The organism is Mesorhizobium temperatum (genome assembly GCF_002284575.1).
Lineage (GTDB): Bacteria > Pseudomonadota > Alphaproteobacteria > Rhizobiales > Rhizobiaceae > Mesorhizobium > Mesorhizobium temperatum.
Genome location: NZ_NPKJ01000066.1, coordinates 227,896 through 319,586 on the forward strand (window position 1 = coordinate 227,896; position 91,691 = coordinate 319,586).

The following is a 91,691-nucleotide window of genomic DNA, read 5'->3' on the forward strand; positions in this document are numbered from 1 at the left end:
ACCGTCGATTCCTGGGCTCTGCGAGCACGTCGCAACCCATCAACGAAGTAAGGTCGGCAATGGGCCGTCGTGGCCCTGCTCATTGGGGTGCGCTCAGCCCAACAGTTCGCGGTGTGAACGGCCGCGATTTAACCTGGGAAGATGGTGAAACCGCCATCGACTCGGATGATCTGCCCGTTGATGAAACGCGCGCGCGGACCGGCGAGGAAGGCCACCGCTTCGGCGATCTCTTCAGGCTCGGCATACCGGTTCAGCGATTTCTTGCTCGAATCCATGCGCTCCGGATCGACCACGCGGCTCGCTTGGAACCGTGCCGTCTTGGTGGCGCCGGGGCTCACCGCATTGATGCGCACGCCGTCGTCGATCAATTCCTTGGCGAGGCAGCGCGTATAATGGACGACGGCCGCCTTAAGCGTGGAGTAGACTACCTCCGGCGAGCATCCGATATGCGCTGCCGCCGAGGCAATGTTGATCACCGAGCCTGAGCCGCGCTTGACCATAGGCGGAATGAACGCCTGGCAGACCAGCATCGTGCCGATGAGATTGTTCTCGGTCAGAACCTTGATGTCATCATAGTCGATGTCGAGCGCGTTGTTGGGGCTGGGCTTTACCCCCTTGGCGCCGATGTCACCGCCGGCGCAGTTGACCAGAACGTGCACATCGCCGAGGTCCGCCTCGATCTTCCTCTTCATTTCGGCGACGGCTTGCCTGTCGCCTATGTTGCCGGTGACCGCGGTCACCCGTGTCCCATGTTTTTCCAAACCCCTGGCGGATTCGCCGAGGTCTGCGAATTCGCCATATTGCGATGGCCGGGTCCAATCGAGATCATGGATCGCGACGTTTGCTCCAAGTTCGGCCATGCGGTCGGCCATGACGCGGCCGAGGCCGCGTCCCGAGCCAGTCACGAAGGCAGTCAGGCCGCTGAGTTCTCGGGCAGTCATGCTGATTTCTCCATTGCAATGAAATCGAACTTCTTCATGTTGGCAGCGCTGCGCCGGATCATGTCGAGCTCATACGAAACGAGCGCGCCGTCATCGTCGCGTTCCCATGGCGTCCGGTAGTCGGCGTCGTCCGCAAGGCGGTTTACGCGCGCAGCACTCAGGCAGGCCGCGAACTCGCGCGCGGTCTTAGGCGCATATCCGTTCCACCAGTCGTCGGTGAGACAGCGAACGTGGCGGGCCTCCAGCGCGCCCGGCTCGAGCACGGCCGTCAGCGTGTCGTGGTGCTCGCCAAGGATGGCTGCCAGTTCGGCGAAAGGCACGGCGCCGTCGCCGATCGCGCAGCGGACGAGACGATAGCCCTCATCCGTGAACTGCACGCGATAGTCCTTGAGGTGGACATGGCGGACATGCGGCGCGATCCGCCGCGTGAAGACAAGCGGTGCCTCGCCGACAGGGAACGTGTTGCCCGTATCGTAGGTGATGCCGACACCAGGCCCGCCGAGTTCGCAGAACGCGACCAGTTCGTCGCTGTCGAAGTCCTGATGGTTCTCGATGCCGAGCACCCGGCCCTCCGCCGCCGCACGCGGCCCCCATTCCGTCAGGGCAGCGCGGATCGTCGCGTTGAACTCGCTCCATTTCCCACCCCACACGTTGCGGTCGCCGCACAAGACGGGGGTCAGTGCGATACGGATTATTGTCGCCTCGAGCAGGCGCGCAGCCCGAAACGCGTTGTCCAACGGACCGGCCACGAGCAGTCCGCCACTGACCACCGGGACGATGTCGAGCGCGGCCAGACGCCTGCGCAGCTCGACGACCGCGGCGTCCGGCAATTCGGTCAGCCACGGTTCGTAGATCTCGAGCGTGCGTGCGCCCAGTTCCTGCGCGAGCGCTATGAAGCCTTCCAGCCCCGCGCCATCCGGATTGTGCCGCGGCGTACCGCGTCCCTGCAGGCCGAGAGTGTAGGTCAGTCCGTAAGGGTTGAGGCCGAGACGAAGCATCAGTTTGGCAGTTCCGTTGAAAGATATGGAAGCGATCGCATCAGCGCAGGCCGGCATCGACGGCGATGGACTGCTTCGTGATCATGCGGCTGTCATCGGCGGCAAGGAAGAGCACGGTCCGTGCAATCTCCTCGCCCAGGAGGACGCGGCGGATCAATTGCCGCTGCACCGTCTGGTCGATTGCGTCCTGCGTCTTGAACCACAGCTCGCGCTGCCGCTCGGTGATTACGGCGCCGGGTTCGACTGCATTGACGCGGATGTTGTCGGATCCAAACGACCGCGCCAGTGCGCGCGTCAGCGCCACCACAGCCCCCTTGGCGGTGGCATAGGCCACCATCTGGTCCGCGCCGAAACGCCAGGCGATGGAAGAGAAGTTTATGATCGAGCCGAAGCCGAGTTCCTTCATATGCGGATGCACCGCCTGCGCAGCGAAGAAGTGATGCCGGAGATTGACGTCGAAACTGCGGTCCCAATATTCGGCTGTCACCGCGTCAACAGGATGGCGCTGATCATCGGCAGCGTTGTTCACCAGGACGGCGACCGGACCAAGCTGCGCGCGCACGCCTTCTACCGACGCCTGCAGCGCAGCGATGTCGGTGACATCGCAGTGGAGGTACAGGGGAGCTCGCCCGCCGGCACCGCTGAGCTCACGCACCAGTGCCTCCGCGGGTCCATCCTGCACATCGAGAAAGCCCACATGGGCGCCATTCGCCACGAAAGCACGGACCATATCGGCCCCGATCCCGGAGGCGCCGCCGGAGATCAGCACGACGCGATCGGTCAAGCTCGGATAAGTCGCGAATTGTATGGACATCAGATCACAGAAGCGCCCTGGTTGTTGGATCGAACAGACAGGCGCGCGACATGTCGATGCCGAGCGTTATCGTCTCGCCCATGACGGGAGCGTCATCCGGCTCGAATCGGCCGGTGATCTCCAGGTCGCCTAGCCTGAGGACGGCAAGCGTCTCGGCCCCGGTCGGCTCGACCAGTTCGACCGGCGCCTGCATGGACTCGACAGCAGGTTTGCGCGACTTCAGGTCCGTCGTGAAACGGTAGATGTGTTCCGGCCGAACACCGAGCACCACGTCCTTTGGCGCACTGGCGGGCAAAGGCGCGGCAAGGGCAAGAGTAGCGTCGCTGCCGTCAGCGGCGCGCACCGCGATGCTGGTCGAACCGGTAAGCCGGGCGGGGATGAAATTCATCGCCGGCGACCCCATGAAACCGGCCACGAACATGTTGGTCGGCCGGTCATAGATCCGCTTCGGCGTGTCGAACTGCTGCACCGAGCCCTGGTTCATCACCGCAATGCGGGACGCTAGCGTCATCGCCTCGACCTGATCATGGGTGACGTACACCGTCGTCTTGCCGACGCGGTGGTGCAGCTTCTTGATTTCGGTGCGCATGTCGACGCGCAGCTTGGCGTCGAGATTGGACAGCGGCTCGTCGAACAGAAACAGCTTCGGGTCGCGTACCAGTGCGCGCCCCATCGCAACACGCTGCCGCTGGCCACCTGACAGCTGCCCCGGCTTGCGTTTGAGCAGCTGCTCGATCTGCAGGAGTGCGGCAACCCGCTTTACCGCTTCCGCTTGCTCCGCCTTGGGCACGCCCCGGCTTTCCATGCCGAAGGTGATGTTCTGGCGCACCGTCATCGTGGGGTAGAGGGCGTATGACTGGAACACCATCGCTATGTCGCGGTCCTTGGGCTGGACGGAATTCACCAGCCGGTCGCCGATCCAGATCTCGCCCGAGGTGACGGTTTCCAGGCCGGCGATCATGGCGAGCAAGGTTGATTTGCCGCAGCCGGAGGGACCGACGAGCGCGATGAATTCTCCGGTCCGAGCCTCGAGATTGATGCCGGCCAGGATCTCGAGCCCGCCATAGCTCTTGTGAAGGTCGCGGATCATCAGCGCGGACATGGGCGATGCCTCATTTGATGGCGCCCTGTGTCAGGCCGCGCACGAAGTACTTTCCACCGAACAGGTAGATCAGCAACGGCGGCAGCGCGCCGATCAGCACGGCTGCGCTCATCACATCGTAAGCGCGGGCGGTCGTGCCGCCGGCAGTGAGGGCGACCAATGCCGCCGTAATCGGCTGCTGCTGGCCCGAGGTGAAGACGACGCCGAACAGATACTCGTTCCAGATACCGGTGAATTGCCAGATGACGGTGACAATCAAAATCGGCGGCGACAGGGGCAGGATGATCTTGCGAAAAATCCGCCAGAAGCCAGCGCCGTCGATGCGTGCCGCCTTGATAAGATCGTCCGGTATGCTGACGTAGAAGTTGCGACAGAACAGGGTGGTGAACGAGATGCCCTGGACGACATGAATCAAGACCAGCCCATACGTCGAATTGGTCAACCCGAGTTTGCCGAGCAGGAACGCCCACGGCATCAGCGAGATCTGGCCGGGCATGAAGACGCCGAGCAGCATCAGATTGAATAGAGTTTCCGAGCCCTTGAAGCGCCATTTCGACAGCACGTAGCCGTTCATCGCCCCGAGTAGCGTGGAGATGACCGTCGCGGGGATCGTCATCCAGAGCGAGTTGAAGAAATTGCGCTTCATGCCTTCGCAGGTGCCGCTGACGCAATAAGTGCCCCAGGCCTGCGCCCACGCGTCGAGGCGGAAGCTGCGCGGCAGGGAGATGAGGCCGTTGCGGGCAATCTCCGACTGCTCCCGCAACGAATTGAAGACCACGACCAGCAGCGGTGCAAGGTAGATGACAGCAAAAAGCGTCAGCACCGCATAGACAAAGAAGCGGTTCCAGAAATATCGCCGGGTAGCCGCGGCCGCTTCGGGATCATGCCGGGCATTGAGGGCAATGTCAGCCATTGCGACCCTCCGCCCGCCTGCGCCAAACGATCCATAAGGAATAGGGCACCAGCACAACCGCAAGGGCGGCGAGCATCATCATCGCCGCAGCGGCACCCTCGCCGATTTGCCCGCGCTGGAACATCAGATCGTAGACGTAGATCGCCGGGAAGGTAGTGGAGACACCTGGTCCACCCCGCGTCAACGCCGCCACCAGGTCGAACGTCTTGATGGCGAACTGGATTTGAATGACCGCCACCGCCAGAAAAATCGGGGCGATCGTTGGCAGGATGACCTTCCGATAGGTTCGGGAAACCGACGCGCCGTCGATCTGCGCCGCTTTGATGAGATCCGGATCGACGGACCGCAGGCCAGCCAGGAAAAGCGCCATGGCGAAGCCGGACGACTGCCAGATACCGGTTATGATCACCGCATAGATCGCGGTGTTGCGGTTGGCCGTCAGGGCGAAGCTGAAGTCGGTCCAGCCGAGCCCCCGCACGAAGGCCTGAATGCCGTCGACGGGATTATAGAGCCAGCTCCACACCGTACCGGTGACGATGAAGGACACTGCCAGCGGATAGAGGAAGATCGTGCGCCAAACCGCCTCGCCGCGAACGCGCTGGTCGATCAGGATCGCGAGAAGCAGTCCGATGGCCATCGAGCCGACAATATAGAAGCCGCTGAACAGGAAGAGGTTGGTATAGGCGATGTTCCAGCGCCGGTTGGCCCAGAGCGAAGCATAATTGTCCAGACCGACGAACCCATAGGTCGGCATCAGCGACGAATTGGAGAGCGAGAGATACAGCGTCCAGAGCGTGAAGACGAAAACGTAGATGAAACTCACCGCAAGCGACGGCGCCAGCACCAGAATGGGCACCATCGTGCCCAGGCGCTGCCGCCACGGGGCTGCGGGAGGCGCAACCGGTACAGTCAGGTCATGCGTGGACATCGGCTGCTCCGGCGAAGTCAGGCCGGGCGCGCCACGCCGGGCCAATCATCGGCAGCTTCTTCACATCTGCGCTTCGGCCGCATCAGCCATCGCACTAGCTGCGTCCTGTGCGGTCATGTCCGGCGTCGCCACGAATTCGGTGACGGTATCCATGATCGCGCCGCGCACCTTCTGCGGGATCGTCATGTTATGCGCCATCGAACGGACAAGCGTGCCGCCATCGATCGACGCCTGCAGGTCCTTCTGGGAGAGCTGCTGGCAGCGATTGAAGCCGTTCGAAAGATCGACGTCGAGACGGGCCGGGATCGAGCCCTTGGTCTGATTGAAAATCGTCTGGAACTCGGGCGACAGGATGGTGCTGGCGAGCAGTTTCTGCCCCTCGACGTAGTCCGGATCCTTCTGCTGGAAGAACACGACCGAGTCGGAATTCAGGATGAAGCCCGGCTTGCCCCAGTCGGTCGGCGCCTGGGCGCAGACATAGTCGGTGCCCTCCTTGAAGCCGCCGGCCGTGAGCAGGCCGAGCGTCCAGTCGCCCATGATGTGGAAGGCGGCCTCGCCGCGGCCGACCAGATGCGACATGGTATCCCAGTCGCGCCCGTTCATGCCGGGGTCCATATATTTCGTCGTCATGGTGCGGAACTGTTCGAAGGCCTTGACCATGCCGTCGCTGCGCATCGCCTCGACGTCACCCTCGACGAAGGCCTTCTTGAAGAGATCGAGATCCATTCCGTAGACCACGACCTCGAAGACCGTCGAATCGGTCCAGTCGGCAGTCGAGTGCGAGATGCAGATCTTGCCTGACGCCACGATCTTGTCGCAGGCGGCGTTGAAGTCTGCCCACGTCTTCGGCACCTCGGCGACGCCTGCTTCCTGCATGACCTTCGGCGATGCCCACAGCCAGTTGATGCGATGGATGTTCATCGGTGCCGCCACCCAGCTGCCGGTCGGCTTCATCACCGGCAGCAATTCGGGAGCGACGACCTTCTCCCAATTTTCCGTTGTCGCCAGGTCGTCGAGATTGGCTGTCATGCCGGTCTCGTTCCATTCGGCGATCTCGGGCCCCTTGAGCTGCACCGCGGGGGGTGCGTTGCCGGCTATCACGTCGGCGCGCAGTTTCGCCAGCGTGTTGGCCGTGTGGCCTGCGATGGAGGTCTGCTGCCAGGTGCCACCCTTGGCGGTGAACATCTCGCCGAGCTTTGCAATAGCCTGAGCGTCCGATCCGGTCGCCCATTGATGCAACAGGTTGGTCTTGGGCTCTGCGAGCGCGGCTCCCGCAACAAAGGTGTACGCCGCAGCGGCCGCAACGGCCGTCCTCAGGTATTCCATCGCTTCACTCCCATATGTGATGTGCGGTTCGCATCGACCGCTTATGGACGCAATTTGAGCTCGTCGCAGACGGAGATGCAGTAATCCCCGTTCTTTCCAAGATGACATATTTGAGCTATCAGTCAACGTCCTTTGCGCTTATCATGAACAAACCTTCGCTTAGAAATTGGCTGATCGACAAGCCCTCCGCATCACCGGAGAGCCTGATCGTGCGATGCCTGCGTGAGCGCGGCGTGCTTTCTGCGTCGCAAATCACCCGAATCACCGGCTTGGCGAGATCGACGGTTTCAACCGCGCTCAATGGCTTGAGAAAGTCCGGAATGGTGATCGAATCCTCGGCCCACCATGACGGGGCCAGGGGCATTGGCAGGCCTGCCGCGACCTTGACGCTCAATCCCGCTGCGGGCACCTGCGTCGGGATCCATCTGGGCCTCGACGAGATGCGGTGCGTCGTCGCCGACGTCTCGCATTCGGTCATTACCGAACAAACTATCCCCATGGGTCTGGACTACCAGCCACAACAGGCGGCCCAGCTCGCCAGGTCAGCAATTGCCCAATGCTACGAAGAGAACGGTCTGCCGATGGCGGGACTCCTGGGGGTTGGGGTTTCCGTCTCGGGCCCTGTCAGCCGCGAAGGAGTGGTGCAGCGTGCGAGTATTGTTCCGACCTGGGCTGGGGTCAACATCCGCGACGTATTCGGGCCGGTTCTCGAACAGCCAATTTTCGCCGATAACGAGAGCAACTGCTCGGCCATTGCCGAGCTGATGTGGGGCGCGGCCGTCGGCCAAGACGATTTCGTGCTGTTCAAGATCGATCTGGGCGTCGGTGGGGCCATTGTCCAGCATGGCCGGCTGGTGACCGGCATCGCCGGCGGCGCCGGCGAATTCGGTCACATCAGCATCGATCCCGGCGGCGATCTTTGCCGGTGCGGCAATCGCGGATGTCTGGAGCTCTATGCGAGTTTTGCCCGGCCGCTCGAGCAGATTTCGCGCATCGTGCGGCGACCGGTCACGATGGACGAGGTGATCATGATGGCTGAACAGGGCGACGTCGGGGCACTGCGTATGATCGAGGACACCGCCGAGTTCGCCGGCCGTGGGCTTGGCTTGATCAGCTCGGTGATCAATCCGCCGCTCATCATCATCGGTGGCCGCATGGCGTTGGCAGGTGACATTCTCCTGGCACCGCTGATCGCGTCATATGAACGCCACACGCTCATCAAGTCCCGCGATATCGCGCCCGCCCTGCGCACGCGGATAATCGTTGGCAAGCACACAGAGAACGATGCATTGCTCGGCGCAGTCGGCCTCGTGCTGCGCCACAACAGCCGCCTGCAATGATCTGGCTTTGCGCCGGGTGGCTTTCAGATCGACCAAACGACTTCGAAAAGGTGGTTGAACCGGCGCGAACCGACCCCCATGCAGAGGGATACGGAGGCCTAAACCTCGCCAAGCGTCTTGACTAGGCGCGGGAACAAAGGGAAAACATTCAAAGTGAGTCCGGGAGGCGGCGATTGCCTATCCAAATTGCGAATGACCCGGCGGATCTATTTCGTCATGTGAGCGCCGAGAAGGCCGTATTCTATCGCTGCATCATGGACGTCTTCGCGGCGGCCAAGCGGCAATATCGATTGCAGTTGCGGCCAGACGAAGTGCTTGCCGAAGCCCGATGGCCGAACCGACCGCCGCGCATTGAGGACGTGAATACGGCGCTCACCCAGCTCACGGAATGGGGCAATCTCGAATCGCACCCCGACACCGCGCGGGTTTCCAGCCTTAGCGACTTCTACCGTGCGCGCTTTCTCTACCGGCTCTCGCAGGGCGGCGAGGCCGTGGAATCGGCCTTGGCGATGTTTGTACAGACCTTGCAGCGCCGCGCTGAACTGCAGACGGTGGCGCTCGAGGACATAGCGAGCCGACTGCAGGCACTGCAGGCGCTGGCCGAAGCAACTCAACCCGACGTCGCCAAGGTTCACGAAACACTGCGGGATCTTGTACGTGTCTTCGAAGGTTTAGCCGAGAACGCGCAGGCGTTCATGGCCGGTGTCGCCCGCAGCATCGAGCTGCAGCAAGCCGAGGCAGGGGCGGTCGCAAACTACAAGAAGCGGCTGATCGACTATCTCGAACGCTTCATGGGCGATCTGGTGCGCCGTTCCGACACGATCGCACGCCTCATCCTGGCTTTGGAGCCGGGCGTCGAGGCCCTGCTTGGGCAGGTGGCAGAGCGCGAATCGCGGGACGCGGCTCCCGACGGCGCACAGGATCAGGCCGAGGCGCGGAAAGGCTACCTGCAAGCATGGCGAGAACGCTGGAAGGGTCTGCGCGGCTGGTTCCTCAGCACCGGCCACGAGCCGCCGCAAGCCGAACTGTTGCGGGCGCGGGCACGGTCGGCCATCCCGCAGCTTCTGGCCGCTATCGCCGCGCTGAATGAGCGGCGCAGCGGCCGCAGTGATCGCTCTGCCGACTTCCGCCTGCTCGCCGGCTGGTTTGCCGCTTGCGCAGACAACGGCGAGGCGCACCGGCTTGCGCGGGCTGCGTTCGCTCTCAATCCAGCGCGGCATTTCTCGCTCAACGCCAGCGTGGACGCCGAGCTACCGGCCAGCACCTCCTGGGCCGATGCCCCGCCACTCAAGATTCACCCGCGTTTGCGCGAATATGGCGAAGCGGCCCCGCGCGGACCGCTGCCGCGCGTGCGAGACCGCGCCGAAGAGCGCGCGTTCCTGGCGCTTCAGCTCGCTGAGGAATCACAGCAGGTCGAAGCAGCGCGCAAGCGTCTCGCCACCAGCCGCCCGGCGCGGCTTTCGGATCTTGGGGAACTTGACCTGCATGCCTTCGGTCTGTTCCTGGGCCTGCTCGGGGAGACGCTGGCCGAACAAGCCGGGCCGGAGACGCCGGTGCAACGCCAGACGAGCGACGGCTTGCTGCACATCCACCTGAAGCCGCTTGCCCCCGACAGCCGCGCCACGATCGACACGCCGCATGGGGTCTTTGCCGGGCGCGACCATCTGATCACCATCACCCCCTTGCAGGACGGTCGATGAAGGCGGCGAGCGACTACAACGACAGTCGCGGCATCGGCTTGGTGCAGCAGCGTTTCCAGCGCGAGGAGTTTCGCGCCTGCGTGCGCGCCCTGCTGATGACGCCGATGATCGGCCCGACGCATGAGGATTTCGCCGCTATACGCCGCCAGGCCGAAGCATTGCGCGAATGGTTTTCTCGCGAGACGGGCTGGATACTGCAGGTTGAGCGCGAGGGCGCGCGCCTCTACAAGCGGCCCGGAAACCTGACCGACGCCATGCGCGGCATCCCCGGCTACGATCGCCGGCGCTACGTGCTGCTTTGCCTCGCCTGCGCGGTGCTCGAACGCGCCGACCCGCAGATCACTTTGCGCCTACTCGGGGAGAGGCTGCTGGAGCTCGCCGCCGAGCCGACGCTCGACTTCACCTTCGCCCTCGAGGCGCAACACGAGCGGCGCGAACTCGTCTCGGTGTGCCGCACATTGCTGAGCCTCGGGGTGTTGCATCGCGTGGCCGGCGACGAAGGAACGTTCGTGCAAGCCGGAGGCGATCAGGCGGATGCGCTCTACGACGTGCAGCGCCGCATGCTTTCCGGCATGCTCGCGGCCGTGCGTGGCCCCTCCACCTGGACTCCGGAAGAGGCGCCGGCAACGCTCGAAGAGCGGCTGTGCGCCCTGGTCGGCGAACATGTGGCGGACAGCGAGGAAGGTCGGCGCACGGCGCTGCGCCACCAGCTCGCACGCCGGCTTCTCGACGATCCGGTTGTCTATGTCGAAACGTTGGACCCGGAAGCCCGTGCATACTTCTTCAACCAGCGCGGAGCGATGGCGGCGCGCCTGTGCGATGCTGCCGGCCTGGTGGCGGAACAGCGCGCGGAAGGGCTGGCGCTGGTCGACGAAGCCGGTCTGCTGACCGACGTGGCAATGCCTGCCGAAGGCACCGACGCCCATGTAACACTGCTTGTCGCCGAATATCTGGCAGCGGGGCAAAGGAAGCGGCGAGCCGATGGCGGCGACACGACGCAGGCCTTTTCCCGCGGTATCCACGAGCATGACATTGCCGGCTTCCTGCACGAGGCCAAGGCGCAGTATGGTCGTTACTGGCGTAAATCGGCACGCGAACCAGGCGCCGAACGCGAACTCGCTGCCATCGCGATCGAACGATTGGAAAAACTGCAGCTCGCGGTGCGGGAAGCCGGTGCCGTACATCCACTGCCGGCGCTAGCGCGCTTCGCGTTGGGCGAAGCTGACATCCGCGAAACTCGCAATGCACCGACAGCGGACGTCGGCTTTCGGCTCGAACCGACATGAACGATAGCTTGAACCTGCTCGCCTTGACGCCGGAAAAGCCGCCTTTGCCGATGCCCACGCGGCAGCGCTGGCAGCCTCTGCGCCTGGGCTTGGTGGAGCTCTTTCACTACGACACCGAGGAATTCTGGTTCCGCGACGGTCATCTGTTGCTGCGCGGCAATAACGGCACGGGCAAGTCCAAGGTGTTGTCGCTCACGCTGCCGCTCCTGTTCGACGCGCAGCTCAAGTCTTCCCGCGTCGAACCCGACGGCGACGGCGGCAAGAAGATGGCCTGGAACCTGCTGATGAACAGCTACGACCGGCGCATCGGCTATGCGTGGATCGAGTTCGGTCGCGTTGCGGAAGACGGCACGCCACGTTTTCTTTCGCTCGGCGCCGGCCTTCTTGCGACAGCAGGTCGTCCGCAGGTCGACAGCTGGTTCTTCCTGCTGGAAGACACCGACGACGCGCCGCGTATCAACCAGGATCTGTGGTTGACGAGTCCGCAGCGGGTAGTGCTGACCAAGGAGCGCCTGCGCGACGCGCTCGATGGCCGTGGCCAGGTGTTCGACACTGCGAGCGGCTACCGTCGCGCCGTCGACGAGCGCCTGTTCCATCTGGGCACCAAGCGCTACGACGCGTTGATGGACACGCTGATCCAGCTTCGCCAGCCGCAGCTTTCCAGAAAGCCGGACGAAACCGCGCTTTCGAATGCGCTGACCGAGGCACTTCCGCCGCTGGCGCCCGAACTGCTCGGCGACGTTGCCGAAGCGCTCGGACAGCTGGAGGAAGACCGCCGTCAGCTCGATGAATATCAAAGCCTGGCCAAGGCCGTCGGCCGTTTCGAGGAGCGTTATCGCGTCTACGCTGGCACGCAGACCCGCCGGCAGGCACGCTTGTTGCGCCAGGCACAGACGGAGTTCGACAACGCCAGCCGAGCACGAGGTGAGGCCCAGGCTCGCTTCGACGAAGCGCAAAGGCAGGAAGCGCTGGAGCGGACCGCTCATGATAGCGCCGAGATCGCGCTGACGCGCGGGCGTGCACGGCTCGACACCTTGCGCTCCGACCCGACGATGCAGGACGCCAACCGCCTCGAAAATGCCGAAAAGGAGAAGGCGGCGCGACTGCAAGCGATGCAGAGGGCCACAGCAGCCGTCGAAGAAGCGGGCCGCCGACTGGGGCTCAGCACCGAAGAAGCCGGACGCGCAACCCGGCGCGTGGAGCAGGCGGAACGCGCATTGGCTGATCTGCGCCGGGAAAGCGCAGTTCAAGCCGATGCGGCGGGCATCGCCGGCCAGCACGCTGGAAATCCCCTCGCCAAATTGGAGGCTTCCGCGCTGGTCGAACTGACGCAGCATGCTTTCGACAGGGCCTGCGCCGAGCTTCGTAACCTCGTCGCCGGCCGGCGTGAACAGATCGCGTTGCTGCGTCGCCGCCACGGCGAAGTCGCTCAGGCCGAGGCCGCCCACATGCGGCGCCGCGAAATCCGGGATGAACGGCAGGTCGAAGCCGAAGAGGCTGCCGAGCGTCGGACCCGAGCTGACGCCGAGGTCGAACGGCAAGGCCGGGACCTGGCGGAAAGCTGGGACCGCCATTTCATCGGTCTGAAGCAATTGCAGATCGACCCCGACAGCAGGTCCGCGGCATTGACGGCCCTGGCGGAATGGACAGCGTCGCTGCAAGGCGACAACCCCGCTCGCCAGCTCCTGCAATCGGCATATCAAGGAGCCAGTCTCTCTCTGACACAGCGTGGCGTGGCGCTCGACGGCCAACGACAGGCGCTGGAGATGGAATACGGCATCCTCGAAGACGAACGCGGACGCCTGGAAGCCGGCGACGACATGGCGCCGTCCCTGCCCTACACGCGCGACGCCTCTGTCCGGGACGCGCGTCAGGGTGCGCCGCTCTGGCAGGTGATCGATTTTCGTGGCGCAGTGGCCGCCCCGCAACGTGCCGGCCTTGAAGCCGCACTCGAAGCCGCCGGGTTGCTCGACGCCTGGATATCGCCCGATGGACACGTCCAGGCAGGCGACGGCGGCACCCTGCCTTACGATACCCAGGTGCTGGAACGGCAAAAGCATTCTCCATCGCTCGTCGACTGGCTGGAAGCCACCGTGCCGGCCGGCTGCGCCGTGCCGGCCAATATCATCGAGCGGGTGCTGTCTGGCATCGCCTCGGCGGATGAGGAACCTATTGATAGCGAGGCCTGGATATCCGCCGACGGCCGCTTCCGCCTCGGCGCGCTGTCCGGTGCGTGGGGCAAGCCGGAGGCGGTCTACATTGGCCACGCGGCCCGCGCCGCAGCCCGCGAGCGGCGGTTGGCCGAGATTGCCGGCCGCCTTGCGCAACTCTCCGATGAGTTGGCGGCCGTGCGAGGCAAAGCGGAGCAGCTCGCGCTGGATCGCGAACAGGCCGACGAAGAATGGCGCCTTGCGCCTTCTGACGAGATATTGCGGCGCGCTCATATGGCCGCTACCGCCGCTGCCGACGCCGCGCGCCTGGCCAGCGAAAAACTGACCGAAGCGGATACGCGCTGCCGCGAGGCCGAACAGGCGCTCAAGGCCTTGCGCGAACAGCTCGCCGCGGATGCCATGGACCTGCGCCTGCCCGCAACGCCCGATGCGCTGCCCACCGTCGAAGCGGCGCTGGATCATTACCGCGATGCACAGGCCCGGCTCGAGCAAGCAGCTCACGAGGTTTGTCTGGCACTGCCCGAGTCGCAACGGCAGCATGCTCGCGAGCGTGAGGCGCGCAACGACGTGCAGCAGCGCGAAGAGGAACTCGTGGCGGCCCGCATTGAAACGGAAGACGCCACTGCCCGGCTCGAGCTGCTGCGGGAAACGGTCGGCGCCAAGGTCGAGGAACTGCAGCGAAGGCTGACCGATGCCCGCCGCGCCGTCGAAACCGGCGAAGCCGAGCTGAAGCTCGCCGGCGATACATTGCGCAAAGCGGGAGAGGCACGCGCGGTCACCGGGCAACGGGCAGAGACAGCGAACGCCGTCCTTCAGGAACGCGGCGAAGCACGCGCCCAGATGATCTCCAGATTTCAGCAGTTTGCAGGCACCGGCCTGCTATCTGCGGGGCTGCCGCATATCGAACTGCCTGACATCGGCAACCCGTGGACGATCGACCCGGCGCTGACGCTGGCCAGACGCGCGGAACAGGAACTGTCGAACCTCAAGGACGACGACGAGGCGTGGGCGCGCATCCAGCGGCAGATAGCCGAGGAACTGACCGAGCTGCAGCGCGCGCTCGGCGCGCTGGGCCACCAGGCCCAGGCTGATCCCAACGACTGGGGTTTCAGGGTGGATATCGTCTATCAGAACCGGCGCGAACGGCCGGACCGCCTCGCCATGCGGCTGGCCGAAGAGATCGCCCAGCGCGGCGAACTGCTCAGCGCGAACGAACGCGCCGTCCTAGAGAATCATCTGCAGGCCGAAATCGCCGCAGAGATCCAGCGCCTGTTGCAGGCCGCCGAACGCCAGGTCGATGCCATCAACGGCGAACTGCACAAGCGCCCGACCTCCACCGGCGTGCGCTATCGCCTGTTGTGGCAGCCGCTGTCCGAAGAGGAAGGCGCGCCGGTGGGTCTTGACATGGCGCGCAAGCGCCTGCTCAACACCAGCGCGGACCTTTGGTCGACAGACGATCGTCGCATCGTCGGCGCGATGCTGCAGCAGCGCATCTCCGCCGAGCGGGAGCGCGCTGATTCGATCGGTGGAAAGGACAGCGGCGGCACCTTGCTCGACCAGCTCGCCCGCGCCCTCGATTATCGCCATTGGCACCGCTTCCGCGTCGAACGCTGGCAGGAGGGCCATTGGCGCAAGCTTTCCGGACCCGCTTCAAGCGGCGAGCGGGCGCTCGGCCTCACGGTACCGCTCTTTGCCGCAGTCGCCAGCTTCTACAGCCAGAGCAGCTATGCCTTGGCCCCACGCCTGATGCTGCTCGACGAAGCCTTTGCCGGCATCGATGACACGGCGCGAGCGCATTGCATGGGGCTGATCCGCGAGTTCGATCTGGACTTCGTCATCACCAGCGAGCGCGAGTGGGCTTGTTATGCGGAGCTGCCGGGTGTCGCCATCTGCCAGTTGCAGCGGCGCGAAGGCATCGATGCCGTATTCGTCTCGCGATGGACCTGGGACGGACGAGAGAAAAAGCCCGAGGCCGATCCCGATCGCAGATTTGCGCCGGCATGAGCGATCAAGTCGACCCGCGTCTTCAACGCCTGCTCGGTGGTGACGATCTTGCCTCGCTGCGCAAGCGGCTGCGCCAACGTTTCGAGCGCGCGCCGCTCGAAGGCGCCGTCGATCATATTCGCGTCGTCGGACTCAGTGCAGAGGAACACGCTGCACTGGCGGCGCTGCTCGGTCGCGCGCAGCGCCGTTCCAAATCCCTGCAGATCGACGTCCGCCGCGTCGATGCCGACCTGCGGCGCGCCGGCATCGCCACATCGCTGCGCGATGCGTTGGAAAGGCTTGACGGCTCCATCCTTCATCTCGCCGGAGCACGCCTTCGACAGCAAACATTGTGGTCGAGCGTAATAGATGGTTGCAGCCATCCCGACTTGGCCAGACTGCTGCTGACGCCGGAAGGCATCGGCCTCGTCAAGCGGCTCGCTCGGCGGGATACGGTCGCGGCAGCGGAGCTTTGCCGGCGCGCCGAAGAGGTGCTGCAGCACCTGCCGGCTAAAGGCATAACACGTTCGCAACTGGCGGCGGGCGTGCTGGGCGATGCCCATGCGCTTGACAATGGTCGCGGGGCCGCGGCACTCGTGCTGGCGGTCTTGCGCCAGACCGCCATGCCCGCTCCTGACGCCGCAGCACCGATTGCCGACGAAGATGGCGAGACGGAACGGAAATCGAGAGAGGATGTCGTTCTGGAAGCGGCCGCCGGCGCGGAGCGGATACGCGAGACATGGGCCAGAGCAGGCGTTCTGGTCAACGAACTGGCACGCCCGGCCCTCTTCCTGAACCTGCCGACAAACGGGACCGAAAGCGACCGTTTGCCCCTGGGAGAACCGGCCTATGCATCGCTGCGATCGCTGCTGCGATCGCCGCCCCGATGGGATGTAGCGGGCCGCAACGTCTACGTCTGCGAAAATCCCAACCTGCTCGCCATCGCCGCGGACCGATGGGGGGCAGGCTGCGCCCCGCTGGTCTGTACCGAAGGGATGCCAGCCGCCGCGCAACGATGCCTTCTGGCTCAACTGGCACTGGCGGGCGCGCGGCTGCGCTATCACGGCGATTTCGACTGGCCCGGATTGCGTATCGGCAACCAGGTCATGCGAGAACATGGTGCGGAGCCATGGCGCTTTGGCGCCGCGGACTACATTGCCGCCGTGCGGACGGCGCCGGGCCTGGCGCACCCGCTTGGGGGAAAGGTGGCCGAAGCATCATGGGACGGAGCGCTGGCGCCCGCGATGCGTGAGCACTGCGTGGCCATCGCCGAAGAGGCCCTCGCCGCCTCGTTGTTGCCGGATCTCGACGATCGATAAAGCTGCATTCTTCAAAGAAGGCACGTTTTCAGAACGACAGCAGCACTTCGGACACGGCACGTTCCCAGACTCATGTCATAGAGTTGCTGCCGGGTCAGAACGTGATGCATGAAAACCTCTCGCTGAAAGTGTTAAGCGCAACACGCTGCATGACCATCTACATGGTCAGGAGCGTGACAAGGATGTGATCAATCTGGCACATGCCAAAGCCCATTTGAGCGACCTCGTGGATCGGGTCGAGGCGGGAGACTCGATCGACATCACCCGGCGGGGTAAACCGGTCGCACGGCTCACCGCCGTGGCGAAGCCGCGGCAGCGGATCGACGCGACCGTCCTGCAATCCTTGACCGCGACCATGCCGCCTCAGGCCGAGAGTTCTGCCGATCTGGTACGGTCGATGCGGGATGGCGACCGCTACTGATGCACTATCTCGACCGTCGCTGATCGTTGCCGCTCTTTCAAATGAAGCGATGACGCTGCGCGTTCAGAGCCGGCTGGCGGAGCAGGATCCGGCGCAGTTTCTGATCAGCGACTGGACCATCACCGAGATACCGTCTGCCATGGCGATCAAGCTGCGAACCGGGCAGATCAACCTGGAGCAGCGCTCGCGATGTTCCACAAGCTGGTCGCCGAGAGCTTCACCGTGCTGCCGGTCACGGGCGGGCATTTCCGCACGGCGGCAAAGTTCGCCGATCAGCATGGTCTCGGGCTTCGCGCTGGCGACGCGCTGCATCTCGCCACGGCATCGGAGCATGGCGCCACGGTGCATACGCTCGACCAAAAGCTCGCCGAGGCTGGACCGGTTCTCGGCGTGCCGACGCAATTTCTGGCATGATGCGAGCCGCGCCAGAGTCGCGCTCAGGTGACGTTGAGACATAGCCTCTCTGGGCGGAAGGTAATTTACTGTATTGGAGAATTCGAAGTCAGTCCTCGATGTGAACCTGCTTTTTCAGCAAGCCGAGCAAGAGCTCGACGTCCGTCGATGAAGCTACCCTCACCGAACCTGTTCTCGGCTGTTCTTCACCAGATCCAGCGCATTTTCGCGCGGCTGGGCAGGCTCGCGATCAGCCTTGATCTTGCTTCCTGCTTCGCCGGAAACGTCACCGGCAATCACGTGGTCGATCGGATCGCATCGAGCCGGCGATCTTTGATCCGCCTAGCTGCCTTACCCAGCCAACCACGTAACTTACATTCCCCCACTGTGCTCCACGCGATAACCTTACGCTAGCCGCCCGGTCGTCACCGAAAGCCGCAAGAAATGAGAATTGCTCAGGTCGCGCCCCTAGACGAATCGGTCCCGCCGCGCTTCTACGGGGGCACGGAACGGATCGTGTCGTTCCTCACCGAGGAGCTTGTCAGAAGAGGTCATGAGGTCTCGCTGTTCGCCAGCGGGAACTCCGTTACCACCGCCAATCTGGTGCCGCAGGGCAGCACGGCGTTGCGCCTTGACCCAAACGCGCGACGGTCTTCCATCGCCGCCCATCTCGCAATGCTGGACGAAGTGATCGTTCCGATGCGGCCGAGCTTGTCTGGGGTGATGAAATGACTCCGCGGCAAATCGCTAACGATGCCGCCCTGTAGGGCGGCGACGCGGATCTGGCTTGGACTGGAGCCGCGTTGTCGGGATCGGGAGCAGATGTGCGCACGCAAATGAACGAAGCCCTGCACGCAAACGAAGCACTGTTTGAGAATGGTCCGCCAGTCGGGCTCCAGCGGCGTCTCGGCTTCGTTAAGGGTGCTCAACTCAATGTTGGCCGCCGTGCGATGATCGTCGGTGCGGTAGGCTGGGTGCCCCTTCTCGTTTTAGCCGGCATTCAAAATGTGACTATGCACACCGACGGAATGACGCCGCTCCTTTGGGATGCGGGTATGCACGCGCGGTACCTGATCGCCGCACCACTACTCGTCTTGGGCGAAGCGCAGTGCGCATCAAGGCTCAATGCGATCGTACGGCATTTTGCCGATGCCGGGCTTATAACCGAGAAGGACCGTGGACCATATGACGCTGCCGTCGCATTGACCCGTTCGCTCCTCAATTCGAGCGCAGCGGAAATTGTCGTAATCGCTCTGGCCTATCTCCTCATGTGCGCGGTGGTGTTTTCGCTGCCGTTCGATCAGGTTCCAGTTTGGCACAAGACCGGTGGCCTTGCTCCTGCCTTCTCGCCAGCCGGCTGGTGGCACGTGCTGGTGAGCCTCCCTTTGCTCCTGACTTTGCTGCTTGGCTGGGGGTGGAGGTTTGCGCTGTGGGCGCACCTTCTGTGGCGGATCGCCCAGCTCGACCTCCGCCTCTTGGCATCCCATCCGGATGGCGCAGCGGGCCTTGCCGTGCTGGGATATTCGCTGCGGGCATTTTCCCTCATAGCGATGGCGCTTGCCACGATGGTTGCCGGACGTTCGGCGCATATTGTCTTGGTCGATGGAGCGCTGCCGAGAGAGCACACGATCTTCAGTGCCGGCCTCTTGGTGGCGGTCGGCGCCTTGTTTGCCGCGCCATTGTTCTTCTTTACGCCGATGCTGATGAGGGCGTTGCAGCGCGGCTCATTCGAATACGGCGCTCTTGCCACCCGGGTCGGGGCGGCGTTCGAAGAGAGATGGCTTGGACGAGATAGACCCGCCGACAAGTCCGCGCTCGAGAAGCCAGACTTCTCGGCGACTACCGATTTGTACGCGATCGTCGCAACTGTCTACGCACTTCGCTTAGTCCCGATCGACCTCAAAAGCATCGCCATACTCGGCGTCGCACTGCTGCTGCCTTTCGTTCCGATCGTGTTCCTGGCACTACCCATGGATGAAATCTTGGCAGGACTGAAGGGACTGCTTTTCTAGAGGTAGAATGACAATCCGACCAGGGTGGCGATACGGATTCCGCATCTCAGCATCCAAATTCTCCTTGCCTTGCAATAGCACCTGTCAGGTAGGCTGAGACTCCCGCACCTCGGCCAAATCCCGCTCGAGGAAGTAATTGAGGAACGTTCGGATCACCGCAATCGCCGCCAGTCGTCCAATGTCATCCCAGCCCGGTGCAATCGAGGTTTCTATGATGTCGGCCGCGAGCTGGAAGGTTAGGCCGGCGACCAGCCAGCGTGCATAGCGCAGCCAGACGACGCGTCCCTCCGTGCGCTTCGAAGGGACAAACATGGCGCGAATGGCGCCGACGAATGCCTCGATTGTTCCGTACACGATTGCAATGAGGGCGATTGCATCGATAAGCAGGACGGCATACCCGGTAACGACGGCAAATGCCTGTTCCATCACTCCCTCGAGCGTGAACGAACGATGCAGCGCAAGCCGAGATGGCAGGTCGAGGTATCAACTGGCTGCGACATGCGCGCTGCAGGCCGATATCGCCGACAGTAATTGGGCGCGCATAGATAAGAGCCGCCTTTGGTTACCTTGCGGGGGATCATGATCTCAGGGGTGTGGGGATCAAAGCTGGCTTCGCGCTGACCACCCCGCGGATTGTCGATCGTACAGCACGGGCTGTCGATCCGGGAGTGCTCCTGATACCAATCCGTAGTCCACTGCCAGACATTGCCCGCCATATCGTGGAGGCCGAAGCCGTTGGCCGGGAACGAACCGACCGGAGCCGTCCACTCGTAGCCATCCTCGTTGCGATTTTCATAGGGAAACTCGCCTTGCCAAGTATTGGCCAGATGCTTGCCGCCTGGCGTCAGTTCGTCCCCCCAGACAAATTCGGCGCCGTCGAGCCCACCGCGGGCTGCGAACTCCCACTCGGCTTCGGTCGGCAGTTCCTTGCCCGCCCATTTCGCATAGGCTTCGGCATCCTCGAACGCAACATGGACCACCGGGTGGTCGCCCAGTTTCTTGATGGAACTCGCCGGGCCGCGCGGATGGCGCCAATTGGCGCCGGCTACATACACCCACCAGTTGTAGGAGTTCCGGATGTCGACTTTCTGAGCCGGCTTCTTGAACATGGCGGACGACGGCACCAGGAGTTCTGGTATCGCTCCGGGGTAGTCTGCGGGATCTGCCGGACGCTCGGCGAGCGTGACATAGCCGGTCGCGGCTACGAAACGCTCGAACTCGCGGTTGGTGACGGTGTGGCGATCCATCCAGAAGCCACCCACCTTGACGCGGTGCGCCGGCGCCTCTTCCGGGTAATGCTCGTTCGAGCCCATCAAAAAAGTGCCGCCGGGAATCCACAGCATCCCTTCGAAAGGCGGCACGCCGTTATTTCGATCGCGCGTGGTCAGATCAACAGAGTCATTCACAACACGGCACCCTTTGTGTCGTCCCAGCCAGCGAAGGCGATCATCATCAACGCCATGGCGTTGATGATGATCACTGCGTGCTCTGTCATGGCGGTTAGCCACTCCTTCATCACGTTCTCCCAAGTATCTTTTTGTTAGGCCAAACGCGCCAATCGCCCGGCAGTCAATGCCGGGTGGCGCTGCCCGCCTCCCGGAACCTCATCGGTCGACCGCCGCGGTCCGTACCTTCGCCTCGTCCCCCTACCCTCCTTTCGAGGCTTCCGCCATCTTCGCGATCACCTCGTCGAGGCTGAAGCTCGCCGCCTTCTGCCGTGGCGGAAACTCCTTGAAGGTCGCCAGAAACTCTCCGACGAGGGCCTGTGCGGGCACGAGCAGGTAGATGTGTCGGAACATCCAATCGTAGTAGGTATTCGACGTGATCTGCGCATGCTCGTACGGATCCAACCGCAGATTGAAGATATATGGCGCCCGAAGCGTCACGAACGGATCTTGCCAGATCTTGAGTGTGCCCTGGACGCGCTGCTCCATGAACAGGATCTTCCAATTGTCGTAGCGGAGCGCTGCGACATCGCCATCGTCGGTGAAATAGATGAAAAGCTCGCGGGGGCTCTTCTTCTCCTTTCCTGTGAGGTAAGGCAGCAGGTTGTAGCCGTCGAGATGCACCTTGAAGGTCTTGTTGCCGATCGTGTGGCCGTTCTTCAGCTTCGCGGCAATGTCGGAGTCGCCGGCCACCGCCAGGATGGTCGGAAACCAGTCCAGGTGGCTGACGATTTCGTTTGATTCCGAGCCGGCTTTGATCATGCCGGGGAAGCGGACCATGCAGGGCACGCGATAGGCGCCCTCCCAGCTCGAGTTCTTCTCGTTCCGGAAGGGGGTATTGCCGGCATCCGGCCAGGTGTTCATGTGCGGCCCGTTGTCGGTGCTGTACTGCACGAACGTATTGTCAGCGATACCGAGCTCGTCGAGGAAGTCGAGCATCTCGCCGATGCACTTGTCGTGGTCGATCATGACGTCGTGGTACTCGGATTGCCAACGGCCGGATTGCCCGCGACTCTCTGGTTTCACATGCGTCCAAGCGTGCATGTGCGTCGTGTTGAACCAAACGAAAAACGGCTCGCCGGCGTCGTGGGCCGCCTGGATGAACTTCTTGGCCGCTGCGAGGAACTCGTCGTCGCAGGTTTCCATCCGCTTTTTGGTCAGGGCACCGGTGTTCTCGATCTTCTGGCCGCCCTTGCCATCCGCCCAGCAATGCAACACTCCGCGCGGTCCGAACTTCTTCTTGAAGTTGGGGAAGTCCTCCACATTCGGATAATCGACTTCCTCGGGTTCCTCTTCGGCGTTCAGGTGATACAGATTGCCGAAGAACTCGTCGAAGCCGTGCATCGTCGGCAGATGCTCGTCGCGGTCACCGAGGTGGTTCTTACCGAACTGGCCAGTGCGATAGCCCAGCGGCTTAAGCGCTTCGGCGATGGTGATGTCCTCGGCCTTGAGGCCAAGCTCGGCGCCGGGAAGGCCCACCTTGGTGCAGCCAGTGCGCAGGCCGCACTGGCCGGTGATGAACGACGCGCGGCCGGCGGTGCAGCTCTGCTCCGCATAGGAGTCGGTAAAGATCATGCCTTCGTTGGCGATGCGGTCAATGTTGGGCGTCCGGTAGCCCATCATGCCTTTGGTATAGCAGCTGAGATTCGACTGACCGATGTCGTCTCCCCACATGACCAGAATATTCGGTTTCTTGTCTGCCATTTTCGTCTTCTCCTATGTTTTCGTGTTGCCACTCGGATGCTGCGCCACCTTGCCTTCAGACCAACCGGAACAGCACGGCAATGAAAGTGAAAATGCCGATGAGCAACAGTACGATCGTGACGGCAAAGAGCGGCGTCTTGTGCGGGTCCTTGTCCACCCCGGCGAGCTGAGCGAACTGTTTGCTCCACAGATAACGAAGTAGCGATCGGTATTGCCACAGCGAGACAGCAAGCGCGCCCACGCCGGCGAGGATGAGCGCAAGGCCGAGAACGCGCGGCGCCTGCGGGCGAAGCGCCGGGGCGACGCCTTGCATGTCCTGAAAACGCTCGAAGAACTGGACGATCGTGAAGCCGAAGCCGATAAGCGAGACGGCCGTTCGCACCCACGACATCAGCGTGCGCTCGACGCTGAGACGCGTACGCAGCCAAGAGAAATGACTGTCCGATGTCACACGGACTTCAAATCTTGGCGGGTTCTCATCCACGGGCTGGCTCACCATTCTGATCCCCCTTGAATTCCCTATTCAACGACATTGTTTCAGCGTGCGAGATCGGCCCCAAGGCTTTTTGATCACTCATGATTTGGTCCGAGACGGCCGCTGCTCCACCAGCGCGCGATGCGCGCCGCCGGCCCCCGGATCAGGAGATAGGGAACGAAGGCGAGAACAATCGCGACGACCACAGCTTCAAACGGATAGAAGGTGCCGAGTTGCATGATTTGATAGACAGCATCCAGGATCACGGCGAGCACCATAACCTTGCCCGTCGATCTGACCCCTTCGACAAGGCGCGCGCGGCGCTCGTCAGGCTTTGACAGGACGGTCCAGAAATAAGGCGAGCGCCCGTCGCGCGCGTCCTTGATGCCGTCGCGTATCCCGAACAAAGTCGCCATCACCGGCTGAAGCAGGAACCGAAGCGCCAGTGGCCCACTCGGCCGTGCGACGAGGTCTTCCCAAAAACGTTGCAGAATGTCTTCGATTGCCATCCCTGTTCATTCCTCGTGCGAAGACGGTAGCCCACGTCCGGCTCTGCGCCTCTGGGATGCTTGATCAGATACTCTAACGTCGGTGATTCCGCTCATGGCTCGACCTTGGGCTCGACCTTGTGAAGGTTCGGGAAAATGGTGTTCCAGTCGTCCTTCATGTCCACGACGGTCCAGCCATTCGCCTCGGCTTCATCAAGCGCCTTGTCGAGAAGGCCGATGGACGATTGCCGGTCATAGGCCCATTCGCGTTCCGCATCGGTGTGATGAACGATCAGTCCGAAGCGCGCCCCAGACGCGGCCGTCGTCCATTGCAGCATCTGCAGATCGCCGTCGGAATTGCCGAATGCCGCGATGGGCCGGCGGCCGATATGCTTCTGGATGGCGACCGGCTTGTCGGCCTCGTTGTCGATGAAGTCGACCTCCGGCAGCTTGACGAGAACCGGCTTGCCATCACGGATCTCGAATTTCAGCCTGCCGCTGCTGCCGATCACCTGCTCCGGCGGAATGCCGTAGACTTCTTCAGCGAAGACCCGCATGAACTCGATGCCACCGCCGGAGACGATGAAGGTCTTGAAGCCATTGGCACGGAGATAGGCGAGCAGTTCGAGCATCGGCTGATAGGCCATTTCGCTGTACAAGCGGCCGGTCTTCGGATGCTTCGCGGTGGCGATCCAGGTGTGGACAACACCCGCAAATTCCTCGGATGTCATCCCCGCATGGGTCGCGACCATGATCTCAAAAACTGCCGGCTTGCCACCGGCGAGCGCAGCTTTGAGGTCGCCCCTGAGCAGAGAGGAAAAGGGTTCCTTGTCCTTCCACTCGGGATGCTGTGGAGCCAACGCCTTCACGCGATCGAGTGCGAAAGCAAGCTGGAAGTATATCGGCTCCTCGGACCAGAGCGTGCCGTCATTATCGAATGTCGCGATGCGTTCGGACTCGGGCACGAAATCGGGAGAGCCTTGCGATGTCACCCGCTCGACGAACGCGACGACGGACTGCTTGGCTTGACCTTCGTTCCAGGATGGAAGTGCATCGGCAGCGTGTGCATTGGTGGTCGCAGCCAGAGTGCCAGCGAACACAGCAGTCATAAGGCCGTCTTTGATTTTCATTGCACTTTCTTCGTTCGCTAGGGCCGCGCCCGCCATCGAGACGGGCGCATCCTTTGAATGGACTTGGCGTTTTCTTCAGCGCGGCATCACTGCCGCGCCATTGCGACGCGCAGGGCCTCTTCCGGCGAGACGTGGTGGTCGGCATGCTCGGCGTCTTCGCCAATGGCGAGTTGCACGCCCTTTATGACTCCATTGAACTGGTTTCCACGCGGGCCGTAGTCTGGCGAAACGGGCGCTCCGGTGTCGCAACCGATATCGCAGCCATCGTCCGCCGAGAAGACCGAGGGCGCGGTTGCGCCCACAGCGCCTTCTCCGACCTTCTTGCTGTCGATGAACAACGACACCGTGCCGCCCTTCGCAGGACCGCCGCCTGCATAGGCGAATTCCATGCGGACCTGATGCGATCCTGGCGGGATAGCGTCGGCGGATTCGGCGAAGAAATGCTGTACGCCGATCAGGTTGTAGCAGTATTTGAGCTTGCCGCCCTTGGCGTAGAGGCTCCAGCCGCCGATATTGGCGCCCTGCGAGATGATCACGCCTTCGGCGCCTCCGTCCGGCACCACGATCTCGGCGGTCACCGAATGCGACTTGTTCTTCATGTTGAGAACGGAGTTCTCCGAGAGCCGACCCATGCCTCCGAACAGGATCTGGGATTTCCCCTTGATCAGAACCGGCCGTCCCGCCAGATCAGAATCAAAGCGAGCGGCGACATTATCGTCCAGCGGCAGCACATTGTAGCGGGTGGCCTCGATCAGCCACAGGCGCTGAAGCTGATGCAGCTTCTCCGGCATCTGCTTTGCCAGATTGTTGGCCTGGCTCCAGTCCTTGCTGGTGTCGTAAAGTTCCCAGACGTCGTCGTCGAAGGGGGGAACCGTCTCCCCATGCAGCAGCCACGGCGTCTTGTGCCGCGTCACCGCGGTCCAACCCTTGTGATAGATGCCACGGTTGCCGAACATTTCGAAGTATTGGGTCTCGTGCCGCTCCGCTGCCTTCGCTTCGTTGAACGAATAGAGCATGCTGACGCCTTCGATCGGCATCTGGGCAACCCCGTCCACCGCCTGTGGTTGCGGAAGCCCGGCCGCCTCCAGTATGGTCGGTGCGACATCAATGACATGATGAAACTGCGAGCGAATCTCGCCCTTGCCTGCGATCCCGTTTGGCCAGTGCACGATCGTGCCATTTCGGGTCCCGCCCCAGTGCGAAGCGACCTGCTTTGTCCACTGGTAAGGCGTGTTCATGGCGTGCGCCCAGCCGACAGCATAGTGGTTGTAGGAGTCCGGTCCGCCGAGCTTGTCCAGCCGCTCCATGAGGAATTGTGGCGTCTCGAGAGCGGCCAGGCCATTGAAATTGGCCATTTCGTTGTAGCAGCCGATCAGGGTTCCCTCGGCCGAAGCGCCGTTGTCGCCAATGATATAGTAGATCAGCGTATCGTCCATCAGCTTCATCTGGTCGAGGCTGTCGAGGAGCCGCCCGACGTGGTGGTCGGCGTATTCCAGGAATCCGGCGTAGACCTCCATCTGACGCCTCAGAACAGGCTTCATCTCCTCGGGCATTTCATCCCAGGCAGGAATCTGCTCGTGGCGCGGCGTCAGCTGGCAGTTGGCAGGGATGACGCCGAGCTTCTTCTGGCGGGCGAAGGTCTCCTCGCGCAGTTTGTCCCAGCCCTGATCGAACTTGCCCTTATACTTGTCCGCCCACTCCTTCGGAACATGGTGGGGAGCGTGGGTTGCGCCGGGCGCGAAATACATGAAGAAGGGCTTGTCCGGTATCAGCGCCTTCTGCTGGCCGACCCAGGCAATCGCCTTGTCGGTCATGTCCGCCATGAAGTGGTAGCCTTCTTCCGGCGTTTTGTGCACCTCGATCGGCGTGGTGCCCTCATAGAGAGAGGGATACCACTGGTGTGCCTCGCCGCCGATGAAGCCATAGAAATATTCAAAGCCACCGCCACCGGTGGGCCACGCGTTAAACGGTCCTGCCGGGCTCGTTTCCCACACAGGGACCTCATGGCATTTGCCAAACTGTGCGGTCGCATAGCCGTTCAGCTTCAGCGTCTTTGCCAGTGGAGCAGCCGTGTTCGGCAGGACCGAGCAATAGCCGGGCGACCCGCTGGCGATCTCGGTAATGCCGCCCATGCCGACAGAGTGGTGGTTGCGACCCGTGAGCAGCGCCTGGCGCGTCGGCGAGCAAAGAGCTGTCGTATGGAAGCGATTGTACTTAAGACCGCCGGCAGCCAGGCGTTCGGCGTTGGGCGTCTGGCAAGGACCGCCGAAGGCGCTTGAGGAGCCGAAGCCCGCATCGTCGATCAGGATCACCAAGACGTTTGGGGCGCCCTTTGGCGGACGCAGTTGCTCGATAACCGGATACTTCGATTCCGGATCCTTGGCGTCGTAGGTGATGAGACCGGTTCGCGGACGTGTCGGTATTGGAAGGACGCTACGGTTGATCTTGTCTGTGCTATCGCTCATCGTGATCTCCCCTTTGGCGGCGCCTGCCACTTATCTTTGGAAGGCAGGTGGGTTGCCCTTCGTGAGGTTTGCCTATTGTCGCTTAAGGCGGAAGGTAATTAACGGTAACCTACGGGCAGAATCCGCTCGGCCGCGCAAAAGTCGGTCGTTGAGGTGAGTCCGGCTTTCCTCAATGAGCCAAGGAAGAACTCCACGTCCGGCGCCGCCGATGTCATATCTGCTACAGCGCCGGCCGTTGAGCCGACGGTAAAACGACGGCTGGACCTTTTCCGTCACACCCTATTTCTGGGCCGCGGGTCTATCGAGGAAGACGAACTCGCTTGGGCTTCCCGTTGTTGAGATCGACGCAGATTTAAGCGACATCCTCGACAATCTCGATTTCGCTGCCATCGCGATCGTCGACGCGCGCTACGGCCGCTACACTATCTCCTCTTGCTGCGTGTTCTTCATCAAATCCGGCATTTTTTTCGAGCCAGGCACGTTGACGCTCAGTCTCGTATCCGCCTTCGCTGAAAATCGCTGCCGCCATCGCAGCGAGCACTCCGCGTGGCGTGGCAGCGTCTGCCGACAGCTTGGTGTAAATTACATCCGCGGCGCAACGTGAGCATGGCGCTGCAAGCGACAAGGCGCTTCATGTCTGTCGCATGGTGACCCTCTTCTCCGCAGCGCAGGTGTTGCTGATCGATTCAAAGCCAACCCGATTTTCAATCCATCGATATTGTCCGCAGGCAACTTGAACGCTTTTCTCTCAGTCGGCCGCGACCTGCCAGGTATCGTCCGGGTTGAAGCGGTCGATGTATTTGACGATCTGCTCGGTGGTTGGGCCGAGGTCGGTCTCGTAGACGACGCCGTGCTGGTTGACGGCGAAGGTTTTCACGCCGGTTTCGCCGTATTTGGCAGGCCAGGCGATGAGGCCGAAGCCGGCGATCATGTTGCCGTTTATGACGTAGTCGTAGGCGCCGCCGGCGATATGGTCGCCCTGGCCGGTCAGAATCTTGTACTTGTAGCCGAAATAGCCTTCGCCCTTGGCCGCGTCCTCGAGCTCGGCCTGATCGATATTGCCACCGGCCGGACTCTCGCCGTTGATGTCGTCGCTCGGCCAGTAGAGCCCGTCGGTCGCGCCTTCCGAGCTTATCAGTTTCTGCGCGAACTCCTCCACCCCATCCTCGTCGCGGTCCTGCGATGAATAGTCCTCCTGCGCGTCGACAAAGGCGCGCATCGTCTCGATCGCGGTGAGCTCGTTCTCGCCGACATACCGGTTCACGATCTCTTCGAGCCCGGCATAGGTGTCGAAAGCCCACTTGCCGTCCTCGCCCTTGACGATCGGAAAAGGCAGCGGCCACAGCTTGTCGCCGATCTGCAACGTGCGGCGGTCGCCTTCGCCATCGAGGACAAGCTGCTTGGCCACACCCTCCTTGATCGCCGCCAGCGTCTCGTCCGCGTTCTCGTCGGCCTTCAGCTTTTCCGCATCGAGGCCGAGAAGGGCGGCAACCGCACCGTTGCCGGCGTCGTTCAGCGCCTTCTTGAACGACTCGACAGCCGCCTCCGGCGTGTCGAAGACGGGCGGCTCGGCGGCGGCCGCAAACGCAGTGATCTCCGGCGCTTGCGGCGCGTCCTGCGCGGATGCCGGCTGCGAGACAGCGATGCCGGCTGCAAGCACCACGGCACAGACAGAGCGGAGAACGATCGTATGCAAAAGTCCCGTGTGACGGGTGGTGCTGAACATCTGTATCATGATCCTGTCCTCCCGTTCCGTTAACGCCGGCGTCCGCCACTGGGGCGCCTGATCTGCTTGTGGCCGCCGCCACGGCTGCCGCCGCCCATCGACTTGTTGCCGCGGTTGGAACTCACCCTCGTCACCTTGCCGCGATCGACATTGCCGAGCCCCGACGGTTTCTTCGGCCGGTTGTCGACCCTGGCTGCGGGTTTCGGCTTGCCGGCCGGGCGGTTCACCTTGGCCGGCTTCGCCGCTGGGCGATTGGCGGTAGGCTTGGCCGCAGGTTTCTGGATGTTGGCGGGCTTGGCGGGGCGGGTCACGTTGGCGGGCTTCGCCTTCAGCCCGTCCAGCGTGCTCTTGCGGATGTCTCTCGTTCCGGCCGTCTTGCCCGGCACCCTGTTGGCGAGTTTGTCGTTCTTCTTGATGTCGCGCGCGCGGTCCCGGATGGCGTTGTCGCCATTCTTCTCGATCCGGCTCTTGATGTTGCTCTGGTCGAACTTATTGAACTGGTTGCGATCAATGTTGATCTTGTCGCGGTCGATGTTCTTCCAGTCGACGTCGTTGAAGTTGATCTTGCCGTTGAAGTCGCGATTGTTGAAGCAATTGTTGCAGTCGATGTTGATGTCGTTGCCGTCCCAGCGACCGCCCCAGACGCCCCAGTCGTTCCAGTCGACGGCGGCGCCCCAGACCGCGCCCGTCACCATGCCTGCGAAGAAGGTCGCTGTCGGATACCAGTAATAGGGGTACGGGTCGGGATAATAGCGGATCGGCTCCCACACGTAATTCGGCTCATAAAACATCTGCGGCGGATATTGCGGGACGTAGATCACTTCAGGGCTCGCCGACTTGATGACGAAATTGTCGTTCTCCTTGACCACCTGGATCTTGTCGTCGGTCTTGATGACGCCCTTAGCGACCGCCTCGTCGCGCAGCTGCTGGATGGCAACCAGCACGTCCTTCTGCTGGTAGGCAATGGCGTCGCCGAGCGCCTGCGTCCACTCGAGGTCGTCGCTCATCATCTTTACAATGTCCGGATAGTTGAGCAGCGACACAACCGAGCCGTCCCAGCTCTCCTTCGGCTTCAGGCCCTTGTCCTTCTCGTACCGCTCGAGGAAGCGCGCCGCCTCGACGATCTGCAGCGGATAAAGCGCAGCCGCGGTGATCACCGCGATCAGCTCGTCCGGGTAGAGTGCGATCCGCGCGACCAGCACCTCCATCTCGTCCGCGCTCAATGGCTCCGGCGCCGTCACGTCGGCGGACGCGCCAGCCGCCGCGACCTGTTCTTGTGCAAGGGCAGGATGCGCCGAACCAAACCCGGCAAGCAGCAGCGTCAGCGCCGCCGCGCCGACCTTCAACAAGTCATTGCCCGTCATGCTTCGATCCTCCCTGTCTGTCTCTGTCCGGGCAGGCTTTGCGCCGGGCCTTTTTAGTAGTGTTTGTCACGTTCTGCGTGCAATGCAGCGGAAACCTAAATGGCACGGGTAACGTCTCCGTCCTCGCAGAGGTTCCGCCACGGGAATTCGCCCTGCCACGTGTTGGCCATTCGGCTTCGCCACAGCGTGCCGTCATTGTCGAAGACGGCGACGCGCTCTGCTTCGGGCACGAAGTCTGCCGCGCCTTCCGCAGTCACGCGTTCGACGAAGGCGACGATGGACTGCTTGGCCTTTCCGTCATTCCAAGATGGAAGCTGATCGGCGTTCTGCGCGGTGGCAGAGGCAGCGACCCCCAGTAACAGGAGGATGGACAACAGGTAGCGCTTCGCGGCGTAGGCAAGATTGGTCATAGTTTGATGTCTCCTCCAGGTCAGCGCCCCTCGGGAGCGCCATCATCAAACATGCCTTCGACAAAATCGTCCTTCGTGAGGTTTGCCTATTGCCGCTCGGGGCGGAAGGTAATTAACGGTAACCTACGGGCAGAATCCGCTCGGTTGCATCGAAAGCCGGGGTGTCTAGGATACGGTCTAGCTCGACGGGACAAATGACCGGTAGGGAGATCCAATTCCCGGTGTCGATATCGCGCAATAGCCTTGGTTGGGTCGGTAAGACGTTGCGGGTTGTTGGGAACCGCCCGCTACAAGCATGTCAATCCTCGGTCATGGGCAGATACAGCTTCGCCAGCAACAGTCCGACTACGTAACTTACATAGTGATACTGGCACCATCAAAAAGACTATGCGCATTCTAGCGAAGGGATGGCGCTATGGCAGCAAACGGCAAACCTCCTGATAGGGAGCAGACATATTCGGCGACGCCTTTCGCATCCCGAATTTGCGATCCGCAAATTGATGAGCCGTAGTGAGGCATTCCGCGACAGCCTGTCGAATCCGATCGCCTCAAACTTTGCGGCTGTCGATGATGTAGCTGACCGATCAGTTTGACGGCGGGATAAGCTATTGGGCTGAAGTGAACGGATCGGATGGATTTTGCTTTCGCACCGGTCACGCTCCTGTTTTCCGAACTAAGAATCGCCGAGCACTGGATTGGAGATGAAACATGAACCAAGCAATCCTGAAGTTGCACTTTAGATCGCGGCCGCGATCTATCGGAATAGCGGCAATCTCAATCGGGCTGGCACTTTCCGTTTCGCCGTCGTGGGGCCAGAACGTCATCGACGCCGATGCTGACGGTATCCTTAAGGCGATGACGAACCATCTCAAAGGCTTGCAGGCGTTCACGGTCGACTATGACACCGATCATGAGATCGTCGATCTGGCCGGCCAGAAGCTGCAGTACAGCGCTTCCGGCTCCGTCCAGGCGTCCCGCGGCGACGGCTTCCACATGACCCGCAAAGGGCCTTTTGCCGATGTAGAACTCACCTTTGACGGCAAGATAATCTCGCTCTACGGCAAGGGCATGAACGTCTATGCGCAGTTGGACAGTCCTGGGGCGTCGATTGATGAGGCGGTCGAGGAATTCAGGGTGTCGACCGGGCTCGACGTTGCGGGCGCCGATTTTCTAGTCACCGACCCTTATACCGTTTTGACCGAAGGCGTTACGTCGGGGAGACTGGTCGGCGATGCCTTTGTCGGCGGCGTCGAATGCGATCACCTGGCTTTTCGCAATGACGACGTGGACTGGCAGATCTGGATCAGCAAAGGCGCCCAGAAACTGCCTGTCAAATATGTGATCACCACCAAATGGGTGACGGGCGCGCCGCAATATTCGTTGCGGTTCGGCAACTGGAAAGCCGGCGAGGTCGACACCAGGCTGTTTTCGTTCAAGCCTCCAGCCAACGCGAAAAAGCTGGAACGGATAGACTCCGACGAGGTCGGCGAACTTGTACTGGAGGGCAGCAAATGAACGCGCGGCGCATGTTTCGTAGTCATCTCTCGGTCGCCGCTGTTATGACGGCGTTTCTTGTAACCGATGGCCTGATGGACGGTTACTTCATTCCGGCAGGTTCGATCGTTCCCACCGCGGAAGCGCGCGTCGGCAGGCCGCTTACGCCCCGCAGCGTCGCCGGCGTCGCGCGGCGCACAACGCGCAGGGTCGTCCGCCGCTCGACGATATACGTGGCGACGCTGCCCCCCGCCTGCTTTCGGACTAGCATCAACGGCGCTACGGTTTGGCAGTGCGGCGGCACATACTACCAGCCCTATGGCGGCCGTTACGTCGTCATCTACGTGAACTGATCGTAGCCGCCCAAAGCGGGAGGGTCTCCAATGACAGTACAACGACTGGGGCTGAAACGACCGGTCGGCGGCGTTTGCAGGAATGTTGATGGCGGCCCGCTTTTCGCAAGGGCTGTGATGCCAACCGATAATCTCTGCTTGTGACCGTAAGCGGCGAACACCATAATTGACTGCGCCCTTAGCTTGCAGCCACTCTCCCCGGAGACGTAGCATGCAGCCACAACAGTTGCCCATAAAAGGGCGAGGAGCCAATATGTGCAGCTGCGGCATTCAAAACTCGAGGCGCTCATGAAGAACAAGCTACGGCTCGGGTTCTTGCCAGTTGTCGTCGTGCTCTTGCTAGCGCTCTTGCAGGGAACTTCGCTAGCTCAACAGCCTTCCCCCGACCTTCCGCCCGAAAAGGCAAAGCAGTTCCTCGAGCTTTTGTCCGATCCGGAACTAAAGGCATGGCTCGAGGGAAAGATTCCAGCGGCCACGGACGAGCCCGGCCTGTCCATTTCCGAGGACATCTTGAGCCTGGAGGCGGGTATTCGTGCCCGTATCGGTGCGCTCGGCGCCGCGATCCCGCGCCTGCCGGAAGAACTGTCACGCGCCGCCGACGTTGTCTCGCGTGACGTGAACTCCGGCAGGCCAGGGCTGGTTATGGGCATCCTGGCGGTCTTGATCGCGGTCGGATTCGGAGCCGAGTGGGCGGTCCGACGAGCGCTCGCCAGGACGAGGAGCGCGGTTGCTCAGGAAGACGCCGGACAAGCGATCCTCTTCGAGACTGTCGCCCTGCTGACTTTTGCGCTTGCCAGCGCCGGTTCGTTCTTGGCGTTCGGATGGCCACCCTTACTCCGCAGGATCATTCTGACCCTGCTTCTTGCGTTCATCGCGTTCCGTGTCGTTCGCGCGGCAGCCCGATTGCTGTTTGCGTTCGGCGGTGCGACGAGCGACCCCTCGGACAGGCCGACTCCGCTTTTCGAAAGCGAGGCTTCGACCCGTTTCTGGCGTTGGCGAGTCAGCCTTGTGGCCGGGTTCCTGTTGTTCGGCTGGGCGATCGCCAGCCTCATGCCTGGCCTGGGCTTCTCTCGAGAGGTTGCAGGGCTCGCCGCCTTCCTGTTCGGGCTTGGCATTCTGGCGACCGCAATCGACGTCGTCTGGCAACGGCCCGACGGGCGAGGCTCTCTGGTCAAGCAATCGTTTCTCACCTTGTTCCTGATCGTGCTCTGGGTGGCGTGGGTCGCCGGCCTGCTCGGCGTCCTGTGGCTTGGGATTTTCGCCCTGGTGCTGCCGACAGCCTTGCGCGGCGTCGGCGCCGCGGCACAGGCCTTCGCCGGCAGGTCGAAGCGCAGCGGCGCGATGGGCGTCGTACTCAACGTGCTCATTGTCAGGGGCGCCAGGGCGGCAGTCATTGCCGCGGCGGTGGCATGGCTCGCCTATATCTGGCGGATCAGGGCCACGAGCCTCGCCGGCAGCGAAACCGGCGGCTTCCTGATAACCGGGCTGCTCAACGGCATCATCATTTTGCTGATCGCCGACCTGCTCTGGCAACTGTCGAAGGCCTTGATCGAATATCACATGAACCTGGCGCCGGCGGATGGGAGCAGCGCCGACCAGCTGGCCCGCAGCGGCCGGCTGCGCACGCTGTTGCCGATATTCCGCAACGCCCTTGCCGTGTTCATAGCCGCGGTCACCGTGCTAACGATCCTCGCTGGGCTCGGCGTGCAGATACTCCCGCTGATTGCCGGCGCCGGCATCTTCGGCATCGCCATCGGCTTCGGCTCGCAGACCCTGGTCAAGGACGTGCTGAGCGGCGTGTTCTACATGATGGACGACGCCTTCCGGGTCGGTGAATACATCCAGAGCGGCAGCTACAAAGGCACGGTCGAATCCTTCAGCCTGCGTTCGGTGCGTCTGCGTCATCATCGCGGCCCCATCTATACCGTCCCGTTCGGTGAGCTCGGGGCAGTCCAGAACATGAGCAGGGATTGGGTGATCGACAAGATGATAATCAACGTTACCTACGATTCCGACGTGGATCTGGCGCGCAAGCTCATCAAGAAGATCGGCCAGGAGCTGGCGGCAGACCCGGAATTTGCGGCCGACACGATTGAGCCGCTCAAGATGCAGGGGATCGACAGTTTTGGGGAATACGCGATCGTTCTGAGGATAAAGTTGACGACGAAGCCCGGGACCCAATTCGGCATCAAGCGGCGCGCATACATGATGATCAAGGCGGCATTCGCGGAAAACGGTATCAAGATGGCGGTTCCCACCGTTCACGTCGAGAGTGGCGGGGAGACTGCGGCCGCTGCTCATCAGGCAAACCAAACCTTGAAAAAGAGCAAGGCCCCCTTGGAGGCGGTGAGGGACACGCCATAGAGCTGCGCGGTCGGAGGTCCAATTGCGGGCCAATCGATTAGGGCTGGTGATGGACAAGGGCAGGCATGTCTTCTGAAATTCGCCGAGTGGCTCGCTTCTGAATTTTCCTGGCGGTGCCGGCTTCATTTCTTTGGAAACAGAAGTGTAACGCCGGTGCGGAAACCGAATCCTTCAGGCCCGCCGTCCGGGCTCTCGGCCCAGTAGCGCACGCCCGCGCTCAGGCTGATTGGCTGCTTGTCGATCACAACCAGCTTCGAGACCTGGACGTTGATCGGGACCGACCATTGATGCGTTTCCCAATTGTAGGCACTCTCGGTATTGAGCGTGAAGGTCCAGGCATCCTTCGTCGTGTAAGAGACGAAAGGCTGCAGGAACGTGGAGTTTATATCACTGCGGTCGCTGTCGCCTGCAAATGACCAGATATGGTTGGCCAGCATACCGACCGTCCACCCATCGAATTGCTTCAAGACGACGGCGGTCGGTCCCGCCCCCCATTTTTTCCCGCCAAGCAACTCGTCAGTCGCAGTCGGCAACAGAAACACCGGGCCGACACCCCAGATGATCCCGCTCACCGTGGGTTGGGAAGGCGAGAAGAACAGGCTTTGGCTTATGTCGCCAAGCCCGGACTGGTCGCCGGATGGTCCTGCAATGTCGTGCTGCCAGGCAATCGGCAAGATGGTGCGCGATATCAGGTTCCAGTTGTCGTTGAGCGTGATCGGGATGACCGGCTGCACGTTGACATAGGCTTTGTCACCATCGTTCGGGCCATAGCCACTGTCGTAGTTGAACTGGAACGGCACGCTGATCAGCGAGGCGATCGGATTGGATAGCTTCTTGGCGAGGTCCTGGGTGTTATCCTGGGCCCACGCGGCCGTGACGACAAGCAGGGCCGGGAGCAAGGCTGCCATAGTTTGCAGAGGTCGATTGCCAGACAGAAATTCCAACCCAGCCTCCGCTTAGTTCTGGCCGCTCACCGTGGCGGCCAAGGAATGACACGCGATTTGCGGGCTGCGTCCGCGTGCAGCACGGCTCCGACTTCCCCAACCAGCCGATCCACCAGTTCCTGCCATTCGGCTCGTCTGGACTCGCGCAATGCCGGCGGGACCTCGTCGATCCTCGAGAGTGCGAGCTCCGCTTCAGCAAGTTCCTCGCACATATCCTGAAAGCCCTCACTTCGGTCCATCAGCCGATGGATCGGCAATTCAAATTGCGGGAACCGACGCACTGCCGCCGAGACCGCTCTTTGTCTATCAGCCGGTTCGTCGTCCATCCTCATGGCGCAAATTCGTGTTTTCCCGAAACAATCCTAGCCTATCGCATGGAGGCGGCTGCGGAATGTAAGTTACGTGGGCGACAGGGTAATTTCTGAATATCCATAGCGAGCTCGGTCGGCACCAGGCCTGTGAAATCGCAAATTCAAATTGCGCTGCCGGCGAGGCCGCCTGACTATTTGATCCGTTGTCATCCGCCCGCGCATTGCGCGAACCGTCGTCGCCGTCATCCCAGCGTTATCCGTTCAGACTACTAGGAGTATTGCAAGAACAGGCTCGCGGATATAAATTACGCAGCGAGGGTAACCGGCGAAAATGAAATATAACTGGGAGTGGTCACCCCCAGAACGTCAGGTGAAGGAACCAAGGTGATCCGGGCGCAACCAGCCATAGGGAGGGGGCATGGGCTCGCCCCAGAGGATTGTCGTGCCCAGCTTGCCCTGATCCTCAACAGCGCGGACTTCGATGCAACCGGTCGCGAGCGCCGCTTCCTCAGCCATGTGGTGGAGGAGACGCTGGCGGGTCGCGGTGATCGTATCAAGGCCTATTCGATCGCAGTCGAAGTGTTCGGCCGCGATATGTCCTTCGACCCGCAGACGGATCCGATTGTCCGCATCGAGGCTGGCCACCTCCGGCGCGGGCTCGAGCGTTACTACCTGACTGCCGGACACGCCGATCCAATTCTCATCACGATTCCGAAAGGCGGTTACGTTCCAACGTTCTCGGCGCGATCGCCCGCCGAGATCATTGAGCCGGCCTTGCCGGTTGAGTGGGCAGAGAAAGTCCCGACTCCTCCTCGATGGATGAAGGCATCATGGCTGACAGTGGTTCTCGCGGCTACCGTCGCGGCATTGGCTGTTCTGGCATTCGGATTGGCGAGTGGCGGCGTCCGCCCAACTTCGCCTGAGATTCCGCGACTGCTGGTCGAGACATTTGACGATCTGAACGGCACTCACGCCGCGACGGCCATCGCGAGTGGATTGAAGCAGGAAGTCGTCAGCCAGCTTTCCAAGTTCAAGGACATCGTGGTCGTGGAGTCGGCCGCAAAGGGGGAGGATCCGTCGATCTCGCCGGCACGATTTGTCCTGGCCGGAAGCGTGAATCTGTCGACCGATGCCTTCCGGCTTCGGGTCCGGCTGCTCAACCGGGCGGACAACTCGGTTCTGTGGGCCGAAAGCTATGATGGCGGGCTGAAAGTGGCGGAGCTTGTGGAAGCCCAGACGGACATCGCGCGCAATGTATCCTCGAGCCTGGCCCAGGCATATGGCGTCATCTTCCAGGCAGACGCCAATCTCCACGTCGACAATCCGCCCGACGATTGGGCCGCCTACTCTTGCACGCTTTCTTTCTACGCATATCGGATCGGTGTCGATGCAGAAAGCCGTTCATCGGTACGCGCGTGCCTTGAGAAGGCGGTGGACCGCTTTCCGACCTACGCCACCGCCTGGGGTCTTCTTTCGCTGATCTACATAGATGACTATCGATTCGAGTTTTCAGGCGACCCCGCAGAATCCGCCGCTGCGCTCGAGCGCGCCTTGGTGGCGGCAAGGCGATCTGTGGGGGTTGACCCTGTCAACATCCGGGGACGCCAGGCAGAAATGGTTGCGCTCTATTACCACAAGGAGATCGACGCCGCATTGAAAGTGGGCAAGCAGACGTTGACCATCAATCCGAACGACGCCGAGTTTATGGGCGAATATGGAGAGCGCCTGGCGGTTTCCGGAAATTGGCATGAGGGATGCCAGTTGATCGCGGAAGCGCGTCAGAAGAACCCAGGGTCAGCCTACTACGAGGTGGATCTGGCCCTTTGCTCCTATTTCAGCGGGGATTATCCGCAGGCAGCTATGTGGATCAAGAAATCGCCATTTCCGTCGAATCCGGTCTATCATTTGCTTGCCGCTGCCATTTTCGGCGAGGGAGGATACAAAATCGCGGCTGATCGCGAGGTCGCATGGCTGAACCAAAATCAACCTGATTTGGTGAAGAACATGCGCCAGGTGGTTTCGGCGCGGTTGGCCCGTTCGCAAGATGTCGAGTTTTTCCTCGGCTCGCTGAGGAAAGCGGGCCTTGGCATCGCAGACTGACCGAAATTCTGCGAATAGAATGCCAGTTAGTTGGTCCGCGCAGAGCATGCCCCGACGTCACTCAGGCGCAACAGCCTGAAAGGTGACTACCATGAAAATCGACAGACGGTTTTTAACGCGGCGGGCGGTCGTGGGCAGTTTTGCGGCATCTGCCGCGGCAGTACCTCGCCTTTTGCTAGGCCACCTGCTCAATCCCGCTCCGGCTCTCGTCAGCATCTTGCGCGCTCAAGAGCAGTTCGTATCGTCCTATCAACCGCTTTGGGAACTGCCGCACGATAGCGGCCGTAGCCCGCCTTAACGAGCAAGCCTGCCTCGCACATCCGGGCGCGAGGTAGCAACGCCGATGTCGGTCCTAGGCTCGCAAAGCCCTCATCGTGGATTCGGCGGCGACCTGCGGCGTTGGGTGAACCACTTCGAAAAGGCGGCCCGGCCACAGGAGCCAATGACGCCGGGTGACCTCAGGCCGACACCACGGTACCTGCATATCTCGGGATCGGATTTCACTCGCGCCCCGTAACTGCTATCTTGATGACGTGAATGGCAACCCGCGAGTGCTCTGCACTTGAAATGATGATGGGCGATTCCTCAAGGACGTTGTGGTATGAGGCTTGGCTGGTGGGAGCCTTCCTCTTGTTTTCCACGCTTGGGGCGAACGCAGCAGACCCAAAGCGCGTACTTTTACTGCACTCGTTCGGTCGTGATTTTGCGCCTTTCAGCGAGATGACCAAGAGTTTTCAGGCGGCGCTCGTGAAACGATCGCCGGAGCCCCTTGATATTTATGAAGCGTCGATTTTTACGGCACGGTTTCGGGAGCCCGAGAACGAAGGTTCGCTGGTCAAATATCTGCAGGATCTCTTTTCCGGGCGCAGGCTTGACTTGATTGTAGCTCAAGGTGGGCCGGCTGCGGCCTTCGTTGAGAAATATCGGAAACAGCTGTTTTCTGACACAGCCATGGTGATAGCAGGGGTAGACGCGCGGCTCACGGCCGCCGCCGCCCTTACACCCAATGCCACCTACATCGGGGTCAGGCTCGGTCTGCCAGCCTTCGTCGAGAATATTCTGCGCGTGCGGCCTGAGACAACAGACATTGCAGTCGTCATCGGAAATTCTCCAAACGAGCAATACTGGGCCGGTGAATTGCATCGTGAGTTTCAGCCGTTTGCGGATCGCGTGCATTTCGAATGGCTCGACGCGTCGTCGCTCGACGAAATGCTACGCCGGGTCGCCCGCCTGCCGCCGCAATCAGCCGTCCTCTATTTCATGCTGGCGGTGGATGGAGCGGGTGCCGTGCACCCGCTGGATGCCGCCTTCACACGGATAAGTGAGGTCGCTGCCGTGCCTGTTTTCGGTTATGGCGACTACCATCTGGGGCAGGGCTCGGTTGGCGGGCCTGCGGATCAAACTCAAGCTCTTGGCCAGCAAACCGCCGACGTTGCTCTCCGTATTCTTGCGGGCGAGAGGGCGGGCGACATCAAGACGCCGTTATTTGGACTTGGGATTCCAGCCTACGACTGGAGGGAGTTGCAGAGATGGGGGATTAGCGAAGCCATCCTACCGCCAAATAGCGAAGTGCGTTTTCGGTCGCCGGGCGTATGGGAGCTCTATCGCTGGTACATTGTCGGAACGATTTCGCTGGTCGTACTTCAGACACTTCTCATTGCGAGCTTTCTCCTGCAACGAGCCAAGCGTCGCACGGCCGAGATCGGCATTCGCGTAAAGGAAAGCGAGCTTCGCGTCAGCTACGATCAGGTTCGCCAATTGGCTGGCCGGCTCATCTACGCGCAGGAGGAGGAGCGGACCCGAATTGCGCGGGAACTCCATGATGATGTCGGGCAGCGCGTCGCGTCCCTGTCAATCGGATTGAGCAGCCTCAGGCGGCGCGTCTCGAATCCTGATGGCGATACCACACGAAGCGAGTTGTCGGGACTTCAGCAACAAGTCGTGGGATTGGCGAAGGACCTGCGGGATTTGTCGCACGAACTGCATCCAGGAGCGCTTGAGCATGTCGGATTGCTGGAGGCGTTGCGGGGCCGTTGCGAGGAAATCAACGGCGAGTCCGGCACAAGGGTGGATGTCGAGGTCGCCGATGGATGGTCCGAAGTCGCGGACGACGTCGAACTTTGCCTTTACAGGGTCGCACAGGAAGCGCTTCGCAACATAACGAAGCATGCCCATGCCAGGACGGCCCGCATATCGCTCGCACGTGGGAATGGTCACGTCGTGATGCGGATCACCGACGACGGAGGTGGGTTCCAGGAGAACGGCTCGAACGGGCTCCATGGAATCGGGCTGCTGAGCATGCGTGAGCGCGTCAGAATGCTTGAGGGGACGTTCGAGATGGAATCGTCCAGTCGAGGTACCGTCGCCACCGTCGTCATTCCGACGGGAGAGGGGCATTGAGACCGCGGGTGATACTTGCGGACGACCATGTGATGGTTGCTGAAGCACTTGGCCGGTTGATCGATGAGGTCGCCGACCTCGTTGGACAAGCCGCCGATGGGCAGCAACTCGTCGAGCAAGCGCGGCTTCTCAAGCCTGACATCATTGTTTCGGATATTACCATGCCGGTGATGAGTGGTTTGGACGCCCTGCGTCAGCTCAAGTCAGAGCACTCCAGCGCGCGCTTCATATTCTTGACAGTCCACACCGAGGCGAGCGTTGCCGCGGAAGCCATGCGCGCCGGGGCATGCGGATATCTTCTGAAGGCGGCGGCGGGCGAAGAACTGCTCGAAGCCATCCGCGCCGTCATGGCCGGCCGCATATATCTGACACCGCATATCGCCGGGGATGTCTTGCGGACGATTTCCCGGTCTGCGGATCGACAAGAGCACCACCTCACCGGCCGCCAAAGGGAAATCCTGCGACTGGTCGCACAAGGCAAGCGCATGAAAGAGATTGCGGCTGACTTGAAGATTTCCGTGCGCACCGTCGAGGATCACAAATCCCAATTGCTGCACGTCCTCGGCGTCAAGAGCACGGCTGATCTGATCAGATTTGCCGTGAAGCAGGGGCTCATTTCCGACTAATCTGATTTCCGGGCTCTTCCCGAACCCTGAACCCAGCGATTTCCAGGCCCTCTGACCCCGTGATTTCCGGCCCGTCAACCCCGGGATTTCCACGCCTTGGCCACCGGGGTTTCCCCGATGTGCCGGCCTGGCTGCGGCCGTAGCATCCAACCAGTGGCACCAGGCCCGATACTCAAGCCGAGAGAGCTCACTTGGCACGCAAACGTCTCGTACTCGCCGAGGATCATACTGAAATGGCTGACCACCTACGATCCCTGCTTGGCGACTATGACGTCGACATCGTGTCGGATGGACAGGGATTGATTGCGGCAGTGAATGCAAACGTGCCCGACATCATTATTTCCGACATCGCGATGCCAGGCATCAGCGGGCTGACGGCAGCACGCGACATCCGCGCCGTGCATCCGAACGCCCGCATCATCTTCGTGTCGGTTCGAGATGAGCCGGCCATTATCAGAAAAGCAATCGACGATGGGGCTGCCGGATACGTCGTGAAGTCCGATGCGGGCGACGAACTGCTTGACGCTGTCCAAACGGTTCTTGGCGGCGGCCAATACGTTTCCTCGTCTGCACGTGCTGCACTGAAGGGTGGACCTTGAGTTTAACCAGCAAGCCAGGTTCGCGATGAAGCTTGCCCGGTCTGCCCGCAAGGTCTTGCAAATTAAAATACATCTCAACGGAGGAACCTCTGATGAACCGAGCAACCCGGAAATCATTCGCACGCGCCGCCACTGCGGCATCCGCTGTGGCGCTGGTCCTGACGATCGGCCTGGGAGCTCCGACCACACTGGCCGATGAAGCGGAGGCCAAGACCCTTCTCAAGGCGATGTCCGACTATCTCGCCGCGCAGAAAACCATTTCGTTTGGATACGACACGAATCTCGAGATCGTCACCAAGGACCACCAGAAGCTCCTGCTGGCGAGTTCGGGCGCAGTCGACCTCAGCCGCCCCGACAAGTTCCGCGCCACCCGCTCCGGCGGCTTTGCCGAGGTCGAGATGGTTTTCGACGGAAAGACGGTGACGCTGGTCCGCAAGGACGCCAACCTCTACGGCCAGGTCGACATCCCCGGCAATGTCGACAATCTGGTCGACGAGTTGAGGAACAAATATCAGCGGCCGGTTCCAGGCGCCGATCTTCTGTTGTCCAACGTCTATGACGAACTGATGCGCGACGTCATCGACATCAAGGATCTCGGTAGCGGCATTATCGGCGGCACCGAATGCGATCATCTGGCGTTTCGGACCAGCGAGGTCGATTGGCAGATATGGATCGCACAAGGCGAGCATCCCTATCCCTGCCGCTACGTGATCACGTCCAAAGGGGTGGACCAGGGCCCGCAGTACAGCGTTCAGATCAGCGGCTGGAAGACAGGTGATCAGGCGGTCCCAGGCGACTTTGCCTTCAAGGCGCCGACCGACTCCAAGAAGGTCGATGTGAAGGAGCTTACCGACACCGATGAACTGCCCTCGGAGTTTGCCATAGGAGGTGGCCAATGACCACGATGAAGAGACTGAGAATCATACTGCTGGCTGGAGCCATCGGCTTCATCGGACTCGAAACCTTTGAGCGGCCTTCGCTCCCTGGTGTCTCCGGCATCATTTCCACGGCCGAGGCCAGGGTCGGGCGCCCGCGCACGCCTGTGAGCGTCGCCGGCGTAGCGCGGCGTACGGTTCGTCGCTGCGTGGCCGGGGCTTACTGCTAAGTTCAGCAAGCGATGGTTCGGCTTGGACGGGTTCACGCTGCGCCTTCAAGGCATTCCTTAGGCGCAGTTCGACAAGACGTGGGCGGCTTTGTGTCGAGCTCGTAAAGCGAAGGCCGACATGTGACCCTAGGGAGGAAACCATGAAAACAAAAATCGCGTCGGTCGTTGCAACGCTCGCGTTAATTTCCGTTTCTAGCCTCTCGGCGCAGGAGGCGACCCGCCCAACCATCGCCAAAGAGAACATCGCGAACATCACGGAACCCTTGGGCGGCAAGCCAAGCGCGGGCGCCAAGCCGTCGGTGGCGGACCTCGCCTATCAAGTCGCCTATCAGCGTGCCTTCGAGGCTGTGATCTGGTCGATCCCGGCCGTGGGAGCCTACGGCTTCCATCGGGGCGCGATGGATATCGGCGCCAAGGACAACACCATCCTTGCCTGGTCGCAGCCCGCAAAGCCGAACGCTGAACTCCTGACTGCGAACAACCAGTCGCCTTACATCCTTTCACAGACCGATCTGCGTAAGGGGGCGGTGGTCATAGAAGTTCCGGCGGCAACCGAAAAGGCCAGTCTCTATGGGCAGATCGTGGATCATTGGCAGATCACTATCGCCGATGTCGGGCCCTCCGGCCTCGACCAAGGCAAGGGCGGGAGGTTTCTGCTCACGCCGCCAGGATACAACGGCCCGGTGCCCGCCGGGCACATCGAGGTGAAGAGCCCGAGCTATCGGATCTGCTTCGCTATTCGCTCGGTGAAGAGCGCGAACGCCACCACGGAGGACGCTTACGCCTACGCCAAGACGTTCAAGATGTATTATCTCGATGATCCAAAGCCTACCCAGTTCATCGACCCTACGGACATTCGCTTTTCAACGCTGCCGTTCTACGACGAACGCTATTTCGAGGATCTATACGCCATCGTCAGCGTCGAGAACCCCAATCCCCGCGACAAGGTGATGATAGGCATGCTCGCCACACTCGGTATCGAGAAGGGCAAGCCCTACAAACCGAACGCCAAAACCAAGCAGGCGATGCGGCAGGGTGCAATCGACGCCTACTTCTATCTTTTGCAGCGCTTCATTCACCCCGATGCATCGAAGATCTGGTGGCAGGGCAAACACTGGTACGACGGTCTGTTCTCGGATGCCAACCGTGAATTCCGTTGGGAGACGGACGCGATGATCGAGCTCGATAACCGCGCCGATCGTTACTTCAGCGCGGTGAATTTCCCCCGGAAATTGCCGAAGTTGCCGGCGACACAGTATCTGTTCGCGCTGGCCGACAAGGACGGTAACGAATTGCAGGCCGGCGCAACGTACTCGTTCGTCATGCCCGCCAGAGTGCCGGTCAAGCAGTTCTGGTCATTGATCATCTATGACCTGGAAACATTCGCCTTCATCTATAACCCGCAACAACGGCCCGGACTATCTTCCTTCGACCTGCCGAAAATGAAGAAGAACGCGGACGGAAGTACCACCCTCTACTTCGGGCCGAAACCGCCCGACGGACTGGAAAGCAACTGGATCCCGACCGCCGGCAAGCGGCCACTCCCTACCGTCCGAATCTACGGCGGCACGGAGGAGTTCTGGGACAGGTCCTGGCAAATGCCGGACGTGGAGCTGGTGAAATGATCGTGCAGGCGAACGACACGAATACGCGGTCATCCTGCGTCTCTACGGCGCGCCGGAGCCGCGGTTCGACAAGACATGGCGGCTTTGTGAGGTCGAGTTCGTAAGGCGAAGGCCGACATGCGACGCTTGGGAGAAAACCATGAAAACCAAATTCGCATCAGTCGTTGGTGGAGCGCTGGCGTTCATGTTTGTCGCGGGCGTATCCGCGCAGGAAGCGGCCGGCAAGACCGACTGGCGCGAGCAGTACGCTTACACGCTCGGCGTACAGGCTTACGTCTTCGGCTTTCCTTACGTGTATTTGCCAAGCCTGCGGGCGGATTGGGTCACCCGGCCGAAGGCGGCTAACGATATAACGCCGTATGCGCCCATCAATCATTTCAGCCATGTGCGAACGCTGGCAGACGCTTCCTATCGGGGCGGCGGTTCACCCAACCAGGACACGCTTTACTCCACAGCTTGGCTCCACGTCGGCAAGGAGCCGGTGATCCTCTCGCACCCGGACATGGGGGACCGCTACTTTTCGTTCGAATTGGCGGGCATAGATTCGGACAACTTCGCCTATGTTGGTAAACGCACTACCGGCGGCAAGGCCGGAAGCTTTGCCATCGTCGGCCCCGGCTGGAAGGGTGCCCTCCCCGCCGGAGTGAAGCCGTTGCCCGCGTCGCTGACACCGTCTGTGCTGATCTTTGCCCGCACGCTGATCGACGGCCCGGCCGATGCGAGGACCGTCAATGCGCTGCAGGATCAATACACGCTGATCCCGCTCAGCCTGTGGGGCAAGAAGGACGCAGTGCTGCCGGCAAGCCGCGACGTCTGGAAACCCTTCGATTCAAAAACCGATCCACTCGCCGAGTGGCGGACCATGAATAGGGCAATGACGGAGAACCCTCCTGAAGCGCGCCTCGCCAAGTTGGTCGAACTGTTCGCGAAGGTGGGCGTGGGTCCTCGGCAGGACCTCGATAAGATGGACGAGGCGACCAAGCTCGGGCTCGCGCGCGCCGCGGTCGATGGCCGACAGTTAATCAAAGCCGCCATCGACTCGGGCCAGCTCGGCAGGCAGGTCAACAACTGGAACATTCCGCCGCGCACATTAGGACGCGCAGGGCTCGTCGACGATTTTCTGCTGCGTGCCTCGATACAAGCCATGGGTGGCATCATCTCCAATGAACTGGAGGAGACCGTCTACTACAACACGACCAAGGACGGCGCAGGACAGGCCTTCGATGGCGCGAAGAAATATACACTTCGGTTCGCTCCTGGCCAGCTTCCGAAGGTCAACGCGTTCTGGTCGCTCACGATGTATGACCCGACGTTCAACTTCACGGACAACCCTCTCAATCGCTATTCACTAGGCGATCGCACCAAAGGCTTGAAGAAGGACGCCGACGGCGGCTTGACCCTATACATCCAGCGCAACTCGCCAGGAAAAGACAACGAGTCCAACTGGTTGCCCAGTACCCAGAGCGGCGCATTTTTTCTGATCCTGCGGACCTACATGCCCGGCCCCGAGATCGTCGAGCAGAAGTGGGCCCCTCCTCCGGTAACTGAATTGGTGAGGTGATTTTATGCGTCCCGGGCCGACTGTCCCGCGCTGCCTCATGTCGCCGAACTCGATGAATGTGGTGCCAACTACAAGCAAACGTGATTCAGAAGGGAGCACATCATGACTCAGCGATCCGTGAGTCGCCGCGATGTATTTAAGACAGCGGGTCTGGCTGGAGCCGCGGCTCTAACAACCAGTGCCGTATCGTCGGCGCAGGCGGCTGAGGAGACGCCACTCGCAATCCAGGCAAAGAATCCTTACGGCGGCGTGCCAAGCGGCGGAATTACCCTTCCACCCTACTATCGGCCGACGCCGAGCCTGGTGAGCAACAACGTCTACTACCCGGGCCAGGAACAGCTCGGACCCGACGAGATGCGGATTTCCTTCATCGGCAGCACGCCGATCCCGGTCACCCGTGCACAGGCTGGCACCTGCATCATGGTCGAGCTCGGAAACGGCAAGCGGTTCTTTTTTGACTTTGGCTCCGGCTGCGTGCGCAACATCATCGCGATGGCGGTCCCGTTGTCGGTGGTCAACGACATCTTCTTCACCCATCTCCATGTCGATCATTACGCCGATCTTCCGTACCTCTTCGCCTTCGCCCCGTGGATGGGGCGCTGGAAGCCGCTGCGCGTGCATGGGCCGTCGGGCCGCACGCCAAAGGACGGCATCAAGACGATGATCGAGGGCATGAAGATGATGACACATTGGCACACAGACTCCTTCAACGCCTGCCCGATCGGTGACGGCTATGAGGTCGAGGTCAACGAGTTCGATTTTCGTGACGACAATGGCGTCTGTTACGACAAAGACGGCGTGACCGTCCGCCACTGGCGGCGGTCGCACACCAAGGATGGCGCCTCGGCCTACCGGCTCGACTGGAATGGGCTGTCGTTCGTCTGGACCGGCGACGGGCGGCCCGACGAACGCTCGCTGGAATTGGCCAAGGGGGTGGACGTGTTCGTCACCGAGGTGCAGCCGGACACGGCCAACCTCCAGGCGATGAAAATGGGCATGCCGTCCGTCATCATGAGCACGACAATCGACCAGGCTCACAGCCCACATTACGCGGTCGGCTACATGTTCGACAAGATCCAGCCGCGTCTCGCGATGGTCACGCATACGGCTTACGACGAGGAGCTGATCCCGGAGATCACGGCCGGGATTCGCGTTCATTACAGTGGATTGTTCCAGTTCGGCGCGCCCGACGTCGTGGTCGTCAACGTCACCAAGGATGCAATATGGACGCGCAAGGCAGCAATCCCCGATGCCGGCAACATGGCGCGCCCGAGCCCCGCAGAGGCCGTCGAACTGTTCGGCCTTACCCCGGCAAACCTGAAGGTCACATTTCCAAATCCCCGTAATCCGCTCGCAGACCAATTGGAGGCGGAAATTCTCAACGGCGACATCGACCCGAAGAAGTATTACCCACCGGACGTGTATCGCGAACCGAAGAAGGATTACCCGAGGGACTACACCATCGATGTCCGCGAAATAGCTCTCGTGAAGGCAAAGAAGGCCCAGACCAAGCTCGCGGAAAAGGCTGCCCAGATCCAGGCCGTCATCGACGCTATTGAATCGGCTAAGTAGTGCTGGCCATGGATCACGATATCACCCTCACGCCTGGCGATTCGGAAACGGGGTCGTTCTTGGCGCCCGTCCAGCAATCCGACATGCAAGCGGTGCCGTTGACCGTCCTCACCGGATTCCTCGGCGCGGGCAAGACGACGCTGCTCAATCGCATTCTTGCGGGCGATCACGGCCTTCGCGTCGCGGTGTTGGTGAACGACTTCGGTTCGATCAACATCGACGCAGAACTCGTCGTCGGAATTGAAAGCGATGGTGACATAATCAATCTCGCCAATGGCTGTGTCTGCTGCAACATCCGCGACGATCTGGTCGCTGCGGTGACGCAGGTCATGGCTCGTCCCGAGCAGCCCGAATACATTCTGCTGGAGGCCAGTGGAGTGGCCGACCCGTCTGGCATCGCTCTCACTTTCATGAACGAAGACATGCGGGACCGCATCAGGCTGGACAGCATTATGTGCGTCGTGGACGCGGAGCAGATATTTGCTGCACCCGAGATGATGGAACTGAAGCTTCGCCAAGTGGCGTTCGCGGACATGCTCATCCTTAACAAGGTCGATCTTGTTTCCCGGGAGGAGATCGAGCGGATCAAGGGTTGGCTCGACGACCGGTTCCATCGCTATCGGCTCGTCGAGGCATATGCCGGAAATGTGCCTCTGGAAATTCTGTTGTCGGTGGGCCGGTTCGATCCCACCCGACTCAATGGAAGGCCTGTAGAATACGAGCCCAATCACTCTCAGGACTGTGATGATCCCCATTGTGACCGTCACGTTCATGACCGTTGGCACGATCACTCGCAGGTTTTCGAAACGTGGAGCTACGAAGCGGAGGAGCCTCTTTCCCTGGACGCGCTGCGGGAAACGGCGCGCAACCTCCCGGCCGGCGTTTACCGGTGCAAAGGGGTGGTTCATTGCGCTGAAGAACCGGGACGACGGCTCATCCTTCAGGTCGTAGGCAAGCGAGTTGATATCTCAGTTGGGGATGAATGGCATGGCCGAGAACCACGGACCCGGATAATCGCCATCGGCACACATGATGCAGTAGATGGGAATGCGCTGCGCGAGGCTTTTGACGGATGCCATGAACGGAGATCACGACCATGAATGCCAACCACAGAGTTCAACTCGTCACAGTGGGATTTGTGAGCGCGCTGACGTTCACACTCGCCTACGCAGACACGCCGCCGAAGATGAAGATGAGCACCGACATCCCGGCGCAAATCACCACGCCCGATTCGGTTGAGACGCGCATCGGTTGCCGCGAGCTTGTCCTATCGCGTTGAGACCCGGTTTTTGTTCTCGTGCGGGTAAACGCATGCCCACGTAACTTACGTCCCGCTGCCAGCTTTTTGCAAATACAGTGGGACGGCACCTACTACCAATGTCGTCGTCTACGTCGGCTGAAGGCTTCGTACCAAGTGGGGACAAAAATTTGTTGAGAGGAACTATCTGCACAGCCACGTTGAGGGGCAACATCGATGCCGTTTACGCCAAGCTGTCGGCCGGCGCGAGAAAATCGTTTTTGACATCAAAGGCCCTGGGCGTTGCGCTGGGTTTGTCCCTGGGGCTGACGGCGTGCGCGTCCCGCCCGACGAATGTGCTGCTGCCCGTGGCCGATACGTCACCTTCCTCCAGCAAGGTGGAGATGCTGGTGGCGACGACCCGCAGTCGTTCCGCCAATCCGGCCGAAATGTATACCGGCGAGCGCGGACTGGCTCCTTCGTTTGCGGACATTACGGTGTCGATCCCTCCGGCATCGGTCCGCAAGGTCGGCGAGGTCGCCTGGCCCAAGAAGCTGCCATCGAACCCGGCAACCGATTTCGCGGTTGTAAGAGCCGAGGAAATAACACCGGAGACCGCGAAGGGGTGGCTTAGCGCCGCTGTCAGGAAGAGCCCGGACCGCAGCGTGCTGGTCTTCATCCATGGCTTCAACAATCGCTTCGAGGACTCGCTTTATCGTTTTGCGCAGATCGCCAAGGATACCGGCACCGACAGCGTCCCGATCCTGGTCACATGGCCCTCCCGAGGCAGTGCGCTGGCCTATGGCTATGATCGCGAAAGCACCAACTACACGCGAAATGCCCTTGAGCTGCTGTTCCAATATCTTGCACGCGATCCTGACATAAAGGAGGTGTCGATCCTCGCCCATTCGATGGGCAACTGGCTGGCATTGGAAGGCTTGCGCCAGATGGCCATCCGCAATGGCGGCCTGCCGGCGAAGTTCAAAAACGTCATGCTGGCGGCGCCTGACGTCGATGTCGACGTGTTTCGCACTCAGATTGCCGACATGGGCAAGCAGCACCCGCAGTTCACCCTCTTCGTCTCGCAGGACGATCGCGCGCTCAAAGTTTCGCGACGGGTCTGGGGCAATATCCCCCGGCTCGGATCGATCGACCCGGAACAAGCTCCATACAAGGAAGAACTCGCGAGCAACAACATAACGGTCATCGATCTGACGAAAGTCAAATCCGGAGATCGTTTGCATCACGGCAAGTTCGCGTCGTCACCGCAGATCGTGCAACTGATCGGGGCGCGAATGGCCGGCGGCCAGACGTTGACCGACAACAGGATAGGCCTCGGCGACACGATCGTTCAGGCGACGACCGGAGCGGCAGCAGCGGCGGGCAGCGCGGCAGGGTTGGTGATTGCGGCACCTGTTGCAGCGGTCGATCAAAACAGCAGAGAAAATTACGGCGATCAGATCGGCGCCTTGACGGGTTCCCAGACCAGCCAGAAAACCAGTGCTGGTTGTAGTGCCCCAACGGCGTCCGCCAAGGATTGCAAGAAGTAGAAGCGGCAAGACAACGAGAAAGACATGACGTTTTTCAGGGAACCTCTGCTGCATTTCGCCGTCATCGGCGCGATCCTGTTTGGCGGCTATTCCTGGCTGAACGACAAGCAAGCCGAAGCCACAATCGTCGAACCGGTCCGAATTGGAGAAGGCGACGTGCGCTGGCTCAAGCAGACCTGGGCGAGCCAGTGGCTGCGCGAGCCAAGCGCCGACGAGTTGAAGGGCCTCGTTGATGATCTGCTGAGCGAGAAACTGATGGCGCGCGAAGCTCAGCAGATGGGCCTCGAACAGGATGACACCATCATTCGCCGCCGCCTGGCGCAAAAGCTGAAATTCCTCGTCGAGGACACGGCCCGGCTTGCCGAGCCGACCGAAGCGGAGCTGCGGCAGTTCTATGCCCTCAATCTTGCGCACTTCGAGACGCCCGGAAGGCTCTCGTTCCGGCAGGTCTATTTCAACCCGGAGCATCGCAAGGACGCCGCGGCGGACGCGACCGCCGCGATGGGTGCGTTGACAGCGAATGTCGAGGACGACTCGATAGAGGGCGACCGGCTGCTGTTCGGCGACAGCTTCGCCGATACCGACGAACTGGCGCTGTCAGGAATGTTCGGTGCCGATTTTGCGCGCGAAGTGTTTGCACTCGAACCGGGCGGATGGCGGGGGCCGGTTAAATCCGGCTATGGCTTTCATCTGGTCCTCGTCACGCAACGCACCGCGACGGCGCCGAAGCCCTTCGAGACGGTCAGGGATGCCGTCCTCGCGGAGTGGCGCTCTGCGAAGCAGACCGAGTTCAGCCGAGATTATCTGACCGCGCTGCGCAACAAGTATGGCGTGGAGCTGGACGGCAGCACGAAAGCGACGCTCGGGCCAGAGACCACTCCGAAGGTGGCCGCGCAATGAACCCGCTGACCAAATGGTCTACACTCGTCCGAGGTGCCCGCGCCGCGATGGAGTGCGTTCGGCTGGTCGTGCTGGCAGCGGCCATCGCCATGCTGTTCCCGGAGGTTGCCTCGGCGCATGAGGTGCGCCCAGCCTACCTCAGCGTTCAGGAAGAGGCGCCGAACGAGTTCAGCGTGCTGTTCAAGACACCGATGCAGGGTGACGCGCGTCTGGCGCTGTCGGCAGCATTCTCGGGCAAGGTCGAGAACCTCACGCCGGTCGTCTCGCGCCCGACCGGCGACGCAATGGTGCAGACGTGGCAGATGCGCGCGGTCGAGCCGTTGAAAGGCCAGGTGGTATCGATTGACGGCCTGCAAAACACGATGACCGATGCGCTCGTGCGCGTCGAGTTCGCCAGCGGCGACGTGTGGATCGAGCGGCTGACGCCCGGCGCCCCGGAAGCGACGATACCTGCAACTCCAAGCCGCTGGTTTACGGCGGCCACCTATCTCAAACTTGGCGTCGAGCACATTCTGCTCGGCTTCGATCATCTCCTCTTCGTGCTAGCCCTGCTCATCATCACCGCGGGTACGTGGCGGCTCGTCAAGACGATCACCGCCTTTACCGTCGCGCACAGCATCACGCTCGCGCTGGCGACGCTCGGCTTTGTTCACATCCCCTCACCGCCGGTCGAGGCCGTGATCGCATTGTCGATCGCGTTCGTTGCCGTCGAGATCGTCCACGTGCGCCAAGGGCGCAGAAGTTTAGCCGCCCGCGCACCCTGGCTGGTAGCCTTCGCATTCGGGCTTCTCCACGGTTTCGGCTTTGCCGGGGCCCTGAGCGAGATCGGATTGCCGGCCGGGCAGATTCCGGTGGCGCTGCTGTTCTTCAACCTCGGCGTTGAAATCGGACAGCTTCTTTTTGTCGGAGCCGTACTTGCGCTGGTCGCACTGATCCGGGTCCGCAGGCGGTCGCTGCCGGCCTGGCTGGATCTTGTACCGCCATACGCTATCGGCACGATTGCAATGTTCTGGGTGATCGAACGTGTCGCGACCTTTTGAGATTGTCAGGAAGGACGGCATATGAACACCTCGCGCAGGGATTGGCGAACCGGGCTGACAAGCGCAGCACTGGCATCGCTGATGTGCATGATTGCCGCGGCGTTCCTACTGACCGCGACGCCGGCACATGCTTGTGTGCTCTGTATGCCCTATCCTCAAGTGACGAATGCCGACCAGGTCGTCGGGAGCGGCACGGCGGTCTTCGCGCGCGAGAATCCGGCAAGACCTTTCTCCTACGTGGTCCTGGAAACATTCAAGGGACGCTACGACGGCAGCGCCATCCCTCTGTTCCTCGATTCGACAACGGCCCGCGCCCTCCAGCTGTATCCGGCTCTCCAGGTTATTCTTGTCCAGAACGGTCCCGGCGGAGCCTGGAGGGCGCTTGGCATGGCGGGGCGCGAGTATCAAAGTGTAATGCGCCAGGTGGCCCAATGGGACAAGAGCTCGAAGACGCTGGCCGAACGCGCGGTGTTCTTCGCCACTTACCTCCGGCACGAAGATCGCAGGCTCGCCGAACTGGCCTTCCTCGAGGTCGCGCGCGCGCCCTACGCAACGCTGCGCGATCTCAAAACAAGAGTTGCGCGTGACGACATCTATCGAACCGTCAACGACTTGTTTCATGTCGAATGGCATGGGCTCTACATCCTCATGCTCGGCATGTCGGACCGCCCGGACGACATCACCTTCGTTCGCGGAAAACTGAAGACCGCGGCCAAGTATGGGCTGACGATCAACCTCGGTGCCTATGCCACTGCTCTCATCGAAATGACGGGCGCGGACGGGGTGACGCAGCTCACGGAAGAGTACTTCGTCGAGCCGGGACGAAGTAATGCTGAGCGGCTCGAAATCGTGAAAGCACTGTCGGTACAGGGGACGGGCGGGGCAGTCGAACTGCGGTCCGCGATCGTCGAAGCTTACGGTCGCCTACTCGCGCATCACCCCGAGCTTGCCGGGAATGTCGCAAATGACTTGTCCGATTGGAAAGTGGTTCGTTTCGTGCCCCGGCTGCGTGAAATTCTGAATGCAGGCGTTGGCCTGGACGAAGCATCGCATTTCGCGATCGCTATGTACCTTTCAAGCGCTGATGAAGGCGGGAGTTCCAAGGCCGTATTCACGCGGTCCGGTGGTCTCCGATGACCAGTTTTCCAGGGAATAATTGGCTTTGGCATGCGCCAAACAGTTGGAGGAGGACTATGATGAGAACGCTCGGACTTTTGCACTTTGTTTCGGTCGCCGCTCTTGGAGCTGCCAGCATGATAGGTGCTCTGCCAGCAGCAGCGCAGGATTCCGGCACCCTGGACAAGGAAGCGGCAGAGAAGGTCTTTCCCGCCAAAAAGCCCTATTCGCCGGCGGCCGGCCGAAATTTCCCGACGCGGCCGCTGTTCGGGGACACTCACCTCCACACCTCATTCTCCATGGATGCCGGCGCCTTCGGTGCGCGTCTCAGCCCTCGCGACGCCTATCGTTTCGGCAGGGGTGAGGAGGTTACGGCATCCTCCGGGCAACTGGCGAAGCTGTCGCGGCCACTCGATTTTCTGGTCGTCGCCGACCATTCGGACAATATGGGCTTTTTCCCGGATCTGCTTGCGGGAAAGCCCGGACTTCTCGCCGATCCGCTCGGCCGGAAATGGTACGACATGATCCAGTCGGGCAAAGGCGCGGAAGCTGCGATCGACATCATCGTCTCCTTTGGCGCCGGCAAGTTCAAGGGACCGATCCTCTATTCCCCCGACTCCGCCCCCTATCGCTCGGCATGGCAGGAGACCATCGACGCAGCGGAGGAAGCAAACGAGCCGGGACGCTTTACGGCGATCATCGGTTACGAGTGGACGTCCAACACGGGCGGCAACAATCTGCATCGCAACGTCCTGTTCCGCGACAATGGAGACCGCGCCGGACAAGTCGTCCCATATACGGTTCTTCCTCCTGGTAGCGACAATCCGCGCGACCTGTGGAAATGGATGTCGGCCTATGAGGAAAAAACCGGCGGCGACGTGCTGGCGATCGCGCACAACGGCAATCTCTCGAACGGCATCATGTTCCCGATCGTGGAACCGGGCGTTAACAAGCCCATCGACCGGGAATATGCCGAGACCCGCGCCAGATGGGAGCGGCTTTACGAAGCCACTCAAATCAAGGGCGATGGAGAGGCGCATCCTTTCCTGTCGCCGAACGACGAGTTCGCGAATTTCGAGACGTGGGACAAAGGCAATCTCGACCTGACGGTCGTCAAGACGCCCGACATGCTGGAGTTCGAATATGCGCGCTCGGCGCTGAAGAATGGGCTCAAGCTGGAGAAGGAACTCGGCATCAATCCATACAAGTTCGGCATGATCGGCTCGACCGATGCGCACACCGGGCTGGCTGCCGTCGAGGAGGACAATTTCTTCGGTAAGACATCGAGCAGCGAGCCCAGCGCCGAGCGGGCTACGCACCCGTTCGTCAAGACCGAGAAGGCTACCATCATGGGCTGGGAGCAGACATCGTCCGGCTATGCCGCGGTGTGGGCGACCGAGAATACGCGTCATGCCATTTTCGACGCGATGGAACGCCGAGAGACCTATGCCACAACGGGTCCGCGCATGGCAGTCCGCTTCTTTGCCGGTTTCGATTTCGTCGCCGCGGATGCCAATTCGCGGAGTCCGGCAGTCGTCGGTTACTCGAAAGGCGTGCCGATGGGTGGCGATCTCACAGTCGCGCCGGAAGGCAAGGCGCCGACCTTCCTGGTTGCAGCGCTGAAGGATCCGATCGGCGCAAACCTCGACCGCTACCAAATCGTCAAGGGGTGGCTCGATGCCGCCGGCGAAGTGCAGGAAAAGGTCTATGACGTTGCGTGGTCGGGCGACCGCAAGCCGGGCGCTGACGGCAAGGTGCCTTCGGTCGGAAGCACTGTCGATGTCGCCAATGCCACCTGGACCAACACGATAGGGGCGCCGGAACTGATCGCCGTCTGGGTCGATCCCGAGTTCGATCCGGCCCAGCGGGCGTTCTATTACGGCCGCGTGCTGGAAATTCCGACGCCGCGCTGGACGGCCTACGACGCCAAATATTTCGGCGTAAAAATGCCGCCGGAAGCGACGATGGAGATGCAGGAGCGCGCGTACACCTCGCCGATCTGGTACAATCCGGCGAGCTGATCGAGTCGCATCGTGCAGGCAGCCAGCAGCCGGGCTCGCTTCGTCGAATCCCCGGGCCGCGCCGGTTATCTAGCAGTGCGCCTGGATTTCGATGCGGGGAGCGAGCAATAATGAGTTTCGTTGACAACACGAGGAGGGGAAATTGAAATTGAAGGTGCTCGCGGCTGCTGGTTGCAGCCTTGCTATTTCGATCAGCGTGGCTGCTGCTGCCGATGTGATCTATCCCGGGGCCGAGACAGTCGAATATCAGGCCCCATCGGGCTGGACATTCTCGGTCGCCGGCTATGGTTGGCTGGCTGGGCTTGAGGGCACAGTAGGGACGGGCGGCAGGACAGCCCATGTCGACGCCAGCGTCGGCGACATACTTTCGAACTTCGATATAGCGGTCATGGGACTGGCCGAGGCGCGATACGAGCGGTTCGGCATCTTCACTGACTTCAACTATGTGCGACTGTCGGCCTCCTCGGATACCCCATTCGGCATTCTGGCCAGCAGTGCGGACGTCACGAGCCAAAGCCTGATGTGGACGACTGCGGCAGAGTATCGGCTTGTCGATGCGCCTGAGGTGAGTCTCGACGTGTTAGCAGGCTTCCGGCTCTACTCGCTCAAAAACGAGATCGATTTCAATGGCCCCGGCCTGCTCGCCGGCGTCTCCTTGTCGGACCAGCAAACCTGGGCAGATCCCATCGTAGGTCTGAAGGCCCGCTACTCTTTCACCCCGCAATTCTACCTTACAGGTTGGGGATTCGTGGGGGGTGGCGTTTCCGCCGACGTGACCTGGGACGTCATGGCCGGCGCTGGCTATCAATTCACCGACTCGTTCTCTGCGGTGCTCGGTTATCGCGCCTCGGGCGTCGACTACGAGAATGACGGCTTTGTCTACGACACCGTGCAGCAGGGTCCGATAGTCGGTGCAGTGTTTCGCTTTTGACGCATCGAGGGAGAGCGCTCCTTCGATTGAGTGCTGGATGTCAGGACCTGGCGCTACGTGAGGGAAATCGGCAACACAAAGTTCGCAGTTTCGCTCAGCTCGGGAGCCAGCCTTCATCGGCCGGCGCGTTTCTTGCGTGAGGCGGACTTCGCTCTGCCGGCGGGATCATTTCGGCGGATAGGGCCGCGAGGGCGGCGTCGCCAGCGTGAGCAAGTTGCCGTCAGGATCACGCACCTGCGCCAGCGTCGAGTAGTCGCCCTCAATATCGTCCTCAAGCACGATCCCTAGGCCCTGCAGCCTACGGCGCTCGGAAGCGACATCGTCGATGATAAGGAACATCACGCCCCTGCCGGCGATCTCGCTGTCGGTTGAAAGCGCTACCCCGCCTGGTCGAAGAGCTCCTACTGCACCAGCGTGTCCATCGGCCGGTAATCCGGTCCACAACCGAGCAGCTTCGTATACCAGCCTTCGGCCGCCACAAGGGCCATGGCTCACAGCGTCCGAAAGGGTCACAAGCTACGAGTTTCGAGAGACCGCTCGGCAAGCGTGAGGAACAAAGGGAATAGCAACTGTACGACAGTGAAAATCGCCGCCGAAACTACGCTATTGCCGCCGTTTGCCCCTACTCCCACTCAATCATCAATTAAGCCCATAACCTATTTGTTTTAATTGATCAAATTTTATCACCTAGCCAAGGAGTACCGCCAAGAATACCGTCAGATTCTTACGCTGTTGAAAAGACTGAAACAATGTGGTCGCCGCCGCGGTATGCACACTTTTGACTGCATTATTTACGAGCTGCCATTCGGCGAGGTCGAAGCTGGAGTTCTCAGACCATAAGGCAAGGACGGGCTTTGCTCATGCTCGACAGCCCTAGGTCGAGTAGACGAGCGGCTGTATGGAAGATCACAAGTGGTCACTCGATTCACCCCACACTTAACGGCCCCCAGCTGGCGGTCACAACAATCCCACTCGACACCCCACGCGCATGCTGGATCACAATGTTCGACGCGTCGATCTAAATTCATAGATGGCTTACGAGTTTCCCTGCCGCCGGCTCTATCGCCATGCGACGGGTGGTAGAGAGCGGACGGGCGGTAGAAAGCGTAGCCTAGTTGTCCTGCGACGGCGTTGTTGGGGGCAAGACATGCGCCCTTCCCTGCCCCACAATGCTGCGTCGATTTCGCGCCTCCGCACATTTTGACGAACCTGCTGAACGCCGGAGCTATCGGCAATCGCCGCTCTGAAGCGGACATTCCGCAAACGTGAACTCTTTGTCGACATTCCGCCCCTGCTGTCACTGCCCAACACCTGTCGTCGGTTCAGCGAGGCTGAAGTCGGGACAAAACCCAATTTGAGGATGGCCTCGGATTGGTTCAGACCGGCCATTTGTTATCGTCACGGCGCGATGGTCGGTGCTTCCGCGTTTTGTTGTTGTCCGAGTGTCGTCGCCTCATCCATATGCGGGGAAATAGTCAGCGAAAATCAACCGCCATTCGTCGATCGCCAGCTTTGCATAACCCTGGTTCGCGTAGTTTTCCGCGGTAAGGGCCCTCCGATATGCCTGATCGAGAGCGGCGATCATCCTATCGGCTTCGGATTTGGCGAGATATGAAGCGACATCGTCGCTGTAGCCGGCGGGATCTGCTATTTTCTTCCAGACCTTGTCCCTCATCTTGTCGAATACCCATCGAGCACCGCTCGGATAGTCGGTGATTGTGACGTCCTTCAGAACATGGCGCACTAGAACCTCCAGATGAAAGGAGCGGAAGAGAACTCCCTTCCTGCGGTTCCAGCACTTCAGCATCTTGATCAGTGGCACCAGTGAGCCGTTGTGAGCCTTGTTGGACGCAGACCACAAGTCGACGTGCTTCTTCGGATCCGTCGAAATCCATCTCTTCAAATTCGCGTCGGGAATGAGAAACCCACCACCAGTTCGATAAAATCCCGGAACGACATCAACCTTGAAATCCGTGAAGGTGATGGTCACCGCTTGGCCGTCGGGCTTTATTTTTGGTGTCGTAGGATACCTCTTCCTGAGTGTCTTCATCACAAATGACAGCAGTGCATGCTGGTTTTGGTCCGCGTAGTATTTCGGATCGAGCACGATGAAGATGTCGATGTCTGCCGTCGTGAGGGGTGCGATCATCGTGTTCCGGCGATAGGATCCGGTCAGAAAGGATTCGAGGATTTCGAAGTCTTCGGCGACCGCGTCCCGCACGTTCTGCTGACGGGTGGCTGTGGTGCTCTCCTGAAGAGTTGTGATTTCAAGGTTGGTCCTGAATTGGCGAAAGGCCTCAGATATGGTTGTGACCATCGTTCGCCTCAGATCCCGAGACGACCGCGAATCTGCTCCCATTCCCTCGTCAGGCGCGCGTTGTGCTTGTGAAACAGCCTAGATGAGAGAAGGATCGCGGCCGTGGACTTGGTCGTCTCATAGAACGAGAACAAATCTATCGCCTGCGATTGAGCTGCAGGTCGCGAGAAGGCCTGCTTACCCGTGAACAGCCGGTTTAGATTATCGAAAACCTGCTCGCTGCGGATACGGAGCCATTCCATCCGGAGCCACCGCGCGATGATATCCTCGCTGAAGACAGCCTGCGCCGCGACAGCAAGAACTTCGAGGTTCGTGGAGCGATTCAATACGGCGACGAGGTAGATGACGAGGTAGCCGACGGTCTTCGTTCGCTGTCCGACGAGCATCATCCGAACGATCTCGCGCGTGAAGAACGCGCTTTCCATGACCGACGCCGCGAGGCGCTTCAACGGGTTTGTCTGGTCGTTATTGTAGTAGCCGACTGTCTCTTCATGCGTCAGCGCCACGCTGTAACTGTTCGACAGCAATTCCTGCCGGCGTTTGTCCTCGGCGCGAGGAAAAAGATAGAGCTTCTGGATCTGCCCCTGAAAAAAGAACAGCAGCACGCAAACGATGAAGACGATCTGCAGGATGTCGTAGGCAAGCGGATAGGTCGCCTTGTCGACGAAGAGTGCCGCGATCGAGAGGATCGAGACCACCCAGAACAGTCCGGCTCCGACAGCTTCGGCCTGCTCGAGCGGCTTGTAGTAGTTGTCACCTACCGTATCTACCTTGGGCATAAATAGCTCCCTCTCTCAAGCTACTTGATCAAAACGTAGAACGGCTCGCTGAAACCAACGAGCCGATCATCGCTTTCACGAATGATGAATGCTTCCGCCATGTGAACGCCGCGGTATTCGAGCGCTTCCCACCGACGGTCACCGTCGGTAGGCTTCTCGAAGCCGCCCCGCCCTTTCTTGAGGGCCATCGCCACCGCCCCGGTATTGGTGATGCGCCATCGCACGTAGCAATCAGCCGGCACGGTCTGGAACTTGTTGACACGGACGTTGAGCCAGAGACCGCCCCGCGGGGGCAACGCCTCGCCTGAATTGATCGGATATCCCTTGCCGGAAAACTGGGACGCGCGATATTCGGCGAAGACCTGGACATTGCGGGAAACGTGTTCGGCGGGCTGCCAACGCGGGGTTTGGAGGTGGGCTGGCGTCCGGAACCACGACGGGAGGATGCTGATACCAAAGTCGATTACGTTGTCGACCAGGCTATCAAGATGGGCTGCCCCTTCCATAAGAAGCGCACTCGCCTGATGCATCGCAGAAGCCTCTGCCTTCTTTACGTTCTCTCCCTTTGCAAACTCGTCGCCGAAGACCTTGCGCCATTTCTCGATGCTGTCGGACCGGGTCTCGGCATCGATCGCTTCATCGATCCATTTCCGGTATCTGTTCACGAAATTTCGAAAGTTCGCGTACTGGATGTCGTTCCACAGATCGGCAAAGTCCTCGGTGGGGAGCGAAGGGTTGCTGACCACCGGCTTGTCCGGCCGTGCTTGCAGCCAGTCGTCGAGCCTACCCATGATTGTCTGCAACGCGCTTGGCGTGTCCGCGAAGGCGTCCGAATCCTTATCGAACCACTCGATCCGGTGACCGATGAGCGTCGTTAGAAGAACTGACTGGCAACTGAAACGCTTCTTGATGTCCCGGATATACTTGATGAGCCGGGTCGCCTTGCGAAAAGAGTTGTTCCCCGAGTACCCGTTCTTCTCGCGCATCCACCGCGTGTATTCGATGGGCTGCGATTCGTCGAACTTATCGTTGCGCTTGTCGCAGACCTCGAGCGTTCCCTGGTAATCGCGGTCCATCACCAGCGGAGCGACATCGATCTTACAATCGTCGGCATAGGTGATCGTGACGCAGTAATCGTAGACGACTGTGTTGTCGGAATATCGTCCGCTTTCAAGGAAGACGCGCCCAAGGTCCTTCACGTATTGAGCGGCACTCCAGCCATCTACCGGCCGAACCTTGACGAGCAGATCGGCATCGAATTCTCCGCCGTCCACCGGGCGAATGATGGTGTCGTGCGCCCAGGAACCCTGCTCGATGAAAGTGGAGATTGTCGGTTCCCAGTCGGATGCTCGAAGGAAGCTCTTAATCGTCTCCGCTCGGCCCTCAAGCAGTGTAATACGGGTTTGATTGAGATTGACGGTATCGGATAGAAAGTCCTTGAAGTCACTTACAAGTTTCATACTGCCCCCCGCTAAACGAATTATTTCATCCCGGGGCAGATTTCAATCGACGGCGAGAACGGAGGGCTTGTTGTCCACTTACATCTGATGGTTGCCCTAAAAGAGGAGAGGCGGGAAGCCACCGTACCCACGCAGGATCTTGTTGAGTATCTCCTCGCGGTCGATGGCAAGCTTTAGCGCCATCGTCAGATCGTCAAATGGCGCGGTGTCGCAGAATGACCTTCAGGTGGGTAAGCGCCTGATCATATCCACGACCTTGATATAACCGTCGAGGACGTCGGCGGATCGAGACTGTCGGCTGCCCCAGCACTACTAAGGCCGCCCCTGATGACACAGCCGCGGACCGGCCCCTGCGCGCGCGCAGCGCTGGCGAGGATCTAATTTGCGAACGTCGCTGAAACGCCGAGCGCCGTCGCACGTCCGAGAAATTCACGTCGGCTCAGCCGACCCGCAGCTAAACGGCGGCTGAGATAGTCGAGTTCCTGCGACATTGAGATGCTCCTCACTCGGATGGGTGTCCCTGTGGCCTATATCGAAGCCATATTTCAATAATATCAGCTCATTGAAGCGCTTTACGGAAAAAAACCTGCTATTAGCGCAGGAAATCGGCGTTCTCTCCTTTCCTCGTGCACAGTACCGTTTAATCTCGGTTTATGGTCAAATCGGCGTGGGGCCCACGAGTGTGGTCAAACCGGCGTGAGGCCCCTCAGGGTGCGAGCCGCAGAATATCGCGGCGAACCTGTCAGTTCCCCTCGGAGATGCCGCAGAGCAAAGGAAAGGGCCGAACGAAGCTCTTACCTCTTGGCCAACGTCTCAGTGCTCGATTGGTCTTGTGAACTCCGAGGCCACAACCGCAACGCAACTGTGAGGCCGATGGAAAGTCTCGGTCTCCCGATCGCAATGACGTCAAGGCCCGCGTGACCACCTACACATCGCAGCACACGCCAGTACCCGGCATGATCGTCACGGCTTTCCGGTGCCGTTGCGGCTCAACGCGCTGCGTACACGGCCGAATTCGTGCAGGGAGAGATCCTCGCAGAAGGCGCACTGGACGGGCTCAACGAGGAGGCGCGTCATCTTGTCTATCTAAACGCCGACACGGGACTCAGGCTCTCTGAAGCGGCAAACCTCGCCACGGAAACAATCCACCTCGATCGCGAAATCCCGCATGCGCAGGTGCATAGTCGGCTGCGCGCTTGAAGCGATGAAGCTCCATCCGAACGGCTTCCCGCCGTATCGTGACAAGGCAGCCTCGCTTTCGGCCCTCGTCAATAAGGTGCTCACCAACAAGAAACTGCTGCCGACATCGGAGCATACCCTCTATAGCCTGCGGCACATCTTCGAGGATCGGCTAACGGCAGTTGAGGCGCCGGAGCAAGTAATCGCCTCCTTGATGGGCCATAAATGGATCCGGCCGAAGTACGGCGCCGGACCGTCCTGGCGCAGAAGCGCCAGTGGCTTCAAAGGATTGCGTCCACCCCGCCTGAACGGGGCTGATGCCACGCTGTGTGGCTACAACTTTTTGATTTGTGCGGTTGCAAGTTTGATGCCTTGCAATTCATCGGTGCCGGACAGCTGTCACGTTGTACAAGAGGCCGGGTTGGCCATCATGCCGCTGTCAATGGAAGCTTGGAGCGCATATTGCAGCTTTGCAATTGCATTCGCACCTACGTGCCCGCCATTCTGCATCAGTTCGGCCAGCACGGGCCGAGCGCGGTCTCGGTTTCCGAGTCGCCGCCGCGCCTCCTCAAGCTCGTGCTCCAACCGTTCGAAGGTCGGCGTATAGGCTTCGCCGTGACGAACGACCAAATAGGCCGCGACAGCCAGAATCCGTTCTAGCTCCGCGGGCGATGGTTGAGGCCTGAGAAATTCGGCGGAGCGCGCCATGGTTTGGCTTGACCAACCTTCTGCTTCACCTACTCAGAACCTGAACCCTGCAGGCGTCGCGATCTCTCCGAGATGCCGGCAGGCGGCAGGCCTTCTTTCCGGGCCTTGGCAAACGCTCGGTCGCCTTCCAGAAACCCCGCCAGCATGAATGGGATAAGTTCAGCCACCGTTTCCGACTCGCCATAGGTCTGACGGTAAAGCGCCGCATAGTCCTGGAGCGCTTGGCTCAGGTCCGCGCTAACTGTGATGGTGATCTTGGAAGGCGTCCGGTCGGGGAGCTTCCCGAGTTTCAGGTTGGCCATGACTACTCCTGTTCAACTCGGGTACGGCCGCAGCACGAGATCCTTGTGTACGACGACGCGCAACGGCCAACCGGGGCGGACGGTGATGGTGGGTTGAATATTGAGGTTCTTTTCGGTGATGTGCTGGCCGGCCCGACTGACGTTCTGCTGGGCGGATTCGCGGATTGCCTTCATCAGATCGCTTTCGTCTTCCCCGAGGCTCAATTCCGTGCCGACGCCAAGCAATGTGGCTAATGCAACGCCCTTGATCAGCTGCCAGGTGTGGAAATCCACCTTGTCCTCAAGGCCAGCATAGCCAGCGATGTCGGTCGCGGGCAGATTGTCGATCTCGATGGAGGAGCCGTCGGGCAGCAGAATGCGTTGCCAGACCAGCAGCGCGCGCCTTTGTCCAAAGGCGACAACACTGTCATAGGTGCCGATCAGGCGAGACCCCTGTGGGATCAGCAGGATTCCACCGGTGACTGTGTCATGCACGTTCTCGGTGACCTGTGCGACGACGAGGCCGGGCAAGTCGGAATTGATGCCGGTGATGAGGCTTGCTGCGATCACGCTGCCGGCCATCAGCTGATACGGCGAAGCCGGCGTCTGCAAGGAATGCGGATTGTAGATCCCGCTTGTGTTCCGCTGGCTGATAAAATCGAGCTTGCGCTGCTGATTGTTCTGGTCGCCCTCGGCCGGGGCAACGGAAGCCGAGGCGCGTGCGGCATCGGATTGCGGAAGCGGCTCAAATGGCCTCTGCACATCCTGCCCACTGCCGGCCACGTCTATCTGCCGGGGTCGATTCTCGATCGAAAAAAAGACTTTCGATTCACGTGCCTCAATCGCCTGCTGAGCAAGGCGCTGTTCCTGGTCGGAAATCTCGTGCCCCGGCGCGATGCCGAGTTGGCGCTGGCGTTCGAGGATCGGCCGGCCCAGATCGCCTGGTAATGGCGGGCCGAGCACAGGCGCGTTCGGCTTGATGCCGGAATAGTCTCTTGGAAGCGTTTCAAGTCCCTCTGCGGTTGGCTTACGCTCGGTGTTGTAAAGCTCTTCCGCCTGCTCTTTGATGCGCAGTGCCGGTCCCTGCAACGCCAGCATGGTGACGCCGAATATGGCGCTGGATCCGAGTGCAGCAATCGCGATGATCACACCGCGCTTGAACCGCACCGCACGACGGGGTGAGGCCCGTAACTGCAGCTGTTCGGGATCGAGTTTTGGCGGAGCATTGGAGTGGGAAGTATCGGTCATGAGCGCTTCCCCCCTCACCTGCCGGAACGCGCAAAAAGTGCTATCCGCCGGGGCGGTTGCCGGCCGTCAGTCCTCGTGATGCGGACCACCTGCTGCTGCTTGGTGCCGAGCCGCAGTTCGGCCGCGGCAAAGAGGCGATCGACGATGTAATAGTTGCCGCGCATGCGGTAATTGACGAGCTGGCTGTCCCCGTCAGCTCCAACGACGAAGAGCGGCGGCGCCTCGCCCTGATCGATGCGGCGCGGAAATTCGATATAAACGTTGCGGCCATCGTCGAAGGCACGCGTCGGCCTCCAAGGCGGCGCGTCGCCGGTAATCGAATAGCGGAAGCGAATATTCTCGAGCGCCACATTCGACGCCACCGGCATGGCTGCCTCGGCCTGAGCGTTGCGCCGGCGAAGCGCGATGATCTGGTCCTCGCTGTAGGTCCAGGAAATCGCCGCCATAGCCGTCTTTTCCGTGCTTTGAAGCTGCAAATGATAGGTCCGCCGGTCGGTGCTGATGACCAGATTGGTGCTGAGCCCCGGTGCGAAGGGCTTCACCAGCACATGGGTTCGCTGGTTGTCGCCGGAACCACTGACAGTGTCGCCAATCACCCAGCGCACTGTATCGCCGGCCGACACAGATGAGAGTTTCTCGCCTGGTTGCAGGGCGATGTCGACGACGCGCTCGGGTGCTGCGTAGAGCTGGTAAAGTGCGCCTTCCGTGTAGGGATAGACCTGTACCGCGTTGACATAGCCATACCTTGTGGGTTGCTGCGTCGCCGCCTTGTTGGCATCTGCGACGCGTTCTTCAGGGGAGCGCTTGTCTGCGACGACTTTGACCGGTTCGGGCTGCAGCTGGCCGGGTAGCGGCAGGGGTTTTGGCACCTCGACGACCCTGACCGGTTTTTCCGGCGCCTTCTCAATCGCTGCCGGTTTGAAGTCAGCAGCGTCATAGGAAATCTCAGGTGGCGGTACCTTCGAGGCACAGGCGCAGAGGACCGCTGCCGAGGTCGACAGGATCAGCGCGGCACAGACCGATGACACTTTATTCTTCATTGTCGGGCTCCTTCGGGGAAACGGATGTCGGCGGGGCACTGTCGAGTTCGCGCGACCAGTCGATGGCATTGATGAAGACGCCGAGGGGATTTCGGCGCAGCTGGTCTGAATTGCTTGGCGGGCGGATCACCACTGTAAGGATCGCGGTCCAGCGACTGGTGCTGGCGAGGCTGTCGCGCTCATAGACCTGTTCGGACCACTTGACCTGAAAGGAGCTGTCGGAGGCTCTCACGACACTGGTGACCTGCACCGAAACGCTGCGCGTACCGATCTTTCCGAACGGGTCGTTCGCCTTTGCGTATTCATTGAGGAAAAGAGCGGCACGGTCGGTCGCGAAGTCGTAGGCTGAAAGCCAATTCTGGCGCACCAGCACCGGATCGGTGGAGATGGCGCGAACACTCGAAATAAAGCGGCCGAGATGCCAGGCGATCTGTGCATCCGACGGTTCATAGTCCTGGATCGCCGGCGCGACGGCGCGTGCTTCGCCGAACCGGTCAACCTCGACGACGTAGGGAACGACGCGGCTTTGCGTCGATTGCCACATCAGCCCGCCGGAAAGCCCGATCGCCAGTGCTAGGCTGCCGAAGGCCATAAGCCGCCAGTTCCTGGCTTGAACGCAGGCGGAGCCGATACGCTCATCCCAGAGCTGACCGGCCTTTTGATACGGTGTGACGGGTTCGGGTGTCTTCCCGTAACGCTGAACGGGTCGCTTGAAGAGCATCTAGTCGTCCTTATCGTTGAGGGAGGGATTGGCGCTGCCGCCCGGCCGATCGCCCTCACGGAGGGCTTGCATCGCGGTGTGACGATGGGCTCGCGCGGTCTGTTCGGAGCGAAGGCGCCTCGCCCAGGTCGGCGCAGTGTCGGAGGTCGCAGCGGCAGGACTTCCGGTCATTGACGCGGTCGGCGTACCGCCGGTCGCAGTCCAGGCGGCCTCACGGCCGGCATCGGCGCTGCGCCTGACAGGTTCGGCAGCTGATCGCGCTCTGCCTATCGCGGCGCCGGCGACGGCATTTGTGACACCGTGCATTCCAGCAGCTACGCCGGACAAGCCGGAGTCGGGCGAGGTTGCACGTCCGATCTGCCAAGCCGTGGAAGCAGCCGATCCCATGGTTGTGCCGGCGCGGACTGCGGCGAGACTGCCGCCGGTTGCCATCCGCGCGCCGGCAAACGCCGCGCCTCCGGCAACGAGCGATGCACCGGCGGCGGCCGCGGTAGTTCCGAGCGCGGAGCCCGCGCCAAGCTGCGGTGCACCAGAGACAAGACCCGAGGCGATCCCCGGCCCGAAGATGCCAAGCCCAAGCAGGGCCAGCGCGCCAAGCACCTGTGCCATGGCGGCGGCCAGATCCGGCTCCTTGCCTTGCAGCGCGGAAGCGAACTCGCCGAAGAGCGTGGAGCCGATGCCGACGATGACGGCGAGGACCATGACCTTGATGCCCGATGAGATCACATTGCCGAGCACGCGCTCGGCAAGAAAGGCCGACCGATTCCAGAGTGCGAAAGGCACCAGAATGAAACCGGCCAACGTCGTGAGCTTGAACTCCAGGATGGTGATGAAGAGCTGGATGGAAAGAATGAAGAAGGCGATGATGACCAGGAACCAGGCCACAAGCAGCACGAAGATGGTGAGCGCGTTGCCGAAGAACTCAGGGAAGCCAAGAAGCTGGCTTGCCTGATCGAGCAGCGGCCAGGCGCTCTCGAAGCCAGTCGCGGCAATGCGGCCGGGGCGCAGGAGATTGTCCGGGGAGAGAGTGCCTGATGAGGCATTAATGCCGAGACCGGCAAAGGAGCGGTAGATGATGTCGGCGAGATTCTTGAAATTGTTCAGGATGAAGGCAAAGACGCCGACATAGAGCACCTTCCGGATGAGCCGCCCTAGAACATTGGGTTCGCCGCCGAGCGCCCAGGCCAGGCCTGCCAGTGTGATGTCGATGCCGATCAGGATCGTGGTGAGGAAGGCGACGTCGCCCGAAAGCAGACCGAACCCGCTATCAATATAGCGGATGAAGGTCTCCATGAAGCGATCGATGACGCCGAGGTCGTTCATGCCGCCGCCTTCCTCGTTCGAAGAGATGCTTGGTCAGTTGCCGGAATAGGCCGTGCCGGAGCCAAGGAAGCGGCGCGTTGTCTCGCGGGCGGCTTCCTCGGACTGCGCCTTGCGCGCCGCATCCTCAGCCTCAGCCCGAAACTGCGTCGCCAGCAGCGTCTGGATCTGCATCTGCTGCTTGGTGGAGAGGGCGATCAGCTGGTTGGTGGCCTGGCTTGCCTGAAGCGAACCGGCCGCGCCCTGGCTGCGGTTGACGAGATCGGCAAGCAGGTCGCCATCGGCACGGACGTTCTCGACAATCTGCGACTGGACGCCCATGGTCTGGCGGAATGCCTGCATCGCGCTATGCCAGCGCTCGCGCGCGGCGCTCGCCACATCGCTGACCTTGATCGCGGCGTCGTAGCTTTCCGGATATTGCTTGCGCCACTGGTCTTGAAGCTGGTCGAGATCAAAGCTCAGCCCGCTCGCCTGCTCCATCAGCCCGTTGACGCGACGGAGCGCGCCGGTGAGTTGACCAACCGAGGAAAAGTCCAGACGCTGAAGGTTGCGCGCCATGTTCTGCAGCATGGTCGCCTGGTTTTGCAGCGACTGGATTTGGTTGTTGATCTGCTCCAGCGAGCGTGCCGCTGTCAGCACGTTCTGCGCATAGTTCGACGGATCGAACACGATCAGAGCGGAGGCCGGCTGGATGTAGTCGGCCATCGGTTTGGCGATCAGGGAAACGGTGATCAGGCTGGTGAGAAGGCGGCGCCGCATCATGACGATTGCTCCTTGTTTGGTTGATGGAACTGCCGGAGAAGCTCGGCGGCCCAATCGAGGCCGCGCGCGCTCAGGAAACGGGAGGCGAAGCTGTCCTGCCCGTGCTCGGACAGGATGGTGTCGATCAAGGTCTGCGTGGCCGGATCGGAGGTGCCGCACAGCGCCAGAGCGATGGGGCCAAGCCCGAGTTCGAAAAGACGGTTGCCGCGGCGGGACTGCAGATAGTAGTGGCGCTTCGGCGTGGCACGGGCGATCAGTTCGATCTGCCGCTCGTTCAGGCCGAAGCGCTCGTAGGCTGCCCGCGCCTGCGGTTCCACGGCACGATCATTGGGAAGAAAAATGCGCTGTGGGCAGCTCTCGATGATCGCCGGCGCGATCGAAGAGCCAGCAATGTCGGCAAGCGACTGCGTCGCGAAGACAACCGACACGTTCCTCTTTCGCAGCACCTTCAGCCATTCGCGGATGCGGGCGGCAAAGAGCGGGTTGTCGAGATACACCCACGCCTCATCGAGCATGAGCAGCGTCGGCCGGCCGTCGAAGCGCTCCTCGAGCCGGTGGAACAGATAGGAGAGCACCGGCAGAACGGCACCTTCTTGATGCATCAGCTCCTCGGTCTCGAAACACTGCACATCCGACAGAGCCAGCCGATCATCATCGGCATCGAGCAGCCGACCGAAGGGGCCGTCCAGCGTGTAGGGCATCAATGCAGACTTCAGTTCATTGGACTGAAGCAGGATCGACAGGCCGGTCAGCGTACGTTCCTGCGCCGGCGCGGTGGCAAGGCTGGTCAGTGCCGACCAGATCGCCTCCTTCACCTCCGGCGTAACGGTGACGTTTTCATGGGCAATGAGGCCGGTGATCCATTCTGCCGCCCAGGTGCGGATAACCTGGTTGTTGATGTTGCGCAGTGGCTGAAAGGCAGACGTCCTGTCGGCGCCCAGCGCGTGGTGCTCTCCACCCATGGCGAGTGTTGCTGCGCGCGCCGAATTGCCTTTGTCGAAGATATAGACCTGCGCGCCGGCATAGCGTCGGAACTGCAAAGCAATCAGGGCAAGCAGAACCGATTTGCCGGCACCGGTTGGGCCAACGGCCAACATATGGCCGACATCGTCGACATGGGTGGAAAGCCGGAACGGTGTCGACCCGCTGGCCTGGGCAAACAGAAGCGGCGGGGCCTCTCGCCGGGTGACCTTGGCGAGATGCTCGTTCGCCGCCGGGCCGGCCCACACCGACGACAGCGGCATGAGATGGGCAAGGTTCAGCGTGTGAACGAGCGGCTGGCGAATGTTGCCATAGACATGACCGGGCAACGAGCCGAGCCACGCCTCGACCGCATTGGTGCTTTCACGGATTGTGGTGAAGCCGAGTCCGTTGACGATGCGTTCGACCGCGCGAAGTTTTTCCGCGGCGGCTTGGTAGTCCTCGTCCCACACCGTCACGGTTGTGGTGAGGTAGCCGAAGCCGACGTGATCGCCGCCCAACGCTTGAAGTGCTGCGTCGGCATCGAGTGCCTTGTTATCGGCATCGCTGTCAAGGAGTGGGACGGGTTCATTGGTCACGACCTCGCGCAGGATGGCCGCAATCGATTTGCGCTTGGCAAACCACTGCCGCCGCAAGCGCGTCAGTGTCCTTGTGGCTTCGGTCTTATCGAGCGGAATGAAGCGCGTCATCCAGCGATAGGCGAACTCCTGATGATTGAGTGCATCGAGGATTCCGGGCCGCGTGACGTTCGGGAAACCGAGGATTGTGAGCGTGCGCAGATGTTGGTCGCCCAGCATCGGCTCCAAGCCACCGGTAAGCGCCGCATCGACCAGGACGCCGTCGAGATACATCGGTGTTTCCGGCACGGCCACTGGCTGGCGGCGGGTCGAGATCGTCCCGTGGAGATAAGTCAGCGTCTCTGCATCTTCGAGTGCGCGCACTTCGGGCATGAAGCCCGACAGGAGGTCCAGGACACGGTCGGTCTCGTCACGGAACCGCGCCAGCTCCTGGCGCCAGTCTCTCTCGCCGTCGGAACGATGCGCATCGACCAGCGCGCTTTCCGCACGCGCCTGGCCATCCGGCGGCGGCATGAACAGCAAGGTCAGGTGATGACGGCTCTCGAAGTGCGCGACCTTGCCCTCGAACGCCGCGCGCCGTTCTTCGTCGACCAGCCATGACGCTGCATCGGGAAAATGCGAGCTCGGATAGTCCAGCGCTTCGATGCGCTCGGCCTCAAAGAACAATGCCCAGCCGGAGCCGAGCCTTCTCAGCGCATTGTTCGCCCGCGCACAGATGCCGACAAGTTCAGCTTCCGTCGCGCTTTCGAGATCGGGCCCACAGAACCGGAAGGTCCGCTGAAAGCTGCCGTCCTTGTTGAGCACGATGCCGGGCGCGACCAATGCGGCCCAGGGCAGTTGGTCGGCAAGCTTGTCGGCTTTGCTGCGGTATTCTGAAAGGTTCAGCATCTAAACCAACCCTTCTGACGAAGATGACGGACAAGCACGCCGGCGAAGTCCGGATCGCGTCTTGCGGCAAAGACCGCGAGCGTGTGTCCCGCGATCCAGAGCACTAGCCCGGCAATCCACTGCTGCAAGCCAAGGCCGATGGCGGCGGCCACCGTGCCATTGAGGATCGCCACCGCTCGCGGCGCACCGCCCAGCAGGATCGGTTCGGTCAGGGCCCGGTGAACGGGGACTTCAAAGCCCTCGATATGCTGCTCTCCGCTCGCCATCAGACGAGCGCTCCGCCGCCGAAGGAGAAGAAGGAGAGGAAGAAGCTCGATGCCGCGAAGGCGATCGACAGGCCGAAGACGATCTGGATCAGCCTGCGGAAGCCGCCTGCCGTGTCACCGAAGGCAAGCGTCAGACCGGTGGTGATGATGATGATCACCGCGATGATCTTGGCGACCGGTCCCTGCACCGACTCCAGGATCTGCTGCAGCGGCTGTTCCCACGGCATGCCGGAGCCAGCCGCATGAGCCTGGGCTGTGAGAAGAAGCACGAGCGCGGCTGACGGAAGAAAGCGAAGCTTCTTGCGCATGGAAGTGACCTTTCAAAGTTGCTGAAGTTGCGGGAGCGTGAGTTGAGTGACTGCGTAGTCGCCGCTGCCGTCGAGGCCGGCGACCTCGGCGATCGCCTCAATGCGGCGCGAGGATCCACGGCCGGCGATGAAGACTATCAGGTCGACGGCATCGGCGATGAGGCGGCGGGGAACGGTGACGACTGCTTCCTGTGCGAGCTGCTCGATACGGTAGAGGGCGGAGCGCGCAGAATTGGCGTGAACCGTGGCGATGCCGCCGGGGTGCCCGGTGTTCCATGCCTTCAGCAAGTCGAGGGCTTCCGCACCTCTTACTTCACCGACGATGATGCGGTCGGGCCTGAGCCGCAGCGTTGAGCGCACGAGATCGGCGAGCGTGACGGATCCGCGCCTCGTCCTCAAGGCAACGCAGTCCTTCGCCGCGCATTGCAGCTCGCGCGTGTCCTCGATGAGGATCACCCGCTCGTCGCATTCTGCGACCTCCGCCAGCAGCGCATTGGCCAGCGTTGTCTTGCCCGAAGACGTGCCGCCGGCGACCACGATGTTGCGCCGCTCGCGGACTGCCCTCTTGAGCGCATCGACCTGCAGCGGCAGCATGATCCGGTCCGCGACATAGTCGTCCAGCGAGTAGAGCTTTGCCGCTGGTTTACGGATGGCAAAGCATGGCGCGAGCACGACCGGCGGCAGCAGACCCTCGAAGCGCTCGCCCGACGGCAGTTCGGCACTGACAATCGGATTGTCCGCATGCGCCTCGACCCGCACATGGGAGGCGACCAGGCGGATGATGCGTTCCGCTTCGGAAGGGTGCATATGCACGCCGGTATTGACTCGGCCCTCGCCCAGCCGGTCGAGCCGCAGCGCACCGTCGGGATTGACCATCACCTCGATGACGGATGGTTCGGCAAGGGCTTCGGTGATCGCCGGCCCCATGGCAGTGCGCAGCATGGCACGGCGGCGATGGTCGGCTTCCGGATGAGAACTCATTGTTTCCCTCCACCGACATTGTCGCCACCAAGCGAGCGTTTCCCGGAAGCGATCTGCCGGCCGACCTGCTCGACGAATTTGTCGAAGCGCTCCTGCGCAATCGCCTGCGTCGCCTTGTCCGGGACCGGCGTGTGAGCATGAAGCGTGATGGAAAAGCGGATGAAGAGCGCCAGGCTTTCCAGGATCATCTCGACATCGCGCCTGACATGTCCGAGGTCGCGGGAAAGACGGTCGAGCCTTTTGCCGTAGCGCCGGTCGAGCTCGTTCTCGCCTCGCCGCTCGATAAAGGCCTCGACCGCCTTCGCCACGACAGCGGATTTGGTGGTCGATGGATTGCGGCTGAGGTTGTCCAGCTTCTCGCTCAATTCGGGTTCAAGCAGAAACTGATGACGAATGCGGTGTGGCTTCATGCGGCTCGTTCCAACTAGCCGGCGCTGCTGCGCCGGGCGGGAACAAGCATCGCCGAGGCGCCCGAAATCGCTTACGGCCGTTATCTACGCTGAAATGCGCCTACGCAGCGGAGCTCAGAAGCCGGGCACGACGTCCTTGTCGTCGCCCATTCCCTCGTTGATGCCATAGGCGCGCGCCGCGATGGAAATCCGATCCATCACGCGTTTATCGGCAGCCGCCTCGCTATCATCGTCAGCGGGGTTGAGCAGATCGCTCTCATCAGGCTCTTGGGCAACGAAGCTGTGTTCTTCGGGCAGACCTGGATGACGCTGCTGCTGAACGCCTCCGTCGTCTTCGATTGCGGCACCAGCGCTTTCGTCGTCGGCGGCAAGACGGCGGTCGACGCTGCGTATCTGTCCGACCCAATCGTCCGGGCGCGACGCAGGGCAGTCCGCGTAGGAACCCTCGCGTAGGGCCGGCGAAGGCAGCACCCGTTCGGTGAAATTCTGATCCTGGTAGTAGCGCAGTTTCTTCGCGCGGATAGGCGGCAACCCCGAAACCAGTACCAGTTCGTCTTCCTGCGGCAACTGCATCACCTCGCCCGGCGTCAGCAGCGGACGTGCGGTTTCCTGGCGGCTCACCATGACGTGCGAAAGCCAGGGCGCCAGCCGATGGCCGGCATAGTTGCGCATGGATCTGAGTTCCGTCGCCGTGCCGAGCGCGTCCGAGATACGCTTGGCGGTGCGCTCGTCATTGGAGGAAAAGGCAATCCGCACATGGCAATTGTCGAGAATGGCGTTGTTCTCGCCATAAGCTTTAGAGATCTGGTTCAACGATTGCGCGATCAGATAGGCGCGGATGCCGTATCCGGCCATGAAGGCGAGCGCCGTCTCGAAAAAATCGAGACGCCCGAGCGCCGGGAATTCGTCTAGCATCATGAGCAGTTGATGCTTACGGCTCTTCTTTGGGTCGCCCTCCAGCCGCTCCGTCAGCCGCCTGCCGATCTGATTAAGCACCAGTCGCACCAGCGGCTTTGTGCGCGAGATGTCGGATGGCGGCACGACCAGATAGAGCGACAGCGGTCGCTCGGCATCCATCAGATCGGAAATGCGCCAGTCGCAGGCCGATGTTGCCGCGGCCACGGTTGGATCGCGATAGAGTCCGAGAAACGACATGGCGGTCGAGAGAACGCCCGAACGCTCGTTCTCCGACTTGTTGAGCACCTCACGGGCCGCCGATGCTACGACGGGATGGACCTCAGGCCTATTCGCAGTGCCAAGGTGGTTGGTCGTCATCATCCGTCGGAGTGTCGCGGCAAACGAGCGCTGCGGGTCCGACAGGAAGGTGGCGACACGGGCCAGCGTCTTTTCCTCTTCGGCGTACAGCACGTGCAAGATGGCGCCGACCAGAAGTGAATGACTGGTCTTCTCCCAATGGCTCCGCCGCTCCAACGCACCTTCAGGATCGACGAGGATATCGGCGATGTTCTGGACGTCGCGGACCTCGTTCGGTCCCTTGCGCACTTCCAGTAGAGGATTATACCGCGCCGACCTTGGATCAGTCGGATTGAACAGAAGGCAGTACGAGAACTTGGACCGCCAGCCGGAGGTTAGCTGCCAGTTCTCGCCTTTGATGTCGTGAATGACGGCCGAATCGGTCCAGGCAAGAAGCGTCGGAACAACGAGTCCGACGCCCTTGCCCGAACGTGTCGGCGCGAAGGCCATGACGTGCTCCGGTCCGTCATGGCGCAGATAGCGATCGTTCAGTTTGCCAAGAAAAACGCCAGCCGGCCGAAACAGCCCTGCCTTGTCGATCTCCCGTGTCGCGGCCCATCGGGAGGACCCATAGGTGGTGACCAGTCCGCGCTGCCGCGCGCGCCAGATCGAACCGGCGATCGCGGCGGCACAGCCCACGAACCCACTGGCGCCTGCAAGCATACCGGCCTTGTCGAAGGCCTCCGGCGCATAGGCGTCGAATTGGAACCACCATTCGAACAGTTTCCAAGGCTTGTATATCGGCCAACCGACAACAAGAAACCATGGCGCGCCGAGTGGAGGCTGATGGGCCAGCATGTGGGCGCACCATTGTGTTGCCGCCCATACGCCGAGAACGACCACGGCGAAGACGACGGTGATCTGCCCAACCAGCAGCTTCGTGGGCGTCATTGGCTTTCTCCGCTGTTCTGTAGGGGCTCAAGCATCGCGCCGCGAGGCCGCAATAGGAATGCGCGCTATGTACGACATGGTGCGATGAGAGGATTGATTGGAAACACCGTTCGCCGGCCGTTGAGAAAGCTCTCTCCGGAACAGGAGGCGGGGCTTCGCCATGCGCTAGTGCCATTGGAAGTGTAGCGAGCTGGGTTCAGACAGCGGATCTTCGATACTCAGTGCCTCGATGACATGGGCGACGAAAACTACGATTTGTCCTTCCGGATTTCGGGCATCGCCATTGGTCCGCTTGCCCTTGCGCAGCCGACCAAGCGCCTCGTTGATGATGATGCGCGACAGCCAAGTCGGCAGCGAGGCGTCGCCCCCAAAAGCGTTTGGCGCAGGCCCGGCACCAGCCTCGCGGGCCCGAGCCCGGTCAGCTCGCGCAGGCCCACGGCGCCGGCCAGGGCCCTTGTCTTTCGGCTCTTGCAGATCTGCTTTTCCATGTTCTGCACGCGCCACTCGCGCGCTCCACTTTGCTGCATGTTTCAGAAATTCCCGGACAGCTTTTTCGCGAAATCCCGGACAGTAATTCAGAAACTCGCGGACAGCGGTTCCGCTAAATCCCGCACAGTTTTTCGGGAGCGGATTTGGTGGTCGGTTCTCGGCTGCGCCGTTTTGGGAGTTTGGCCTCTCACGATGACGTTGCGAGGGGCCATGCCGAGATGGAAGCGAGCGAGACGAACGACAGTGAGGGACGGCCGCTACTGTGTGTTGCGGATTGCGCGGCCATTCAGGTCGCCTCGCCGCAGCCATTTTCGGCGCACGCACACAACAATAAAGAAGGCAACTCCAATTTGCAGCCGCAGGGGCAGTACGCTGGCCATCATGTTCACGCGTCCGACGGCAACATTGAGGAGCACGGTTTTGTGGCCGTAGTTGACAAAGTCCGTAAGTTCTTGATGCTGCGTGCTAGAATAGATGTTTGAAATCGCAGGGAGTTTCTGATGGCCGACCTCAAGGAAAGCGAGGCAACCCAGGCAGCAGGCGAGGTGCCCGTGAAGGAACAGACACCTCATATAAAGGCGCCGAAGACGAGGAAGCGGACCGCACAGCGCGCAGGTGCTGTACGAACCAGAGCCGCCAACTCGGCCCCACAGGCGTCTTCATCTAAAGCGATCCCTTCGCCTACAGTCCGGACAGCGCGGAGAAAGAGCGCGCCCAAAAGCTCGGCGAGATCGAGAAGCAGATCGGACGGGGAGAGAGTATCAAGGCAGCCGTCCAGAAAGCTGGAATATCGGAACAGACCTACTATCACTGGAAGAAGACTGCAGGGCAGACACAACACAGAGCGATGAGCTCAAGGATCTGGTGAAGCTTGAAGAAGAGAATGCCCGTCTGAAGAAGCTCCTCGCTGACCGACTCCGGAAAGAGAACGCCGAACTCAGGAAAAAGCTCGGCCTTGCTTGAGCCCTTCGCCGCCGTGGCCAACAAGCCCGAAGGGCGACTGAACTAAGCTCCAAGGCGACCTTCCTTTTCGGCACAGCGAACGGCGACTGCCTCCCGTTCTCCTTCATCCGGCAAACAATTCCTGTAACCGGTCGTCACCATCCATTTTCCCCGATCGAGATGGCTTCGCGCCGCTTTCTGGGCGCGCTCCGGTTCTTGCACCGGATCGATGCCGAGAATGGCCTGCTCATCTCCTCATAGCTGGCATAGTTGGTGGGTGCGTCCCGGAGCCTCAGTAGGTCGTGAAGTGCTGCTTGTCGTAGGACATCGCCCCTAAGACGATCTTCCCGACCTGGTCCGTAAGCGTCCGCTCGATGCCATATGGCACCTTCTCGATCATTCGTCCCTGAGTTAATTACAGAAAGCTCAAGACGGTGCGGCTTCACATCGTTTCCTGCGGGCTGCTCGGCCATCCAATTTCCTATTCCCAAAGAGAGGATGGCGAAACAAAAACCGCCCGCTTCGTTTCGAGCTCCTGATAATTCTGCCTCAGCTTACGGCCGAGAGGTGGAAGGCAGAGGCGAGAGGTTGGGGAAGACAATCGTCATTGACGTGTTCAGGGCGATGGCTAGATTGCCTCCGCGCGGGCGAAGATTGCCCGCCTTGCCAAGATAAGGAATAGGCGCGTGGCTACAGGTACGGTGAAGTGGTTAATGCGACAAAAGGCTTTGGGTTCATCCAGCCCGACTCCGGCGGTACGGACGTTTTCGTCCATATATCTGCCGTTGAACGTGCCGGGTTGAGGAGCCTCGCCGATGGCCAAAAGGTCAGCTATGAGGTCGAGGAGGACCGGCGCACTGGAAAATCGTCTGCTGGCAATCTCAAGGCGATCTAAGTTGCTCAAAGGCCGCTCATTTTGGAGCCGGCCTTTGCAAAATCACCCTCCGCGCCGGTAGGTGGCTGAGTATTCTGGCCGGCGCCAACCCCCGGCTGCGATTCGGTTCTCACAGCCGAGCCATGACCGGCACTGCCGCAGTGACCTCCAAGCCTTACCAACCTGGCCGGTATGCGCAATTCCACACTGCACTCTTATGCGACTTTCGAAGTGTAGCAGCTAAGTTAAAATGTCCGGATCTGGCAAAGTAGGAATGTCGCTCCTGCTTGTGCCTTGCCAATCTTCTCGCCTTGGAGAGTGCGGGAGATTGTGGGTTGGGACTGGTTCTGATGAGCGAGCGCGAGCTGCATCGTATCGAGGTTTGTCGAAGGTCGTTGAGCGAAGGATAACGAGTTCGGCGGCTGCCGGATTGCTCGGCCTCACTGCCAGGCAGGTGCAGCGGCTACTCAAGAGGCTGCAACTCGAAGGCGCGCCAGCTCTACGGCACAAGGCCCGCGGACGACCGTCCAACAACCGCATCCTTGATGGCGTCCGCGACTTTGCATTGGAACTTATCCGGGAGAACTACGTCGACTTCGGTCCGACGCTTGCGCGGGAGAAACTGCTTGAGCGACATCAGCTTGCGGTGAGCAAGGAGACGCTGCGCAAGTGGATGACGGAGGCCGGGATTTGGACATTGCGCCGTGAGCGCAAGCGCCGGCTGCACCAGCCGCGCGGACGACGCGACTGTCTCGGCGAGATGGTGCAGATCGACGGCTCGCATCACTGGTAGTTCGAGAACCGGGGTCCCAAATGCGCCCTGCTCGTCTTCATCGATGATGCGACCGGCAGGTTGCTGCATCTGCGCTTTGCCGGGTCGGAGAACACGTTCGACTACTTCCATGCGGCCAAGGTTTACTTGCAAGAATGGGGCAAGCCGCTGGCCTTCTATAGCGACAAGCATGGCATCTTCCGGACAACGCATGGCTCTGAACTGGATCGAAGCAGCGGTCTGACGCAGTTCGGCCGGGCGCTCTACGAGCTCAACATCGACATCATCTGCGCCAACTCCCCGCAGGCAAAGGGTCGCGTCGAGCGCGCCAACCAGACGCTGCAGGACCGGCTTGTGAAGGAGTTGCGCCTGCGCGACATCAGCACGATCGAGGCGGCGAATGCCTTTGCGCCGGATTTCATGGCGGACTTCAACGCACGCTTCGGCAAGGAGCCCCGCAACCCGAAGGACATGCACCGTCCCCTCGCCGATCATGAGAACCTGGACGGCGCCCTGTGTCGCAAGGAGGTCCGCACGCTGACGCAGGCTTTGACGCTGCGCTACGACAAGGTGATGTTCATTCTCCATCCGACCGACACGGCGAAGAAGCTTGCCCGCAAAAAGGTGGTTGTCTGCGATTATCCGGACGGACGTCTCGAGATCATTCATGAGGGCATCGCTCTGCCCTACAAGGTCTTCGATGAGCTGCGTTCGGTTCACCGGTCGGCAATCGTCGAGAACAAGCGGCTCGACGCTGCCTTGGAGATGGTTGCTCAGATGCAGGTTGGCCGGGATCTAAAGCGCAGCCAACGCGCGCCGCGACGCGCCGGTCAGACCGACCACATGTTCGGCATTCCGGACGGCGCCCAGAGCAACGGCTATGTGAAGCGCGACCGCAAACCAGGCAGGCAAGCTGGCTCCGTCACTCGACGTGAGCAGGCATCTACAAAGGTGGCCGCCCCAGAGGATAGTTCGCCCGTCAAGGTCGATCTGAGGCTGACGGAGAGCGACAAGCTTCGCATTGCAGATGTCGTCGCGATGCTGGACGAATATCGGATCACCCCGCAACCGACACCGGCCAACGAAGCTCGCCCGTAAGTGGCCGCTCTCAAAGCTAGTAAAGCCGAAGTGCCATACTGGATCGCCCCCGATCGGGCTGCGCAACCCCGACCAGCTGACGCCCGATCGGGCGCTCACGGCGAAGCCAGTATGCTCGTCACCCCGCAATCCTGACCTGGCGCCTACCTCTGAAACTTCCCAATGCGACATTTCTACTTTGCCAGCAACGCGACATTCGAACTTGGTTGCAACATCGAAGCACAGAGCGTGAACATCGAAGCCGGCTTTGCTACCCGACCTTGGAAGCTAGTTTCGCGCCCCAAGGGAAACAGCGATCAGCAGCGTGGCATTGGAGGTCTCGGTTGGGGCCGTTAGCGGACTGGCAGCTTCCAGATGCAGCTCTTTTGTTGAAGACATTCAGGTCGGTGTGGGCATCGTAGTGACATGACCATAGGCGGTCGTTGGTTATCCCCAACCAACACCAGGCCGAGCGTTGGCGAAGCCGCTCCTGACGCTATCGCGTCAACGTGTCCGTTGCAGGGGCAACCGTACTCGGTGGCTTGCTCAGGAACGCGTGCAGCGCCTTCAACTTGGCCAGTAGCTCATGGAACGTGATGACGATTACGTCGCGCAGGTTGTTCCGATAAAGCTCGAAGCTTTTCTTCTCGTCGTCCGTGGCGGGTTCGCAGCCGGCGATCACGATGCAGGGCACGGCGTAGGTGAAGACATCGTATGCCTTCGACGCGACCTTCTTGCTATTAATCTCGTTCTGCAGTTGATGGCGCTGGTCGAGTATCTGGGTGACGGCGCCCACTAACTCCTGCGACGGCGCGTGCACACCGCCTCGATACGTTTTTCTCTCCAGCAACGTTGTCTTCGGCGTCTTGATCTCGATCAACGCCAAGTTGCCGAACAGACCGAGCTTGATCGCGTAATCAGCCAGCTTGCCGCCGGAACCGTCGAACTTGGTGCCTCCAACCGCGACTTGGTCGCCGAAGGCCAAAGCCGGTAAGTTGAAAGCTAACTGCAGGACGAAAGCATTGCCGTTAAAGAATTCCTGCCAATGACGCTCTTGTAGACCCGCCTGACCGAGCTTCTTCTCGAACAGCTCAATCAGCTCCTCAAGGGACACCAATTCGATCTCGCGACGTAGGTCCAGGAGCTCAGCCGGTTCTTTCTCCGCGAGCGTCTTGACCGACTTCTTCACGGTGCGGGCCGCAGCCTTTGCCTCTGCTTCCGCCGATCGAGATCTGCCGATCAGCGTCTCGGCAAGGATGTCAGCCACCGGCTTCGCAGTCCCGTCGCCGATCGGCAGCTCGAACTCCGGATCGAGCATCAGGTTGAGCGTGGCGTCTAGGTATTCACGCTTGGCCTTGTTCGCCAAGTCGAGGGACCGCCTGTGGGTGCGGTTAATGTCGCGGCGCAATCTTTTGAAGAGTGAGTACGACATCGAAAGCGTGTCGCCCTTGCGCGACACGCCTTTGTCTTCCGAAAACCGCAACGTCGTTACGCCGGACTGCCGCTCGGCTGACTCGACAATGAACCGCATATCAAAAGCCAGCCCGAAGCCCGCGAGTGGCTCGCGGATGATGCCGTTGGGCAGCTCCTCGTAGTAGAGGTAGTCCCCATCCTCCATCGCTACCATCGGTGAGACCACACCCTCCAAAATGAGGGTCTTGAGGTGTAGGTACTTGGGCTCCAAGAAATAGGCGCCGAAGGTGGTGCCGACCGGATAAGTCGTCAGAGTCCTAGTCGACTTCTTGTACCGAGCGAGGATAATCGGCTCAGTCGGCACCTCGAAGTCCGAGTTCGCCTTCATTGCCCTCTCCAATCCGTCGCCCGTCAGCTGCAGCTCAAGTTTGTAATCACCAAAGTCGAGCGGATGGTACGCGATGCGAAGGCCCTCGTCCGCTCGATCCGGACCCAGCTTCGGGATGATGGGTCCGATACTCATGACGGTTCCTTCGGCTTTTCTCGCAGGGGCAGCTTTCGACCAGGATGTCTTATCTGCCATATCTCGATGATTAAGAGTGCTATCGCTGATGCCGAGTGGATGGCCACCTTGGCGATGCGGGCGTCGATACGACGGAAGCCCTTCTCTTTGCCATGGGCGCCACCGACGTGTGTACGCAGCGAGCCGATGCTCTCGACGGACGTCACCAAACCTGAGAGCACAGCCTTCACGTCGTTCACGATCTCGGGCGCCGCACGTTCTCTTGTAGGGTTGAGGCCCAGTGGATCCCGCACCGCCCGGTAAAGGCTCGTGATGTCCTGCTTCGCAGGGAAGTAGATCTCCAACTCGACCAAGATGGACCGGCACACGCTCTCAACAACAGCGCAGGCTGCAGTGACCGCGATCTCCGGGTCGTCGGCGGCCGCACGAAGAGCTCGATCTAGATCCCGGCTCACGGTGTCGAAGTCGATACCGGCGGCCATGTCCGACAGCTCGCCGGTCACCGGCGCGGTCACAAGAACCTCGACCAGTCGCATAGTGCGGTCCGCCGACTCGAGCTTCAAGCCGTCGTAGAAAAGGTGCTCGTTGAGGTAATCGACTACGGCAGCGTGCCGCTCCGGCTCCTTGATGAAGTCGCGGGGATCTGCGGCGCTTTCGATGATCCGCTTGAGCACCTCTCCGTTGCCAGTATCGATGAAAAATGGCCCAACGGATCGCTGTCTTGGTGGCCGGCACCCTGCTCTCGGCTTTCACGTCGAAGGGTACACCGAAGCGTTTGAACAGGGCTTCCAGCCGCCAGCCCTGACGATACAGGCCAATCGATGACTCATAGCCACTTGCCGAGCCGCCAGAGATGATCTCCGCGAGCGCATCAACGGATTGCTTTGGAAGGTCGATTCGCACGCACGAATTCTACACCAGTTCAGCGCGAAGACTTATAGATGCCCAACTTGCGATGAGGATTAGGGGCTTTGGCGAGAGTTTGAATTTGGAAACTGGTAACGTCCGCTTTTGCACGTACAGCGGGATCGGCGGCAAGGTCTGCTTTCAGGAAGTTACGAGGTCGATCTCTTCGGCCGACATTGAGGCGCCTGGCCTCTCGGCGTAACCGGCCAGCAATGCTATCCATTACACATGGACGACAGCCCCGATAAACCCGCATCGACGCCGTTCGACGAAGCCAGCGAAGTGCCCGAACGCGCGCTGCGCATCTACGCGCGGCTTTGGCAATTCGAGACCTGGCTCCGGCGGATGGTCTATGTCGAGTTGCGTGCTCTGCTCGGCGACGATTGGAGCAAGTCGATCAAGCCCAACGACAAGGCCTTCAACAGCGACAAATATCTCAAGCACATGCCAACGCCAGAGATGAATGCGCTGAGCTACGCGCCGCTCTCCCAGCTGACTAGACTGCTGGCAGTGTTTCGAGCCCTATCTGCCGCCGCTGCCGCTTTGGAATGCCAAGCTGACGGAGATCGCTCAGATCCGTCACCGCATCGCCCATTTCCGGGTCGGGCATGCAGACGACTATCCGAGGCTCCTCCAGTTCCTGCGCGACGTTGACAAGGGCTTCTGGACTTTCTGCACCAGCTACAACGATGCCGTTCCGGTTCTGCCGCAAGCGGACGATCCGGTGACCATGCACTTCATCGCGCTTGACCCCTTGCCGTGGGGTGAGATCGAGCCTGGCAAATGGGCACGTATCGGCCATGTCGATAAGTCGCCGGTGGTCGGCATGACTGTGGAAGTGTTGACACGGCCTTGGGCCGCGCGGACCAATCAGCCCGAATGCAAGCCCGGCCATCTCTACAACTTCGCGCTGATGGCGCATGACGGGCGAAAGTTTGACTATGGCAGGCTTCTCGAAACCACGCGCAGGCTCCATCCGAAAGTCGTCCATATCTGCCTCGACAATTTCGAGGACTCTCTGCGCTTGACGATCCCCGCCGTTCTGGGCTCAGCTGCCATTATCGCGATAGTCGAAGAGCTGCTCGAACGAGCACGCACACATGTCAGCCGCTCGCGCAACCCGGTCGCGCCCGATGCGGACAGCATCGCTTCGGAGTGGCCCGAGTATGTGCTGGGGCCGAAAGATCCGTTGTCCTTCCTAGGGCCCGACATGCCCTGCAGCTTCTTCAGTGTCTAATCGTTCCTCAACGTCATCTGCTGGTGGTATAACTATAGTCCAAGCTTGCTGAAGAATATCTTGTTTCGCATTTCCGCATCCCGAAGAAGCTTCGTCCAGCTGATGACCTCCATGTAGAGGTTGTTATTTCCGAACCAGCGGAACCATCCCATGCCGTCCGGCATGGGTGTGAATTCCTTTTCAGTGTGAAGCCATTTCCTAACCTTGGCGGTGAGGTCGCACACCACATATCCGTAAAACGGCGTGGTGTCGTTCACGAGAATGTCGCGCCCGCTTGGCGTCTTGAACTTCCCCTCTCTGATCTGATTCACGTAGCGAACAATCTGTTGGACCGGGTCTTCCTTCGAGGACGGATCCGCAAAATTGTCCCTCTGCGGCTTTTTGAACTCGAAGATGGTGATGGCATTGCTGGCCTCGTTTTCGCCGCGAAACGCGACGCGCCTGTTGAACACAGTTATGTCCGTACGGTCACTGTTCGCTTTGTTCAGCGGCTTGTCCGACGACACATACGATGAAAAATTCAAGCGCTCGTCGAGAATCCAGAGATTGTGCGCATCGTAGTCGAGGTCTTCCGAGTCCTTCTTACGCCGCATGATGATGTCATGGACATCTCCTTCCGATTTGTGTTTGCCATCGCCGTCTATCTCCAACGACTTGGAAAACAGGTCGAGCACGCATTTGCGCATCGAGACATAGTGGATGAGATCGTTCTTGCTCGTCTCCGAAATGCTTTCCATCAGCTGCGTGATTTTCTCGCTTAGCTCGCTGGGATTGTCGGATTTCAGCACCGCAGCAACCTGACTCCGCGTAGCAATCTCTTTCTCGTATTTCTTCTTTTGAAGGTGCAATTCGATATCCTGATTGGATGGGCGCATGGGCAATGCGGTGAAATCTATTTTGTTCGCGAGCGTGCGGTGCCAGGGCGCATCAGACGAAACATAGTCCGCGATGCGCGCCTCCTTGCGGCGCTTTCGCTCTGCAATCTCCGACCCGACGGCGGACCGGGCTATCTCAGCGGCCTTCTGCTCGATATCGTTCTGCGAAATCCCATTGAGCAGATCCGCATCGGTCTGGAACCGAAACTCGCCCCGTTCCAGCGACACGTTGTCGTTGAGGTAGTCTCCGAACACATAGGCTTTGATGACGAAGTTTCGGCCTTTGGACACGTCCCCGTCCGGACCCGGCTCGTAGAATTCTTCGCCGAACTCGGGAATCTGGGATTGCAGCGGGTTGTCAGTCACCTCGCGGCGATGCGCGACAAGGCTGACTTTGCTCTTGGCCACCCTCGGTGAATAGAACTTGAAGACGCGAACATGGAACGTCTTTTCTTCGTCATTCGCCTTGAGCGAGAACGTCCCGTTCTCAACCTTCATTTCGACAATCTGGCTGCTGTCCTTGCCCAGATAGTCGTTGAGCGACAGCGTGCCGGAGGCGTCCTTCGCCTCGCGGATGACGACGGAAGGGCAGGCGCAATCTTTGTCAACGAAGTAGGGAAGAAGCCGCTCCACCACCACGCGGCTGATGGTTTCGAGCCGCTTGTCCGGAAACTTCACCGACTTAATGCCGGAAATCTCGATGACGGTTCCGGTTTCCTTTGCGGTCGACTCGGCGACTTTCTCGTCAACGATGATATCCTTGTCTAGGCCCATCCTGAACGAACGGTCCTGAAAACCGCTGCCGTTCTGAAACGTGCTCGACACCTTCACCCGGTTGAAATACTTGAGGCAGGTGAAGCGTCCGAAACCCTTGCCGCCGTCGGCGATCTTCTGCTCGGTGTAGAGCGTGTCGAATGAATCCCGGTTCGCCTTGGTGAATCCGACGCCGTTGTCCTTGACCACAAACCCGTCAACATCTTCGAGACGGTCGATAATGTCTGCTTGGCCGCTTCGCAGGACCTCAATCTGGACGAGGCCTTTCCCTGCGGCTTTCTCGTCAATCGCCTGGATCGCGTTGACGACCAATTCGACCAACGGCGTATAAATGTTGGTACCCGAACGGATGTTATCGACAAGCCGTTTGACGTTGACGTTGCTCATTCGAGGTCACCCAGCGCCGAAGGATGCGAACGCTTTTCATCGCTTCCCAAGCTGCGCGATTCCTCTGCATCGGTCAAACTGATTGCCTGGATTGAGACAAACCGTTGGTGATGTCAGCTTTTGACGGTTGCCCGCTTCAGCAGCAACGACCGAGATTGGGCGCGAAGCGGCCACCCAAGGTTCGGCCTACGGAAGTCGTCTTTGATAGCAGGGGCATCAACTCATGCCACGCGACAGCAGGCAACTATCCGAGCTCGTGGATCGTTACGCCCGGCACAACAGCCTTGGCGATCTCGCATAGGTGCTGGTGATGCGTGAGGTAGATCACCTGACCCGCACTTGCCATCTCACCAAACAACCTGAAAACCTCTTCGGACCGGAAATGGTCGAAGGTTTCCATAATGTCGTCGGCAATGAATGGCACTGAGGGTCGGAACTGGGCAAACTCGTAATAGCCGGCAAGCCTCAGGGCCAGGTAGAGCTGAAAACGCGCGCCCTTTGACAACGCGTCGGCGACCTTGGACTGCCCATCGCGCTGCAATGCGATGAGGACTTCGCCGCCTTTCACCGGTTGGGTTGCCAGACCCGAGTACTGACCGCGCGTGATGAGCGCGAAAGCGTCAGATGCCCGCGCCATCATCCCGGAGCGATGACGCTCGCGGTATACGCGCAGAGCGTTTCCAGCCGACATAACTCCCAGTTTCAGCTCGATATAACGGACGGCCTTTTCTTCGATTTCCAGAAGGACGGTGCGACGTTCGGCATCTATTCGGGCAACAGCACTATCGCCGCCAATGGCGTCCAGTTTGTCCGCCGCTCGCGTCTGCCGGATAAGCTGTTGCTTTATCGCTTCATCAAGATCCCGAAGCCGCTGCTCGCCTTCAGCCTTTTCGATTGCAAGGCTATCGAAATCGAGAGCATTCAATATTGAACGCGCCTGCCCGGCCCCCTCGACCGCGAGCTCGGCCGACAACTGCTCCTCAAGGTCGGCTACACTAGCGCGCAGACGATCCCTGTCCCGCAGCAGCCCGTCGCGTTCCACGACTTCGGATAGAGTGGTTACGCCAAAGACGCCCAAGACCTCGTTCTTGCGGCGTTCATGCGCCGCGATCTCGACATCGAGGGTGCCACGAGCATCTTGAAGGCGCTGCAGGTCATTGACGAGGTTTGCCTTCGCCTCGCGAGTGCGATCGGCGCGCTCCAGGCGCTCAGCAAGCCGGATCGCCAACTGTTCCGGTTCGTCGTCGTTCGCCGGTTCACCCGCTTCGGCTGCAGCTGCGGTAGCCTCGACAAAGAATTTATCTCTGTCTGCCTCCATCTTCCCGATGCGGAGCTGCATGGCATCCCGATCCTGAAGGGTTTTGGACAGTTCAGCCAATTGATCGAGTACGTTCCCGACTCCGGACGCCGAAAGCCCGCTCTCGAGCCAAGTGCCCTTAAGCGCTTCGGCAATGCCGGCGAGCCATTCTTCCTCACGCCTTTCTGCCACATCCACAGCGCGTCGTCTGGCTGCCAGATCCTCCTCCTTCGCGCTAACTGTTCTGACCGCCTCGGCACGTTCAGCGTCCACTTTGAGCTGCCTGTCGAGGAACAGCTCTGTAACGGCCATGATCGTCTCCAAACTCTCTTCGGAGTCAGACTGTATTCCGACGCTCTCCAGCGCCCCGCTCAACTCCAGGCGGATCTGGTCTCCCTCGTCAGCCGCCCGCCCAGCCTTCTTGCGTGCGACCTCGATCTCCTCCCAGGCCGCAAGCGCATCGGTCCGGGCAGAAGTACGATCCTCGATCAGTTCGACCAGTCGCTCAGGCGAAGATTCCAGGCGGTCTCCGAGCAGATCTCTCACCGCTACGCGGATCTCCGACAGTGCTGCTTCCACGTCCAAGTCGATCTGGGAAAGTTGGGCGCTCGCACGCGAGATGACGGCCGCAGCTTCGGCAAGGCTGCGGGTCGTTGTTCGGATCTCGGCGAGCTCCCGCGTGTTGGCCAGCCGAACTGCTCCAACACTGTCGTCACGCGCCAGGACGACCGCGAAATCGTCGGCTGTTTCGCCACTGAGCTCACCTCGATGCTTCGCCCAAGCCTCGTCCCGGGCGCGGCGAATGGTGGCGGCCTCTTCATCGTCAGTTACATCGACTGAGGTACGAAGGGCATCCAGCCGCGCGGAGAGCAATTCATGATTACTCTGGTATTCGGCAAGACGTTCGGAAAGGACGGACCTGCTCTTTCCAAGCTCTGCTACGAGCGCTTTCCATGCGCCAACCTGCCCAGCACTCGGGACTGACACCCTGGCTAGCGCCCCAGCATCCCCTGACCAGGGATGCAGGCGATTAATTGCCGTCTCCCATCGACTTGTGCTCGCGTCCTCCGCGTCCCGTGCCATCTTGATGTCTCTTAGGTGCCCGCTCTCCCGCGCTTTCGATAGAGCCGAGGCTAGCCTTGCCCTGGCAGGTTCGGGCACGGCCCTTTCTTCGCCGACCCGCTCGCGTGCCGCCTGAAGCACATCGCGGGCCGCCGCGGCTTCGTCACGGGCGACGCGCACGCTAGTCGCGATTCCGGATCGCTGCTCGACCATATTGCGAACAGCGCCAGCGGTGGCAGCAGGCAAAAGCAGCGCAGCAGGGTCTGGCTCGGAGGACCTTCCAAGGGCGGCAAGGCAAGTCGCCACGGCATTATCGAGTATTTGCAGGTCCGTCCTTCGATTTGGCAGATCCAGGCCTGCGGAGACATAGCGCACCTTGCGATCCGCCAGGCCGCGAACCTGCTCGGAGACCGCAAGGATCACCTCATCCACCTCAACCGATGCGATTTTCATCGTCACTCGTTCGACTTCATCAACGTTCGCTGACAGCCGCGTTCTCAGGCTGGCGTCATCATCGATCAATTCGGCGACACTGCCTGTCCAAGTCCGCGGCGGTGAAGCGATGTCAGGCAACTCAGCCAGCCGGGCTGCCTTACGTCGGATATCCGCGAGGATCGGGACTGCGCGGAGATACTTCGCAATGGTATCCAGCCGGGCCGACAGCACCGACCGTTCGGTGATGCTGCGATCGTATTTTTCCGTCGCGTCAAGACGTTCGGCCTCGAGGGTCTCGAACGTCGAAGCCAATGTGTCGATCGCATCCTTTCGGGACTTCAGTTCCGCAAGTCGCTTCTTGAGCAGCGCAAGTTCGGTCCCGTGTGCCTGCTTCCGATAGAGCCCGTCCGCTTCGGCGTCGAGCGCACTCAATGTGTCGCTCGCATGCCCAAGACCGGCGCTGGCCGTGAACAGAAGCTTGCCCAGGTCACCGCGTGACTCCAGTATCGATTTTCCGCCTGCTTCCAGCGTCTCGTCGTCCAACGAGAACATGGTGCCGTAAGCGTCCCGGGACAGACCTGCGAGATGTGCCGTAATCGCCACTTCGCTCACCGGTTGGCCCATTGCGTTCAACAACGAGTTGTTCCGCTGTTTCGTGCGTGAGAACGCATGCTCCTCTCCCCCGAATTCGAGCACGCCGCCGATGCGCATCGCGCTATACTCATGAAGGAAATTGTAGCGGCTGCGTTCTTCTATCCCGAACAGCAAGTCCAGATAGCCGGAAAGCGCGGTCGACTTGCCGGCCTCGTTCAGCCCGAACACGATATGCAGGTCGGGCCCGAAATCCGGTTTTGGTCCGAACTCGATCGTCCTGTCGGTGAACTTTCCATAACGAATGAGATCAAGGCGCCGGAGCCTCATTGCGATCCACCTGCCTTGAGGCGGGCCGTGACCAGGTCAGCGCCACTGGCAAGAACCCTGTCGAGGAATAATTCCAGCGCGGCCTCGTCTTTTCCGGCGAAGTCGCGGCCGTCGGGCGGAAGATCCGCAATCGTCTTCAGGACCAATTCCCTGGCTTCGGCACGGAAGGCTTCCGAGCTGGCATCTGCGCGCATCGCCTCAGCGAGTTCGAAAATCGGATCCGCAACGCCTTCGGGTGTTTCCGTCCTGGGCGGAGCGAGGCCCAGCTCGAGCTTTTCTACCCATGTGTCACCCACGTGTTCCGCTGCCTGCTCGGCTTCGGCCAGGAGCAGGTCCCTATCGCGGATCAATGTCCATGACAGAGGCGACGCCCCGGTAAGCCCGAGACGGACCACAACATGACGGGATCTGACGGAAGCCCGGATATCTTCGAGCGCGGATCGGATTCGTCCGACGACTTCAGACCATTCTGTCATCCCGGTTAGGTCGACGCTCACCCGCTCGAATTGCGCGACACTCGTCAGCCTTTCCTCGACCTCGACGGAACGGTCGTCATGTATCGTTACCAAAGTGACTGACTTTTCTCCGGCCTCGTTGATGTCCCTGCCTTGCGGCATTCCCGGCATCACCACCGTGCTCGCTCCAGGATGAACCTTGCGGACGTGGATGTGCCCGAGCGCCCAGTAGTCGAAACCATGGCCGTGCAAGTCAGCGACGCTGCAAGGGGCGTAGACGTCATGCCCGGGCGATCCGGCCAGACTGGTGTGCATGATGCCAACATTGACCGCCCCTTCGCGGGGAGCCGTGTATTTGGGCAGCAAGCTCTCTGGCGCCTTTGGGTTTGCGAAGCTCAAGCCATGGAACATGACGTCAAGCCCGCCGGCTGTCTGGAGCACGGACTGGGGGCGGCCGCTGAAGATCGTTACTGTGTCGGGAAAGACGAGCTGTTTCGATATCCGCGACATGGCGTCGTGATTTCCGCGGATCTTGAAAACTTTGATGCCGGCCTGGTGAAGACGCGTCATCTGCGATGCCAGGAACCGCGCCGTTTTCATCGAAGTTTGATCGCCATCATAAAGATCGCCGGCAATGACGAGCGCATCGACGCGCTCGGCAAGGCAGAGATCCACTATTGCGACAAACGCCTGGCGACTGGCGTCTCCGACGAGTTCCGCAAGATCAGGGTTTCGCAGCGCCAGCGAACGCAACGGCGAGTCGAGATGAATATCGGCCGTATGTAGGAATCGAAATGCCATTCGGAGTCTCCAGCCACGGAGCATACGGAGGTTTCACCGCGGCTCGACAAGAAATAACTAGGGAGTGTTGGTTGCCCAGAAAGTGCGCAATCACTTACGCTTCTTTTCGCCTCTTTCTGCGTGGCGTATAAACGCTGTGCAGTCGTCTGATCGTTCGTCCTCGGCATTGTTCGGTTCCTTGAAGATTGTACGCCGCAAAGTATCGTTGATACGATCCTGCCAGCCCGGCCCATCTTGCTGGAAATACTCCAGCACGGCTCTATCGATCCTGATCGAAACAAGTTCTCTGACATTTGGAGCAACCGACGGTTCGCGAACCGGCGCCGCCGGCTTCTTGATTGGCTTGAAGGCGGCTTCGGCGGCTGCCATCGGATTTGTGGGTCGGCGTGGAGGATTTGCCATTTGATGATCCTGACTGGTCATAATGCTTGTCGAGCGGGACTGTGAATGCGCACCATAACCCATGCGCAGGCCACCGAACGATGGGACAAAAAGAAAAAGGCCGGACTGTTGAGCCCGGCCAAGTATAAAGGCTTAAGCCCCAGGGGGAACGCGCCTGGACGAATGGAGGGGACATCCGACGCGATGTCGATGTGGGTCAACTTAGCAACCTTTCAATGAAATTGCGGTGGGCGATTGGGCGCCGCCAGACGCTACGACGAGGCGACCCCGGGCACAGGTCGTCGTTGAGTTCCGCACTGCACCCTTATATAATCAGCGATCGTGGCCCCAGGACCGTCGTCGCAAGGCACGAAGTTGCACTCTTCGCCGCAATATCCGTGCGATAGCGGAAACCCACCACCGCCAAGCGGTGGATCTTTGACGCTCCGTCCGGCGTAGTTCCTCATCCATGCAATTTGCAGAAAAGGACAGGCACTCCTATAATCCTCCAGTGTGATTTTGACCGAAAGGCAGCGTCAGTTGACAGTGGCAGTGCGAGGGTTCGCACAACCACGTGACGCTATGGGTCAACTGTGGAATTCGGTTTAGACACCTAACATGTCGCGCACCGTCTCTTCATGGAACGTCGCCGCTGGCAGCTGATCTCCAAGCAGCGCGCCAAGATGCCCACGCCAACGCTTCACCGTGGCCGTAGATTGCGCTTTAGGCGGGCTTTGCTCGAACTCTAGGATCCCCGCCCTAATAACCCGTGTGATCGGCATCACCACAAGGGCGTCGATGGCCTGTTTCTGGGCTCCTATGACTTCCATAACCTGGACCAGCAAAGCGTCAAACGTCTGTTTGTCCCAATCGGAGTTGGGAATGCAAACCATAGCCTTCTCAGCAATCGTATAGGGGTCGGAACAAGAACTGTTCAGAATCTTGCGCTAAGGTCGAACGGAGTGAGAACTTATGCGGCACGCCGTAGCCCAACC

The 91,691-nt window shown here is 60.8% G+C and carries 76 protein-coding genes and 7 pseudogenes; 36 read left to right on the plus strand and 47 right to left on the minus strand.

Features of this window, described 5'->3' with window-relative positions; all coding sequences use genetic code 11:
* Positions 1-128: 128 nt before the first annotated feature.
* Genes CIT26_RS25780 through CIT26_RS25810 form a run of 7 tightly spaced genes read right to left on the minus strand, consistent with a single transcriptional unit; the run spans position 129 to position 7,022 of the window.
* Entirely contained in the window at positions 129-941 is an 813-nt protein-coding gene (locus tag CIT26_RS25780; protein WP_095495180.1) for an SDR family NAD(P)-dependent oxidoreductase, read from the minus strand.
* Positions 938-1,939: a sugar phosphate isomerase/epimerase family protein gene (locus CIT26_RS25785; protein ID WP_095495254.1), complete on the minus strand. Its 1,002-nt coding sequence runs from the start codon at positions 1,937-1,939 to the stop codon at positions 938-940. The genes CIT26_RS25780 and CIT26_RS25785 overlap by 4 nt, the downstream gene beginning before the upstream one ends.
* Positions 1,940-1,979: 40 nt before the next feature.
* Positions 1,980-2,753: an SDR family NAD(P)-dependent oxidoreductase gene (locus CIT26_RS25790; RefSeq protein WP_425350378.1), complete on the minus strand. Its 774-nt coding sequence runs from the start codon at positions 2,751-2,753 to the stop codon at positions 1,980-1,982.
* Between the two features lie 4 nt (positions 2,754-2,757).
* Positions 2,758-3,855: an ABC transporter ATP-binding protein gene (locus CIT26_RS25795; RefSeq protein WP_095495181.1), complete on the minus strand. Its 1,098-nt coding sequence runs from the start codon at positions 3,853-3,855 to the stop codon at positions 2,758-2,760.
* A 10-nt stretch (positions 3,856-3,865) separates the two neighbouring features.
* Positions 3,866-4,768: a carbohydrate ABC transporter permease gene (locus CIT26_RS25800; protein ID WP_095495182.1), complete on the minus strand. Its 903-nt coding sequence runs from the start codon at positions 4,766-4,768 to the stop codon at positions 3,866-3,868.
* On the minus strand, positions 4,761-5,696 hold the full coding sequence (locus tag CIT26_RS25805; RefSeq protein ID WP_095495183.1) for a carbohydrate ABC transporter permease: 936 nt from the start codon (positions 5,694-5,696) through the stop codon (positions 4,761-4,763). Before CIT26_RS25805 ends, CIT26_RS25800 begins: the two co-directional genes overlap by 8 nt.
* 60 nt (positions 5,697-5,756) lie before the next feature.
* Positions 5,757-7,022 carry an ABC transporter substrate-binding protein gene (locus tag CIT26_RS25810; RefSeq protein ID WP_095495184.1) on the minus strand — a complete coding sequence of 422 codons (1,266 nt, stop codon included), beginning with the start codon at positions 7,020-7,022 and terminating at the stop codon, positions 5,757-5,759.
* Between the two features lie 143 nt (positions 7,023-7,165).
* Between CIT26_RS25810 and CIT26_RS38915 the strand changes: the two are divergent.
* From CIT26_RS38915 to CIT26_RS25855, 10 genes and pseudogenes are all read left to right on the plus strand, one after another.
* Positions 7,166-7,294 (plus strand): annotated as a pseudogene (locus tag CIT26_RS38915) (hypothetical protein); the annotation flags it as partial.
* A 111-nt stretch (positions 7,295-7,405) separates the two neighbouring features.
* Positions 7,406-8,362 carry an ROK family protein gene (locus CIT26_RS25815; protein WP_245319552.1) on the plus strand — a complete coding sequence of 319 codons (957 nt, stop codon included), beginning with the start codon at positions 7,406-7,408 and terminating at the stop codon, positions 8,360-8,362.
* Positions 8,363-8,580: 218 nt separating this feature from the next.
* On the plus strand, positions 8,581-10,062 hold the full coding sequence (locus tag CIT26_RS25820; protein ID WP_245319553.1) for a TIGR02677 family protein: 1,482 nt from the start codon (positions 8,581-8,583) through the stop codon (positions 10,060-10,062).
* Positions 10,059-11,348 carry a TIGR02678 family protein gene (locus CIT26_RS25825; RefSeq protein WP_095495187.1) on the plus strand — a complete coding sequence of 430 codons (1,290 nt, stop codon included), beginning with the start codon at positions 10,059-10,061 and terminating at the stop codon, positions 11,346-11,348. Before CIT26_RS25820 ends, CIT26_RS25825 begins: the two co-directional genes overlap by 4 nt.
* Before the next feature lie 8 nt (positions 11,349-11,356).
* Positions 11,357-15,523 carry a TIGR02680 family protein gene (locus tag CIT26_RS25830; RefSeq protein ID WP_245319554.1) on the plus strand — a complete coding sequence of 1,389 codons (4,167 nt, stop codon included), beginning with the start codon at positions 11,357-11,359 and terminating at the stop codon, positions 15,521-15,523.
* Positions 15,520-16,821 carry a TIGR02679 family protein gene (locus CIT26_RS25835; protein ID WP_095495189.1) on the plus strand — a complete coding sequence of 434 codons (1,302 nt, stop codon included), beginning with the start codon at positions 15,520-15,522 and terminating at the stop codon, positions 16,819-16,821. The genes CIT26_RS25830 and CIT26_RS25835 overlap by 4 nt, the downstream gene beginning before the upstream one ends.
* Before the next feature lie 184 nt (positions 16,822-17,005).
* Positions 17,006-17,242 (plus strand): type II toxin-antitoxin system Phd/YefM family antitoxin, encoded by a 237-nt coding sequence (locus tag CIT26_RS25840; RefSeq protein WP_095495190.1) that lies wholly within the window; start codon positions 17,006-17,008, stop codon positions 17,240-17,242.
* A pseudogene (locus tag CIT26_RS25845) lies at positions 17,242-17,656 on the plus strand (type II toxin-antitoxin system VapC family toxin). Before CIT26_RS25840 ends, CIT26_RS25845 begins: the two are co-directional and overlap by 1 nt.
* Positions 17,657-18,079: 423 nt before the next feature.
* A pseudogene (locus CIT26_RS25850) lies at positions 18,080-18,325 on the plus strand (glycosyltransferase family 4 protein); the annotation flags it as partial.
* Positions 18,326-18,471: 146 nt separating this feature from the next.
* Positions 18,472-19,647 (plus strand): hypothetical protein, encoded by a 1,176-nt coding sequence (locus CIT26_RS25855; RefSeq protein WP_095495191.1) that lies wholly within the window; start codon positions 18,472-18,474, stop codon positions 19,645-19,647.
* An 84-nt stretch (positions 19,648-19,731) separates the two neighbouring features.
* Here CIT26_RS25855 and CIT26_RS25860 read toward each other — a convergent pair whose 3' ends face one another.
* The 11 genes from CIT26_RS25860 to CIT26_RS25905 all read right to left on the minus strand — a co-directional run bounded on the left by CIT26_RS25860 (position 19,732) and on the right by CIT26_RS25905 (position 30,854).
* Positions 19,732-20,073, minus strand: a complete 342-nt coding sequence (locus tag CIT26_RS25860; protein WP_095495192.1) for a DUF1622 domain-containing protein — start codon at positions 20,071-20,073, stop codon at positions 19,732-19,734.
* Positions 20,073-20,990, minus strand: coding sequence for a formylglycine-generating enzyme family protein (locus tag CIT26_RS25865; protein ID WP_095495256.1), 918 nt, complete (start codon positions 20,988-20,990; stop codon positions 20,073-20,075). The genes CIT26_RS25860 and CIT26_RS25865 overlap by 1 nt, the downstream gene beginning before the upstream one ends.
* A gap of 303 nt (positions 20,991-21,293) precedes the next feature.
* Positions 21,294-22,796, minus strand: a complete 1,503-nt coding sequence (locus CIT26_RS25870; protein ID WP_095495193.1) for an arylsulfatase — start codon at positions 22,794-22,796, stop codon at positions 21,294-21,296.
* A gap of 55 nt (positions 22,797-22,851) precedes the next feature.
* Positions 22,852-23,295, minus strand: a complete 444-nt coding sequence (locus tag CIT26_RS25875; RefSeq protein WP_095495194.1) for a YidH family protein — start codon at positions 23,293-23,295, stop codon at positions 22,852-22,854.
* A gap of 71 nt (positions 23,296-23,366) precedes the next feature.
* A complete protein-coding gene (locus CIT26_RS25880; RefSeq protein WP_095495195.1) occupies positions 23,367-23,780 on the minus strand; it encodes a hypothetical protein in 414 nt (137 codons plus the stop codon).
* Between the two features lie 92 nt (positions 23,781-23,872).
* Positions 23,873-24,889: an HAD family hydrolase gene (locus CIT26_RS25885; protein ID WP_095495196.1), complete on the minus strand. Its 1,017-nt coding sequence runs from the start codon at positions 24,887-24,889 to the stop codon at positions 23,873-23,875.
* 86 nt (positions 24,890-24,975) lie between these two features.
* Entirely contained in the window at positions 24,976-27,354 is a 2,379-nt protein-coding gene (locus CIT26_RS25890) for an arylsulfatase (protein WP_095495197.1), read from the minus strand.
* Between the two features lie 352 nt (positions 27,355-27,706).
* A complete protein-coding gene (locus CIT26_RS36800) occupies positions 27,707-27,883 on the minus strand; it encodes a hypothetical protein (protein WP_167391538.1) in 177 nt (58 codons plus the stop codon).
* Positions 27,884-28,102: 219 nt separating this feature from the next.
* Positions 28,103-29,089, minus strand: coding sequence for a DUF2950 domain-containing protein (locus tag CIT26_RS25895; RefSeq protein ID WP_245319556.1), 987 nt, complete (start codon positions 29,087-29,089; stop codon positions 28,103-28,105).
* 20 nt (positions 29,090-29,109) lie between these two features.
* A complete protein-coding gene (locus CIT26_RS25900; RefSeq protein ID WP_095495198.1) occupies positions 29,110-30,444 on the minus strand; it encodes a DUF3300 domain-containing protein in 1,335 nt (444 codons plus the stop codon).
* Positions 30,445-30,539: 95 nt separating this feature from the next.
* Positions 30,540-30,854: a hypothetical protein gene (locus tag CIT26_RS25905; RefSeq protein WP_245319557.1), complete on the minus strand. Its 315-nt coding sequence runs from the start codon at positions 30,852-30,854 to the stop codon at positions 30,540-30,542.
* A gap of 708 nt (positions 30,855-31,562) precedes the next feature.
* Between CIT26_RS25905 and CIT26_RS25910 the strand changes: the two genes are divergently transcribed.
* The 3 genes from CIT26_RS25910 to CIT26_RS25920 all read left to right on the plus strand — a co-directional run bounded on the left by CIT26_RS25910 (position 31,563) and on the right by CIT26_RS25920 (position 35,065).
* Positions 31,563-32,369, plus strand: coding sequence for a DUF2092 domain-containing protein (locus CIT26_RS25910; RefSeq protein WP_095495199.1), 807 nt, complete (start codon positions 31,563-31,565; stop codon positions 32,367-32,369).
* A 74-nt stretch (positions 32,370-32,443) separates the two neighbouring features.
* Positions 32,444-32,701, plus strand: coding sequence for a hypothetical protein (locus tag CIT26_RS25915; protein WP_425350381.1), 258 nt, complete (start codon positions 32,444-32,446; stop codon positions 32,699-32,701).
* Positions 32,702-32,989: 288 nt separating this feature from the next.
* Complete coding sequence (locus CIT26_RS25920) at positions 32,990-35,065, plus strand: mechanosensitive ion channel family protein (protein WP_095495258.1); 2,076 nt, start codon at positions 32,990-32,992, stop codon at positions 35,063-35,065.
* A gap of 122 nt (positions 35,066-35,187) precedes the next feature.
* Here CIT26_RS25920 and CIT26_RS25925 read toward each other — a convergent pair whose 3' ends face one another.
* Together CIT26_RS25925 and CIT26_RS25930 are read right to left on the minus strand one after the other, a co-directional pair.
* The gene (locus CIT26_RS25925) at positions 35,188-35,973 is read right to left on the minus strand and encodes a hypothetical protein (RefSeq protein WP_095495201.1); all 786 of its coding nucleotides are present in this window, start codon (positions 35,971-35,973) and stop codon (positions 35,188-35,190) included.
* Positions 35,974-36,035: 62 nt separating this feature from the next.
* Entirely contained in the window at positions 36,036-36,335 is a 300-nt protein-coding gene (locus CIT26_RS25930; RefSeq protein WP_245319558.1) for a hypothetical protein, read from the minus strand.
* A gap of 369 nt (positions 36,336-36,704) precedes the next feature.
* Between CIT26_RS25930 and CIT26_RS25935 the strand changes: the two genes are divergently transcribed.
* The 17 genes from CIT26_RS25935 (at position 36,705) to CIT26_RS26015 (ending at position 56,703) form a co-directional block, all read left to right on the plus strand.
* On the plus strand, positions 36,705-38,420 hold the full coding sequence (locus CIT26_RS25935; RefSeq protein ID WP_095495203.1) for a hypothetical protein: 1,716 nt from the start codon (positions 36,705-36,707) through the stop codon (positions 38,418-38,420).
* A 537-nt stretch (positions 38,421-38,957) separates the two neighbouring features.
* A complete protein-coding gene (locus CIT26_RS25940; protein ID WP_095495204.1) occupies positions 38,958-40,820 on the plus strand; it encodes a sensor histidine kinase in 1,863 nt (620 codons plus the stop codon).
* Between the two features lie 8 nt (positions 40,821-40,828).
* A complete protein-coding gene (locus tag CIT26_RS25945) occupies positions 40,829-41,446 on the plus strand; it encodes a response regulator (protein WP_095495205.1) in 618 nt (205 codons plus the stop codon).
* A gap of 191 nt (positions 41,447-41,637) precedes the next feature.
* Positions 41,638-42,045, plus strand: coding sequence for a response regulator (locus CIT26_RS25950; protein WP_143747916.1), 408 nt, complete (start codon positions 41,638-41,640; stop codon positions 42,043-42,045).
* Between the two features lie 92 nt (positions 42,046-42,137).
* Positions 42,138-42,944 carry a DUF2092 domain-containing protein gene (locus CIT26_RS25955; protein WP_095495207.1) on the plus strand — a complete coding sequence of 269 codons (807 nt, stop codon included), beginning with the start codon at positions 42,138-42,140 and terminating at the stop codon, positions 42,942-42,944.
* Entirely contained in the window at positions 42,941-43,150 is a 210-nt protein-coding gene (locus tag CIT26_RS25960; protein WP_095495208.1) for a hypothetical protein, read from the plus strand. The genes CIT26_RS25955 and CIT26_RS25960 overlap by 4 nt, the downstream gene beginning before the upstream one ends.
* A 140-nt stretch (positions 43,151-43,290) precedes the next feature.
* Positions 43,291-44,775 carry a DUF1254 domain-containing protein gene (locus CIT26_RS25965; protein ID WP_095495209.1) on the plus strand — a complete coding sequence of 495 codons (1,485 nt, stop codon included), beginning with the start codon at positions 43,291-43,293 and terminating at the stop codon, positions 44,773-44,775.
* A 139-nt stretch (positions 44,776-44,914) separates the two neighbouring features.
* Positions 44,915-46,336: a DUF1254 domain-containing protein gene (locus CIT26_RS25970; RefSeq protein ID WP_095495210.1), complete on the plus strand. Its 1,422-nt coding sequence runs from the start codon at positions 44,915-44,917 to the stop codon at positions 46,334-46,336.
* Positions 46,337-46,438: 102 nt separating this feature from the next.
* Positions 46,439-47,908 (plus strand): guanitoxin biosynthesis MBL fold metallo-hydrolase GntH, encoded by a 1,470-nt coding sequence (gntH, locus tag CIT26_RS25975; protein WP_095495211.1) that lies wholly within the window; start codon positions 46,439-46,441, stop codon positions 47,906-47,908.
* 8 nt (positions 47,909-47,916) lie between these two features.
* On the plus strand, positions 47,917-49,008 hold the full coding sequence (locus CIT26_RS25980; RefSeq protein WP_095495259.1) for a CobW family GTP-binding protein: 1,092 nt from the start codon (positions 47,917-47,919) through the stop codon (positions 49,006-49,008).
* A complete protein-coding gene (locus CIT26_RS25985) occupies positions 49,005-49,187 on the plus strand; it encodes a hypothetical protein (protein WP_095495212.1) in 183 nt (60 codons plus the stop codon). The genes CIT26_RS25980 and CIT26_RS25985 overlap by 4 nt, the downstream gene beginning before the upstream one ends.
* A gap of 254 nt (positions 49,188-49,441) precedes the next feature.
* Positions 49,442-50,695 carry an alpha/beta hydrolase gene (locus CIT26_RS25990; protein WP_245319567.1) on the plus strand — a complete coding sequence of 418 codons (1,254 nt, stop codon included), beginning with the start codon at positions 49,442-49,444 and terminating at the stop codon, positions 50,693-50,695.
* Positions 50,696-50,851: 156 nt separating this feature from the next.
* Positions 50,852-51,595, plus strand: coding sequence for a peptidyl-prolyl cis-trans isomerase (locus CIT26_RS25995; RefSeq protein WP_245319560.1), 744 nt, complete (start codon positions 50,852-50,854; stop codon positions 51,593-51,595).
* A 47-nt stretch (positions 51,596-51,642) separates the two neighbouring features.
* Positions 51,643-52,635, plus strand: coding sequence for a HupE/UreJ family protein (locus tag CIT26_RS26000; protein ID WP_095495261.1), 993 nt, complete (start codon positions 51,643-51,645; stop codon positions 52,633-52,635).
* A 21-nt stretch (positions 52,636-52,656) separates the two neighbouring features.
* Positions 52,657-53,772, plus strand: a complete 1,116-nt coding sequence (locus CIT26_RS26005) for a hypothetical protein (protein ID WP_095495214.1) — start codon at positions 52,657-52,659, stop codon at positions 53,770-53,772.
* A 116-nt stretch (positions 53,773-53,888) separates the two neighbouring features.
* On the plus strand, positions 53,889-55,772 hold the full coding sequence (locus CIT26_RS26010; protein WP_095495262.1) for a DUF3604 domain-containing protein: 1,884 nt from the start codon (positions 53,889-53,891) through the stop codon (positions 55,770-55,772).
* A 142-nt stretch (positions 55,773-55,914) separates the two neighbouring features.
* Positions 55,915-56,703, plus strand: a complete 789-nt coding sequence (locus CIT26_RS26015; RefSeq protein WP_095495215.1) for a porin family protein — start codon at positions 55,915-55,917, stop codon at positions 56,701-56,703.
* Positions 56,704-56,868: 165 nt separating this feature from the next.
* Here CIT26_RS26015 and CIT26_RS37935 read toward each other — a convergent pair whose 3' ends face one another.
* From CIT26_RS37935 to CIT26_RS38920, 5 genes are all read right to left on the minus strand, one after another.
* Positions 56,869-57,042 carry a VOC family protein gene (locus CIT26_RS37935; protein WP_245319561.1) on the minus strand — a complete coding sequence of 58 codons (174 nt, stop codon included), beginning with the start codon at positions 57,040-57,042 and terminating at the stop codon, positions 56,869-56,871.
* A 1,114-nt stretch (positions 57,043-58,156) separates the two neighbouring features.
* Positions 58,157-59,020: a CBASS oligonucleotide cyclase gene (locus tag CIT26_RS26025; RefSeq protein ID WP_095495216.1), complete on the minus strand. Its 864-nt coding sequence runs from the start codon at positions 59,018-59,020 to the stop codon at positions 58,157-58,159.
* An 8-nt stretch (positions 59,021-59,028) separates the two neighbouring features.
* Positions 59,029-59,799 carry a hypothetical protein gene (locus CIT26_RS26030; RefSeq protein WP_095495217.1) on the minus strand — a complete coding sequence of 257 codons (771 nt, stop codon included), beginning with the start codon at positions 59,797-59,799 and terminating at the stop codon, positions 59,029-59,031.
* Positions 59,800-59,819: 20 nt separating this feature from the next.
* Positions 59,820-61,259, minus strand: coding sequence for an SMODS domain-containing nucleotidyltransferase (locus tag CIT26_RS26035; RefSeq protein ID WP_095495218.1), 1,440 nt, complete (start codon positions 61,257-61,259; stop codon positions 59,820-59,822).
* A 377-nt stretch (positions 61,260-61,636) separates the two neighbouring features.
* Positions 61,637-61,750 (minus strand): twin-arginine translocation signal domain-containing protein, encoded by a 114-nt coding sequence (locus CIT26_RS38920; protein WP_425350379.1) that lies wholly within the window; start codon positions 61,748-61,750, stop codon positions 61,637-61,639.
* 526 nt (positions 61,751-62,276) lie between these two features.
* Between CIT26_RS38920 and CIT26_RS26045 the strand changes: the two genes are divergently transcribed.
* Positions 62,277-62,459, plus strand: a complete 183-nt coding sequence (locus tag CIT26_RS26045) for a hypothetical protein (RefSeq protein ID WP_095495219.1) — start codon at positions 62,277-62,279, stop codon at positions 62,457-62,459.
* A gap of 378 nt (positions 62,460-62,837) precedes the next feature.
* Here CIT26_RS26045 and CIT26_RS37150 read toward each other — a convergent pair whose 3' ends face one another.
* From CIT26_RS37150 to CIT26_RS36805, 15 genes and pseudogenes are all read right to left on the minus strand, one after another.
* On the minus strand, positions 62,838-63,146 hold the full coding sequence (locus tag CIT26_RS37150; RefSeq protein ID WP_206072816.1) for a hypothetical protein: 309 nt from the start codon (positions 63,144-63,146) through the stop codon (positions 62,838-62,840).
* Between the two features lie 29 nt (positions 63,147-63,175).
* Positions 63,176-63,448, minus strand: a complete 273-nt coding sequence (locus tag CIT26_RS26055) for a DUF2274 domain-containing protein (protein WP_095495220.1) — start codon at positions 63,446-63,448, stop codon at positions 63,176-63,178.
* Between the two features lie 12 nt (positions 63,449-63,460).
* Positions 63,461-64,675, minus strand: coding sequence for a TraB/TrbI/VirB10 family type IV secretion system protein (locus CIT26_RS26060; RefSeq protein WP_095495221.1), 1,215 nt, complete (start codon positions 64,673-64,675; stop codon positions 63,461-63,463).
* 14 nt (positions 64,676-64,689) lie between these two features.
* Positions 64,690-65,715 (minus strand): P-type conjugative transfer protein TrbG, encoded by a 1,026-nt coding sequence (gene trbG, locus CIT26_RS26065; RefSeq protein ID WP_095495222.1) that lies wholly within the window; start codon positions 65,713-65,715, stop codon positions 64,690-64,692.
* On the minus strand, positions 65,705-66,436 hold the full coding sequence (gene trbF / locus CIT26_RS26070) for a conjugal transfer protein TrbF (RefSeq protein WP_095495223.1): 732 nt from the start codon (positions 66,434-66,436) through the stop codon (positions 65,705-65,707). The genes trbG and trbF overlap by 11 nt, the downstream gene beginning before the upstream one ends.
* The gene (gene trbL / locus CIT26_RS26075) at positions 66,437-67,759 is read right to left on the minus strand and encodes a P-type conjugative transfer protein TrbL (protein ID WP_095495224.1); all 1,323 of its coding nucleotides are present in this window, start codon (positions 67,757-67,759) and stop codon (positions 66,437-66,439) included.
* A gap of 33 nt (positions 67,760-67,792) precedes the next feature.
* Positions 67,793-68,518: a P-type conjugative transfer protein TrbJ gene (gene trbJ, locus CIT26_RS26080; protein WP_095495225.1), complete on the minus strand. Its 726-nt coding sequence runs from the start codon at positions 68,516-68,518 to the stop codon at positions 67,793-67,795.
* Entirely contained in the window at positions 68,515-70,965 is a 2,451-nt protein-coding gene (gene trbE, locus CIT26_RS26085; RefSeq protein WP_095495226.1) for a conjugal transfer protein TrbE, read from the minus strand. Before trbE ends, trbJ begins: the two co-directional genes overlap by 4 nt.
* The gene (locus CIT26_RS26090; RefSeq protein WP_095495227.1) at positions 70,959-71,231 is read right to left on the minus strand and encodes a VirB3 family type IV secretion system protein; all 273 of its coding nucleotides are present in this window, start codon (positions 71,229-71,231) and stop codon (positions 70,959-70,961) included. The genes trbE and CIT26_RS26090 overlap by 7 nt, the downstream gene beginning before the upstream one ends.
* A complete protein-coding gene (locus CIT26_RS26095; protein ID WP_095495228.1) occupies positions 71,231-71,539 on the minus strand; it encodes a TrbC/VirB2 family type IV secretion system protein in 309 nt (102 codons plus the stop codon). Before CIT26_RS26095 ends, CIT26_RS26090 begins: the two co-directional genes overlap by 1 nt.
* A 12-nt stretch (positions 71,540-71,551) precedes the next feature.
* Positions 71,552-72,520 (minus strand): P-type conjugative transfer ATPase TrbB, encoded by a 969-nt coding sequence (gene trbB, locus CIT26_RS26100; RefSeq protein ID WP_095495229.1) that lies wholly within the window; start codon positions 72,518-72,520, stop codon positions 71,552-71,554.
* On the minus strand, positions 72,517-72,930 hold the full coding sequence (locus tag CIT26_RS26105) for a CopG family transcriptional regulator (RefSeq protein WP_095495230.1): 414 nt from the start codon (positions 72,928-72,930) through the stop codon (positions 72,517-72,519). Before CIT26_RS26105 ends, trbB begins: the two co-directional genes overlap by 4 nt.
* A gap of 114 nt (positions 72,931-73,044) precedes the next feature.
* Positions 73,045-75,075 carry a conjugal transfer protein TraG gene (locus CIT26_RS26110; protein ID WP_095495231.1) on the minus strand — a complete coding sequence of 677 codons (2,031 nt, stop codon included), beginning with the start codon at positions 75,073-75,075 and terminating at the stop codon, positions 73,045-73,047.
* A gap of 279 nt (positions 75,076-75,354) precedes the next feature.
* Positions 75,355-75,447: pseudogene (locus CIT26_RS37940) on the minus strand (RNA polymerase sigma factor); the annotation flags it as partial.
* A 374-nt stretch (positions 75,448-75,821) separates the two neighbouring features.
* Positions 75,822-76,136: a hypothetical protein gene (locus CIT26_RS36805; protein WP_167391539.1), complete on the minus strand. Its 315-nt coding sequence runs from the start codon at positions 76,134-76,136 to the stop codon at positions 75,822-75,824.
* On the opposite strand from CIT26_RS36805, the pseudogene CIT26_RS38550 reads away from it, so the two are divergent.
* From CIT26_RS38550 to CIT26_RS26140, 3 pseudogenes are all read left to right on the plus strand, one after another.
* Positions 76,065-76,527, plus strand: a pseudogene (locus CIT26_RS38550) (transposase). The gene CIT26_RS36805 and the pseudogene CIT26_RS38550 sit on opposite strands and share 72 nt — an antisense overlap.
* A 665-nt stretch (positions 76,528-77,192) precedes the next feature.
* Positions 77,193-77,401 (plus strand): annotated as a pseudogene (locus CIT26_RS26135) (cold-shock protein).
* Positions 77,402-77,730: 329 nt separating this feature from the next.
* A pseudogene (locus CIT26_RS26140) lies at positions 77,731-79,118 on the plus strand (ISNCY family transposase); the annotation flags it as partial.
* A 607-nt stretch (positions 79,119-79,725) separates the two neighbouring features.
* Here CIT26_RS26140 and CIT26_RS26145 read toward each other — a convergent pair.
* Together CIT26_RS26145 and CIT26_RS26150 are read right to left on the minus strand one after the other, a co-directional pair.
* Positions 79,726-81,165 (minus strand): Shedu immune nuclease family protein, encoded by a 1,440-nt coding sequence (locus CIT26_RS26145; protein WP_167391540.1) that lies wholly within the window; start codon positions 81,163-81,165, stop codon positions 79,726-79,728.
* Positions 81,162-81,839 (minus strand): abortive infection family protein, encoded by a 678-nt coding sequence (locus CIT26_RS26150; RefSeq protein ID WP_095495234.1) that lies wholly within the window; start codon positions 81,837-81,839, stop codon positions 81,162-81,164. The genes CIT26_RS26145 and CIT26_RS26150 overlap by 4 nt, the downstream gene beginning before the upstream one ends.
* Positions 81,840-82,299: 460 nt before the next feature.
* On the opposite strand from CIT26_RS26150, the gene CIT26_RS26155 reads away from it, so the two are divergent.
* Together CIT26_RS26155 and CIT26_RS26160 are read left to right on the plus strand one after the other, a co-directional pair.
* Positions 82,300-82,725 (plus strand): hypothetical protein, encoded by a 426-nt coding sequence (locus CIT26_RS26155; protein ID WP_095495235.1) that lies wholly within the window; start codon positions 82,300-82,302, stop codon positions 82,723-82,725.
* Between the two features lie 70 nt (positions 82,726-82,795).
* Positions 82,796-83,308 carry a hypothetical protein gene (locus CIT26_RS26160; protein WP_143747918.1) on the plus strand — a complete coding sequence of 171 codons (513 nt, stop codon included), beginning with the start codon at positions 82,796-82,798 and terminating at the stop codon, positions 83,306-83,308.
* 32 nt (positions 83,309-83,340) lie between these two features.
* Here CIT26_RS26160 and CIT26_RS26165 read toward each other — a convergent pair whose 3' ends face one another.
* The 5 genes from CIT26_RS26165 to CIT26_RS26190 form a co-directional block, all read right to left on the minus strand.
* Positions 83,341-85,344, minus strand: a complete 2,004-nt coding sequence (locus CIT26_RS26165; RefSeq protein ID WP_095495237.1) for an ATP-binding protein — start codon at positions 85,342-85,344, stop codon at positions 83,341-83,343.
* 244 nt (positions 85,345-85,588) lie between these two features.
* Positions 85,589-89,059, minus strand: coding sequence for an ATP-binding protein (locus CIT26_RS26170; protein ID WP_095495238.1), 3,471 nt, complete (start codon positions 89,057-89,059; stop codon positions 85,589-85,591).
* Positions 89,056-90,315, minus strand: a complete 1,260-nt coding sequence (locus CIT26_RS26175; RefSeq protein ID WP_095495239.1) for a metallophosphoesterase family protein — start codon at positions 90,313-90,315, stop codon at positions 89,056-89,058. The genes CIT26_RS26170 and CIT26_RS26175 overlap by 4 nt, the downstream gene beginning before the upstream one ends.
* 90 nt (positions 90,316-90,405) lie before the next feature.
* Positions 90,406-90,717 (minus strand): BrnA antitoxin family protein, encoded by a 312-nt coding sequence (locus CIT26_RS26180; protein ID WP_095495240.1) that lies wholly within the window; start codon positions 90,715-90,717, stop codon positions 90,406-90,408.
* A 584-nt stretch (positions 90,718-91,301) separates the two neighbouring features.
* Positions 91,302-91,589 (minus strand): hypothetical protein, encoded by a 288-nt coding sequence (locus CIT26_RS26190; protein ID WP_095495242.1) that lies wholly within the window; start codon positions 91,587-91,589, stop codon positions 91,302-91,304.
* Positions 91,590-91,691: the final 102 nt, after the last annotated feature.

Bases quoted from the DNA above. Each gene is read 5' to 3' on its own strand.
- CIT26_RS25780 (WP_095495180.1), bottom strand. From the start codon at position 941: ATGACTGCCCGAGAACTCAGCGGCCTGACTGCCTTCGTGACTGGCTCG.
- CIT26_RS25785 (WP_095495254.1), bottom strand. From the start codon at position 1,939: ATGCTTCGTCTCGGCCTCAACCCTTACGGACTGACCTACACTCTCGGC.
- CIT26_RS25790 (WP_425350378.1), bottom strand. From the start codon at position 2,753: ATGTCCATACAATTCGCGACTTATCCGAGCTTGACCGATCGCGTCGTG.
- CIT26_RS25795 (WP_095495181.1), bottom strand. From the start codon at position 3,855: ATGTCCGCGCTGATGATCCGCGACCTTCACAAGAGCTATGGCGGGCTC.
- CIT26_RS25800 (WP_095495182.1), bottom strand. From the start codon at position 4,768: ATGGCTGACATTGCCCTCAATGCCCGGCATGATCCCGAAGCGGCCGCG.
- CIT26_RS25805 (WP_095495183.1), bottom strand. From the start codon at position 5,696: ATGTCCACGCATGACCTGACTGTACCGGTTGCGCCTCCCGCAGCCCCG.
- CIT26_RS25810 (WP_095495184.1), bottom strand. From the start codon at position 7,022: ATGGAATACCTGAGGACGGCCGTTGCGGCCGCTGCGGCGTACACCTTT.
- CIT26_RS25825 (WP_095495187.1), top strand. From the start codon at position 10,059: ATGAAGGCGGCGAGCGACTACAACGACAGTCGCGGCATCGGCTTGGTG.
- CIT26_RS25835 (WP_095495189.1), top strand. From the start codon at position 15,520: ATGAGCGATCAAGTCGACCCGCGTCTTCAACGCCTGCTCGGTGGTGAC.
- CIT26_RS25855 (WP_095495191.1), top strand. From the start codon at position 18,472: ATGAACGAAGCCCTGCACGCAAACGAAGCACTGTTTGAGAATGGTCCG.
- CIT26_RS25860 (WP_095495192.1), bottom strand. From the start codon at position 20,073: ATGGAACAGGCATTTGCCGTCGTTACCGGGTATGCCGTCCTGCTTATC.
- CIT26_RS25865 (WP_095495256.1), bottom strand. From the start codon at position 20,990: ATGCTGTGGATTCCCGGCGGCACTTTTTTGATGGGCTCGAACGAGCAT.
- CIT26_RS25870 (WP_095495193.1), bottom strand. From the start codon at position 22,796: ATGGCAGACAAGAAACCGAATATTCTGGTCATGTGGGGAGACGACATC.
- CIT26_RS25875 (WP_095495194.1), bottom strand. From the start codon at position 23,295: ATGGTGAGCCAGCCCGTGGATGAGAACCCGCCAAGATTTGAAGTCCGT.
- CIT26_RS25880 (WP_095495195.1), bottom strand. From the start codon at position 23,780: ATGGCAATCGAAGACATTCTGCAACGTTTTTGGGAAGACCTCGTCGCA.
- CIT26_RS25885 (WP_095495196.1), bottom strand. From the start codon at position 24,889: ATGAAAATCAAAGACGGCCTTATGACTGCTGTGTTCGCTGGCACTCTG.
- CIT26_RS25890 (WP_095495197.1), bottom strand. From the start codon at position 27,354: ATGAGCGATAGCACAGACAAGATCAACCGTAGCGTCCTTCCAATACCG.
- CIT26_RS36800 (WP_167391538.1), bottom strand. From the start codon at position 27,883: ATGGCGGCAGCGATTTTCAGCGAAGGCGGATACGAGACTGAGCGTCAA.
- CIT26_RS25895 (WP_245319556.1), bottom strand. From the start codon at position 29,089: ATGATACAGATGTTCAGCACCACCCGTCACACGGGACTTTTGCATACG.
- CIT26_RS25900 (WP_095495198.1), bottom strand. From the start codon at position 30,444: ATGACGGGCAATGACTTGTTGAAGGTCGGCGCGGCGGCGCTGACGCTG.
- CIT26_RS25905 (WP_245319557.1), bottom strand. From the start codon at position 30,854: ATGACCAATCTTGCCTACGCCGCGAAGCGCTACCTGTTGTCCATCCTC.
- CIT26_RS25910 (WP_095495199.1), top strand. From the start codon at position 31,563: ATGAACCAAGCAATCCTGAAGTTGCACTTTAGATCGCGGCCGCGATCT.
- CIT26_RS25915 (WP_425350381.1), top strand. From the start codon at position 32,444: ATGGACGGTTACTTCATTCCGGCAGGTTCGATCGTTCCCACCGCGGAA.
- CIT26_RS25920 (WP_095495258.1), top strand. From the start codon at position 32,990: ATGAAGAACAAGCTACGGCTCGGGTTCTTGCCAGTTGTCGTCGTGCTC.
- CIT26_RS25925 (WP_095495201.1), bottom strand. From the start codon at position 35,973: ATGGCAGCCTTGCTCCCGGCCCTGCTTGTCGTCACGGCCGCGTGGGCC.
- CIT26_RS25930 (WP_245319558.1), bottom strand. From the start codon at position 36,335: ATGGACGACGAACCGGCTGATAGACAAAGAGCGGTCTCGGCGGCAGTG.
- CIT26_RS25940 (WP_095495204.1), top strand. From the start codon at position 38,958: ATGGCAACCCGCGAGTGCTCTGCACTTGAAATGATGATGGGCGATTCC.
- CIT26_RS25955 (WP_095495207.1), top strand. From the start codon at position 42,138: ATGAACCGAGCAACCCGGAAATCATTCGCACGCGCCGCCACTGCGGCA.
- CIT26_RS25960 (WP_095495208.1), top strand. From the start codon at position 42,941: ATGACCACGATGAAGAGACTGAGAATCATACTGCTGGCTGGAGCCATC.
- CIT26_RS25965 (WP_095495209.1), top strand. From the start codon at position 43,291: ATGAAAACAAAAATCGCGTCGGTCGTTGCAACGCTCGCGTTAATTTCC.
- CIT26_RS25970 (WP_095495210.1), top strand. From the start codon at position 44,915: ATGAAAACCAAATTCGCATCAGTCGTTGGTGGAGCGCTGGCGTTCATG.
- gntH (WP_095495211.1), top strand. From the start codon at position 46,439: ATGACTCAGCGATCCGTGAGTCGCCGCGATGTATTTAAGACAGCGGGT.
- CIT26_RS25980 (WP_095495259.1), top strand. From the start codon at position 47,917: ATGGATCACGATATCACCCTCACGCCTGGCGATTCGGAAACGGGGTCG.
- CIT26_RS25985 (WP_095495212.1), top strand. From the start codon at position 49,005: ATGAATGCCAACCACAGAGTTCAACTCGTCACAGTGGGATTTGTGAGC.
- CIT26_RS26000 (WP_095495261.1), top strand. From the start codon at position 51,643: ATGGAGTGCGTTCGGCTGGTCGTGCTGGCAGCGGCCATCGCCATGCTG.
- CIT26_RS26005 (WP_095495214.1), top strand. From the start codon at position 52,657: ATGAACACCTCGCGCAGGGATTGGCGAACCGGGCTGACAAGCGCAGCA.
- CIT26_RS26010 (WP_095495262.1), top strand. From the start codon at position 53,889: ATGATAGGTGCTCTGCCAGCAGCAGCGCAGGATTCCGGCACCCTGGAC.
- CIT26_RS37935 (WP_245319561.1), bottom strand. From the start codon at position 57,042: ATGTTCCTTATCATCGACGATGTCGCTTCCGAGCGCCGTAGGCTGCAG.
- CIT26_RS26025 (WP_095495216.1), bottom strand. From the start codon at position 59,020: ATGGTCACAACCATATCTGAGGCCTTTCGCCAATTCAGGACCAACCTT.
- CIT26_RS26030 (WP_095495217.1), bottom strand. From the start codon at position 59,799: ATGCCCAAGGTAGATACGGTAGGTGACAACTACTACAAGCCGCTCGAG.
- CIT26_RS26035 (WP_095495218.1), bottom strand. From the start codon at position 61,259: ATGAAACTTGTAAGTGACTTCAAGGACTTTCTATCCGATACCGTCAAT.
- CIT26_RS38920 (WP_425350379.1), bottom strand. From the start codon at position 61,750: ATGTCGCAGGAACTCGACTATCTCAGCCGCCGTTTAGCTGCGGGTCGG.
- CIT26_RS37150 (WP_206072816.1), bottom strand. From the start codon at position 63,146: ATGGCGCGCTCCGCCGAATTTCTCAGGCCTCAACCATCGCCCGCGGAG.
- CIT26_RS26055 (WP_095495220.1), bottom strand. From the start codon at position 63,448: ATGGCCAACCTGAAACTCGGGAAGCTCCCCGACCGGACGCCTTCCAAG.
- CIT26_RS26060 (WP_095495221.1), bottom strand. From the start codon at position 64,675: ATGACCGATACTTCCCACTCCAATGCTCCGCCAAAACTCGATCCCGAA.
- trbG (WP_095495222.1), bottom strand. From the start codon at position 65,715: ATGAAGAATAAAGTGTCATCGGTCTGTGCCGCGCTGATCCTGTCGACC.
- trbF (WP_095495223.1), bottom strand. From the start codon at position 66,436: ATGCTCTTCAAGCGACCCGTTCAGCGTTACGGGAAGACACCCGAACCC.
- trbL (WP_095495224.1), bottom strand. From the start codon at position 67,759: ATGAACGACCTCGGCGTCATCGATCGCTTCATGGAGACCTTCATCCGC.
- trbJ (WP_095495225.1), bottom strand. From the start codon at position 68,518: ATGATGCGGCGCCGCCTTCTCACCAGCCTGATCACCGTTTCCCTGATC.
- trbE (WP_095495226.1), bottom strand. From the start codon at position 70,965: ATGCTGAACCTTTCAGAATACCGCAGCAAAGCCGACAAGCTTGCCGAC.
- CIT26_RS26090 (WP_095495227.1), bottom strand. From the start codon at position 71,231: ATGGCGAGCGGAGAGCAGCATATCGAGGGCTTTGAAGTCCCCGTTCAC.
- CIT26_RS26095 (WP_095495228.1), bottom strand. From the start codon at position 71,539: ATGCGCAAGAAGCTTCGCTTTCTTCCGTCAGCCGCGCTCGTGCTTCTT.
- trbB (WP_095495229.1), bottom strand. From the start codon at position 72,520: ATGAGTTCTCATCCGGAAGCCGACCATCGCCGCCGTGCCATGCTGCGC.
- CIT26_RS26105 (WP_095495230.1), bottom strand. From the start codon at position 72,930: ATGAAGCCACACCGCATTCGTCATCAGTTTCTGCTTGAACCCGAATTG.
- CIT26_RS26110 (WP_095495231.1), bottom strand. From the start codon at position 75,075: ATGACGCCCACGAAGCTGCTGGTTGGGCAGATCACCGTCGTCTTCGCC.
- CIT26_RS36805 (WP_167391539.1), bottom strand. From the start codon at position 76,136: ATGAGGTGTCTGTTCCTTCACGGGCACCTCGCCTGCTGCCTGGGTTGC.
- CIT26_RS26145 (WP_167391540.1), bottom strand. From the start codon at position 81,165: ATGAGTATCGGACCCATCATCCCGAAGCTGGGTCCGGATCGAGCGGAC.
- CIT26_RS26155 (WP_095495235.1), top strand. From the start codon at position 82,300: ATGGACGACAGCCCCGATAAACCCGCATCGACGCCGTTCGACGAAGCC.
- CIT26_RS26165 (WP_095495237.1), bottom strand. From the start codon at position 85,344: ATGAGCAACGTCAACGTCAAACGGCTTGTCGATAACATCCGTTCGGGT.
- CIT26_RS26170 (WP_095495238.1), bottom strand. From the start codon at position 89,059: ATGAGGCTCCGGCGCCTTGATCTCATTCGTTATGGAAAGTTCACCGAC.
- CIT26_RS26175 (WP_095495239.1), bottom strand. From the start codon at position 90,315: ATGGCATTTCGATTCCTACATACGGCCGATATTCATCTCGACTCGCCG.
- CIT26_RS26180 (WP_095495240.1), bottom strand. From the start codon at position 90,717: ATGGCAAATCCTCCACGCCGACCCACAAATCCGATGGCAGCCGCCGAA.
- CIT26_RS26190 (WP_095495242.1), bottom strand. From the start codon at position 91,589: ATGGTTTGCATTCCCAACTCCGATTGGGACAAACAGACGTTTGACGCT.